The sequence below is a fragment of the Sphingobium sp. GW456-12-10-14-TSB1 genome (assembly GCF_059424385.1).
Genome location: NZ_JBWKZI010000001.1, coordinates 2,309,356 through 2,422,185, shown reverse-complemented (window position 1 = coordinate 2,422,185; position 112,830 = coordinate 2,309,356). Strand labels below are relative to the sequence as shown.

The 112,830-nt window shown below is 64.6% G+C and carries 111 protein-coding genes, 1 tRNA gene and 1 riboswitch (2 of these 113 cut by a window edge); of the genes, 60 read left to right on the top strand and 52 right to left on the bottom strand.

Annotated features, from left to right (window positions below; translation table 11 throughout):
• The 3 genes in view from AC07X9_RS11845 to AC07X9_RS11835 are tightly spaced (at most 15 nt apart) and all read left to right on the top strand, a layout consistent with a single transcriptional unit that may run on beyond the window.
• Positions 1–486: the 3' portion of a cell division protein FtsX gene (locus AC07X9_RS11845; RefSeq protein ID WP_017181172.1), read on the top strand. It extends 420 nt beyond the left edge of the window; the window shows 486 of its 906 coding nt (coding positions 421–906); its start codon lies beyond the left edge, outside the window; the stop codon is at positions 484–486.
• Positions 483–1,013: a YdcF family protein gene (locus AC07X9_RS11840; protein ID WP_017181171.1), complete on the top strand. Its 531-nt coding sequence runs from the start codon at positions 483–485 to the stop codon at positions 1,011–1,013. Before AC07X9_RS11845 ends, AC07X9_RS11840 begins: the two co-directional genes overlap by 4 nt.
• Before the next feature lie 15 nt (positions 1,014–1,028).
• On the top strand, positions 1,029–1,736 hold the full coding sequence (locus tag AC07X9_RS11835; RefSeq protein WP_017181170.1) for a lysophospholipid acyltransferase family protein: 708 nt from the start codon (positions 1,029–1,031) through the stop codon (positions 1,734–1,736).
• Between the two features lie 64 nt (positions 1,737–1,800).
• Here AC07X9_RS11835 and AC07X9_RS11830 read toward each other — a convergent pair whose 3' ends face one another.
• The gene (locus AC07X9_RS11830) at positions 1,801–2,706 is read right to left on the bottom strand and encodes a prephenate/arogenate dehydrogenase family protein (protein ID WP_017181169.1); all 906 of its coding nucleotides are present in this window, start codon (positions 2,704–2,706) and stop codon (positions 1,801–1,803) included.
• A gap of 4 nt (positions 2,707–2,710) precedes the next feature.
• Positions 2,711–3,832 (bottom strand): histidinol-phosphate transaminase, encoded by a 1,122-nt coding sequence (hisC, locus tag AC07X9_RS11825; protein ID WP_017181168.1) that lies wholly within the window; start codon positions 3,830–3,832, stop codon positions 2,711–2,713.
• Between the two features lie 88 nt (positions 3,833–3,920).
• Here hisC and metX point away from each other — a divergent pair, with 88 nt between their 5' ends.
• Both metX and metW read left to right on the top strand, forming a co-directional pair.
• Complete coding sequence (gene metX, locus AC07X9_RS11820) at positions 3,921–5,057, top strand: homoserine O-acetyltransferase MetX (RefSeq protein ID WP_026002069.1); 1,137 nt, start codon at positions 3,921–3,923, stop codon at positions 5,055–5,057.
• Positions 5,054–5,647, top strand: a complete 594-nt coding sequence (gene metW / locus AC07X9_RS11815) for a methionine biosynthesis protein MetW (RefSeq protein WP_017181166.1) — start codon at positions 5,054–5,056, stop codon at positions 5,645–5,647. The genes metX and metW overlap by 4 nt, the downstream gene beginning before the upstream one ends.
• 6 nt (positions 5,648–5,653) lie before the next feature.
• Here metW and AC07X9_RS11810 read toward each other — a convergent pair whose 3' ends face one another.
• Both AC07X9_RS11810 and AC07X9_RS11805 read right to left on the bottom strand, forming a co-directional pair.
• Positions 5,654–6,148, bottom strand: coding sequence for a nucleoside deaminase (locus AC07X9_RS11810; protein WP_026002068.1), 495 nt, complete (start codon positions 6,146–6,148; stop codon positions 5,654–5,656).
• Positions 6,149–6,206: 58 nt separating this feature from the next.
• On the bottom strand, positions 6,207–6,821 hold the full coding sequence (locus tag AC07X9_RS11805; protein WP_017181164.1) for a TetR/AcrR family transcriptional regulator: 615 nt from the start codon (positions 6,819–6,821) through the stop codon (positions 6,207–6,209).
• 158 nt (positions 6,822–6,979) lie between these two features.
• Between AC07X9_RS11805 and AC07X9_RS11800 the strand changes: the two genes are divergently transcribed.
• Both AC07X9_RS11800 and AC07X9_RS11795 read left to right on the top strand, forming a co-directional pair.
• Positions 6,980–9,337: a TonB-dependent receptor gene (locus AC07X9_RS11800; RefSeq protein WP_017181163.1), complete on the top strand. Its 2,358-nt coding sequence runs from the start codon at positions 6,980–6,982 to the stop codon at positions 9,335–9,337.
• 107 nt (positions 9,338–9,444) lie between these two features.
• A complete protein-coding gene (locus tag AC07X9_RS11795; protein WP_026002067.1) occupies positions 9,445–10,716 on the top strand; it encodes a spinster family MFS transporter in 1,272 nt (423 codons plus the stop codon).
• 12 nt (positions 10,717–10,728) lie between these two features.
• Here the strand turns inward: AC07X9_RS11795 and AC07X9_RS11790 are convergent, their stop codons facing one another.
• Together AC07X9_RS11790 and AC07X9_RS11785 are read right to left on the bottom strand one after the other, a co-directional pair.
• Positions 10,729–12,306, bottom strand: coding sequence for a peptide chain release factor 3 (locus AC07X9_RS11790; RefSeq protein WP_017181161.1), 1,578 nt, complete (start codon positions 12,304–12,306; stop codon positions 10,729–10,731).
• A 143-nt stretch (positions 12,307–12,449) separates the two neighbouring features.
• Positions 12,450–13,334, bottom strand: a complete 885-nt coding sequence (locus AC07X9_RS11785; protein ID WP_017181160.1) for an aldose 1-epimerase family protein — start codon at positions 13,332–13,334, stop codon at positions 12,450–12,452.
• Positions 13,335–13,467: 133 nt separating this feature from the next.
• Here AC07X9_RS11785 and AC07X9_RS11780 point away from each other — a divergent pair, with 133 nt between their 5' ends.
• Positions 13,468–13,953: a hypothetical protein gene (locus tag AC07X9_RS11780; protein ID WP_026002066.1), complete on the top strand. Its 486-nt coding sequence runs from the start codon at positions 13,468–13,470 to the stop codon at positions 13,951–13,953.
• Positions 13,954–14,223: 270 nt separating this feature from the next.
• On the top strand, positions 14,224–15,489 hold the full coding sequence (locus tag AC07X9_RS11775; RefSeq protein WP_026002065.1) for a glutamate-5-semialdehyde dehydrogenase: 1,266 nt from the start codon (positions 14,224–14,226) through the stop codon (positions 15,487–15,489).
• A gap of 596 nt (positions 15,490–16,085) precedes the next feature.
• On the opposite strand, the gene kdsA is transcribed toward AC07X9_RS11775, so the two are convergent.
• Complete coding sequence (gene kdsA / locus AC07X9_RS11770) at positions 16,086–16,913, bottom strand: 3-deoxy-8-phosphooctulonate synthase (protein ID WP_026002064.1); 828 nt, start codon at positions 16,911–16,913, stop codon at positions 16,086–16,088.
• A 5-nt stretch (positions 16,914–16,918) separates the two neighbouring features.
• Positions 16,919–17,212: a hypothetical protein gene (locus AC07X9_RS11765; RefSeq protein ID WP_017181156.1), complete on the bottom strand. Its 294-nt coding sequence runs from the start codon at positions 17,210–17,212 to the stop codon at positions 16,919–16,921.
• 21 nt (positions 17,213–17,233) lie between these two features.
• Here AC07X9_RS11765 and AC07X9_RS11760 point away from each other — a divergent pair, with 21 nt between their 5' ends.
• Positions 17,234–18,367, top strand: a complete 1,134-nt coding sequence (locus tag AC07X9_RS11760; RefSeq protein ID WP_017181155.1) for a hypothetical protein — start codon at positions 17,234–17,236, stop codon at positions 18,365–18,367.
• A complete protein-coding gene (locus tag AC07X9_RS11755; RefSeq protein ID WP_017181154.1) occupies positions 18,364–19,740 on the top strand; it encodes a cytochrome P450 in 1,377 nt (458 codons plus the stop codon). Before AC07X9_RS11760 ends, AC07X9_RS11755 begins: the two co-directional genes overlap by 4 nt.
• A gap of 18 nt (positions 19,741–19,758) precedes the next feature.
• On the opposite strand, the gene AC07X9_RS11750 is transcribed toward AC07X9_RS11755, so the two are convergent.
• From AC07X9_RS11750 to AC07X9_RS11740, 3 genes are read right to left on the bottom strand one after another with little or no spacing between them, the layout of a single operon-like run.
• Complete coding sequence (locus AC07X9_RS11750) at positions 19,759–20,649, bottom strand: transglutaminase family protein (RefSeq protein WP_017181153.1); 891 nt, start codon at positions 20,647–20,649, stop codon at positions 19,759–19,761.
• Complete coding sequence (locus AC07X9_RS11745; RefSeq protein WP_017181152.1) at positions 20,646–23,111, bottom strand: circularly permuted type 2 ATP-grasp protein; 2,466 nt, start codon at positions 23,109–23,111, stop codon at positions 20,646–20,648. The genes AC07X9_RS11750 and AC07X9_RS11745 overlap by 4 nt, the downstream gene beginning before the upstream one ends.
• A 10-nt stretch (positions 23,112–23,121) precedes the next feature.
• Positions 23,122–26,481, bottom strand: coding sequence for a transglutaminase family protein (locus AC07X9_RS11740; protein ID WP_017181151.1), 3,360 nt, complete (start codon positions 26,479–26,481; stop codon positions 23,122–23,124).
• 137 nt (positions 26,482–26,618) lie between these two features.
• A riboswitch (TPP riboswitch) is annotated at positions 26,619–26,728 on the top strand.
• 44 nt (positions 26,729–26,772) lie between these two features.
• Here AC07X9_RS11740 and thiC point away from each other — a divergent pair.
• From thiC to AC07X9_RS11715, 5 genes are all read left to right on the top strand, one after another.
• Positions 26,773–28,719, top strand: coding sequence for a phosphomethylpyrimidine synthase ThiC (gene thiC / locus AC07X9_RS11735; protein WP_026002063.1), 1,947 nt, complete (start codon positions 26,773–26,775; stop codon positions 28,717–28,719).
• A 389-nt stretch (positions 28,720–29,108) separates the two neighbouring features.
• Positions 29,109–29,336, top strand: coding sequence for an AbrB/MazE/SpoVT family DNA-binding domain-containing protein (locus tag AC07X9_RS11730; RefSeq protein ID WP_017181149.1), 228 nt, complete (start codon positions 29,109–29,111; stop codon positions 29,334–29,336).
• On the top strand, positions 29,336–29,731 hold the full coding sequence (locus AC07X9_RS11725; protein WP_017181148.1) for a type II toxin-antitoxin system death-on-curing family toxin: 396 nt from the start codon (positions 29,336–29,338) through the stop codon (positions 29,729–29,731). The genes AC07X9_RS11730 and AC07X9_RS11725 overlap by 1 nt, the downstream gene beginning before the upstream one ends.
• Before the next feature lie 261 nt (positions 29,732–29,992).
• The gene (locus AC07X9_RS11720) at positions 29,993–32,752 is read left to right on the top strand and encodes a hypothetical protein (RefSeq protein ID WP_017181147.1); all 2,760 of its coding nucleotides are present in this window, start codon (positions 29,993–29,995) and stop codon (positions 32,750–32,752) included.
• Positions 32,753–32,828: 76 nt separating this feature from the next.
• Positions 32,829–33,251 carry a response regulator gene (locus tag AC07X9_RS11715; RefSeq protein WP_026002061.1) on the top strand — a complete coding sequence of 141 codons (423 nt, stop codon included), beginning with the start codon at positions 32,829–32,831 and terminating at the stop codon, positions 33,249–33,251.
• A 65-nt stretch (positions 33,252–33,316) separates the two neighbouring features.
• Here AC07X9_RS11715 and AC07X9_RS11710 read toward each other — a convergent pair whose 3' ends face one another.
• The 3 genes from AC07X9_RS11710 to dnaN form a co-directional block, all read right to left on the bottom strand.
• Positions 33,317–33,523, bottom strand: a complete 207-nt coding sequence (locus tag AC07X9_RS11710; RefSeq protein ID WP_017181145.1) for a hypothetical protein — start codon at positions 33,521–33,523, stop codon at positions 33,317–33,319.
• Positions 33,524–33,630: 107 nt separating this feature from the next.
• Positions 33,631–36,246 carry an EAL domain-containing protein gene (locus AC07X9_RS11705; RefSeq protein WP_026002060.1) on the bottom strand — a complete coding sequence of 872 codons (2,616 nt, stop codon included), beginning with the start codon at positions 36,244–36,246 and terminating at the stop codon, positions 33,631–33,633.
• Between the two features lie 101 nt (positions 36,247–36,347).
• Complete coding sequence (dnaN, locus tag AC07X9_RS11700) at positions 36,348–37,460, bottom strand: DNA polymerase III subunit beta (RefSeq protein WP_017181143.1); 1,113 nt, start codon at positions 37,458–37,460, stop codon at positions 36,348–36,350.
• A 171-nt stretch (positions 37,461–37,631) separates the two neighbouring features.
• On the opposite strand from dnaN, the gene AC07X9_RS11695 reads away from it, so the two are divergent.
• From AC07X9_RS11695 to AC07X9_RS11685, 3 genes are all read left to right on the top strand, one after another.
• The gene (locus tag AC07X9_RS11695; protein ID WP_017181142.1) at positions 37,632–38,120 is read left to right on the top strand and encodes a hypothetical protein; all 489 of its coding nucleotides are present in this window, start codon (positions 37,632–37,634) and stop codon (positions 38,118–38,120) included.
• A 47-nt stretch (positions 38,121–38,167) separates the two neighbouring features.
• Positions 38,168–39,436, top strand: a complete 1,269-nt coding sequence (gene rlmN / locus AC07X9_RS11690; RefSeq protein ID WP_026002059.1) for a dual-specificity RNA methyltransferase RlmN — start codon at positions 38,168–38,170, stop codon at positions 39,434–39,436.
• Between the two features lie 74 nt (positions 39,437–39,510).
• On the top strand, positions 39,511–39,933 hold the full coding sequence (locus AC07X9_RS11685) for a hypothetical protein (RefSeq protein WP_017181140.1): 423 nt from the start codon (positions 39,511–39,513) through the stop codon (positions 39,931–39,933).
• Between the two features lie 56 nt (positions 39,934–39,989).
• Here the strand turns inward: AC07X9_RS11685 and AC07X9_RS11680 are convergent, their stop codons facing one another.
• Complete coding sequence (locus AC07X9_RS11680; RefSeq protein WP_017181139.1) at positions 39,990–40,496, bottom strand: outer membrane beta-barrel protein; 507 nt, start codon at positions 40,494–40,496, stop codon at positions 39,990–39,992.
• Between the two features lie 318 nt (positions 40,497–40,814).
• Here AC07X9_RS11680 and AC07X9_RS11675 point away from each other — a divergent pair, with 318 nt between their 5' ends.
• The 5 genes from AC07X9_RS11675 to AC07X9_RS11655 all read left to right on the top strand — a co-directional run bounded on the left by AC07X9_RS11675 (position 40,815) and on the right by AC07X9_RS11655 (position 44,330).
• Positions 40,815–41,537, top strand: a complete 723-nt coding sequence (locus AC07X9_RS11675) for a cytochrome b/b6 domain-containing protein (RefSeq protein WP_017181138.1) — start codon at positions 40,815–40,817, stop codon at positions 41,535–41,537.
• A complete protein-coding gene (locus AC07X9_RS11670; protein ID WP_017181137.1) occupies positions 41,534–42,280 on the top strand; it encodes a molybdopterin-binding protein in 747 nt (248 codons plus the stop codon). The genes AC07X9_RS11675 and AC07X9_RS11670 overlap by 4 nt, the downstream gene beginning before the upstream one ends.
• Before the next feature lie 31 nt (positions 42,281–42,311).
• A complete protein-coding gene (locus tag AC07X9_RS11665; RefSeq protein WP_026002058.1) occupies positions 42,312–43,553 on the top strand; it encodes an SAM-dependent methyltransferase in 1,242 nt (413 codons plus the stop codon).
• Positions 43,554–43,663: 110 nt separating this feature from the next.
• On the top strand, positions 43,664–43,954 hold the full coding sequence (locus AC07X9_RS11660) for a hypothetical protein (protein ID WP_017181135.1): 291 nt from the start codon (positions 43,664–43,666) through the stop codon (positions 43,952–43,954).
• 100 nt (positions 43,955–44,054) lie between these two features.
• Entirely contained in the window at positions 44,055–44,330 is a 276-nt protein-coding gene (locus AC07X9_RS11655) for a DUF3297 family protein (RefSeq protein WP_017181134.1), read from the top strand.
• A 24-nt stretch (positions 44,331–44,354) separates the two neighbouring features.
• On the opposite strand, the gene AC07X9_RS11650 is transcribed toward AC07X9_RS11655, so the two are convergent.
• From AC07X9_RS11650 to AC07X9_RS11635, 4 genes are all read right to left on the bottom strand, one after another.
• Positions 44,355–45,107 (bottom strand): CHAP domain-containing protein, encoded by a 753-nt coding sequence (locus AC07X9_RS11650; protein WP_026002057.1) that lies wholly within the window; start codon positions 45,105–45,107, stop codon positions 44,355–44,357.
• Positions 45,108–45,184: 77 nt separating this feature from the next.
• Positions 45,185–45,727 (bottom strand): CHAP domain-containing protein, encoded by a 543-nt coding sequence (locus AC07X9_RS11645; RefSeq protein WP_026002056.1) that lies wholly within the window; start codon positions 45,725–45,727, stop codon positions 45,185–45,187.
• A gap of 108 nt (positions 45,728–45,835) precedes the next feature.
• Positions 45,836–46,909, bottom strand: coding sequence for a DNA replication/repair protein RecF (recF, locus tag AC07X9_RS11640; protein ID WP_017181131.1), 1,074 nt, complete (start codon positions 46,907–46,909; stop codon positions 45,836–45,838).
• 39 nt (positions 46,910–46,948) lie between these two features.
• Positions 46,949–47,422: a hypothetical protein gene (locus AC07X9_RS11635; protein WP_017181130.1), complete on the bottom strand. Its 474-nt coding sequence runs from the start codon at positions 47,420–47,422 to the stop codon at positions 46,949–46,951.
• A 105-nt stretch (positions 47,423–47,527) separates the two neighbouring features.
• Here AC07X9_RS11635 and AC07X9_RS11630 point away from each other — a divergent pair, with 105 nt between their 5' ends.
• Together AC07X9_RS11630 and AC07X9_RS11625 are read left to right on the top strand one after the other, a co-directional pair.
• Positions 47,528–47,917, top strand: coding sequence for a VOC family protein (locus AC07X9_RS11630; RefSeq protein WP_026002055.1), 390 nt, complete (start codon positions 47,528–47,530; stop codon positions 47,915–47,917).
• Positions 47,918–47,940: 23 nt separating this feature from the next.
• The gene (locus AC07X9_RS11625; RefSeq protein ID WP_017181128.1) at positions 47,941–48,474 is read left to right on the top strand and encodes a peroxiredoxin; all 534 of its coding nucleotides are present in this window, start codon (positions 47,941–47,943) and stop codon (positions 48,472–48,474) included.
• Positions 48,475–48,576: 102 nt separating this feature from the next.
• On the opposite strand, the gene AC07X9_RS11620 is transcribed toward AC07X9_RS11625, so the two are convergent.
• The gene (locus tag AC07X9_RS11620) at positions 48,577–48,966 is read right to left on the bottom strand and encodes a gamma-glutamylcyclotransferase family protein (protein WP_017181127.1); all 390 of its coding nucleotides are present in this window, start codon (positions 48,964–48,966) and stop codon (positions 48,577–48,579) included.
• Positions 48,967–49,306: 340 nt separating this feature from the next.
• On the opposite strand from AC07X9_RS11620, the gene AC07X9_RS11615 reads away from it, so the two are divergent.
• Positions 49,307–49,492: a PspC domain-containing protein gene (locus AC07X9_RS11615; RefSeq protein WP_017181125.1), complete on the top strand. Its 186-nt coding sequence runs from the start codon at positions 49,307–49,309 to the stop codon at positions 49,490–49,492.
• A gap of 324 nt (positions 49,493–49,816) precedes the next feature.
• Here the strand turns inward: AC07X9_RS11615 and AC07X9_RS11610 are convergent, their stop codons facing one another.
• The 18 genes from AC07X9_RS11610 to hisG form a co-directional block, all read right to left on the bottom strand.
• On the bottom strand, positions 49,817–50,554 hold the full coding sequence (locus AC07X9_RS11610) for a DUF72 domain-containing protein (RefSeq protein ID WP_017181124.1): 738 nt from the start codon (positions 50,552–50,554) through the stop codon (positions 49,817–49,819).
• A 34-nt stretch (positions 50,555–50,588) separates the two neighbouring features.
• A complete protein-coding gene (locus AC07X9_RS11605; protein ID WP_017181123.1) occupies positions 50,589–51,260 on the bottom strand; it encodes a peptidylprolyl isomerase in 672 nt (223 codons plus the stop codon).
• Between the two features lie 118 nt (positions 51,261–51,378).
• Positions 51,379–51,454, bottom strand: a tRNA-Phe gene (locus AC07X9_RS11600).
• A gap of 48 nt (positions 51,455–51,502) precedes the next feature.
• Positions 51,503–51,697, bottom strand: a complete 195-nt coding sequence (locus AC07X9_RS11595; protein ID WP_017181122.1) for a DNA gyrase inhibitor YacG — start codon at positions 51,695–51,697, stop codon at positions 51,503–51,505.
• Positions 51,687–52,676, bottom strand: a complete 990-nt coding sequence (locus AC07X9_RS11590; protein WP_017181121.1) for a hypothetical protein — start codon at positions 52,674–52,676, stop codon at positions 51,687–51,689. The genes AC07X9_RS11595 and AC07X9_RS11590 overlap by 11 nt, the downstream gene beginning before the upstream one ends.
• Before the next feature lie 8 nt (positions 52,677–52,684).
• Positions 52,685–53,257 (bottom strand): Maf family protein, encoded by a 573-nt coding sequence (locus tag AC07X9_RS11585; protein ID WP_017181120.1) that lies wholly within the window; start codon positions 53,255–53,257, stop codon positions 52,685–52,687.
• A 20-nt stretch (positions 53,258–53,277) separates the two neighbouring features.
• Entirely contained in the window at positions 53,278–53,496 is a 219-nt protein-coding gene (gene infA, locus AC07X9_RS11580; RefSeq protein ID WP_003049127.1) for a translation initiation factor IF-1, read from the bottom strand.
• Positions 53,497–53,559: 63 nt separating this feature from the next.
• Complete coding sequence (locus AC07X9_RS11575) at positions 53,560–54,843, bottom strand: adenosylmethionine--8-amino-7-oxononanoate transaminase (RefSeq protein WP_017181119.1); 1,284 nt, start codon at positions 54,841–54,843, stop codon at positions 53,560–53,562.
• 52 nt (positions 54,844–54,895) lie between these two features.
• The gene (locus tag AC07X9_RS11570; protein ID WP_017181118.1) at positions 54,896–56,944 is read right to left on the bottom strand and encodes a M13 family metallopeptidase; all 2,049 of its coding nucleotides are present in this window, start codon (positions 56,942–56,944) and stop codon (positions 54,896–54,898) included.
• A 101-nt stretch (positions 56,945–57,045) separates the two neighbouring features.
• Positions 57,046–57,678: a dethiobiotin synthase gene (gene bioD / locus AC07X9_RS11565; RefSeq protein WP_017181117.1), complete on the bottom strand. Its 633-nt coding sequence runs from the start codon at positions 57,676–57,678 to the stop codon at positions 57,046–57,048.
• Complete coding sequence (locus AC07X9_RS11560; protein ID WP_017181116.1) at positions 57,675–58,799, bottom strand: 8-amino-7-oxononanoate synthase; 1,125 nt, start codon at positions 58,797–58,799, stop codon at positions 57,675–57,677. Before AC07X9_RS11560 ends, bioD begins: the two co-directional genes overlap by 4 nt.
• 251 nt (positions 58,800–59,050) lie before the next feature.
• Positions 59,051–59,731: a DUF2490 domain-containing protein gene (locus AC07X9_RS11555; protein WP_017181115.1), complete on the bottom strand. Its 681-nt coding sequence runs from the start codon at positions 59,729–59,731 to the stop codon at positions 59,051–59,053.
• 113 nt (positions 59,732–59,844) lie between these two features.
• Positions 59,845–61,803: an alpha/beta hydrolase family protein gene (locus AC07X9_RS11550; RefSeq protein ID WP_017181114.1), complete on the bottom strand. Its 1,959-nt coding sequence runs from the start codon at positions 61,801–61,803 to the stop codon at positions 59,845–59,847.
• Between the two features lie 98 nt (positions 61,804–61,901).
• Complete coding sequence (locus tag AC07X9_RS11545) at positions 61,902–64,028, bottom strand: sodium-translocating pyrophosphatase (RefSeq protein ID WP_017181113.1); 2,127 nt, start codon at positions 64,026–64,028, stop codon at positions 61,902–61,904.
• Positions 64,029–64,246: 218 nt separating this feature from the next.
• A complete protein-coding gene (gene thiL / locus AC07X9_RS11540) occupies positions 64,247–65,161 on the bottom strand; it encodes a thiamine-phosphate kinase (RefSeq protein ID WP_017181112.1) in 915 nt (304 codons plus the stop codon).
• Positions 65,162–65,280: 119 nt separating this feature from the next.
• Positions 65,281–65,727, bottom strand: coding sequence for a transcription antitermination factor NusB (nusB, locus tag AC07X9_RS11535; protein ID WP_086485770.1), 447 nt, complete (start codon positions 65,725–65,727; stop codon positions 65,281–65,283).
• Positions 65,728–65,843: 116 nt separating this feature from the next.
• A complete protein-coding gene (gene hisD / locus AC07X9_RS11530) occupies positions 65,844–67,133 on the bottom strand; it encodes a histidinol dehydrogenase (RefSeq protein WP_017184333.1) in 1,290 nt (429 codons plus the stop codon).
• 105 nt (positions 67,134–67,238) lie between these two features.
• Entirely contained in the window at positions 67,239–67,901 is a 663-nt protein-coding gene (hisG, locus tag AC07X9_RS11525) for an ATP phosphoribosyltransferase (RefSeq protein WP_017184332.1), read from the bottom strand.
• 128 nt (positions 67,902–68,029) lie between these two features.
• Here hisG and AC07X9_RS11520 point away from each other — a divergent pair, with 128 nt between their 5' ends.
• Positions 68,030–68,275: a hypothetical protein gene (locus AC07X9_RS11520; RefSeq protein WP_017184331.1), complete on the top strand. Its 246-nt coding sequence runs from the start codon at positions 68,030–68,032 to the stop codon at positions 68,273–68,275.
• 109 nt (positions 68,276–68,384) lie between these two features.
• On the opposite strand, the gene mnmA is transcribed toward AC07X9_RS11520, so the two are convergent.
• The gene (gene mnmA / locus AC07X9_RS11515) at positions 68,385–69,506 is read right to left on the bottom strand and encodes a tRNA 2-thiouridine(34) synthase MnmA (RefSeq protein ID WP_017184330.1); all 1,122 of its coding nucleotides are present in this window, start codon (positions 69,504–69,506) and stop codon (positions 68,385–68,387) included.
• A 107-nt stretch (positions 69,507–69,613) separates the two neighbouring features.
• Between mnmA and AC07X9_RS11510 the strand changes: the two genes are divergently transcribed.
• The 3 genes from AC07X9_RS11510 to AC07X9_RS11500 all read left to right on the top strand — a co-directional run bounded on the left by AC07X9_RS11510 (position 69,614) and on the right by AC07X9_RS11500 (position 70,857).
• The gene (locus AC07X9_RS11510) at positions 69,614–69,910 is read left to right on the top strand and encodes a hypothetical protein (protein WP_026002608.1); all 297 of its coding nucleotides are present in this window, start codon (positions 69,614–69,616) and stop codon (positions 69,908–69,910) included.
• A gap of 106 nt (positions 69,911–70,016) precedes the next feature.
• Positions 70,017–70,316 (top strand): CtrA inhibitor SciP, encoded by a 300-nt coding sequence (sciP, locus tag AC07X9_RS11505; protein WP_006952381.1) that lies wholly within the window; start codon positions 70,017–70,019, stop codon positions 70,314–70,316.
• Positions 70,317–70,599: 283 nt separating this feature from the next.
• Positions 70,600–70,857, top strand: a complete 258-nt coding sequence (locus tag AC07X9_RS11500) for a GlsB/YeaQ/YmgE family stress response membrane protein (RefSeq protein WP_017184327.1) — start codon at positions 70,600–70,602, stop codon at positions 70,855–70,857.
• Positions 70,858–70,931: 74 nt separating this feature from the next.
• Here AC07X9_RS11500 and AC07X9_RS11495 read toward each other — a convergent pair whose 3' ends face one another.
• Entirely contained in the window at positions 70,932–71,180 is a 249-nt protein-coding gene (locus tag AC07X9_RS11495; RefSeq protein ID WP_026002607.1) for a GlsB/YeaQ/YmgE family stress response membrane protein, read from the bottom strand.
• 262 nt (positions 71,181–71,442) lie between these two features.
• Here AC07X9_RS11495 and AC07X9_RS11490 point away from each other — a divergent pair, with 262 nt between their 5' ends.
• From AC07X9_RS11490 to ribH, 9 genes are all read left to right on the top strand, one after another.
• Positions 71,443–72,612: an efflux RND transporter periplasmic adaptor subunit gene (locus tag AC07X9_RS11490; RefSeq protein ID WP_017184325.1), complete on the top strand. Its 1,170-nt coding sequence runs from the start codon at positions 71,443–71,445 to the stop codon at positions 72,610–72,612.
• 81 nt (positions 72,613–72,693) lie between these two features.
• Positions 72,694–75,858 (top strand): efflux RND transporter permease subunit, encoded by a 3,165-nt coding sequence (locus tag AC07X9_RS11485; protein ID WP_017184324.1) that lies wholly within the window; start codon positions 72,694–72,696, stop codon positions 75,856–75,858.
• A gap of 68 nt (positions 75,859–75,926) precedes the next feature.
• On the top strand, positions 75,927–77,192 hold the full coding sequence (locus AC07X9_RS11480; protein ID WP_017184323.1) for a DUF445 domain-containing protein: 1,266 nt from the start codon (positions 75,927–75,929) through the stop codon (positions 77,190–77,192).
• Between the two features lie 116 nt (positions 77,193–77,308).
• Positions 77,309–78,028 carry an energy transducer TonB gene (locus AC07X9_RS11475; RefSeq protein WP_017184322.1) on the top strand — a complete coding sequence of 240 codons (720 nt, stop codon included), beginning with the start codon at positions 77,309–77,311 and terminating at the stop codon, positions 78,026–78,028.
• A 99-nt stretch (positions 78,029–78,127) separates the two neighbouring features.
• A complete protein-coding gene (locus tag AC07X9_RS11470) occupies positions 78,128–78,604 on the top strand; it encodes a hypothetical protein (RefSeq protein ID WP_017184321.1) in 477 nt (158 codons plus the stop codon).
• A 35-nt stretch (positions 78,605–78,639) separates the two neighbouring features.
• Positions 78,640–79,593, top strand: coding sequence for a bifunctional diaminohydroxyphosphoribosylaminopyrimidine deaminase/5-amino-6-(5-phosphoribosylamino)uracil reductase RibD (ribD, locus tag AC07X9_RS11465; protein ID WP_017184320.1), 954 nt, complete (start codon positions 78,640–78,642; stop codon positions 79,591–79,593).
• 80 nt (positions 79,594–79,673) lie between these two features.
• Entirely contained in the window at positions 79,674–80,288 is a 615-nt protein-coding gene (locus AC07X9_RS11460; protein ID WP_017184319.1) for a riboflavin synthase, read from the top strand.
• A gap of 72 nt (positions 80,289–80,360) precedes the next feature.
• A complete protein-coding gene (ribB, locus tag AC07X9_RS11455) occupies positions 80,361–81,641 on the top strand; it encodes a 3,4-dihydroxy-2-butanone-4-phosphate synthase (RefSeq protein ID WP_026002606.1) in 1,281 nt (426 codons plus the stop codon).
• Between the two features lie 10 nt (positions 81,642–81,651).
• Entirely contained in the window at positions 81,652–82,074 is a 423-nt protein-coding gene (gene ribH / locus AC07X9_RS11450) for a 6,7-dimethyl-8-ribityllumazine synthase (RefSeq protein WP_017184317.1), read from the top strand.
• A 110-nt stretch (positions 82,075–82,184) separates the two neighbouring features.
• On the opposite strand, the gene AC07X9_RS11445 is transcribed toward ribH, so the two are convergent.
• Positions 82,185–83,279 carry an alkene reductase gene (locus AC07X9_RS11445; RefSeq protein ID WP_017184316.1) on the bottom strand — a complete coding sequence of 365 codons (1,095 nt, stop codon included), beginning with the start codon at positions 83,277–83,279 and terminating at the stop codon, positions 82,185–82,187.
• A 69-nt stretch (positions 83,280–83,348) separates the two neighbouring features.
• On the opposite strand from AC07X9_RS11445, the gene AC07X9_RS11440 reads away from it, so the two are divergent.
• The 6 genes from AC07X9_RS11440 (at position 83,349) to AC07X9_RS11415 (ending at position 88,677) form a co-directional block, all read left to right on the top strand.
• A complete protein-coding gene (locus tag AC07X9_RS11440; RefSeq protein ID WP_017184315.1) occupies positions 83,349–84,230 on the top strand; it encodes a DMT family transporter in 882 nt (293 codons plus the stop codon).
• 9 nt (positions 84,231–84,239) lie between these two features.
• Positions 84,240–84,905 (top strand): COQ9 family protein, encoded by a 666-nt coding sequence (locus AC07X9_RS11435; protein WP_019052247.1) that lies wholly within the window; start codon positions 84,240–84,242, stop codon positions 84,903–84,905.
• Positions 84,906–84,993: 88 nt separating this feature from the next.
• On the top strand, positions 84,994–85,248 hold the full coding sequence (locus AC07X9_RS11430; RefSeq protein WP_017184313.1) for a FeoA family protein: 255 nt from the start codon (positions 84,994–84,996) through the stop codon (positions 85,246–85,248).
• Positions 85,245–87,104, top strand: coding sequence for a ferrous iron transporter B (gene feoB / locus AC07X9_RS11425; protein WP_086485769.1), 1,860 nt, complete (start codon positions 85,245–85,247; stop codon positions 87,102–87,104). The genes AC07X9_RS11430 and feoB overlap by 4 nt, the downstream gene beginning before the upstream one ends.
• Positions 87,105–87,132: 28 nt before the next feature.
• A complete protein-coding gene (gene ssb, locus AC07X9_RS11420) occupies positions 87,133–87,681 on the top strand; it encodes a single-stranded DNA-binding protein (RefSeq protein WP_017184311.1) in 549 nt (182 codons plus the stop codon).
• A gap of 33 nt (positions 87,682–87,714) precedes the next feature.
• Complete coding sequence (locus AC07X9_RS11415; protein ID WP_017184310.1) at positions 87,715–88,677, top strand: NAD-dependent epimerase/dehydratase family protein; 963 nt, start codon at positions 87,715–87,717, stop codon at positions 88,675–88,677.
• 57 nt (positions 88,678–88,734) lie between these two features.
• Here the strand turns inward: AC07X9_RS11415 and AC07X9_RS11410 are convergent, their stop codons facing one another.
• The 3 genes from AC07X9_RS11410 to AC07X9_RS11400 all read right to left on the bottom strand — a co-directional run bounded on the left by AC07X9_RS11410 (position 88,735) and on the right by AC07X9_RS11400 (position 90,513).
• Positions 88,735–89,631 carry a UTP--glucose-1-phosphate uridylyltransferase gene (locus AC07X9_RS11410; protein ID WP_017184309.1) on the bottom strand — a complete coding sequence of 299 codons (897 nt, stop codon included), beginning with the start codon at positions 89,629–89,631 and terminating at the stop codon, positions 88,735–88,737.
• 103 nt (positions 89,632–89,734) lie between these two features.
• Complete coding sequence (locus AC07X9_RS11405; RefSeq protein ID WP_017184308.1) at positions 89,735–90,163, bottom strand: hypothetical protein; 429 nt, start codon at positions 90,161–90,163, stop codon at positions 89,735–89,737.
• A gap of 176 nt (positions 90,164–90,339) precedes the next feature.
• The gene (locus AC07X9_RS11400; protein ID WP_017184307.1) at positions 90,340–90,513 is read right to left on the bottom strand and encodes a DUF1674 domain-containing protein; all 174 of its coding nucleotides are present in this window, start codon (positions 90,511–90,513) and stop codon (positions 90,340–90,342) included.
• Between the two features lie 138 nt (positions 90,514–90,651).
• On the opposite strand from AC07X9_RS11400, the gene AC07X9_RS11395 reads away from it, so the two are divergent.
• From AC07X9_RS11395 to AC07X9_RS11350, 10 genes are all read left to right on the top strand, one after another.
• Positions 90,652–91,941, top strand: coding sequence for an RsmB/NOP family class I SAM-dependent RNA methyltransferase (locus tag AC07X9_RS11395; protein ID WP_026002604.1), 1,290 nt, complete (start codon positions 90,652–90,654; stop codon positions 91,939–91,941).
• A gap of 52 nt (positions 91,942–91,993) precedes the next feature.
• On the top strand, positions 91,994–92,485 hold the full coding sequence (locus tag AC07X9_RS11390; RefSeq protein WP_017184305.1) for a hypothetical protein: 492 nt from the start codon (positions 91,994–91,996) through the stop codon (positions 92,483–92,485).
• 78 nt (positions 92,486–92,563) lie between these two features.
• Positions 92,564–93,226, top strand: a complete 663-nt coding sequence (gene rpe / locus AC07X9_RS11385; RefSeq protein WP_017184304.1) for a ribulose-phosphate 3-epimerase — start codon at positions 92,564–92,566, stop codon at positions 93,224–93,226.
• A gap of 14 nt (positions 93,227–93,240) precedes the next feature.
• Positions 93,241–94,992, top strand: coding sequence for a heparinase II/III family protein (locus tag AC07X9_RS11380; RefSeq protein WP_017184303.1), 1,752 nt, complete (start codon positions 93,241–93,243; stop codon positions 94,990–94,992).
• Between the two features lie 2 nt (positions 94,993–94,994).
• Positions 94,995–96,026 carry a hypothetical protein gene (locus AC07X9_RS11375; protein ID WP_017184302.1) on the top strand — a complete coding sequence of 344 codons (1,032 nt, stop codon included), beginning with the start codon at positions 94,995–94,997 and terminating at the stop codon, positions 96,024–96,026.
• A gap of 78 nt (positions 96,027–96,104) precedes the next feature.
• The gene (gene purH / locus AC07X9_RS11370) at positions 96,105–97,694 is read left to right on the top strand and encodes a bifunctional phosphoribosylaminoimidazolecarboxamide formyltransferase/IMP cyclohydrolase (RefSeq protein WP_017184301.1); all 1,590 of its coding nucleotides are present in this window, start codon (positions 96,105–96,107) and stop codon (positions 97,692–97,694) included.
• 209 nt (positions 97,695–97,903) lie between these two features.
• A complete protein-coding gene (locus tag AC07X9_RS11365; protein ID WP_017184300.1) occupies positions 97,904–98,236 on the top strand; it encodes a UrcA family protein in 333 nt (110 codons plus the stop codon).
• Between the two features lie 182 nt (positions 98,237–98,418).
• Positions 98,419–99,942 carry an NAD(P)/FAD-dependent oxidoreductase gene (locus AC07X9_RS11360; protein ID WP_017184299.1) on the top strand — a complete coding sequence of 508 codons (1,524 nt, stop codon included), beginning with the start codon at positions 98,419–98,421 and terminating at the stop codon, positions 99,940–99,942.
• A 10-nt stretch (positions 99,943–99,952) separates the two neighbouring features.
• Entirely contained in the window at positions 99,953–100,342 is a 390-nt protein-coding gene (locus AC07X9_RS11355; RefSeq protein WP_017184298.1) for a GtrA family protein, read from the top strand.
• On the top strand, positions 100,320–102,083 hold the full coding sequence (locus tag AC07X9_RS11350; protein WP_017184297.1) for a hypothetical protein: 1,764 nt from the start codon (positions 100,320–100,322) through the stop codon (positions 102,081–102,083). The genes AC07X9_RS11355 and AC07X9_RS11350 overlap by 23 nt, the downstream gene beginning before the upstream one ends.
• Here AC07X9_RS11350 and msrB read toward each other — a convergent pair.
• From msrB to AC07X9_RS11335, 3 genes are read right to left on the bottom strand one after another with little or no spacing between them, the layout of a single operon-like run.
• Entirely contained in the window at positions 102,064–102,540 is a 477-nt protein-coding gene (gene msrB, locus AC07X9_RS11345) for a peptide-methionine (R)-S-oxide reductase MsrB (RefSeq protein WP_017184296.1), read from the bottom strand. The two genes, AC07X9_RS11350 and msrB, sit on opposite strands and share 20 nt — an antisense overlap.
• A gap of 18 nt (positions 102,541–102,558) precedes the next feature.
• Entirely contained in the window at positions 102,559–103,749 is a 1,191-nt protein-coding gene (locus AC07X9_RS11340; protein ID WP_026002602.1) for an ABC transporter permease, read from the bottom strand.
• On the bottom strand, positions 103,746–104,711 hold the full coding sequence (locus tag AC07X9_RS11335) for an ABC transporter ATP-binding protein (protein WP_017184294.1): 966 nt from the start codon (positions 104,709–104,711) through the stop codon (positions 103,746–103,748). Before AC07X9_RS11335 ends, AC07X9_RS11340 begins: the two co-directional genes overlap by 4 nt.
• Before the next feature lie 34 nt (positions 104,712–104,745).
• On the opposite strand from AC07X9_RS11335, the gene queG reads away from it, so the two are divergent.
• Complete coding sequence (gene queG, locus AC07X9_RS11330; RefSeq protein ID WP_017184293.1) at positions 104,746–105,780, top strand: tRNA epoxyqueuosine(34) reductase QueG; 1,035 nt, start codon at positions 104,746–104,748, stop codon at positions 105,778–105,780.
• Here queG and AC07X9_RS11325 read toward each other — a convergent pair.
• Both AC07X9_RS11325 and AC07X9_RS11320 read right to left on the bottom strand, forming a co-directional pair.
• The gene (locus AC07X9_RS11325; protein WP_017184292.1) at positions 105,777–106,151 is read right to left on the bottom strand and encodes a hypothetical protein; all 375 of its coding nucleotides are present in this window, start codon (positions 106,149–106,151) and stop codon (positions 105,777–105,779) included. The genes queG and AC07X9_RS11325 overlap by 4 nt on opposite strands.
• Positions 106,148–106,816 (bottom strand): EI24 domain-containing protein, encoded by a 669-nt coding sequence (locus tag AC07X9_RS11320; protein ID WP_026002600.1) that lies wholly within the window; start codon positions 106,814–106,816, stop codon positions 106,148–106,150. Before AC07X9_RS11320 ends, AC07X9_RS11325 begins: the two co-directional genes overlap by 4 nt.
• A 111-nt stretch (positions 106,817–106,927) precedes the next feature.
• On the opposite strand from AC07X9_RS11320, the gene AC07X9_RS11315 reads away from it, so the two are divergent.
• Positions 106,928–107,941, top strand: coding sequence for an adenosine kinase (locus tag AC07X9_RS11315; RefSeq protein WP_086485768.1), 1,014 nt, complete (start codon positions 106,928–106,930; stop codon positions 107,939–107,941).
• Here the strand turns inward: AC07X9_RS11315 and AC07X9_RS11310 are convergent, their stop codons facing one another.
• The 3 genes from AC07X9_RS11310 to tsaD are packed head-to-tail and all read right to left on the bottom strand — an operon-like array spanning position 107,942 to position 111,523.
• Positions 107,942–109,483: a lipopolysaccharide biosynthesis protein gene (locus AC07X9_RS11310; RefSeq protein WP_370569440.1), complete on the bottom strand. Its 1,542-nt coding sequence runs from the start codon at positions 109,481–109,483 to the stop codon at positions 107,942–107,944.
• Between the two features lie 22 nt (positions 109,484–109,505).
• Positions 109,506–110,477, bottom strand: coding sequence for an NAD(P)H-dependent glycerol-3-phosphate dehydrogenase (locus AC07X9_RS11305; protein ID WP_026002599.1), 972 nt, complete (start codon positions 110,475–110,477; stop codon positions 109,506–109,508).
• 11 nt (positions 110,478–110,488) lie between these two features.
• Complete coding sequence (gene tsaD, locus AC07X9_RS11300; RefSeq protein ID WP_086485967.1) at positions 110,489–111,523, bottom strand: tRNA (adenosine(37)-N6)-threonylcarbamoyltransferase complex transferase subunit TsaD; 1,035 nt, start codon at positions 111,521–111,523, stop codon at positions 110,489–110,491.
• Between the two features lie 44 nt (positions 111,524–111,567).
• Here tsaD and hemC point away from each other — a divergent pair, with 44 nt between their 5' ends.
• Positions 111,568–112,494 (top strand): hydroxymethylbilane synthase, encoded by a 927-nt coding sequence (gene hemC / locus AC07X9_RS11295; RefSeq protein ID WP_017184246.1) that lies wholly within the window; start codon positions 111,568–111,570, stop codon positions 112,492–112,494.
• Positions 112,491–112,830 carry the 5' portion of a uroporphyrinogen-III synthase gene (locus tag AC07X9_RS11290; RefSeq protein WP_017184247.1) on the top strand. 332 nt of this gene lie beyond the right edge of the window, so only the first 340 of its 672 coding nucleotides appear in the window; it begins with the start codon at positions 112,491–112,493; the stop codon falls past the right edge of the window. The genes hemC and AC07X9_RS11290 overlap by 4 nt, the downstream gene beginning before the upstream one ends.

Below are 112,830 nucleotides of genomic sequence, written 5' to 3'. Positions count from 1 at the left end.
CGCTTGCGCCGCCTGCTGGGGGGATTGTCGCCCGCGCTGCGGATCGAGCCGCATGCCGCCTTCCTGCTGCCGCTTGCCGGATTGCTCTCCGCCCTGGGCTGGCTGGCTGCCGGTGTCGTGCTGCTGATGGCGCTGGCGACGGGCGCGGTCGTGGTGCTGGCGGCGCGAGGCGCGCATGACAGCCATCGCGGCACGATAGAGGTGCTGCACCTGATGGGAGCCACCGACGTCCAGATCGCCCGTCTGTTCCAGCGCCGCATTGGCCTCGACGCGATGCTGGGCAGCGCGCTGGGCTTTGCTTTCGCCGCGTTCGTCATCCTGCTGATCGGTCTGCGGCTGGGTGCGACCGGGTCGGAACTGCTGGGCGCGGTGCGCCTGCCGCCTGCCAGTTGGGCGGTGCTTGGGCTGCTGCCGGTGGCGGGCGTTCTGCTGGCGACGCTGGCGGCGCGCTGGACAGTGTTGCGCGCATTGGGGCGGGCGCTGTGATCGTCCGGCTGTTCGCCGTCTCGATACTCGGCTGGATGCTGGGCTTTGCGTGGTTCGCGATCTTCCTGCCCCAGCCGCTCGACGGTCGGCAGACCGACGCGATCGTCGTGCTGACCGGCGGCGCGGGGCGAATCGACCGGGGGATCGCTTTGCTGGAGGGTGGCGCGGCCAAGCGGATGCTGATTTCCGGCGTCGACCGATCGGTTCGTCCGGTCGAACTGGCGGCGCAATATCAGGCGCCCGAAACATTGTTCGCCTGCTGCATCACATTGGGCCGCGAAGCGATCGACACACGATCCAACGCCATCGAAACCGCCCGCTGGCTGGAACGGCGCGATTATAAAACAGTGCGGCTGATCACGACGGACTGGCATATGCGCCGCGCCGCGCTGGAATTGCGGCAGGCGTTGCCCGGCCGGGTCGCGATCGTCTATGACGCGGTGCCCAGCCGCCCCAGCCTGACGATGCTGGCGCGGGAATATAATAAATATCTGCTGCGCCGCACCGCTGCACTTCTTGGCATTTGATGGCATAGCGCCCCGATGATCACCTTGCTGCGCTCCACCCTCTTTTCCCTCATTTTCTATCCCGGCAGCTTGCTGCTGGTGCTGATCGCCCTGATCGTCGGCCAGTTTTCGCCGCCCGCGCTGCGATGGGTGTCGACCCTGTGGGGCTGGTTCCATCGCTATTGCGCCCGCTGGCTGCTGGGGCAGAAGGTGGTGATAGAGGGCGACCTGCCGCTTGGTCCCTATCTCTATATCGTCAAACATGAATCGATGTTCGAGACGATCGACATGCTGTGCGTGTTCGACCGGCCGGTCATCGCCGCCAAGCGGGAGCTGTTCGATATTCCGCTGTGGGGAACCATTGCCGACCGTTATGGCCTGATCCCGATCGAGCGCACCGCCGGGGCGAGCGCGATGCGGACGTTGCGGACCCAGGCCAAGGCGGCGAACGCCGCCGGAAGGGCGGTCTGCATCTTTCCCGAAGGCACCCGCGTTCCCCATGGCGAAGCGCCGCCATTACGGGCTGGCTTTGCCGGATTATATACGCTGCTGGGGCTGCCGGTGGTGCCGATTGCGCTCAACAGCGGGCTGGTGTCGCCCAAGGGCAGCTTCCTCAAGAAAGCGGGCGTCATCACCTATAAGGTCGGAGAGGTCGTGCCCGCCGGGCTGGACCGGCGGGAGGCCGAAGCGCGGGTCCATGCCGCGATCAACGCGCTGAACCCGCCCTCTGCTCTAGTGGATTGATTTTGACATTTGCATCCCCTGGCGGCTGGGATGGGTCTGCAAATGTCAGAATCGGACCACTGGCCTAATGCGCCCGGCCGAAGTCGGGCTTGGCGTCGTCCTGACCCTGTTCGATGATCGACCGGCGGATGGCGCGGGTATGGGTGAACAGGTTGAACAGCGTGTCGCCGTCATTCCAGCGGATTGCCCGTTGCAGCGCTGACAGATCCTCCGAAAAGCGCTGGAGCATTTCCAGCACCGCGTCCTTGTTGGCCAGGAACACGTCGCGCCACATCGTCGGGTCCGACGCGGCGATCCGCGTGAAATCGCGAAAGCCGCCAGCGGAATATTTGATGACTTCCGATTGGGTAACATTTTCCAGATCGCTGGCCGTGCCGACGATGGTGTAGGCGATCAGATGCGGCAAATGGCTGGTCACCGCCAGCACCAGATCATGATGCGCCGGGTCCATCGTCTCGATGTCCGCGCCGACCCGCCGCCACAGTTCGGCGACGCGCTCGACCGCCATGGGGTCAGCGTCAGCGGGCGGGGTGACGATGCACCAGCGCCCCTTGAACAGGGTGGCGAAGCCCGCTTCCGGTCCGCTATTTTCGGTGCCTGCGACGGGATGCGCCGGGATGATCGTCCGCCCCGGCAGGGCGGCGACCAGCTGCGCCAGCACGTCCGCCTTGCACGATCCCACATCGCTGACGATCGCGTCGGCGGGCAGATCGTCGGCCAGCTCCGCCGCCGCCGCGCCCATGGCGCGGACCGGCACGCACAGCACCACCAGATCCGCGTCGGTCACCGAAGCCCCCGCCGTGTCGGTGATGTCGTCGCACAGGTCGATCCGCCGTGCGGTTTCGCGCACCGCCGGATCGGCATCATGGCCAGTGACGCGCGCCGTGGGCATCTCCGCCCGGATGGCGCGGGCAAGCGAAGAGCCGATCAGGCCAAGGCCGATGATGGTGATCCGGGCGAAAGGCAGCATCGCGTCAGGCCGATTCCGCCATGGCGCGCAACGTGTCGGCCACGACGCGGACCTGCGCTTCGGTGCCGATGGTGATGCGCAGGCCGTTGGGCAGATCCTGGCCCGGCAGCCAGCGGGTGGCGTAACCGGCCTCCCACAATCCCTTCATCGCGGCCTCGGCGGTCAGCTTGCCATCGAACAGGATCAGCAGGAAATTGGTCTTGCTGGGTACGACGCGCAGGCCGTGATTGGAAAGCGCGCCGATTTCGTCGGCCAGCCACTCGCGCCAGCGCGCATTATGGGCGCGGCTCGATTCGATCCAGGCACTGTCGTTGATCGCGGCGATGGCCGCGGCCTGGCCCGCGGTCGTGACATTGAACGGCGCGCGGATGCGGTGGAGAATCTCGATCACCTCCGCACTGGCATAGCCCCAGCCGATCCGTTCGGCCGCCAGCCCGTGAATCTTGGAGAAGGTGCGGGTCACGAAAATATTGCCGGCGGTCCTGGCCAGTTCCAGGCCCCCATCATCCTCGCCTTCGTCCAGATATTCGGCATAGGCCTGATCCAGCACGAACAAGATGTCGGGGCGCAGGCCCGCATGCAGCCGCGCAATCTCTTCCCGGCTGGTCATCGTGCCCGTCGGGTTGTTGGGGTTGGCCAGGAACACGACCTTCGTTTTCTCGGTCACGGCTGCCAGCAGCGCGTCGACGTCGGTGGCATAATCCTTGTCCGGCGCGATCACCGGGGTCGCCCCGACCCGGCGGGCGGCGATGTCATAGACCGCAAAGCCATAGCGCACATACAGGACTTCATCGCCCGGCCCGGCATAGGCGCTGGCGGCGATGTGGAGCAGTTCGTCCGACCCGGTGCCATAGATGATCCGCGCCGGGTCCAGCCCATGCACCGCGCCGATCGCTTCACGCAGCTTCGTCGCGCTCGGATCGGGATAGGTGGCAAGATCGGCGGTGGCGGCCACCAGCGCGGCGCGCGCGGCGTCGCCCGTCCCCAGAGGGTTTTCATTGGCCGACAGCTTGATCAGCGGGCGGCCATCATCGGCCGCCGCCTTGCCCGGCACATAGGGCGAAATGCCAAGAATCCAGTCCTTGGGCGATGGCTTTGTCAGGGTGTTTGCAAGTGTCTCTGTCATGGCGACGGGCTTTAGCGGCTTCCGCGCCAAAGGCAAAGCGCCCGTCCAGATTGACAGCGCTCCGCCGTGGTCCTAGCCCGGCGCGACCATGGCCAGCCTTTCAATGACAGATGATAGTCGTTTCGGCCTGCGCCGACAGGTTCGGCTTGCCGGGCCATTGCCGCTGGACAGCGGCGCGGCGCTGGGGCCGGTCGACATCGCCTATGAAACCTATGGCACGCTAAACCCGGACCGATCCAATGCGATCCTGATCTGCCATGCCCTGACCGGCGACCAATATGTCGCGTCCGACCATCCCGTAACGGGCAAGCCCGGTTGGTGGTGGCGGCTGGTGGGAGAGGGGAAGCCGGTCGATCCGGCACGCCATTTCATCATCTGCGCCAATGTCGTCGGCAGTTGCATGGGGTCGAGCGGCCCGGCCAGCCTGGACGTGGCGACCGGCCTGCCCTTCGCCATGCGCTTTCCCGTGCTGACCATTGCCGACATGGTGCGGGCGCAGGCGATGCTGCTCGACCATCTGGGTGTCGACCGGCTCTACGCTGTGATCGGCGGGTCGATGGGCGGCATGCAGGCGCTGACCTGGCCGACCTTGTTCGCCGACCGGGTGGAACGCTGCATCGTCATCGCCTCGACCGCGCGGCACAGCGCGCAGAATATCGCCTTTCATGAAGTCGGGCGGCAGGCGATCATGGCCGATCCCAACTGGCGCGGGGGCGATTATTATGCCGATGGGCAGGTGCCGAGCGCGGGTCTGGCCGTTGCGCGGATGGCGGCGCATATCACCTATCTGTCCGAAGCGGGGCTGACCGAGAAATTCGGACGGCGCCTCCAGGGCCGCGATGCCAAGACCTTCGGCTTCGATGCGGATTTTCAGGTGGAAAGCTATTTGCGCCATCAGGGGCTGAGCTTTGTCGAGCGGTTCGACGCCAACTCCTATCTCTACATCACCCGCGCCATGGACTATTATGACATTGCAGAGGATCATGGCGGGTCGCTGGCCATGGCCTTCACGGCCAGCAAGGCGCGTTTCTGCCTTGTCAGTTTCGATACCGACTGGCTCTATCCCACGGCGGAATCGCGGATCATCGTCCATGCGCTGAATGCGGGCGGGGCGCAGGCCAGTTTCGTCGAACTGTCCAGCCCGTTCGGGCATGACGCCTTCCTGCTGGAATGTCCCGAACTCAACCGGGTGGTCGATGGCTTCCTGAAAGGCGGCCGGGCGTGAGCGATCAGTTGCGCCCCGATCTGGCGCTGATCGCGCGCACCGTGCGGCAGGGCGCGCGGGTGCTGGACGTCGGCTGTGGCGACGGCGCGCTGATGGCGGCGCTGCGCGACAATGCCGGGGTCGACGCGCGCGGGCTGGAGCTTGACGGGTCGAATGTCGCCGATGCGGTCGGGCGCGGCCTGTCGGTGGTGCAGGGGGATGCCGACACGGACTTGCGCTATTATCCCGACGCCAGTTTCGACTATGCGATATTGAGCCAGACGCTCCAGACGACCCGGCGGCCTGATCTGGTGGTGGAGGAATTGCTGCGGATCGCTGCCCAGGCTTTCGTATCCTTCCCCAATTTCGCCCATTGGCGCGGGCGGATTTCGCTGCTGTGGGGCGGGCGGATGCCGGTGACGCGGCTATTGCCCGACACATGGTATGACACGCTCAACATCCATCATGTGACCGTGGACGATTTCCGCGCGCTGGTGAAGGATCGCGGCTGGACCATCGACGGGCAATGGTTTCTGAAGGGCGACAGGGAAACCACCCACGCCAATGCCAATCTGTTTGCCGAACATGCGGTGTTTCTGCTGCGGAAATAGGCCGGGTCAGATATTGCCCTGTTCCTCGATCGGCACATCGTCCTGGGGCCGGTAATAGAGGCTGGCGCAAAGCTCCGCCTCGCATCCCCCTTCCAGCACAAGATCGTCCCGCCACGCGTCGCGCACGAAATCCATCGTGTCGAGATGGCGATCCTCGAAATACATGCGATGCACATCGTCCCGGCCAGCGCCGTAAACGATCCGGCCAACTTTCGCCCAGATCGACGCCATGGTGCACATGCCGCATGGCTGGAGCGTGGAATAAAGCGTGGCCCCGCGCAGGTCCATGTCGCCATGGACCGGCCCGGCGGCGCGGATCGCCATGATTTCCGCATGCGCGGTGGCGTCCTTATGCTCCTCCGTCTGGTTGACCTGTTCCGCCAGGATGCGGCCGTCGATCACGATGATCGCGGCAATCGGCGTGTCGGCAGGGGTGCTGCCCTTGCTGCGTGCCAAGGCAATGGCGCGCTGCATCCACTGGCGGTCGGTCGGTGTAATCATGGCGGCAATGCTCCGATGGGTGAACCGCCACAAAGCGCCAGCGCCGGTTTTGCTCCGCTTATTGCGGGCGGCCAATGCCCTTTTCGATCAGCGCGTTGGCGATGGCGGCGATCTCGTCCGCCGGGCGGCTGTCGTCCCAGACGCCGTAGCGCAGCCCCAGAAAGACATTCATGCCCATGATCGCCCAGGCATGCACCTCCTCCACGTCCGGGCGCACGTCGCCGCGCTCTGCTGCTTTGGCCAGGCGCGTCGCCATGCGGGCCGCGGTATTTTCGTAATGGGCGCGGTAGGCGGCGGCATCGACAAATTCCGATTCGTCGATGATGCGATAGAGTTCCTTGTGCGACCGGGCGAACTCCAGAAAGCTGAGCAGCCCGATTCGTTCGGCGTCGATGCCGTCGCGCGCCTGCGCGATCCGGGGCGACACATAGTCGCGCACCTGCCCCGACATATCGGCCACCAGCGCGCGGAAAATATCGTCCTTGCTGTCGAAATAGGTGTAGAAACTGCCCAGCGCACAGCCCGCGCGGCGGGTGATTCCGCTGATTGATCCTTCGTGAAATCCTTTTTCGCCAAATTCCTGCGCGGCGGCCGCCAGCAGGCCGCGGCGGGTGCGTTCCCCGCGCGCCGTGCGGGGCGTCTTGTCGTCCCTGCCTGGCCCCTGGTCGGTCATAGTCTCTCCCCGTCGCTGTGTTCTTTTAGCGCAATCTGGTCGCATCGATAGCCTGCTCCATATTTGAAGTTGAAAGCTGGTTCAACTTTCATTATCGAATCGGTCAAGACACATGGCGACCCGCCAAACGGGCGCATCATTCAGGAGAGGTTCCGCTCATGAAGGCTCATCACAGCATCCGCGCTCTCGCCCTTGCCTCCGCCGCCTGGACCGGGGCGCTGGCCCTGCCCGCGCTCGCGCAGGACGCGCCGCAAGCCGCCGTGGACGACAGCGAAGGCGCGATCGTCGTCACCGCCCGCCGCCGCGAGGAAACGCTGGTCAGCGTGCCGATCGCAGTCAGCGCCTTTTCCGGGGAGAAGCTGGAAAGCCAGGGCGCGATCGACATTACCGATCTCGCCAACTTCACGCCCAACACCACGCTGGAAGCATCGCGCGGCACCAATTCGACGCTGACCGCCTTCATCCGCGGCGTGGGCCAGCAGGACCCCGTGTCCGGTTTTGAACAGGGCGTCGGCATCTATCTGGACGATGTTTACCTCAACCGGCCGCAGGGCGCGATCCTCGACATTTATGATGTCGATCGGATCGAGGTGCTGCGTGGGCCGCAGGGGACGCTCTATGGCCGCAACACGATCGGCGGCGCGGTCAAATATGTGACCAAGATGCTGCCGCAGGACTTCGCGCTCAAGATCAAGGGCAGCTACGGCACCTATGATCAGGCCGATGGCATCATCAGCGTGTCGGCCCCGGTCGGCGACATGATCCGGGTCGGCGGCGCACTCGCCCGCCTGTCGCGCGGCGGCTTTGGCAAGAATCTGACCACCGGCGAAGATAATTACAACAAGGATGTCTGGGCCGCGCGCGGCACGTTCGAAATGGGCGGCTATGGCCAGCCGGTGCTGATGCGGATCACCGGCGATTATACCAAGGATAACAGCAATGCGCGCGGCGGCCACCGCCTGATTCCCGGCCAGTTGTCGGGCGCGCCGGTGCTGGACGACGTATTCGACACGCGCGGCGGCCTTGCCGACCCCAAGCAATATGTGAAGTCCTACGGGCTATCGATGAACATCACGGCCGAACTGTCCGACGCGGTGACGCTGCGGTCGATCAGCGCGTGGCGCAAGGATGACAGCGCATCGCCGATCGATTTCGACGCGCTGCCCGCCGTCGATGTCGACGTACCGGCCTTTTACTTCAACGAGCAGCTGAGCCAGGAATTCCAGCTTCTTTATGACAGCGGCCCGCTGCATGGCATGCTTGGCTTCTACTATCTGGATGCCAAGGCCGATACCGCGTTCGACGTGCGGCTGTTCACGACCGTTGCTGGCCTGACCGCCTTTACCCAGGCCGATGTCGACACGGAAACCTATGCCGTGTTCGGCGACTTCACTTTCGACATTTCGCAGCAGCTGAGCATTTCGGCGGGCGGTCGCTATACCTGGGACAAGCGCCGCGCCGACATTTTGCGGCAGAATTATCTGGGTGGCGGATCGCCCGTCTTTGGCGGCGCAGGCGTGGCGTTCGGCGCGCCCAGCACCGATTTCAACGGCCAGCGCGAATATAAGAAGTTCACGCCCCGTGTCTCGATCAGCTACAAGCCGACGCCCGACCACAATATCTATGCCAGCTATGCGCAGGGCTTCAAGGGCGGCGGCTTCGATCCGCGCGGGGTGGGCACCAATGCGCCCGACCTCAACGGCAACGGCATTCGCGAAGATAGCGAGATCGCGTCGTTCCTGAGCTTCCGTCCTGAAAGCGTCAAAAGCTATGAAGTGGGCTATAAGGGCAACTTCATGAACGGCGCGCTCTATGTCGCGGTCGCGGGCTTCTATGCCGACTATAACGACGTGCAGATCCCCGGCTCGGTCGCCTGCACCGTCAGCGTGGGCGGCGTGCCGACGCCATCCTTCTGCGGTGTCGTGTCCAATGCGGGCAAGGCGCGGTTCAAGGGGCTGGAATTTGAAAGCAACGCGCGGCTGGCGCAGGATTTCCTGACGGGTGGTGACCGTTTGAGCCTGTCCACGGCGGTGGGCTATATCGATGCGGAATATCGCGAATATGTGACCAATATCGGCGGGGTGCCGACCGATGTGGCCGCGTTCCGCAAGGTGCAGAATACCCCCAAATGGACCGCCAGCGGCACGCTCGGCTACACCACGCCGGTCGGCGACGGCAACCTCTATGCGGGCAGCACCGTATCGTGGCGCAGCAAGACCTATCAGTTTGAAATCCCCAACCCCTATATCGACCAGAAGGGCTATGCCCTGTGGGACGCCAGCATCGTCTACACCGCGCCGGACGACCGCTGGACGCTGGGGCTGCATGGCAAGAACCTGCTGGACAAGGAATATAAGACGTCGGGCTATACCTTCGTCGCGGCCAATGCGACGACCGGCGCGATTGTCAACAATGCCGCGGGCTTTCCCACTCCCACGCTGGGCCGCGAAGGCACGCTGACCGCGTTCTACGGCAATCCGCGGCAGGTGTTCGTGACCGGAACGGTGAAGTTCTAGGTTCGGTATTCCCGCGCGGGTAGGAATCCGGTTCCAGGGGCGGGACCGGGTTCCCGCCTGCGCGGGAACACGCTTTTGCTGTGCGGCAAGGGGCGTAAGGAGCATATATGACAGACCGAACGGTTCCCTCCGCCTCTCCCCCCGTTTCCCCCGCCTATCGCGGTGTCGTGCTGGCGATGCTGCTGCTCGTCTACACTTTCAACTTCCTCGACCGGCAGATTCTGGGCATCCTCGCCGGGCCGATCAAGGCGGAACTGGGCCTCACCGACGGGCAATTGGGCGCGCTGGGCGGGATCGCCTTTGCGCTGCTCTATTCGACGCTGGCGATTCCCCTGGCGTTGCTGGCCGACCGGACCAGCCGGACCTGGGTGATCACCGTCAGCCTTGCAGTATGGAGCGGCTTTACCGCGCTGTGCGGCATGGCGGGCAGCTTCTGGCAGATGTTCGCTTTTCGCGTCGGCGTAGGCGTGGGGGAGGCAGGCGGCGTCGCGCCATCCTATGCCGTGATCTCCGACTATTTCCCGACGCATCAGCGCGCGCGGGCGCTGTCCATCTATTCGCTGGGCATCCCCCTGGGATCGGCGGGTGGCGTGCTGCTGGGCGGTTATATCGCGCAGGCGGTCGAGTGGCGCACCGCTTTCATCGCGGTCGGCGTGGCTGGCCTGCTGATCGCGCCCTTGTTCCGGCTGGTCGTGCGCGAACCAGCACGCCCGGTACTGGCGAACGATGCAGTGCCGGTCAGCGCCGTGTTCGGCATATTGGCGGCCAAGCGCAGCTTCTGGCTGCTGGCGCTGGGCGCGGCGTGCAGTTCGATGTGCGGCTATGGCGTCGCCTTCTGGCTGCCCAGCCTGCTGATGCGCAGCTTTGGCCTGGACCTGTTGGGCGCGGGCCAGTTTCTCGGCGCGCTGCTGCTGATCGGCGGCGTGGCGGGCGTGCTGCTGGGCGGCTGGCTGGGCGATGCCATGGGTAACAGGGACAAGGCCTATTATGCCTGGGTACCTGCGATCAGCTATGTCGTGGGAATGCCCCTGTTCGTGGTCGGCGTGCTGTCCGACAATGTGGGCTTTGCCTTTGCGCTGTTCCTGATCCCGCAGGCTTTGGTCTATGTCTGGCTCGGCCCGGTGCTGACCGCCGTGCAGCATCTTGTCCCCGCCCATATGCGCGCCAGCGCGGCGGCGAGTTTCCTGCTGATCAACAATCTGGTCGGGCTGGGGCTGGGCAGCTGGAGCGTGGGGGCATTGTCGGACGCGCTGACGCCTGCTTATGGCGTGGAGGCGCTGCGCTATGCCATCGTCGCGGCGCTGGGCTTCTATCTATTGGCCGGGCTGTTCATGGCATTGGCGGGCCGGGCGCTGCGCAAGGATTGGGTCAGCGCCTAGCCACCGGGGGGATTACCGCTCCTTGGTCGCGCTGAACTTCAGCTTGGGGTGGCGTTCCTGCTGATAGCCGATGTCCCATGCGCTGCGTGCCATGAATACCAGCGCGCCGTCGCGGTCCTTGGCCATGTTGGCCGCGTTGAAGCCGACGAAATCCTTGATCGCACCCTCATCGCCACTGATCCAGCGGGCCGTATCAAAGGGTGAAGGCTCCAGCGCGGCGGCGACCTTATATTCCGCGTCCAGCCGGGAAATCAGCACTTCCAGCTGCAATTGCCCCACCACGCCGACGACCCAATTGCTACCGATTTCCGGGTAGAATACCTGGATCACGCCCTCTTCGGACAGGTCATCGAGCGCCTTGCGCAGCTGCTTGGTCTTGGTCGGGTCTTTCAACTGGACCCGGCGCAATATTTCCGGCGCGAAATTGGGCAGGCCGGTAAAGCGCAGCCCCGGCTTTTCGCTCAGCGTATCGCCCACGCGCAGCGCGCCATGGTTGGGAATGCCGATAATGTCGCCGGGATAGGCCTCGTCCGCCAGTTCGCGGTCCTGCGCGAAGAAGAGGATCGGCGAATGGACCGCCAGCGCCTTGCCCGACCCGCTGGGCGTCAGCTTCATGCCGCGCCGGAACTTGCCCGACACCAGCCGCATGAAGGCGATGCGGTCGCGGTGCATCGGGTCCATATTGGCCTGCACCTTGAAGATGAAGCCGGTGACTTCGCTGCCCTCCGGCTCGACGGCGGCGGGTTCTGCGGGCTGCGCGCGCGGCGGCGGGGCGTGGGCCGCCAGCGCGTCGATCAACTCGGTAACGCCGAACAATTTGAGCGCGGAGCCGAAATAAACCGGCGTCAGGTCTCCCTGACGATAGCGGGCAAGGTCGAATTCGGCATAGCCGCCCTGCGACAATTCGGCCTCCTCGCGCAATTTCTCCAGCCCGTCGGGCGACAGGAAATCGGCGAGTTTCGGATCGTCCAGCCCGGTAAACTGGTGCCGGGTGCCATCAAATTCGCGGCTTGGCCCGCTGGGCTGCATCAGCCGGTTGGTGGCGAAGTCATATATGCCCTCAAACTCGCCGCCCATGCCGACCGGCCAGCTCATCGGGCAGACGTCCAGCTGCAACTGGTCCGCCACCTCGTCGAGCAGGCCGAACGTCTCGCGGCCTTCGCGGTCCACCTTGTTGACGAAGGTGATGATGGGCAGGTTGCGCAGGCGGCACACCTCGAACAGCTTGCGCGTCTGCGGCTCGATACCCTTGGCCGCGTCGATCACCATCACGGCGGAATCGACGGCGGTCAGGGTGCGATAGGTGTCCTCGCTGAAATCTTCGTGACCCGGCGTATCGAGCAGGTTGAACGTGATCGTCTCGCCATCGCGCGTCCGCTCGAACGTCATGACCGATGATGTCACGGAAATGCCGCGCTGCTGCTCGATCTTCATCCAGTCCGACCGCGCACGCCGGTTCGCGCCGCGTGCCTTGACCTCACCGGCCAGATGGATCGCGCCACCCTCCAGCAGCAGCTTCTCGGTCAGCGTGGTCTTGCCCGCGTCAGGATGGGAAATAATCGCGAAGGTGCGGCGGGATGGAATGGTCATGATGATTTTCTGGGTCGGGAGTAATAAAGCCGTTCGCCCTGAGCGAAATCGAAGGGCCATGCCGAGCGGAGGCGAGGCACTTCGGCTTCGCTCAGTGGAGGGCTTCGACTTCGCTCAGGGCGAACGGAATCTAGGTTGCGCCGTTACACGTCCACAAGGCTGACGTCCATGCGGAAGGCGCGGCTCTCGCCCGGTGGCAACGCGATGATGCCCTGCTTTGCCCACACATCCCCTTCGAACCCGACCAGATCGGCCATCCCCGCCCAGGGTTCGACGCACAGATAATGGGCGCCCGGCTTCTGCCAGAGGCCCAGCCATGGCGTATCGGGAAAGTCGATCTTCAGGCGCGGCTGGCCCGGCACGCCCCAGAGCAAGGAGCGGCTGGCCAGATCGTCCCAGATCAGCGCATCCCCTTCGAACATGGCATGGCTGGGGACCAGCGTGTCGCCATCGACCGGGGACGCCACCGCTTCCCGCGCGATCAGGCCGGGTTCCGCGCCCACCTTGCGGATCGGCGCGGGTTCGGGCTTTTCAAAGATGATGCGGTGATCCTCCAGCGCGCCGCCATAGGGCAGGGGCCAGGCGAAGGCGGGGTGATAGCCGAAGGAAAAGGGCATGACAGCCTCCCCCCGGTTGGTCACGGTCGCGGTCATGCACAGGCGCGCGCCTTCGATCGCGAAACCCATGTCGAGCCGGAAGGCGAAGGGATAGACAAGCAGGCTCGCCGCATCCGCTTCCAGCCGGAAGGTCGCGGCGCTGTCGCTGCGCTCGACCAGCGCAAAAGTGCTGCGGCGGGCAAAGCCGTGCTGGGGCATGGCATAATCGCGCCCGTCCAGGCGATAGGCGTCGCCGCGCGACCGCCCGACAAAGGGGAAGAGTAAGGGGGCATGACCCGTCCACCAGCGCGGGTCGGCGTCGGTCATCAACTCGCGCCCCTGCGCATCGCGCAGCGACCAGAGTTCCGCGCCCTGGGCGGATATGGTGGCGCCAAGCTGGTCCGAAGCGATGCCGACCGGTGCGTCTGTCACGTCCTGCTGTCCTCCTGTTGAAGCGGGCCTGCCTTAACGCCGATGCCGTCGCCTGTCTCGCCCCGACGCGCGCTCGTTTCGCAAGGGAACCGAAAGATTGCGTCGCTGGTTTTGTCGGGCGGGAGACATGATCATGAAACTATACGCAATGGCCGCGCTATTATTCTGTTCGACATCGGCGCTGGCGCAGGAAGCGGAAAAGCCAAAGGATGAGACGTTCAAGAAGGCGGGCAATATCGCCAGCCAGCCGGTCCGCGACATTGGCCTGGACAAGGACGAAATTCCGCCGGTGCTGGTGAAGGCGGTAGAAAATCCCTATGCGCCCCCTCCATCGCGCAGCTGCAAGGGGCTGAAAGCGTCGCTGGGTGAACTGAACGCGGTGCTGGGCGAGGATTTCACCGTCGGCGCCAAGGCGAACGAGAATCGCGCGGGCAAGATTGCAGAGGCGGTCGGCAAGACGATCGTCAATTCGCTCATTCCGTTCCGTGGGCTGGTGCGGGAAATCAGCGGCGCCGCGCCGCAGGAACGGCGTTTGCAGGCGGCGATCACGGCGGGGATTGCCAGACGCGGCTATCTGCGCGGCATGGCGACGAGCAAGGGCTGCAAGATCACAAGCTGAGCATATTCCTCGCCATAACCCCGTGGGGGTATGCGGGCATCCCACCGGCTGCATAGAGACGATGGAAGGTGGTCTGACTGCCTGCCGATGGCTGGATCATTTGCGACCCATGGTCTGGTCATCGGCCCTTGGTTCGCAAGGGTCAGGCCGGTGCGGCAACCGGAATGGCTCTTTCGCGCATTTCGAGACAGACGTTCGTCAGTCACGTCCCGCCTTCGCTTCACGATGCTTTCATGCTAGGTCGCCGTCCATATAGTGGCGAGACCCATGATGAACGACCTGACCCAGACCCCTGAAATGCTGATCGCGATGATGGGCGCGCGCGCCCGTCGCGCGGCGCACATCCTCGCGCAGGCGAGCGACGAGCAAAAGGCCGATGCGCTGCGCCGCGCGGCACAGGCGTTGCGGGACCAGGCACCGGCGATCATCGCCGCCAATGCGCGCGACATGGACAATGCCGCCGCCAATGGCCTGTCGCCGGCGATGCTCGACCGTCTGAAGCTGGATGCGGGCCGGGTCGCCGCCACCGCCGACGGCGTGGAGCAGGTCGCGGGCCTGCCCAATCCGCTGGGCAGCGTGATCGACCAGAGCGTGCGCCCCAACGGGCTGGAACTCAGCCGCGTGCGCGTGCCGCTGGGCGTGATCGGCATCATCTATGAAAGCCGCCCCAATGTGACGGCGGATGCCGCGGCGCTCTGCCTGCGCGCGGGCAATGCCGTCATCCTGCGCGGCGGCAGCGAAGCCAGGGAAAGCAACCGCGCGATCCTGAGCGCGATGGCAGAGGGGATCGTGGCCGCTGGCCTGCCCGCCGACGTCGTGCAACTCATTCCCACGACCGACCGCGCCGTCGTGGGCGCGCTGCTGCGGGCCAGCGAATTTATCGACCTGATCGTGCCGCGCGGGGGCAAGAGCCTGGTCGCGCGGGTGCAGGAAGAAGCGCGGGTGCCGGTGCTGGCCCATCTGGACGGCATCAACCACAGCTATGTCGATGGCGCGGCCAACCCGGCGATGGCACGGCAGCTGGTGGTGAATGCCAAGATGCGCCGGACGGGCGTGTGCGGCGCGACCGAAACGGTGCTGATCGACCGCGCCTATGGCGACGCGCCTGCGCTGGTAAAGGCGCTGCTAGACGCCAGATGCGAAGTGCGCGGCGACGAAGCGGTGCAGGCGATGGACGCGCGCGTCATCGCCGCGAGCGAGCAGGATTGGGACACCGAATATCTCGAAGCGATCGTGTCGATCCGGCTGGTCGATGGCGTCGACGGCGCGATCGACCATATCGCCGCCCATGCCAGCCATCATACCGATGCGATCATCACCGAAGATGCCGAAACCGCGGCGCGCTTCCTGAACGCGGTCGACAGCGCGATCGTGATGTGGAACGCCTCCACCCAATTTGCCGATGGCGGCGAATTCGGGCTGGGCGCGGAAATCGGCATCTCCACCGGCCGCCTCCACGCGCGCGGCCCGGTCGCGCTGGAGGGGCTGACGACCTACAAATGGATTGTCCGCGGAACGGGACAGATTCGGCCGTAAAGGGTGGTTGGGGGACCGACCGCTTTCGGCGATTATCAGTGATTAGCGGACTTCGGTTCTGCGAGGCGCAATTGTGTTGCGCGGATCATAGGCTTACCTGTCGCTCCGTTGGGAATAACATCTCCCGATAGGAAAACTCTTTGGCTCACAAAACCGAGATTATCCGCAGGCGCTGAATGCACAATGCGGTCGTAGGCTTGATCTACCGCGTTGTTAGCCGCCGCAAAGCCCACGCCGGGGCAGCTATGACCCGACACAGATGCTCCACACTCGATACATTCACTGCCAGAATAGGCGGAAAGAATCGCCGTGCCTTCAACCTTGTCACCGACAGAAACGGACCAGCATTGCTCGGCAGCTATATAGACCGGCTTAGGGGCACAGGATGCAAGCACAACAGCGCTTATCAAAGTAGAGGCCGATGACCGCATTCGGGCATCTTCACAGAACGCCTTATTGTCTGCAAGTGGGCGTTCATTGCACTCCCTTTCGTCATGCCGGGCTTGACCCGGCATCCCGCTTTTCTTTGCGCAGATAGCGGGGGCCCAGATAGGCCTGTCCTGCCCCCGCCCAAGGGTCCGGGGCGACGGTGAGGCCTACCCCTTCACCACTGCATCGATCGCCTTTAGCTTCGCCAGCATCGGCGCGACCCAGTCCAGTGGGAGCATGACCGGCCCGTCGGACGGCGCATTGTCCGGGTCCTGATGCGCTTCGGCGAAGATCGCGGCGACGCCCGCCGCCACCGCGCTGCGCGCCAGCACCGGCGCGAACTCGCGCTGGCCGCCCGATGCCGAACCCAGGCCGCCGGGCTGCTGGACCGAATGGGTGGCGTCGAATATCACCGGATAGCCGGTCTCACCCATCACCGGCAGCGCGCGCATGTCGCTGACCAGCGTGTTGTAACCGAAACTCGCGCCGCGTTCGGTCAGCAGGATGCGGTCATTGCCGGTCGAGGCGACCTTTTGCGCCACCGCCGCCATGTCCCATGGGGCCATGAACTGGCCCTTCTTGACGTTGATCACTGCGCCGGTGCGTCCGGCGGCGAGCAGCAGGTCGGTCTGGCGGCACAGGAATGCGGGGATCTGGAGGATGTCGACCGCCTGCGCAGCGGCCTCGACCTGTCCCGCATCATGCACGTCGGTCAGCACCGGGCAGCCCAATGTCGCCTTCACCTCCGCCAGGATCGCCAGCCCCGCGTCGATGCCGACGCCGCGCTGGCCCGACACCGATGTCCGGTTCGCCTTGTCGAACGAGGATTTGAAGATGAACGGCACGCCCGCCTGCCCCGCGATCCGCGCCAGCGCATCGGCCATGAACAGCGCATGGTCGCGGCTTTCGATCTGACAGGGGCCGGAAATGAGAACGAAGGGCAGGTCGTTGCCGATGGTGATCGGGCCGACCTTCACATGGTGGGGAACAGTCATGCCGGTCACTTGGGCGCTTTGGCAAAGCGCCGCAAGAGCTGGCCGCGCCACAGCCCCTTGCCCGGATGATAATTCCAGCAGAACCAGCCGAAGCACAGGCAGGCGATCAGCGAAGGCAGCGCCATCGGATCGCCATTGGCCTTCATATGGCGGTAAAAGGCCATGTCCGCGCGCCACCGGTCCCGCTCGCTGCCGCCCCCGTTGATGCCATAGACATTGTCATGCTTCCTACAGCCGATGTTTCGGTTGTATTTACGGTGGTCTATGAAATAGCAGTAGTCGCGTTCGGGTGTGCTCATGACCCGATTAGGGCCGGGGCAGTGCAAAAATTCAAGCGTAAAGTCTTTTATCTTGGCGGTTTTGATCCGCGCGGCGTGCGTTTTTACCACCAGCTCTATCGCGACCAGGCCGGTCGGTATGACCGGCTGACGGGCGAGGGCGTGACCGTGGGCGGACGCCGCGCCGGGCCTGCGGGATCGGTCGTCTCGACAATCTGGTCGGTCGACAATGAACAGGCCGGGGTCGAGACCGACTATGAATTTCTCCGCTGGGAGGATCTGGTCGGCAAGGTGTGGATTCGCAACCCGCTCACGCTCGCCTTCCGCTCCATCGCCACCTATGTCGGCCATGGCCGTTTCATGCAGTTCAAACGGATGAAGGCGTTGCGCGCCGGTCCGGTGCTGACCATCTGTTATCCACCCTTTCTGGCGGTGATGATCCCGCTGCTGTTCGCGCTGCTCTCCGCTTTGCTGCTGTGGAGCGTGCTGCCATTCTGGGCGGCGGCGCTGGCGGGGATCGGCATCAGCGCGATGGCGTCGGGCAAATGGCTCAACAAGCTGGTCGTGCCATGGCTGCTGCGCTTTACCTATTATCACCACACGCTCGCCGCTGGCGGACCGGGCGACGCGCTGGACGCGCGGCTCGATGCCTTTGCCCGGCGCATAGCCGAGGAACTGGATGAACCGTGGGACGAGGTGCTGTTCCTCACCCATAGCGCGGGCACGATCCTGGGCATGTCGGTGATGCGGCGCCTGTTCGACCTGCGCGGCATGGCGCTGCCGGATCATTTCGCGATGGTGGGCATGGGGCAGGTGGTGCCGGTCGTGGCGCTACGGACGGACGCCCGCTGGTATCATGCTGATTTGCGCGCGCTGGCGGACAAGCATTTCCGCTATGTGGATCTCAGCTTCCCGCCCGACGGCGCGGCCTATTTCAACGTCAATCCGCTACTGCTGGAAAGCGACACGCATGCCGCGCGGGTCGACATGCTCTCGCCGCGCTTCCACCTGTTCTACGATCCTGAAAATTATCATGGCGGCTGGTCGAACAAATATGAGGCGCATTTCGACTATTTGCGAGTAGGCGATCGCCTGTCGCCGGTCGATTTCCTCAGCCTCACCGCGGGCCGCCGCACCCTGGACGATGCCATCGCCGCTTTCCGGACGATTCCATGACAGAACCGCTCTTCACCCCGCCTTTCCCCCAGCCCACGCGCAACAAGCGCACGATGCTGCGGCGCTTCTTCATCGGCTGGCACAGCTGGATTCATGTGCTGTTCGAAAAAAGCTATACGATGAAGATGGGCGAGGTGCGCGGGCGCGGGCAGCTCATGTATATCGCCAACGAACTGCCGCTGGTGGACCGTATCCTGAAGGGCGGGACCGAATTTCCCAAACATGCCGAACTGGTCAAGGGGCTGTCGCCGCTGATCGGCAACAGCGTCTTTTCCGCCAATGGCGTGGACTGGGAAAATCAGCGGGCGATGATCAATCCCGCCTTCGCCCATACCGCGATGAACAAGACGATGCCGCTGATGGTGGAGGCGGTCGCAGCGTTCCTGGCGCGGATCGACGGGATGGACCGCCGCAAGGCGATCAACATCGACGCGATGATGACCCATGTGGCCGCCGACATCATCTTTCGCACGCTCTTTTCCCAGACGCTGGATACCAGGCGCTCCTTCATCATCCATCAGGCGTTCGGACGGTTCCAGCGCTATTCCCATTCCGCGTCCATGCTGGGCCTATACGGCTTCCCAAACCGCTGGTTCGAACGCTGGTCGGAACGGCCCGCCAACGCCATTCGCGGCGTGTTCGCGCCGATCGTGGCGGAACGGTTCAACGCCTTCCATGCCGGACAGCCCGCGCCGCACAAGGACATCCTCCAGTCGCTGATCGAGGCGCGGCATCCGCAGACGGGCGCGCATTTCACCTTGAAGGAGGTGATGGATCAGGTTGCGACCATCTTCCTGGCGGGCCATGAAACCTCCGCCAGCACCATGACCTGGGCGCTCTACCTCCTGTCGGAATGCGCCCATGTTCAGGAACGCGCACGGACCGAAGTGATGGCGGTGGCGGGCGACGCGCCCCTGACCCCGGCGATGCTCAAGGACATGGGCGTGGTGCGCAACGTTTTCAGGGAAACGCTGCGCCTCTATCCCCCGCTCGCCTTCTTTCCGCGCGAAGTGCCCTGCCCGATGCAGATGCGCGACAAGAATCTCGTCCCAGGCGCGATGCTGGTCGTCGCCCCCTGGCTGACCCAGCGCAACAAGGATAACTGGGCCTGCCCGCACAGTTTCAATCCCGATCGGTTCGACGATCCGGCCAATGCCGACATGATCAAGCAGGCCTGGCTGCCCTTCAGCCGCGGCCCGCGCGTATGCGTGGGGGCCGGCTTTGCCCAGCAGGAAGTGATGACCGTCATCGCCGACGTGCTGCGCCATTATCGCCTGTCGGTGCGGCCCGGCTACAAGCCCGAACCGATCAGCCGCCTGACCGTGCGCCCGCGCAAGGGGATGATGCTGATGTTCGAGAAGATTGGCGTTTGACCCCACCCCCGTTGGTCGTCACGCCAACTCTTCCTCCGGCACGACATCGACCATCGCCTGGATGCTCTGCCCCCCGCCGCCCACGAACAGGCCGTCCATAGGCGCAACATCGGCATAGTCGCGGCCCATCGCGACGAAGATGTGGCCGTTGCCGGTGATGCAGCCATTGGTGGGATCAAAGCCGATCCAGCCGCGCGTCGGCCCGCACCACAGCATGACCCAGGCATGCATCGCGTCCGCGCCGATCAGCCGCGGGCGGCCGGGCGGCGGATCGGTGCGCAGATAGCCGCTGACATAGGCGGCGGGCAGCCCGGCCAGTCGCAGCGCGACCACCATGACATGGGCGAAATCCTGGCACACGCCATGGCGCGCGGCAAAGGCGTCGGCGACCGGCGTGCTGGCGTCGGTCGCGCCGGGATCATAGGCGAACTCGGCGCGAATACGCAGCGCCAGCGCCAGCGCGGCGGCGACCACTGGCCGGTCCGGGTCCAGCCCGTCGCCGACCCACGCGCCAACCTGCGGCAGCAGCGGCGCGCGGGTGGAGGCGTAGAGATAGAGGGCCGGGGCCGATGCGCTCATGTCGCGATCGGCCAGCGCGGCGTTCGCCACCGCGCCGATGGTGGGGTCATCGGGCTGGGGTTCGGGCGGGGCGCTGTCAGCCACGCCGACACGAAAACGGCTCTCGATCGTCAATTGCCGGATCGGGCTTTCGATCACCAGCCGGGCGACATGAACCGGCCAGGCGCCGGGCCGCGATTCGATGGTGGAGGGGGCGGGATCGACCGTCAGCGCATAGTCGGACGTCCATTGCCCGGCCCAGGGCGCGGGGCGCAGGCGCAGGTTGAACCGGGCCAGCCGCATCGGCGCGGCATAGCGCAATATGGTCTGGTGGCGGACATGGTAGATCATGACAGCAGGTCCGCTCCATCGGCCTTTTCCGCCTTGCGCACTTGCAGGAAATAGCGCTGGCCGATGGCGTCGGACAGGGCCAGCAGGCGGCTTTCGACGTCGTCTATGTCACCGATGGTCAGCATGTCGCCGGTCAGCGGGCTGAGCCGGGCGACCAGTGCATCGGCCAGGCGTCTGGGTTCCTCCGGCATGCCGTCCGCGCGCAGCGTCGGCAGGGCGGCGACATGGTCGGCCAGACGCTGCGCCTGATAGACGATGGCGCGCGGATTATACGGCTCCAGCGCGACAAGATCGCGCACCGGCGGCAGCGCCGGGCCGGTCAGATAGCGGGTACGATAGCTGATCTGGCTATCATTAAGGTCCAGCAGGACGGTCAGGTCGTCCGCGCTCGCGCCTTCGCCGCCGAACAGGCCAAGCAGGCGGCAGCCATTGATCGCCCGCTCCATCCGTCGGCCCATATCGTGAAAGCGCCAGCCATCGCTCCGGCCCATATTTTCCGCCGCCAGCCCCGACAGCGCCGAAATCCGCTCGATCATGCGCGACGATGCGTCGAGCAGCGTTTCGGTCACCGCGCCGTCAAATGTCGGCAGCGGCAGGCGAACGAGCCGCCAGAAGTCGCTTGCCAGCCGGTCGCGCAGCCCTTCGCCGATATTGCCGACGCTCGCCATCAGCGCCCGGACGCTACCCGATTGGCGCGCGTCGCCCAGCGCGGTCGCACAGATCGGGCCGATGGGGCCGCCGCCATCACGGGCGATCGCGCCCCACAGCACCAGTTGCCCGACCAGCCGGTTCATCGTCGGCGATGCAACCGACGGGCCAAGGTCGGCCTCTATCGATCCGCCGACGATGGCGCGGATCAGCCGCAGCGTCATTTCCGTCCGCTCGATATAGCGGCCCAGCCAATAGAGATTGTCCGCCGCCTTGGCCGGCAACATCCCGCCGATCCGCCGGATCGCGGGCGCGCCGCCGCCCAACAGGGTGTCGGGCGGCACGGCTACGCTATCGACCACGCACATGTCGGCGGACATGTCGCCCTTGCCCATCAGCGCGGCGCGGATGTCGCCATGGCCCGCCAGCCGCGCAAAGGCGCCGGGCATCACCCGCCACTGGCCCTGCGCGTCGCGCGCCACGAACACGCGCAGGGTGAAGGGCAGGGGGGTGAGGCGCCCGTCGACCACCGCCGGGGTGGTGGACAGCTTCACCAGTTCCTGCCCCACATAATCCATCGGCCGCCGCGCCATCGCTTCGGCCAGCATGGCGCGTTGCTTAACGTCCAGCGCCGATCCGGGGGTGAAGCGCGCATCGGGCAGGCCCGCCACATCCTGATCGAAGGCCGATCCGACGACCAGTTGATCCAGCCGGTCGCGCACATAGGCGCGCTCCCCGCTCTGCCCGCACCACCAGGTCGCGATATTGGGCAGGATCAGGTCCGCGCCCAGCAGCGCCTTGCTCAGTTGCGGCAGGAAGGCAGCAAAGGCGCGCGATTCGATCACGCCCGCGCCCGGCCAGTTGCTCAGCACCAATCCGCCGCGCGCGCAGGCGTCGAACAGGTCGGGCACGCCGATGCGCGACTTGCTGTCGAAGGCCAGCGGGTCCATGAAGCGGCTGTCCATCCAGCGCCACAAACCATCGATGCGCTTCAACCCCTGAATGGTGCGGACGAACAACTGCCCGTCCGTGACGATCAGATCGTCGCCCTCGACCAATAACAGGCCCAGATACCGGGCCAGATGCGCCTGTTCGGCATAGCTCTGGTTGAAACGACCGGGCGTCAGCAGACCGATGCGCGGGTCCGATCGTTCGCAATCGGCGGCCAGTCCCCGGCGCAGATCGTCGAAAAAGGGGGCCAGCCGCCGCGTGTTCATCGCACCCAGCAGGTCGCCGGTCGCGCGCGACCAGGCCAGGCGGTTTTCCAGCGCATAGCCAACGCCCACCGGCGTCCGTACCCGGTCGGCCAGCACGCGCCATTCGCCCGCCGGGCCGCGCCCGATGTCGGCGGCATAGAAATGCAGATGATGGCCGCGCGGGGGCGGGGTGCTGTTCATCACCCGCCAATAATGCGGGCTGCCGGTGATCACGCTGGCGGGCAGCTTGCCGTCGCGGACCAGCGACTGGCTCCCATAAATATCGCCGATCACCTGTTCCAGCAATTCGGCGCGCTGGGCCAGGCCCCGCTCGATATGCGCCCACTCGGCCGCATCGATCAGCATCGGGATCGGCCCCAATGGCCAGGATCGTTCCTGTTCGTCCCCGGTCAGGCGGAACGCCATGCCCAGGTCGATCGCCTGCCGCGCGACATTGTCCGCCAGCATGGCCGGGTCGCCCTGCGCCTGCGCCGACAGCCGGTCCAGCATCGTGCGCCAGCGTGTCTGCATGGCGGGCGATGCACCGGCGTACAGGTCGCCCGCCGGTGCATTGGCCAGATAGGCGTCGGCCCAGTTTGCATATATGGCGGTTTCCACCCGGTCGCCCTTACGCGCCCGGATGCCTGAAACGCAGGTCCAGCGTCATCGGAAATTCACCGGCCGGTTCGGCGGCGGGCATATCGACCGGGCCGGGGGTGTGGCCATGGTCCTGAAAACGCGCCTTGCGCCGCGCTTCGGCTTCATAACCGTTGATCGGCAGCGTGTCGTAATTGCGCCCGCCTGGATGCGCGACATGATAGACGCAGCCGCCCAGCGACCGGCCGCTCCAACTGTCCAGCACGTCGAAGGTCAGCGGCGCGTTGACGGGCAGGTTGGGGTGCATGCAATTGGCAGGTGCCCATGCCTTGTAGCGGACACCGCCAACCCCTTCGCCCGGCACCGACGTCGCCGTCATCGGCACCTGCCGGCCGTTGCACGCAACGATATGTCGCCCGGCCACCAGACCCGTGGCGCGGACCTGCAACCGCTCGGTCGAACTGTCGACATAGCGCACCGTGCCGCCGATCGCCCCGGTTTCGCCCAGCACGTTCCACGGTTCGAGCGCATGGCTGATTTCCAGCCCGACGCCGCCCGCGTCGACACTGCCGTGGATGGGGAAGCGGAACTGCCGCTGCGCCTCGAACCAGTTGGGATCGAAATCATAGCCCGCGCCGCGCAGGTCGGACAGGATTTCAAGGAAATCGGCCCAGACGAAATGGGGTAGCATGAAGCGATCGTGCAGCGTCGTCCCCCAGCGCACCAGATTGCCCTGCTGCGGCTGCCGCCAGAACCACGCCGCCAGCGCCCGGATCAGCAATTGCTGCGCCAGGCTCATCCGCGCTTCGGGCGGCATTTCAAAACCGCGAAACTCCAGCAGCCCCAATCGCCCGGTCGGACCATCGGGCGAGAACATCTTGTCGATGCAGATTTCGGTGCGGTGGGTGTTGCCCGTCACATCGACCAGCAGGTTGCGGAACAGCCGATCGACCAGCCAAGGGGCCGGGGGCGCGCCTTCCCCGGCAAAGGGGTTTGGCACCTGCGCCAGCGCGATCTCCAGTTCATACAGGCCATCATGCCGCGCCTCGTCGATGCGCGGCGCCTGGCTCGTCGGCCCGATGCACAGGCCCGAAAACAGGTAGGAAAGCGAAGGGTGCCGCTGCCAGTAGAGGACGAAGCTCTTGAGCAGGTCGGGCCGCCGGATGAACGGCGAATCGTTGAGCGTCGGCCCGCCCAGCACGATATGATTGCCCCCGCCGGTGCCGACCGACCGGCCATCGACCATGAACTTGTCGGCGGTCAGGTCGCATTCGCGGGCATAGGCGTATAGCTGTTCGGTGATCGCGACCGTTTCGTCCCAACTGGATGCGGGATGGACATTCACCTCGATCACGCCGGGGTCGGGCGTGGCTTTCAGCACCGCGATGCGCGGATCGGGCGGGGGCGAATAGCCCTCGATCCGCACCGGAATCCGCAGGGCCTCGGCTGCCGCCTCGACCTCTGCGATCAGCTCCAGATAATCTTCCAGCGCCTGCACCGGCGGCAGGAATACCGACAGATAATGGCCGCGCGGCTCCACCGTCACGGCGGTGCGGACCGCCCCTTCGATAATGACCTGTTCCACCCGGTCCTGCGCAGCGGCGCCGCCCTCTGGCCCCGCGACCCGCTGCGATTGCTGCGCGCGCACGTCCTCGACATCGGCCTGCTGCATCACCTGCGCCCGGAAATCGGGCAGGGGCTCGCGCGGCTCGCTAGTGTCGCGCGGGTGGATATAGGGATAGTCCGACGGCGGCACATAAGGCAGGGAGCCGAGCGGCAGGCGATACCCCAGCGCCGAATCCCCCGGCACCGCGAACAGCTTGCCGCGCCGCAATTGCCAGATTTCGCTTTGCCAGCGAGGCGTGCTCGCCTGCGACTGCCAGCGTTGCACCGGCAGGACATAGCCGATCGGCTGGTCCAGCCCACGCTCGAACGTCTTGACCATCCGCGCGCGCGCTTCGGGATCGCTGATCTTGGGGTCGTCGGTGGTGGCGTTGATCGGCAGTTCCGATTCCTTGATCGACCAGACCGCCGGATCTTCAAAGACTGCATGGGTATAGTCGTCGGAAAAGCCCATATGGGCCGCCATATGGCTCAGGAAAGCGCGGGCGTCGTCGGGCGTCACGGAGCGCGCGCCTGCCGGTGCATCATCGGGCGCGATCAGGCTTTCATCGTGCCAGATCGGCGTGCCGTCCGTCCGCCAATAGACGGCATAGGCCCAACGCGGCAGGCTTTCGCCCGGATACCATTTGCCCTGTCCATGATGCAGCAGGCCGCCCGGCGCGAACTGGCCGCGCAGCTTGCGGATCAGCCGGTCGGCATAGGCCGCCTTGGTCGGGCCGACCGCATCGCCATTCCATTCGCCCGCATCGCCGCCATCCACCGCCACGAAGGTCGGCTCGCCACCGATCGTCAGCCGCATGTCCTGCGCCTGCAAATCCGCGTCGACCTTTGCCCCCAGCGCCATCACCGCGTCCCATCGCTTGTCGGTGAAGGGCTTGGTGATCCGCACCGCCTCGGCAATGCGGCTGACGGTCATCGCGAAATCGAAATTGACCTCGGCGGGTTCGGCCATGCCGCTGATCGGCGCGGCGGACTTGTAATGCGGCGTCGCGCAGAGCGGGATATGCCCTTCGCCCGCGAACATGCCGCTGGTCGCGTCCAGCGCCACCCAGCCAGCGCCCGGCACATAGGCCTCCGCCCAGGCGTGCAGGTCGACGACATCCTGGCTGACCCCCTTTGGCCCCTCGATCGGCTCGACGTCCGCGACCAGCTGGATCGAATAGCCCGACACGAAGCGCGCGGCAAAGCCCAGCCGACGCAGCAATTGCACCAGCAGCCAGGCGGAATCGCGGCATGACCCGGTGCCGATCTCCAGCGTCTCCTCCGGCGTCTGGACGCCCGCTTCCATGCGGATGACATAGCCAACCTGCTGTTGCAGGCGGCGGTTCACCTCGACCAGGAAATCGACGGTGCGGCTTTCATGCCCGGCATATTGGTCCACCATCTTTTCGAACAGCGGCCCTTGCGGCTCGACATCGAAATAGGCGGCCAGATCGGTTTTCAGCTGCTCGTCATAGGCGAACGGATAATTTTCCGCGTACGGTTCCACGAAGAAATCGAACGGGTTGATGATGTCGAGATCGGCCAGCAGGTCGACCTCTATCGTGAAATGATCCACTGGCTCTGGAAAGACGATGCGCGCCAGCCAGTTGCCGTGCGGGTCCTGCTGCCAGTTCAGGAAATGCCCCGCCGGTTCGATTTTCAGCGCATAATTGGGCACTTTGGTCCGGCTGTGCGGCGCGGGGCGCAGGCGGATGACCTGAGGACCAAGCCGGATCGGGCGGCTGTAGCGATAGGCAGTGCGGTGGTGGAGCGCGGCTTTGAGCATGGCGGGATCAAACGCTACCCCCTGTTGCAATGCAATATGCAAATGGTTCGGGGGGCAAAGAATCTGCGCGGCTCCGGCCCGCCCCGGCGATGCAGCGACAAGTCACTGGACCCCGCCCGCCAAACCCACTACCCTTGCCGCCATCCCCGGGGGACCGTCCGCAGACGGTTGAGAGGCGGCTTTGTGGCCGCGACCCGCTGAACCTGATCCGGCTAACACCGGCGTAGGGAGGGTTAAGCGCGCACTCACACCGCCCGCATTCTCTCTCTTTCGCTGCAAGGAGAGTGACTTATGGCAGACGTCCCCGCCCGTACAGAGATGCCCGAAGCCGAAGGCTTCATCCGCCGGCAGGCGGCAATGAACGTCACCACTGGCGCTATCCGTGGATCGAAGAAAATCCATGTCGGCCCGCTCAACGTCGCGATGCGCGAAATCACGCTGGAACCGGGCAGCGGCGAGCCGCCGGTGCGAGTCTATGACACGTCCGGTCCTTACACTGATCCCAATGCGCAGATCGACATCATGGCGGGCCTGCCCCAATTGCGCCGCGACTGGATCATGGCGCGCGGCGATGTGGAGGATTATGATCCGCGCGCGGTAAAGCCCGAAGATAACGGCCTCAAAGGCCCGGATCGCTCCGGCGGCGTCGCCCAATTCCCCGGCCACCACCGCCGCCCGCTGCGCGCGCGGTCCGGCATGAACGTCAGCCAGATGCATTATGCCCGACGCGGCATCATCACGCCGGAAATGGAATATGTCGCGGAACGCGAAAATCTGGGCCGTGCGCGCCTCGCCGAATATATTCGCGACGGGCAGGATTGGGGCGCGGCCATCCCCGATTATGTGACGCCCGAATTCGTCCGTGACGAAGTCGCGCGCGGCCGGGCGATCATCCCCAGCAACATCAACCACCCCGAATCCGAACCGATGGCGATCGGCCGCAATTTCCTGGTCAAGATCAACGCCAATATCGGCAACTCAGCCGTCGCCAGCGACGTCGCCTCCGAAGTCGACAAGCTGGTCTGGTCGATCCGCTGGGGCGCGGACACGGTGATGGACCTGTCCACGGGCCGCAACATCCATGACACGCGCGAATGGATCATCCGCAACTCGCCCGTGCCGATCGGCACCGTCCCCATCTATCAGGCGCTCGAAAAGGTCGGCGGCGTGGCCGAGGAACTGACCTGGGATATCTTCCGCGACACGCTGATCGAGCAGGCCGAACAGGGCGTCGATTATTTCACCATCCATGCGGGCGTCCGCCTCGCCTATATCCCGATGACGGCGAAGCGCGTCACCGGCATCGTCTCGCGCGGCGGCTCGATCATGGCGAAATGGTGCCTCAGCCATCACAAGGAAAGCTTCCTCTACGAGCATTTCGACGAGATCACCGAAATCTGCAAAGCCTATGACATTGCCTACAGCCTGGGCGACGGCCTGCGCCCCGGATCGATCGCGGACGCCAATGACGAAGCGCAGTTTTCCGAGCTCTACACGCTGGGCGAACTCACCAAACGCGCCTGGGCGCAGGATGTGCAGGTGATGATCGAGGGGCCGGGCCATGTCCCCATGCACAAGATCAAGCAGAATATGGACAAGCAACTCGAAGCCTGCGGCGAAGCCCCCTTCTACACGCTGGGGCCGCTCACCACCGACATCGCGCCGGGATACGACCATATCACCAGCGGCATCGGCGCGGCCATGATCGGCTGGTACGGCACGGCGATGCTCTGCTATGTCACGCCCAAGGAGCATCTGGGCCTGCCCGACCGCGACGATGTGAAGGTCGGCGTCGTCACCTACAAGCTGGCCGCCCACGCCGCCGACCTTGCCAAGGGCCATCCCGCCGCCAAGGTCCGCGACGACGCCCTGAGCCGCGCCCGCTTCGAATTCCGCTGGCGCGACCAGTTCAACTTGAGCCTCGACCCCGACACCGCCGAACAATATCACGACCAGACGCTCCCCGCCGAAGGCGCGAAGTCAGCCCATTTCTGCTCGATGTGCGGCCCCAAATTCTGCTCGATGAAAATCACGCAAGAGGTCCGCGATTTCGCCGCCAGGCAAAATCAGGACGCCGACACCTTCATCGCCGCCAATCCTCCCCGGCACGGGGAGGGTGGAGGGGGCGCACCGCTGGACGCCGCCACCGCCGAACAGGGTATGGCGGAAATGAGCCGGGTGTTCAGGGAAACCGGCAGCGAGCTATATATGGGCGCTGGGGACAGGGAACGGGATTGAGGGGTCGGATGATCCGGTATTGGTTGAACAGATTTTTGGGACGATCGGTCCGGCAACCGTTGGCTGTAGCTAATTACTCTCCGTTGCCGCCGCATCCAGCCAATGTGCCGGGCACATTCTATGTTGAGGATGGTTGCTGCATATCCTGTGGCGTTTGGGAAGATGTGGCCCCCGATGGAGAAACGCCACATTGCTATGTTTCCCATCAACCAGAAACCGAGGATGAGTTTGGTCGGATGATGGACGCAATGCACGTTGGTGAAGTGGATTGTATCAGAGCGCGGAATTGCCGCCCCGATTGGGCGGAGCATTTAAGAAGGGCAGGACTGGGCGATCAGATCGATTCCGATTAAATTGGCAATCGCGACATATTGCGTTATAACCCCCGTATGAACGCGCCCCTCAAAATCACGAAGATCGGTAACAGCGCCGGGGTCATCCTGCCCAAGGAGTTGCTGGCCCATCTGCACGCCAGTGCCGGAGACAGCCTCTCGGTCGTCCTTACCCCGCGCGGGATCGAACTGTCTGCCGCCGAACCGGATTTTGATGCGCAGATGGCGGCGGCGCGCGATGTCATGGCGCGGCGCAAGCGGGCGCTGCGTGAACTCGCCAAATAATGGCGGACCGGGACTGGGTCTGGGTGACGCCCGCCGTGGCGGAGGCGGCCCATGCCGAACAGATTGCCGAACATGGCGGCGGGGGCGACGGGCTGCGGGATCGCGGCCTGTTTGAAAGCGCCATGGCGCGCCCGCACAATCAGATGCTCTATGGCGATCCTGACGCGGCGGCGCTGGCGGCGGCCTATGCCTATGGTCTCGCGCGCAATCATGCCTTTATCGACGGCAACAAGCGGATCGCGGCAGTGGTCAGCGAAACCTTCCTGCTGCTCAACGGCTATCGACTGACCGCGACCGACGCCGAACTGGTCGTTGCCTTCCTTGAACTCGCCGCCGGCAATCTCACCGAAACCGACCTGGCCGACTGGTTCCGCCAGCATATCGCCGCCGCCTGAAGCCCGCACCTGTCCTACGGCGCCGGTTGCTGCTAACCTGCGCCCCGGCTCCTTCCCACCGTCTGCTTTTCCTGCCCCGACAGCGCACCCTCGCGTTGCTCGTCCGCCGACTTTGGGCAAAATTTCCATGCGCGACATGGGCGAAGTTTGCGAACTTCCGCGCCGATTACATCTTGCGACAATTCCCGCTGGCCATTGCCAATATTTTGCGACAACTGCCCGCTAGAGGAGAGGCAAGAGATATTGTCCGGGGGTAAATGCGTGCGCCGATCCACTTCGTTCGTCCTGTTTTCGCTGATGCTGGGGGCCGCGCCCGGCGCGCTGAGGGCGCAAGTCGCGCCGCAGGCCGATCCGCAAATGGACGATGGCGAGGAAATTGTCGTCACCGGCCAGCCACAGCGCGGCGCGGTGCCGGGCAAGATCGAGCCTGAGCAACAGCTTAGCGGCGCGGATGTGCGGGCGCTGGGCGTGACCTCCATTTCCGAACTGCTCACCGAATTGTCGCCCCAGACCAACGGTTCGCCCGTCATCCTGCTCAACGGCAAGCGGATTTCCAGCTTTTCGGAAATTTCCGACCTGCCCTCCGAAGCGGTCGCGCGGGTCGACATATTGCCCGAACAGGTCGCGCTCTCATACGGCTATGCCGCGACGCAAAAGGTCGTCAACATCGTTCTGCGTCAGCGTTTCCGCGCCGAAACCGTCGATCTGCGCGGCGGCACCACCACCGATGGCGGGCGCGACAATGGCCAGGCGGAGGGCGGCTTCCTGCGCATCCAGGGCGATAATCGCTTCACCCTGAACGTCAAATATCGCCGCGCCGCGCAATTGCTGGAAAGCGAGCGCGACATCGTCAACACCGGCGCGTCCCGCCTCACCGCCACCACGCGCGGCGCGGAAATCGACCCGGCGCTCTCCGCACTGGCAGGTGCGATCGTGACCCAGACCAGTGTTCCCGCCAGCGCTGCGACGGCCCTGCCGACGCTGGCCAGCTTCGTGCCGGGCGCAACGACAAGCGACGCGGTCGACCTCACCCCCTATCGCACGCTCAGCCCCGCGACCGAAAATTTCAGCGCCAATGCGACCCTGGCCCGCGCCCTGGGCGGCGTGTCGGCGACGATCAACGGGCGGCTGGAACTGTCCGACAGCGATTCGCTGCAAGGCCTGTCGCGGGCCGCGCTGACCCTGCCTGCGGCCAGCCCTTTCTCCCCCTTTGCCAATGACGTCGCGCTTTCCCGTTATCTGGTTCAACCCGGCGCATTGGGGCAGCAGGTGCGCGGCACGACGGCGCATGTCGGCGTCACGCTGAACGGGCGGCTGGCGGGTAGCTGGCAATGGTCCTTCACCGGCAATGGCGACCTGTCGATCACCCGTACCCGCACCGACAGGGGCGTGGCGACCGGCGCGATCCAGGCTGCGCTCGATGCCGGCGACGCCAGCGTCAGTCCCTATGGCAGCTTTGCGCCCGACCTTCTCGCCACCCGCCTGACCGACCGGGCCCGCGCCAGGTCGCAGGCGGTGCAGGGCGATCTGCTGATCAGCGGCGCACTGTTCGACCTGCCAGCCGGGCAGGCGATGACGTCCGTACGTATCGGTGCATCGGCCAACGGCTTTGAAAGCCGCTCCACCCGTGCCGGAATAGAAAGCCGGTCCGACTATAACCGTGAAATCGGCAGCGGGCAGGTCAGCATCGACCTGCCGCTCACCAGCCGGTCTCGGCATGTGCTGGGCGGCATCGGCGACATTGGCGTGAACCTCAACCTCGCCGCGCAGCAGCTTTCCGACTTCGGCACCCTCTCGACGATCGGCTATGGCCTGCGCTGGCAGCCGGTCAAGGCGGTGCAGTTTTTGATGTCCGCCAATCAGGATCGCGCCGCGCCGACCGGCACGCAGATCACCGACCCGCTGGTCGCCACCCCCAATGTCACCGTGTTCGACTATGCGACCGGACAGAGCGTGTTCGTCACCCAATTGTCGGGCGGCAATGCGAACCTGCGCGAAAGCGTGCGAGACCAGTTCCGCCTCAGCGCCAATATCAAGCCGCTCGCCAAGCCCAATCTGACGCTGACCGCCACCTATCTCAACAGCCGCACCAGCAACCCGATCGCAGCCTTCCCTTCGCCCACCCCGGCGATCGAGGCGGCCTTCTCCCAGCGCTTCCTGCGTGACGCGGACGGCAATCTGCTTCAGATCGACACCCGCCCGACCAACTTCCTGGCGGCGCAAAGCGAGCAACTGCGTTGGGGTTTCGATCTGTCGATCCCGATCAAGTCGCATATCCAGAAGGTCGTCGAAGCCTGGCGCGCGGCAGGCGCCAAGCCGGAAGACCGTCCGCCCGAATTGCAGGGCCTGTTTGGCAATCGCCAACCCCGGCCGGAAGGCGCCCGCCCACCCGGCGAAGGCGGCGACCGGCCGCGCGGCGAGGGTGGCACGGGTGCTGGCGGTGGACGTTCCGGCGGTCGCGGTTCTGGTGGCTTTGGCGGTTCGCGTGGCCCCGGCGGCGGTAGCGGGCGGCTGAGCTTCAGCCTCTATCACACCTGGCATCTGACCGAGAGCATCACGATCGCGCCCGGCGTGCCGCAACTCAACCTGCTGGATGGCGACGCGACCGGATCGTCAGGCGGCCAGCCGCGTCATGAACTGGAAGGGCGGATCGGCTATATGAATAACGGCATCGGCGCGCGGCTGGGCCTGGACTGGGAAAGCGGCACCCATGTCGATGGCGCGCTTGGCGGCAGTTCGCGGCTCGATTTTGGCAGTCTGGCGACGGTCAATCTGCGTCTGTTCGCCAATCTGGGCCAGATGCCGCAACTGGTGAAGTCCGTGCCGTTCCTGCGCGGCGCGCGATTGTCGATCGGTATCGACAATATCTTCAACCAGCGTCGCGAGGTCACCGACGCGAGCGGAATGACGCCGCTGCGTTACCAGCAGGATTATCTCGACCCGCTGGGCCGCGCAGTTACGATCAGCTTCCGCAAGCTCTTCTTCCCCAATTTTGCCGCCAATAATGGGCCACGTAGTTAAATGGGTGTTAGCCACGTCTAAAGCCTGTTCCGCCCCGGTCGTTATGATGCTCATAAACGGTTCGGGGAGACGGCAGATGAAGCCTATCAGAATTGTGGTGGTCGACGATTCGCTCACCATCCGCGCGATGATCGAAACGCTGCTCGAACGCGACCGCCGGGTTGAGGTGGTCGGCATCGCGCGCGACGGGGTGGAAGCGATAGAGATGATCCGGGCCGAAAAGCCCGATGTGGTGACGCTGGACATCGCCATGCCAGGCAAGGACGGCATGACGATATTGGACGAGATCATGGACATGGAACCATGCCCGGTGATCATGCTGTCCAGCCTGATGCGGGACGGCGCGCCGATCGTCGCCGAAGCGATGGACCGGGGCGCTGCGGCCTGCTTCAACAAGGCGATGATCGTGCGGGAAGCCACCCGCTTCGTGACCCTGATCAAGAGCGTGGCGCGCGGCCTGATCGAGGCGGAAGCGGAACCGGTCGCGATCGCCGCCTGACCAGATCTGGACAAGGAAAAGGGGGGCAGAAGCATATCGCTTCCGTCCCCCTTTTCCTGTGCCCATCAGTCTGGGCTCGATGAATTGGAACTGGCCAACGCCATTGCCTGCGCCGTCCCGCTGGCGGGTTTTATGGTCGTGTGATTGTTGGACAGGATATAGGCGCTCAGCGTCGCAATGCCCAAAAACAGCGCCGCGCCAATAACCGCCAGGCCGTTATGCCCGCTGCGGCTGGTCCGCTCCTGTCCATCGCGATCATCCCTATAATGCATCGGCAGTCTCCATTGAGTTGGTGTGCCGATGATAATCTCCGCTCAGATGTGCAGTTCCAGCCTGATTTCGTGATATTTTATTGCTGAGACCGACAGTTGCGACGCCGTCAGGATGCCAATGCCTTGGGCGCGTTGCGCAGCGCTCCAATGTCCACCGCTCCGGCAAACTCTACGCCCATGCGGTCGTCCTTCGACCAGCGGGCGGTGGCGTTGACGAACTGGCCTTCGCTCAGTTCGATCGCGAACAATGTGCCCAGCGGCACGTTCCACAACCCTTCGATCAGGGCGCCGGTTGACGATATGTTGCGGACCCGTCCGGTATAGACATGGCCGTCATGATGCACGGCTATCGTGCGCAACATGGTCTTGCGCGCGGGACGACTGGACTGGAAGCCGTCCGCCGACGCCGCCGAACCATTGACCCGCTGACTTGCCAGAACGTCGGCGGCGGGCATCGGGCGACCATAGATATAGCCCTGGATATGGCTGCACCCCAATTGCCGGATCAACGCCAGTTCATCCTGCGTCTCCGCGCCTTCGGCCGTCGTATCCATGCCCAGCGCTTCGGCCAGGCTGACGATCGCCTTGATGATCGCGCTGTTGCGGCTGCCCTTGGTCGCGGCTCCGCGCACGAAGCTCTGGTCGATCTTGATCTTGTCGAAGGGCGCTTTTTTGAGATAGCCGAGCGAGGAGTAGCCGGTGCCAAAATCATCGAGTGCCAGCCGCACGCCCAGTGCCTTGAGCCGCGCAAACATGGCGTCAGTGCCGTCATCGTCGTTCAGGAATACGCTTTCGGTAATCTCCAGCTCCAGCCGTTCCGGCGCCAATTGCGCGCTGGCCAGGGCATTCATGACGGTCGACGGAAAACCGGGATTGGCAAATTGTGTCGGCGACACATTCACCGCAACGCGGATGTCATCGAGCCACTGGACGGCGTCGCGGCAGGCGGTGCGCAGCACCCATTCGCCGATTTGCGCGATCAGGCCGGTATCCTCGGCGATCGGGATGAACAAGGCGGGGGAAATCGGCCCCCGCACCGGATGTTCCCAGCGCAGCAACGCTTCATAGCCGGCAATCTGCTCCGTCTTGGACGACACCACCGGCTGGTAGACCAGATGCAGCCCGTCGGCGGCCAGCGCGTGGCGCAGATCCTCCTCCAGCTGGCGGCGATCTTCGGCATCGGCATGCATGTCCGACGAATAGAAGCGGTGGACGCCGCGGCCATTGCCCTTGGCCGCATAGAGTGCCAGGTCGGCGTTGCGGATCAGCGCGTCGGCTGTCACCCCGTCCTGCGGACAAGATGAAATGCCGATCGACACGCCGATGACGACCGCCGTTCCCTCGATCGAATAGGGTTGCGACACGGTGGCGATGATGTTCTGCGCCAGTTGCGCCAGTTGCGCCTGATCCTGGCGACCCGGCAGCAATATCTTGAATTCATCACCGCCCTGACGCCCGACCAGGCCCCGGTCGCCTACGACCCGCTGCAATCGCTGGCTCACCTGCCGCAGCAGTGCGTCACCTGCCGGATGGCCCAGCGTATCGTTGACGCTCTTGAACCGGTCCAGGTCCAGCATCATCAGCGTGCAATCGCCCGCTTTGCCATGCCGGTCGGCCACAGCCTGCTCCAACGAACGCAGCATCTGAATGCGGTTGGCGAGGCCGGTCAGTGAATCGAACTGGGCCAGCCGCGTGACTTCCGCCTGGCTGCGACGCATTTCGGTCAGGTCGGTGCCTGATCCGCGAAAACCGTGGAACTGGCCATATTCATTGAATACCGGCTGGCCGGAAATCGACCACCAGCGTTCCTCCTTCGCCATGGCAGCGCGGACGGAAATGTCGGAAAAGCCAGTGCGTGCCGACAGGTGAAAACCCAGCGTGCGCTCCCCATCGCCCTGCTGCTTGTCGCCGGGGCGGATCATTTCAGTGATCGGCCGGCCGATCAGCCCACCCTTGGGCGCGTCCAATGTGCGAACGAGTGTATCGGAAATATAGGTCAGGCAACCCTGCCGGTCGGTTTCCCAGAACCAGCCGCGCCCGGTGCGCTCATGCTCCTGCAAAAGCCGGTCAGATCGCTGCGCACGCAAATCCTGCCGCTGGCGTTCGATGGCCCGCTCGCGGTCCGCCGTCGCCTGTCGCAGCGTGGCGACTGCCATGATGATAACGCAACTGACCAGCAGGCCGATCTGCGCCGGGCCCGCCTTTGCCGCCACCGACACAAGCAGCGCACCCAGAAAATAGCTGATCCCCAACAAACGGCGGTCGCCCACGATGCATACCGCCAGCAGCGCGACTGCCAGTTCCGGCACAGCGGCCAGGAACAGCGAGTCCGACACCGTTTTCGGATCATGCTTTAACCACAGGCTGAAGCTGAGGCCGGACAGGAACAGCATTGGCAGCATCAGCCAATTCTGGATGTGGGGCATCCGCTCCTGAAACACCGGCCAGCGCGGCACCAGCATCAACGCGCCGTCCACCAGCAGCATCACGACCAGGACGCCGAACTGCTGCGCATCATCGGGACGGAAGAGCGGGATGCCCAGCAGGCTTATCACGCACAGCTTGGACAGCAGGATCAGCGGCCATAGCCGAGCGATCTGGACGAATGCGCCTGAAATCCAGGACGCGGCCACCTCGGTCCCGCTCTCTGCCAGCCCCAGCGCGACCATGAGGGACATGGAGCGGGAGGGAGTATCGGACAGGGACGCGCGCAATCGAGACATGCGCGTTGTTTAACGTCCGTTCCTTTACATAGAATTACTTCAAATAAGGGGACTTTTGCATGTTTAACGACACTAAACGCGCTCGTTAGACATGGCTTTGGTCACACCCGCATCGGCATCAATACATAGAGCGCAGGGCTGCGGTCATTCTCGCGGATCAGCGTAGGCGCGGCGGCATCGGCCAGATGCAATTCGACCGTCTCGCTGTCGATCTGTCCCAATATGTCGAGCAGGTAGCGCGCGTTGAAGCCGATGTCGAAACCCTCGCCCTGAAACACGCCGGACACTTCTTCGGCGGCGGTGCCATTTTCGGGGCTGGTGACCGACAGGGTGATCTTGTCGCGGTCCAGGCTCATCTTGACCGCGCGGGTCTTTTCGGTCGCGATGGTCGCAACGCGATCAACCCCTTCCTCGAAGCTGCGCGGGTCGATCTTGAGCAGCTTGTCGTTGGCGGTCGGGATGACGCGGCTATAGTCGGGGAAGGTGCCGTCGATCAGCTTGCTGGTCAGGATCGCGCTGCCCAGGCCAAAGCGGATCTTGCTGGCGGACAGCGAAATCTGCACCGACCCTTCGACCTCGTCGAGCAATTTGCGCAGTTCGCCGATGCATTTGCGCGGGACGATGATGCCGGGCATCCCGTCCGCGCCATCGGGACGAGGCACGGTGACGCGGGCGAGGCGATGGCCATCGGTCGCCGCGGCTTTCAGCACTGGCTGGCCATCATCGGACACATGGAAATAGATGCCGTTCAGATAATAGCGCGTCTCTTCGGTCGAGATCGCAAAGCGCGTCTTGTCGATGATCTGCTTCAATGTTTCGGCGGGCAGTTCGAAGCTGGTCGGCAGGTCGCCCTCGGCGATCACCGGGAAATCGTCGCGGGGCAGGGTGGACAGGTTGAAGCGCGCGCGCCCGGCCTGAATCAGCATCTTGCCATCGGCCGCCGCCAGCGACACCTGGCTACCTTCGGGCAGCTTGCGCGCAATGTCGAACAAAGTGTGGGCGGATATGGTGGTCGCGCCAGCCTGCTCCACCTGCGCCGAAATACTTTCGACCACCTGCAGGTCCAGATCGGTCGCCATCAGCTTGATAGCGCCGTCCGCCGACGCTTCGATCAGCACGTTGGACAGGATCGGAATCGTGTTGCGCCGCTCGACCACCGACTGGACGTGGCTCAGGCTCTTCAACAGCGTCGCGCGTTCGATGGTGGCCTTCATGTCCCTGTTCTGTCCGTTTCTTTTTCTGCAAGTGCCCGGATGCAGTCGAATCCGGGTGACTATGATGGATGGTTCTTCATAACCGCTGTTGCGGCATGGGCAAGCACTCGCTCGCGCTTTCGCGCAGCAGCACCCTTGCAAAACGGGACAGGGTGCGCTCTGCCTTGGCAGATGAGCCGCATCGCCGCCTGTCTGATGATCTTGCTGCTGGTCGCATCGCCTGCGTTCGCGCGTGATTCGCTGGGCATGTTCGAAACCTGGGGGGCGTTCCGGGATCCCGCCACGCCGCGCTGTTACGCGATTGCCCGCCCCGTCAAGCGCGCCGGGCGGGTCAGTCCGGGCTTCGCGGCGGTCGGCACCTGGCCACGGCAGAAGGTGCGCGGCCAGGTCCATTTCCGCCTGAGCCGCAACCGTGCGGACAAGGCGCCAGTGACGCTCACCGTCGGCGAACGCCGCTTCACCCTGGTCGCGGGGCGCAGCGACGCCTGGGCCGCCGACGCCCGCGGCGACGCCACGATCATCGCCGCCATGCGATCCGCCAGCAGCATGAGCATCCAGACCAGAGACGCGCAGGGCCGCGCCTTTGCCGACGCCTACGCCCTGCGCGGCGCGGCGACCGCGATCGACGCGGCCGCGCTGGGGTGCGCGCGGCTGCGGTAAAGCGGCAACGCTTTAATCGTCGCCGAAAATCGACTATGGGCGCGATCATGCAATCAGCCGCCAACCCCATCATGCCGATTCCCGGCCTTGTCGACCCTGTGCCCGTGCCGCGCGCCGTGACGCCGCGCGCCGATGGCCGCACCGACCTGCTCGGCCTGTCGCGCCCGCAGATCAAGTCGGTGCTGGAGGAAGCGGGGCTGGACGCAAAAGCCGCCAAGCTGCGCTCCAAACAGCTGTTCCACTGGCTCTATCATCGCGGCGAGACGGATTTTGAAGCGATGACCGACCTTGCCAAGCCGATGCGCGGCTGGATGGCGGAGCGCTTTGTCGTCGGTCGCCCGCAGGTGGTGGAGGCGCAGGTTTCGAACGATGGCACGCGCAAATGGCTGCTCCGGTCGGACGACGGGCAGGATTATGAAATGGTGTTCATCCCCGATGCCGATCGCGGCACGCTGTGCGTGTCGAGCCAGGTCGGCTGCACCCTCAACTGCCGCTTCTGCCACACCGGCACGATGCGACTGGTCCGCAACCTTACGCCGGGCGAAATCGTGGGTCAGGTCATGCTGGCGCGCGATGCGCTGGGCGAATGGCCCAAGGGGAATATGGGCAGCGCTGCCGCGGTGCCGGACGATGAAGATGAGGACGCCCCGCAATATTCGCCCGACGGGCGGATGCTGACCAATATCGTCATGATGGGCATGGGCGAACCGCTTTATAATTTCGAGCATGTCCGCGATGCGCTGAAAGTCGTCATGGACGGCGATGGCCTTGCCCTCTCGCGCCGCCGCATCACCCTGTCGACCAGCGGCGTCATTCCGATGATGGCGCGCGCCAGCGAGGAAATCGGCGTCAATCTGGCCGTCTCGCTGCATGCCGTGACCAAGGAAGTGCGCGACGAACTGGTGCCGATCAACAGGAAATATGGGATAGAGGAACTGCTCCAGGCCTGCGCCGACTATCCCAAGGCCAGCAATGCGCGCCGCATCACCTTTGAATATGTGATGATCAAGGACAAGAATGACAGCGATGAGGATGCGCGCGAACTGGTCCGCCTGATCCGCAAGTATAAGTTGCCGGCCAAGGTCAACCTGATCCCGTTCAACCCCTGGCCCGGCACGGACTATGAATGTTCGACGCCCGACCGGATTCGCGCGTTCAGCAGCATAGTGTTCGAAGGCGGCATTTCGGCCCCGGTCCGCACCCCCCGCGGGCGCGACATCATGGCGGCCTGCGGACAACTCAAATCGGCCAGCGAAAAGAAAAGCCGCGCCGAACTCGACCGGCTGGCCGAGGAAAAGCAGGCGGCGCTCGGCTGATCGTCGCCCCACGGCGACAGGATGCAGCAAGCCCCGCCCGCAACGGCGGGGCTTTTCATTGTGGGGGACTGACGATGACCGATGAAGAGATTGAGCGGCTGGCGACCGGCTTTTGCGGTTGCACCCTGCCCAAGGCGGCCTGGACCCACGGCGCGCATTTTGCGACCGCCCTTTGGCTGATCCTTCAACGTCCCGACATCGTACCGGAACGCGATATGCCCGACATGATCCGCCGCTATAATGAGAGTGTGGGCGGGGTGAACAGCGACATGGGCGGCTATCATGAAACCATCACCCAGGCATCGTTGCACATGACCCGCATGACACTCGCCGCCCTGCCGCCGGACTCAACGCCCGCCAGCGCCTTCGCTGCGCTGATGGCGTCGCCGCTGGGGAACAAGGACTGGCTTTTCGCTTACTGGTCGCGGGCGACGCTGATGTCGGTTGCGGCGCGCAGGGGCTGGGTCGCACCGGACCTCAAACCTCTGCCTGCATAGAAAAAGGGCGGCCCCACGGACCGCCCTTTCCCTTATTCCAAACTGATCGACAAGGATCAGAAACGGAAGCCGACGCCAACCATCGCGGCGTCACGACCACCGATATTCTGCTCATATTCGGTGCGCTGATATTCAGCCGAGATATAAGTGTTGGGGGTCGCGGCGAATTCCAGACCGCCGCCGAAACGGACGCCCTCGAACGCCGCGCCAACGCCCAGCGTTTCGATGCGGGTAGTGGCATAGCCGACCTTGCCGAACGCCAGGACGCGCGGGGTGGCGACGAAGCCGAGGCGCAGCGACGCGGCGAGATCACGGCTGATTTCCACGCCGGAATCGCCGACAGTGGTGTCGCCCAGGCTGACTTCGACGCCGCCGGTGATGCGCGGTGCGAGCGCCAGGTCATAGCCGGCGGTCACGCCATAGGCGAAGCCGTCCTCGTCACCCGCATTGTCATAGCCCAGCGTCACGCCCGCGCGCGGCCCGGTGAAGGGCGCAGCATCCTGAGCGAAAGCAGGGGCCGAAACACAGGCAGCAGCGATCGCTGCGAAAATCACAGTTTTCATAAAGTCCTCAATATATATTCATGGCCGAATGGCTAATTCATCCAGCGTTCAGGTTCGATGCAAAGAAATAACGATAAAAATGACATGGTTCCTCTTGCCCATATATCCACCTTGTCAGTGGCTTATATGGTTGCGATCGGCATCGTCGTCGCGCAATCGCCATCTAGGTTGGCTCTTTTCGTTTGCAAAGGGGCAAGGTCTTTATTTCAAATGATTTCAACTGTCTGTTGCAAAAGTGTAACAACATGATGGAATGGCAGGCGCGCGCCATTGCGAACAGCCGTGGACTGGGCCGCGCGATCGGTTAGGATAGGGACCATGGACAGCCAGACCCCCAAGAAGGCAACCGGCACAGTCAAGCGGCACCGCCTGTCGACGCGGCTGTGGCACTGGCTGAACGCAGCCCTGCTCTACACGCTGTTCACCAGCGGGCTGGGCATCTTCAACGCCCATCCTCGTCTTTATTGGGGGCATTATGGTGCGAATTTCGATGCCGCCTGGCTCGAACTGGATCGCTTCCCCGGATGGCTTACGCTGCCTGCGTTTTATAATCTGGCCATGTCGCGCCACTGGCACCTGACCGCTGCGCCGATCTTTGCCTTTGCGCTGCTCTTCTACATGCTCTGGAGCCTCGCCAACCGGCACATCGCCCGCGATCTCGCCTTCCGTCGCGATGATCTCGCCCCGCGTCATATCTGGCAGGACATCAAGGACCACGCGCGGCTGCGCTTTCCCACCGGCGACGCGGCGTTGCGCTACAATGTGCTGCAAAAGGCCAGCTATATCGGCGTCATCTTCATTCTGTTGCCGCTGATCATCCTGACCGGGCTGACCATGGCGCCCGGCATGAATGCGGCGTGGCCATGGCTGGTCGATCTGTTCGGCGGACGGCAATCGGCGCGCTCTCTCCACTTTATCGCCGCCTTCGCGCTGGTCGCCTTTTTCCTCGTCCATATCCTGATGGTGCTTCTTGCCGGGCCGGTGAACGAGGTGCGATCGATGATCACGGGCCGCTATCGCGTGCCGGAGGAACGCCCATGATTCTCACCCGCCGCCATTTGCTGTTGGGCGCCACAGCGACGCTGGCGGGATGCGACCGGCTTGGCCGTAACGAGGCCGTGCGGGAAGCCCTCTTCTCGGCCGAAAATTTCCATCGCTGGGCGCAGCGCAGCCTGATGGCGCGTGACGCGCTGGCGCAGGAATTCCGCCCCGATCAGATCTCGCCTATCTTCCGCGCCAACGGTACGGCCAATCCCAATACGCCTGCCTATAAGGCATTGTGGCGCAGCGGCTTTGCCGATTGGCGACTGCCTGTGACCGGACTGGTGGCGCGCCCGCTGTCGCTGTCTTTGGCCCAGTTGCAGGCGATGCCTCACCGCACCCAGATCACCCGCCATGACTGCGTCGAAGGCTGGAGCGCGATCGGCAAATGGCGCGGCGTCCCGCTCAAACCCATATTGGAGACCGCGGGACTGAGTGACCGCGCGCGTTATCTCGTCTTTCGCTGTGCCGACGATATGGGCGGGGGGCGGCCATATTATGAAAGTATCGACCGGTTCGACGCTTTCCATCCCCAGACGATCCTTGCCTATGCGCTCAACGATCGCCCGCTGACTGTCGCCAACGGCGCCCCGCTCCGTCTGCGTGTCGAGCGGCAATTGGGGTATAAGCAGGCCAAATATCTGATGGGGATCGAAGCCGTCGCGACCCTGGACGGCATCGGCAAGGGCAAGGGCGGCTTTTGGGAGGATTATGCCGGTTATGATTGGTATGCGGGGATTTGATCTGCGTTCCTGTGAGTGACAAGGTATCGTCATGACACTGTTCGAGCGAATATTGCGGCGGTTGGTCACCCGTGGCCAGTTGACCATTTTTACCCCAGATGGCGCGCATTTCACCGTCGGCAAAGCCGATCCGGCCTTTCCCGATCTGGCGTTGCGGTTGCAGGATAAAAGGGTCGCCTTCGACATTGTGCGCGATCCGCGACTGGGCATGGCCGAAGCCTATATCGACGGGCGGGTGACGATCGAGGGCGGCGGCATCCTGGAATTCCTCTCCATGATTCGCGCCAATAATCCATGGGAAAGCGGCCGTTCCATTGACGCAAAGAATGTGCTGGCGCGCGGTCTTGGCACCGTCCGGCAAAAATTGTGGCGCGCCAATCACAAGGCGCGGGCAAAGGCCAATGTCGCCCATCATTATGACCTGTCCGCCGCGCTATATGCCCTCTTCCTCGACCGCGACCGTCAATATAGCTGCGCCTATTGGCCCGACGCGGACAATGAAGCGGGCATCAGCCTGGATCAGGCACAGGAGGACAAGAAGGCCCATATCGCCGCCAAGCTGCTGCTCAAGCCGGGGATGCGGGTGCTGGATATCGGCTGTGGCTGGGGCGGCATGGCGCTCTACCTGCACCGCACCTGCGGCGTCGATGTGACGGGCATCACCCTTTCGGAAGAACAACTCAAGATCGCACGGCAGCGGGCGGCCGACGCGGGGGTTTCAGACCATGTCCGCTTCGAACTGATTGACTATCGCGACATGACCGGCCCGTTCGACCGAATCGTATCGGTCGGCATGTTCGAACATGTCGGCACGGCCCATTACCGCACCTTCTTCAACACATGCCATGATCTGCTGACACCGGACGGGGTGATGCTGGTCCATACAATCGGCCGCATGGGCGGGCCGGGCACGACCGACGCCTTCACCCAGAAATATATCTTCCCCGGCGGCTACATCCCGGCCCTGTCGGAAATGGTGGCCGGCAGCGAGGGTACGCGGCTGATGGTCACGGATGCGGAGGTCCTGCGCATCCATTATGGCCTGACCATCCGCCAATGGTACAAGCGGGCGATGGCCCACCGGGCGGATATCATCGCGCTGTACGACGAACGATTTTTTCGCCTCTGGACCTTCTATCTGGCGGGCGCGGCGACGGTGTTCGAACATGGCGGCATGGTCAATTACCAGGTTCAATATGCCCGCAACCGGCGCACCCTGCCGATCACCCGCGATTATATGCAGGAAACGGAAGCCGCGCTTCAGGGCCGCTGACTGGCTGAACCGCCGCTAAATGGCGTGTTCGCGGACGGTTCAGTCGGCTTGGGCCATTGTCCCCTCATGGTCCTGCCTCTGGAGCGGCGGGGCAGTGAGGAGAGCAGGATATGAACATCATCTGGAAAGGTGCCGCGGCGCTTGGCCTGACCGTGGCGGGGCTGAGCATGGCAGTCCCGGCGCAGGCACAATATCATGGCGGCTATCGTGACGGCTGGCGCGGCGACCGTGGGCATCACTGGAACAATGGCCGGTGGGACAATCGCCGCCACTGGCGCGGCCATCGGCGCGACTGGCGCGACAATCGCCGCTATTATCGTGGCTATCGCCAGCGCTGCTGGACCGAATGGCGCTACGACTATTATCGCCGCCGCGACGTGCGCGTGCGCATCTGCCGCTAATGGCATGACCAGCCTGCAACCCGCCGCCAACCGGAGGCGGGTTGCAGCATCGCGGGCAAACGGCTAGGCGCGGGCGCAACATTGCAGGAAGCATCTCACCATGAGCGACACGCCCCCCGATCATCTTTCCACCAACCCGCGCAGCCCGCATTTCGACATGGACGTCCTTCAGCGCGGGATCGGCATTCGCTTCAAGGGACGCGAACGCAATGATGTGGAGGAATATTCGATTTCCGAAGGCTGGATTCGTGTTGCCGCCGGCAAGACTCGCGACCGCCACGGCAATCCGCTGACGATCAAGTTGAGCGGGCCGGTCGAAGCCTGGTTCCAGAACCCAGCGGAACCGTCCGAAGAGAAATCCGCCGACGCCGAATGACCGGCATCGGCGCATTAGCGTCGGTCAGTTCAGTCTCGTTTCCCGCTTCACATCGGCGATGATCGCGCTCAGCGTCCGTTGCGATGGGGTGCTGTCGGCATATTCGACGATGAAGGGGTCGGTCTCCAATTTCGGCGCGGCCTTGCGCGCCGTCGCCTTGGCCTGTGCCATTTTCGGCGCCGCTGGCTGACCGCGCGTATAAGTTGGCGTACTGCGCGACGGCGTCACTCCGGCAGGCAGGCGTACATCGTCCCACTGGTCGCGATCGACACGGGCAAAACGGACGCTGCTACCCAGCGCCGGGTCGGGCGTAAATTCGTGCAGCTTCGCCTTGGCCGGGTAGATGAAGCCGAATGTCGGATTGGTGCGCGCACCCATCTGCGCGGTTGGGCTATGCCACACCCGCACCTGGCTCCAGTCGCCCGCATCCGACACGTCGATCGCCAGCACATCCTCCTCAATCGCGCCCGGCGCTGACCAGTTGGCATGGCGGATCAGCACACGCCGGTCGTCCAGCACGCGGCTGACCACGGCGACATGCCCCAATGTCATCGGCCCGACTGGACGGAAGGCCAGCACGGCACCCTTTTTCGGCTCATGCCCGCGTTGATATTGCGCCGCAGCCTGGTCCCACCAGGTCAGCGCGTCGCCGCGAATCTCCACCCCTGACACAATGCGCGCGTAAGGCACGCATTGCAGTGCGCTCGCACCCAACAGGGGTGCCGCGCTCAGACCAGACAGCAGGCACATTGCCGCCCAGCGTAACTGTCGAACCATATGCGATTCCGAAACCTAAAGAATCGCCCCACCGGGATCGATCCTAGATCGGACCCTTTATGAAGAGGTTAAGCCGTTCAGAAAGCCGAACGGGCAGCGCCGGTGACACTGGCGTCGGTGACGGCGTCAGCCATGGCGACCTGCACCGGCTGTTCGATGTCCTTGGGCTGGTCGGCATAGATGAAGCCGTTTGCCGGATTGGAGCGCAGCCCCAGATTGCCGATCGGGCCATACCATACGCGGACATCCGACCAGTCATTGTTGGCGGACACGTCCACGGCGCGGACATTGCGTTCGATACCGCCGCGATAGGACCAGTTGGCATGGGTCAGCAGCACTTCGCGCGGGCTGACCACCTTGCTCACCATCGCGACATGACCGACCGGCATGGCGCGGCTGGAGGCGAAGGACAGGACAGCGCCGACACGCGGTTCATGACCGCGATCATAACGGCCTTGCGCCTGGTCCCACCAGGTATTGGCATTGCCGTGGAGCTGGATGCCCGACACCTGACGAGCAAACGGAACGCATTGCAGAACACCAGCGGTCGCAGGCGTAACGATCAGGAAAGAGAACGCAAGCATAGCACCGGCGATAAGCCGTTGAAAACTAACGATCATGCGAATGCGACCCCGACTTTGATTCAGGCTTTTGCCCCGTTGAGATGCTTTAGGGCAGAGCAAGGGCGCGTTGAAAAGTGCCGGGCGACGAGTCGTTGCGGTGGCGGGTTATATTGCGGAACGAAAAACATGACCCGCTGTTACAGTCAGCCGGGTTGCAGATGATAATTCGTTGAAAAGGCTCGATTCCGTGCCTGTCATCCATACCTGCCCGCCCGTATGTTCCAGCCGATCGAACAAGGCGGCCCGTCGCGACGGGTCGAGATGCGCGGCCACTTCATCGAGCAACAGCACGGGCGGTTGGCCGCGCTGCTCGGCGACCAGCGTGGCATGAGCCAGCAGGATCGACAGCAGCAAAGCCTTTTGCTCACCGGTCGAACACAGGGCGGCTGGCTGGCCCTTGGCGATGTGGAGCACCGACAGGTCGTGCCGGTGTGGCCCGGACAAGGTGCGCCCCGCCGCCGCATCGCGCCGCCTTTCCCGCGCCAGCCGTTCGGCCAGGGGCAGGTCGCTGCCATCCTCCTCGCTTTCTATCGCGATCATGGGACGGGCAAAGGGTGCGTCGGGCTGCCCCGCCAAGGCCAGGTTCAGCCGCGCGACCAGATCGCTGCGCGCTGCCGCCAGCGCCACGCCATGCTCGCCCATCTGCGCTTCCAGCGCGGCGAGCCAGGCTGGATCGGCCCGGCGCTGGTCGGTGAGCAGCCGGTTACGCGCCCGCATCGCTGCATCATAACGCGCGCTGTGGGCGGCATGGGCTGGATGCAGCGCCAGCGTCAATCGATCCAGAAAACGCCGCCGCCCGCCGGGGCTGTCCAGAAACAGCCGGTCCATCGCCGGGGTCAGCCAGACGATCGACAGATGGTCGGCCAGTGCATTGGCCGATGATGCTACCCCGCCGATCCGCACCTGCCGTCGGTCGGGCGTCGCAGCGACCACGCCGGTGCCCAGCACGACCCCATCCACCTCTGCCGCGATGCCAAATCCGCCCGGCCCGTCCTGCCGCGCCATGGCCCGCAACGCCGCGCCGCGCAGCCCGCGTCCGGGCGCCAGCATCGACACCGCCTCCAATATATTGGTCTTGCCCGCACCATTGTCGCCGGTCAGCAGGATGAAGCCATGATCGGGCACGATCAGCGCGTCCGCATGATTGCGGAAATCGCTCAGGGTCAGGCGGCCGATCATCGTCCGGCTGTAGCCCGGTCCATCGCCATGGGAAAGCGTTTAGCAGCGCTTGCGCGTCACCGCCGCCCCGTCATTGACGATCGTCAGCGTCGCACCGTCCGCCGCCGGTCGCAGCGTCAGCGTGCGGGTCCAGCTTTGACCTTCGCCAGTGAATGCCGCCTTGACCGCGACTTCGCCTTTCGCGCCGGGCGTTACCGCTTCGACCGTGCCGACGCTTTCATGAAAAACCAGCTGGTCGGGCAGGATGTTCAGTTCCAGATCGGCTGCCCTGTCCCCGCACCGATTGCTCACCCCGGTCCAGCGACCCTGTAGATCGATCGGAATCTTCCCCGATGTCGCTTGGTCGGGCGACGGTGTTGGCGCAGTGACGTTGGCTGGCGGCGGCGCTTCCGGCGCAGGCTCGATCGGAGCATTGATATTGGCCACGACGCCGGGTTGCGACGTCTGTTTGTCGGCAGGCTTGTCGCAGGCAGCAAGGGCGATCACCGGCAGCAGGGCAAGGGCAGGGCGCATCCTGCAAGAACCGGCGAAACGCCCGGCGGTTCCTGTCTCCTGCCGTGACGGACCTTTGCGGGCATGCTATCCTCCGGCCCGATCATGAAGGAAGGAAAGCATGGCATGCCGGTACTGGGAATGGGCGGACTATTTTTTCGCGCGCATGATCCGGATGCGCTCAACGCCTGGTATCGCACCCATCTGGGCGTGGGTGCGGGCTGCGTGTCCGATCCCGACGCCCAGCCTGACGAATGGACCTGGCGAACATTGGGCGGACCGATGGTGTTTGCCGCGTTCAAGGCCGACAGCGATTATTTCGCCGCGGACAAGGCGTTCATGATCAATCTGCGGGTATCCGATCTCGATTCCCTTCTGACCGGCTTGCGGGATGCGGGCATTGCCGTCATCACCAATGCGGAATGGGATCATCCCGATGTCGGGCGTTTTGCCCGCATTCATGATCCCGAAGGCAATGCCATCGAATTGTGGGAGCCGCCCGCGCCCGCCGCCTGACCGTCCGTTTAAGGAGCCTGATGATGAAGCGTCTAACCCTGTTGCTTGCCGCCGCCGCGACCCTGCTAGGATCGAGCGGGGCCATGGCTGCCCTTGCCGTCGGGGCCAAGGCACCCGATTTCACCACGCGCGGTGCGCAGGCGGGCAAGACTTTCACCCTGACCCTGTCGCATCAGTTGAAGCGCGGCCCTGTCGTCCTCTATTTCTTCCCCAAGGCGTTCACGCCGGGCTGTTCGGCCGAAGCGCGCGAATTTGCCGAGAATATCGACAAGTTCAAGGCGGCCGGTGCGACCGTCATCGGCATGTCGGCAGACCCCGTTGATGATCTGGTGGCGTTTTCGACCAAGGAATGCGCGGGCAAGTTCGCCGTTGCTTCGGCCGGGCCGGGGATCGTGTCGGGCTATGACGTCGCGCTCAAGATGCGGCCGGGCATGACCGACCGTACCTCCTATGTCATCGCTCCGTCTGGCCGCATCGCCTTCGTCCATTCGGAAATGAACTATGCCGAACATGTCAAATCCACGCTGGCGGCGGTGCAGGCGATGAAGCAGAAATAGGCGGACCCTGCTGACACCCGTTCGCGCGCCTGCCAAACGACAGCCCTTTCCTTCGCGAAGGGGGATAAGGCGTCGAATGGCGCAGGGCGAACGGGTGCCGGACTATCCGGCCAGAAAATCCCCACTCGCAATCCGCTCCAGCCCGGTCGCGTCGCGCGTGTAAATATAGGTCCAGGCCTCAATAGGGCCATCAGGGCTCTGCACGTTCACCTTCTCCCGCCGATATTCGTGCGGTTCGGGGAAATGCACGGTACATTGCTCATATTCGTCCAGTCGGGCGAGTAGCGCTGCCGGGTCGGGCAGGGCGAACAGATGACCCATCACCTCGCCTGCATCATCGGGCACGAAGCCCGGATAGGCTTCCACCCGATATAGCGAGCCGCGCGCCGTGGCCAAACCGACGGCGGGGGCCACGCTGCGCAGCCAGCGCGCCATCGGCCCGTCGAAGCCGGGGCGCAACGTGCCATAGACGAAAAGCAAGGGGCTGCTCATGCTGCTCCTGTGAAAATTATACCGATAAACGGGAAATTTCCCCAATTGATGGAAATGAACGCGGGCGAACTTGCGGACATGACGCCTGAAAATCGCGAATTTCCGGGCAAAAGTGAAACTGGCACGGCTCCTGCAATCCTGTTTGGCATCAAGGCCGGATCATCCGACCAGCCAAAAATCAGGGAGTTTCTACCATGTCCATCGCCAAGGTCCACAACACCGCCGTCGCTCTTGTCGGCGCTTTCCTCGTCGCCAGCCTGTTCGTCAGCGCGGCCGTGCCGGTTCTGCCGATCGCCTGATCGACCCGTATTTTCAACTGCATTACCAGAAGGCCAGATTCATGAACAACAGCTTCACCCTCGACCGTCGCCACGGCAAGATCATGGGCGTGTGCGCGGGCTTGTCCAACCGCACGGGAATTGACGTCACGCTGATCCGCGTCGCCACTGTGTTGCTGACGCTCTGCGCACTCGGCCCGGTCGGCGTTGTGGCTTATCTGCTCGCTGGCTGGCTTGCTGAAGGCTGAGCCAACGCCAAGTTGGATCACAGTCGTTCCATAATAAAAGAGCCGCCCCGGCATTGGCCCTGGGCGGCTTTTTATCATCCCGATGATTGGGGATATAGAAGAGCGCGGATAGCGCTCAGGCGTAAAGCACCGAATAGAAGGTCAGCATCTGCACGCCAACCGCAACCACCAGCGCAGCGCCCTGAAAAGCCTGTCGCATATATAACTCCAATATGATCGTTCATTGCCGCCCCATATGGGCGGACCGGGCCTATGCGCCCGTCAAGATTTTGTAACAATCGCAAAGCACGGCATTTCGATTGCAACAAATGCAACAGACTGTGACTATATGGCCGCACTCAGCGCCAGCGCTGCCGCGGGATTGCGCACCTTCGCGCCACTGATGAAGAAGGCAAAGGCATCGCCTGCCGCGGCCTGCGCCCGCAGCCGTTCCGCCCAGTCCGTCAGCGCCGCCGCGCTATAGCCCGTGCTTTCGCCCTCCAATGTCTGCATCAGCCGCGTGTAGGAAAAGCCGACATCGGCACCCCGGATCGCCGGATAGGTCTCATGATCCGCCAGCACGATCGCCGCTCCCGCGTCCCGCGCCATTGCCAGAAAGGCCGGATCGTCGAAACTGGCGTGCCGCACCTCCAGCGCGTGGCGCAGCGGCACGCCATCGACGCTGGCGGGCAGCAGCTTCAGGAACGCGCCGAAATCGTCGGGATCGAACGCCTTGGTCGGCATGAACTGCCACAAGATCGGACCCAGCCGGTCGCCCAGTTCGGCTATGCCTTGCCCGACAAATTTGCCAACCGATTCGCCCGCTTCCGCCAGCACCCGCCTGTTGGTGCAATAGCGCGAAGCCTTGACCGCGAACTGGAAGCCGTCCGGGACCGCCTTCGCCCAACCCGCGAAAGTCGCCGGTTTCTGCGTGCTGTAATAGGTCGCGTTAATCTCGGTCGCGGTCAGATGTTGCCCGACATAGGCCAGTTCATCCTTCTGCCGCAGCCCGACGGGATAGAAAGTCCCGCGCCACGGCTCGAACACCCAGCCGCCAATGCCGATCCTGATCCGTCCCGCCATCCCGACCTCCCGCTCAAAATTGCGCTACCTATGTCTATCTCACTGTCGGCCTTTTCAACCCGATCAGCCACGGCTTGACCCCGCGCGTCGGTTTCGGCTTCCCGTCGATCCGCCGCGCTCGCAGGATTTTGACGGGCTTTATGATCATCTGCCCCCGCATCGGTCCGGTTCCGCAACAGGTCGGCACCGCCAGTATCTTTTTGACCACGTCCATCCCGCCGACGACATGGCCGAACGCGGCATAGCCGATAGACCCTTCGCGCGCATCCATCGTGGGGGTCGCGCCAATGGTGATGAAGAAATTGCCCATCGCCGAATTGGTCCGATTGGGCCGCGCCATGGACAAGGTGGCGTCCAGGTGGCGAATCCCGGTCTGGCTGGTCGGCTCATGCACCACCGGCGGCAGCGATCGCCGCACGTCCATATCGATCCCGCCCTGGATCAGTCCTTGTTTCGGATCGCTCTTGCGCCGCGCCGCACGATAGAAGGTCACGCCGTCGAACCGTCCGTCATCCACATAGGTCAGGAAGTTGGCCGACGTCTGCGGCGCGCGCTTCGTATCGAGTGCCACGGTGATCGTCCCCACCGACGTCTCGATCGCCACCCGGATATAGCCGGGCGTCGCTCGGTTTGTAGGCGCCGCACTGGCAAAGCTGGACGAAAGCAGGACCGACAGAATGGCAAGACAACGGGCAAACAGACGCATCGACAGACAAACACTCGCGGCAGGAGGGGGCAAGCCCAAGGCTAAAGCCGCCGCATGGTCAGCGCAATCGCCCACTGCCATATTGGCTGCGGTTGGCGTGATGAAGATGAGGAAAAAATGGTGCCCGGAGACGGATTCGAACCGCCGACACAGCGATTTTCAATCGCTTGCTCTACCAACTGAGCTATCCAGGCACGGCCAACTGCGGATGGCTCCGCCCGATGGAAGCGTGCCTATAGTCGTCAATCTGCGTCGCTGTCTAGCCCATAATCGCTGCTTTTTTGCATCCCTTCGTCTGCCGCTGGCCCCGGCACGCGATAGCCTTCGCCCAGCCATTGCAGCAGGTCGCGGTCGCGGCAGGCGGGGCTGCAAAACGGGCGGGTTTCGGGCTTTACGGGCTGACGGCAGACCGGGCAGGCGGCGGCTTTAGGCGGCATGGCCCGCTCCCAACGCCAGCGTCGCGTCCGCCGTCGGGGTGATCGCACCGCCGCGCCGCTTGGCCAATTGCTCGATCCAGTCACTCTTGCGATGGAGCAGGTCGATGATCGCAGGAGCAGCGGTCAGTGTCACTGCGCCGCCATTGCCGTGCCGCTCCGCCCGGCGCAGCAGCGCCAGTGCCGCCGTCTCGACCGGATCGGCGCGCAGCAGTTCGATAAGGTTGGCCCGCTCGCGCTTGCGGATGATCTGGAGGAAGCCAAATCCGTTAACCGCCGTGCGCTCGAATGGCAGCGGCAGATATTTGTCGATCTGCGCCGCGGCGATCATCCGCTCATCCTTGTTGTTCATGGTTGGCAGGTCGATGCCGATCGACCCGGAAAGTCCCATGCGGCGAATCGTCTGCGCCGCGATCTTTGCGCCCTTGGGACCAAGCTGCGCAGGTGGCAGCGACCCGTCAACGTCGATCAGCAGCATGGCTGGCGTAACGTAAAGACGCAGCGCGGCGGCTTCCGTGCCGACATCTCCACTGATCGCCTCTTCCATCAATTCGGTCCAGCCGACCGCTTCCAGCCGGTCCTCCTCATGCGCGGGGCAGGGGACGACGGGGACGCCGGTGGCGCGCAGCCGTTGCAGCAGGCTTGGCCCGGCATGCGGCTTGCTGCCTGGTTGAGCGATCCGGCCCTTGGCGCGCTTGGGGCGGCCTTCTTCAGGGATCGCCTCGCGCAATATTTCGACCAGCACGGTCGACCCTTCCGACGTGCGCGGCGGCATTGGTTCGATCAGCACCTCTTCCTGGCTTGTCAGCCGGACAATGCCGCGCTTTTTGGGAATAAGCGTCTGGGTCAGGCGCCCTTGCGCTACCGCACCTGCGCGCACGCCACCAGTTTCCCGCTCGATCAGCGCCTCGACCAGGCGACCATTTTCCACCAGCGCGGCACGGAATTCGCCAATGCCTTCTTCATAAAGCCATTCGGCCATGTCTATTCCTAATCGAGAGCATAGCCCGCCGCCTTCAACAGCGTACGGGTTTCGTAAAGCGGCAGGCCCATGATCGCGCTGTGGCTGCCCTGAATTGCGCGGATCAGGCCAGCAGCGCGACCCTGTATGGCGTAGCCGCCTGCCTTGCCCCGCCATTCTTCGCTGGCAATATAGCGGTCGATCTCGCTGCGTTCCAGCGACTTGAAGGTAACGATATTGGTCGACAGGCGATGCCGTGCGTGCCCCGTTGTGTCGATCAGCGTGATCGCGCTGAGCACGCGATGTCGCCGCCCGGACAGCAAGGTGAGGCAGGCGCGCGCCTCCTCTGCCGTTTCCGCCTTGGGCAATATGCGCCGACCGGCGGCAACGACCGTGTCGCCAGACAGGATCAACGCGCCCGGATGCCGCGCCGCGACAATCGCTGCCTTGTCCGCGGCAACCCGTGCGGCATAGACGGTCGGCAATTCCGCCTTGCGCGGCGTTTCGTCGCAATCGGCGGGGTCTACCTCATCGGGCGCAACGCCGATCTGCCCCAGCAGCGCCAGGCGCCGGGGGGAAGCGGAAGCAAGAATGAGCCGCATCGGGCCTGACACCCGTTGGCTTATTTGAAGCGGTAGGTGATCCGACCCTTGGTCAGGTCGTAGGGCGTGAGTTCGACCAGCACCTCGTCCCCCACGAGGACGCGGATGCGGTTCTTGCGCATTTTACCAGCGGTATGGCCGAGGATCTCATGATCATTCTCAAGCCGGACGCGGAACATGGCGTTGGGGAGAAGCTCCACAACCTGTCCGCGCATTTCAAGCAGTTCTTCTTTGGCCATAATATCCCGAATTCAAAAAATCGCGTCGCCATAGCGCCAATTCATGCAAAATGAAAGGCGGCTTCATGCGCTGAAATGATCGCCTGCTGCGACGAGTGCGGCAAAGATGCGATCCAGCTGCTGTTCGTCGATACAATAGGGCGGCATCAGATAGATGGTGTTGCCCAATGGCCGCAGCAAGAGGCCATGTTGCAGGAAGAAGGCGCGAAGCCGCGGCGCGAGGTCCGACAGATAGCCCGCATCCGGTGTGACGATGTCGATCGCCGCGATCGTACCCAGCTGGCGCGGATTGGCGAAGGCGGGATGCTGCGCCAAGGAAGCGAGCCGCGTCGTGATGCCATCGGCCAGCGCGGCGAGTCGGCCACGCACATCCTCTTCGCGCCAGATGGCCAGATTTGCCACGGCAGCGGCGCAGGCGATGGCGTTGGCGGTGTAGCTGGACGAATGGTAGAAGAGCCGGGCGCGATCGGTCGATCTGTGTGCCTCGAAAATGCGGGCCGTCGCCAGTGTCGCGGCGAGCGGGATCGCGCCGCCGGTTATGCCCTTCGCCACCGCCATGATGTCCGGCGCTACTCCCGCCTGTTCGCAGGCGAACAGCGTGCCGGTGCGGCCCCAGCCGGTCATGACTTCGTCAGCGATGAACAGGACTTCGTGGCGACGACAGATGGCGGCCATGTCGCGCAGCACATGCGGCGGATAGAGCAGCATTCCGCCCGCACCCAGGATCAGCGGCTCGACGATGAAGGCCGCTGGCTTGTCGCGGCAGGCCGCTTCCAGCGCGTCGAGGCTGGCCTGCTCCTTGCCAGGGGCAGGGAAGGGAATGGTGCCGACATCGAACAAAAGAGGCGTCCAGGCGGCATTATAAACACCGCGTTCGCCCACCGACATCGTGCCGATCGTGTCGCCATGATAGCCATGTTCCAGCACCAGGATGCGGCTGCGCGCCTGCGCCTGTCCATCGAGCGCCAGATTGTGCCAATAGCCCAGCGCCATCTTGAGCGCGACTTCGACCGCCGTTGAGCCGCTGTCGGAAAAAAAGACGTAAGCCAGCGGGTCGCTATCGGGCGATCGTGGAGCAATCTCTATCAATCCGCGGGCGACTGTTTCGGCCGGTTCATGGGTGTAACCGGCAAAAATCAGCTGATCGAGTTGCCCTGCCTGCTGTGCGATGGCGGCGGCGATGCGCGGATGGCAATGGCCATGGGTCGTTACCCACCAGCTCGAAATCGCGTCGATCAGCGCGCTGCCATCGGCCAGATGCAGCAACGCCCCTTCGGCGCGCACAACACGCGGAATCGGCTCGTTCAGGCCATGCTGGGTGAAGGGGTGCCAGACGGGGGAGGTCATATGGCGCGGCTTTAGGCCAAGCCCTTGCCCATGACCATCCCCCGTGCGGCCCTTACCAGATCTTCACCCGATCTTCCGGCTTCAGGCTCAGCTTGCCGTCGGGTGCCGGCTTGAAGGCGTCATACCAAGCGTCGAAATTGCGCACGATGTCGGCGCGATACTGGGACGGGGCGTGGGGATCGGTCACCAGTCGCTGGCGCAGGTTCGCCTCCCGATAGTTGCGCCGCCATACCTGCGCCCAGCCCAGAAAGAAGCGCTGGTCGCCGGTCATGCCGTCAATCACCGGGGCCGGCTTGCCGCCCAGCGAAGCATGATAGGCGTCGAGTGCGACCGCGAGGCCACCCAGATCGCCGATATTTTCGCCCAGCGTGAACGCGCCCTTCACATGCACGCCGGGGAAGGGCTCATAGGCGTCATATTGCTTGACCAGCTTGTCGGTCAGCCCCTTGAACTTGGCGACATCGGCTTCGGTCCACCACTGGTTGAGCTTGCCGGTCTCGTCATATTTCGCGCCCTGATCGTCGAAATGATGGCTCAATTCATGGCCGATCACCGCGCCGATGCCGCCATAATTGACTGCCGGATCGGCGTGGGGATCAAAGAAGGGCGGTTGCAGGATGGCGGCGGGGAAGACGATCTCGACCATGCCGAAATTGGCGTAGGCGTTGATCTCCATCGGGGTCATGCCCCATTCCCAGCGATAGATGGGCTTGCCCAGCTTGCCGATATTATAGTCGAAATCAAACTGGTTGGCGCGCATCGCATTGCCCAGCAGATCGTCACGCTGGATGGTCAGGCCCGTATAATCGCGCCACTTGTCGGGATAGCCGATCTTGGGGGTGAAGGCGGCCAGCTTCTTGTGTGCGCGCGCCTTGGCGGTGTCGCTCATCCATGGCAGGCCGTCGATGCGGCGGCCCATGGCGGCGAGCACATTTTTGACCAGGACGTCCATCGCCGCCTTGGTTTCGGGCGGGAAATATTGCGCGACATAGACTTTGCCGACTTCTTCGCCGAGCGAATCCTTGAGGAAATCGACGCCCCGCTTCCAGCGCGCCTCACGTTCCGGCGTGCCGGACAGGGTAGTGCCGTAAAAGGCGAAGTCGGCATTGGCGATGCTGTCGGGCAGCTTGTCGGCATAGGCGTGCAGGCTGCGCAGCAGCAGCGCGTCCTTCAAAACGCCGATCGGCGCCTTGGCGATCAGCGCGGCCTCGCCAGTAATGGCGGACGGCTGGGCGACGAGCAGTTCGGTCGGGGTCAGGCCGTTGGCCTTGAAATAGGCGGCAAAGTCAAAGCCGGGTGCGGCCTTTTGCAGCGCAGCCAGCGTCAGCTTGTTATAGGTCTTGTCCGCGTCGCGGCTGTCGATCTGGGTCCAGTGAACCTTGGCGATCTCTGTTTCGAACGCCATTAGCGCGGCGGCGCGCGCCTTGGCGTCGCTTTCGCCCGCCAGTGTCAGCATATTCTCCAGATGCGCGACATAGGCGGCGCGGATCTTGGCCATTTCCGGCTTTTCATCCAGATAAAAGTCGCGGTCGGGAAGGCCGAGGCCGCCCTGGCTCATGGAGAGGATATAGGTTTCGGGGTCTTTATCGTCCTGCCCGACATAGAAGCGGAACGGGCCGCTGATCCCCGCGCGGGCGGCCTTGGCGGCGACAAGGGCGTAGCCGGCCTTGTCCTTCACGCCCTTGATTTCGCCCAGCCAGGGCTTGATCGGGGCCAGCCCCTTCGCCTCTACCGCGGCGGTGTCCAGATAGCTGGCATAGGCCGCGCCGATCTTGCTGTCGGGATCGTCCTTGGCCGTTTCCAGGATCGCGCGGGTGCGGGCGCGCGACAGTTCGTCCAGCGTGTTGAACGCGCCATAGTTGGATTTGTCGGCGGGAATGGGGGTGTTCTTCGCCCATGTGCCGTTGGCATGGAGGTAGAAATCATCGCCGGGCTTGACCGACCGGTCCATGCCTGCGGCGTCGAAGCCGTAGCTGCCATAAGTCGGCTTGGCGGTGGCGGGGGCGGGGGTCGCGGTCGAGGGGGCAGGCTGTTGCGCGTGCGCGATAGCGGCGGTCAGCGCCAGCGCGGAGGCGGCGGCGCGCAGGAAAAGGTGTTTCATCAAAGCATCCCTTGCTTGGCAGTAGGCGCAACGTAGCGCGCCCGGCATGACGGGACGTTGAACGCCTGTCCAACAGTCCTGTCCATGTCGTTGGTCGAATATTATCGGCCGTTGAAAGGATCGGAAAGCCGGATGTGGCTGGCGAACGCGGCGGCCAGCGTGGCGGGGTTCAGCGGATCGAGCAAGGGCAGGCGGCCAAGGCTGCGGACATTGCCCAATTGCGGGATGATCCGTTCATTTTCCTCATGCGGTTCGCCGATGAAGGCGATGCCCGCGATCGGCACGTTGCGGGCGCGGAGCGCTTCGATGCTGAGCAGGCTGTGGTTGATCGTGCCGAGCGCGGTGCGGGCGCACAGGATGACGGGCTGACCCCAATGGGCGAACAGATCGGCCATCAGCAGTTGTTCGTTGACCGGCACCAGCACGCCGCCAGCGCCCTCTATGACCAGCGGGCCATCGACCTGCGGCAGGGCGAGGCGGTCGAGCGAGATTTCCACCCCGTCGATCCGGGCGGCGAGATGGGGGGAGGCGGGGGTGTTGAGGCGATAGGCTTCGGGCAGGATATGGCTGGCGGGCAGGCCGGACAGGCGGGCAACCTCCTCCTTGTCGCCGTCGGGTTCCACGCCGGCCTGGATCGGTTTCCAGTAATGTGCGCCCAGCGCCGCCGCCAGGCCAGCGGCGAACACGGTCTTGCCGATGCCGGTGTCGGTGCCGGTGACGACATGGATGCTCATCGCACGATCCTTTGCAATTCGCGGCCCAGCGCGGCGATGTCGGCGCGGCTGACGTTGAGCGTCAGCGAGATGCGCAGACGGCTGGTGCCGGGCGGGACGGTGGGCGGGCGGATGCCGCGCACGTCGAAGCCGGCTTCCTGCAGAGCGGCGGCGGCGGCCATCGTGCGGGCGTCGTCGCCCAATATGACCGGCACGATCTGGCTGCGCGGGGTAGGCAGGCCGAGCGGGCCGCAGATCGATTCGGCCGCGTCCTGCCGCAACGTCGCCAGCCGGTCGCGCAGGTCGTCCGCTTCCTCGATCCGGTCCAATGCCGCGGACACGGCGACCGTCATCAGCGGCGATGGCGCGGTGGAGAAGATGAAGGCGCGGGCGCGGTTGATGAGATAGTCGATATGGATGCGCTGGCCGCAGATCAGCGCGCCCTCAACGCCCATCGCCTTGCCGCAGGTGTGCAGGGTGATGACATTGTGCAGCCCGTCGAGCCCGGCAGACAGGCCGCGCCCGCCCGGACCGAATACGCCGGTGCCATGGGCTTCGTCCAGGATCAGCATGCCGTGATGCCTGGCCGCCAATTTGGCGAGATCGGCGAGCGGGGCGATGTCGCCATCCATGGAGTAGAGCGTTTCAACCGCGATCCAGATGCGCCCCTTGCCCCCTTCTGCGCGGAAGGCGGCGATCAGGTCGGCAAAGCTCTGCACGTCATTATGGCGGGCGAACACGGCGGTCGCCTTGCTCATGCGGATGCCGTCATGGGCGCTGGCGTGGATCAGTTCATCGGCAACGATCAGGTCGCCGCGCTGGGGCAGGGTGGCGAACAGGGCCAGATTGGCGACATAGCCATTGGCGACGAACAGGGTGGCCTGGGTGCGGAAGAAATCGGCGGCCTTCGCCTCCAGCCCTTCATGTTCGGGGGCATTGCCGCGCAGCAGTCGCGATCCGCCGGACCCGACCGGCACGCCGCGCCCGATCGCGTCGGCAACAGCGCCTGCAATGATCGGATCGCCCGACAGGCCGAGATAGTCGTTGGAAGCGAAATCGCGGCCCGTCCGGGGGATCAGACGGCGCAACCGGCCACGCGATTCGAGCGCGACCAGCTGTCTGGCAAAGGGTTCGGCGGTCATGGCCGGGGCTATAGGCGCGGGGGCGGAACTTCGCAAACTTCGCCCATATTCATATATGCAAATTTCAGGCGAAACCTTGAGCGGCCCCCGACGCGGCGGCGGGGGTGGGACGGACGATGGGAAAGAGCGGGACGGGCGGAACTGTAGCAGAAGGGGGTGGTGTAGGACAGGGCGACCCTTCAACGCCGATCGTCAAGGCAGGCTGATGTCGCCGTGAAACGGAGGTTGGGCGCCTTGCCCAGAATCATCGCCTAGAAGCTGAACCCCAGCGACACAGACGCGACATGGTCATTGCTGTCGTCGGCCGAGGGGCGGAAGCCGTGCTGGTGGAGATAGCCGATTTCCATATTCACATTTTTGGCGAGCGGCGTGGTGATGGCGATCAGGTTGCGCATCCGTTCTTCGCCCTGGACCCGCTGGAAATTGGTCTTGTTGAGATCGAAGAAGCTTTCATGGCTGAGCACCAGCGCGGTCTTTTTGCCGTCCTGAAACGGCAGCACGAACTTCACATAGGGACGCAGGCGATAGGCCGTGCCATCGACGCCGTCGCGCCAGCGCTCCTCCATCCGCATCCGTGCGCTGAGCCTGCCGCGACCGATTTTCAGGATATTGTCGGCGGTGATCTGCTGGCGGCCGCGATGCTCCATGACGGTGAAGTCGCCCCCTGCATATTGCGGATCATGGGTATAGCCCGCCCATAGCGTGACCTGCTTGCCGATCCTGTAACCGACCAGCGTATTGGATTCGACTTCATACAGCCCCTTGCGGTCGTCACTGAAGCGCAGGACAACTTCCTGCGACAGGCGCCATTTGTCGCCCAGCTTCACCGTCGCATTGGCGGTGGTCCATAATTGTTCATCCTCGCTGGCGCGGGCGGCATTGGGCAGTGCCAGTGCGGCAAGCAGGGGCAAAAGCATAAGGGACAGGCGCATGGGTCATCGTCTCCACCGCCTGCGTGGCGGTGCGGCGCCTCTATGACCGTTGCGTTACAGTAGAGTGACTGAAAAATTGCGTTTTTGTGACACAATGTTGCCAGACGAGGCTGTCACGCCGGGTTATGGGCTTTCAAAAAGGCGTCCATCTGTTCGAGAAACTCCAGCCGGTCCGCTTCGCGGGAAAAATGATGATCGGCCAGCGGCTGTTCGACATAGATATAGTCGCGCCCCTCGACCTTGCCTGCGGCCTTGAGCTTTTCGGCCATTTCGCGGGACTGATTGACCTGAACGCGCCGGTCCTTCTTGCCGTGCATCAGCAGGATGGGCGTGGCAAACTGGCTGGCAAAATGGACTGGCGAGACCGACGCGAAATCGGGAGCCTGTTCCTTCAGCCAGTCCTGGCGCGTGCTATGGTTGAGGAAGCGACGATCATAGCGCATCATTGCCGCCAGATCCGATACCCCGGCATAAGAGACGGCGCAGCGATATTTCGCCGGATCGCGCTGGGCCGCGCGCATGGCGGCATAACCGCCATAGGAAGCGCCCACCATGCAGACGCGTTTGGGATCGGCAATGCCTTGCTTGACCGCCCAGTCGACCGCATCGTTCAGGTCGTCCTGCATGGCAAGACCCCATTGCCCTTCGCCCTTTTCCGCAAAGGCGGTGCCATAGCCCGATGACCCGCGATAATTGGGTTGCAGCACGGCATAACCGCGCCAGGCGAGGAACTGCACCCACCAGTCCCAATCTTCGCTGTCACGGGCGAACGGGCCGCCATGAGGCATCAGGATGAGCGGCAGATCCTTTGCCGCCGATCCGACCGGCAGGGTCAGGACGGCGGCGATGTCCAGCCCGTCGCGCGCCTTGTAGTGGATGGTCTTGACCGGGCCGAGATGGGTTTTCGTGCTGAACCGGCCACTGACCTTGGACAACAGGCTCATCGCGCCTGCATTGGTATCATAATAATAATAGGCGCCCGGCTGATCGGCCGAGCCGACATGGACGATCATCCTTTGCCGGTCGCGGCTGAGCGATATGATACGCGCGCGCCGATCGGGAACCGCCTTGTCCAGATCCGCCTGAATCTTGGCGAGAGTGGCGTCGAACCAATGAACCGACGGCCCGTTTGCGGTGTAGGCCACACCGGCCAGCGCCATTCCGCTGCTGTCGGTCGATATGCTGCCTATGTCGAAACCCGGCGCGGAAAAAATCTTCTTCCCCAACTCCAGCGTGGTCAGGTCCAGTTCGTAGAGGGCATCGGTGCCCTCGCGATCATCCTCTGCAATCGCCTTGTTCGGATCTGCGGTAAAAAGCAGTGGCGAGACAAGGGATTCGCCACGGCGGCGATCGGCGCGATCGATCGTCCGGAACGATGCTTTCCCGTCCGGTCGATAGACAAGTTTCGCCGTTCGCGTCGCATCACTATAGCCCACGCCCATGCGAACCGTGCCGGCTGCGTCGGCAAACCAGCTGCGCACGAACGTTTTCGGGGCGACGACGCTGTGCATCCGTCCGGTGCTGACGTCAATTTCATCGACCCTTGGCCAGAAACCCGGCTCGTTGTAAAAAATGGATGTCTGGTATGAGAGCATGATGCGCGGCGTGCCGTCGCGCGCCATCCAGATGACATCGTCGGCATTTTGCGCAGCGTCCTTTTTCGCCAGCAGGATCACCTTGCTGCCGTCACGTTTTATGCTGACGACGCGGCTGATATACCAGGGCGTCCCCTGCACATTGCTTTCAGCGCCCACGCCAGCAATCAGCCAGTCGTCATTGACCCATTGCCACCAGTTGAGGTCGTTGTCGCTCAAGCCTATCGAGCGGATACGGTCGGCCCCTTCATGAACGTCCGCGATGACGAGTCGCTGTTCGCCGTTCACCGCCACGCGGCTGGCGATATGCAGGCCGTTGGGCGACAGGGCCGGCGCATCCATGAGCGGCAGCGCCGCGAAATCCTTAAGCGTGTAGGCCGGTGCGTCGGTCTGCGCCGGAGCAACGGTGGCGTCGGTCTGCGCCAGCGCCGCGAAAGGCAGGGCGCTGCTCGCCAGCCATGTGAAAAACGCTTTCATTCCTATGCCCCCGAAACGACCAACCCCGCCCTGGGAAATAGGGCGGGGTTGGCGCTTCGTCACGATATTTTTGTTATCGTTTCAGTCCGTTGTGGGGACTACATGCCCCCATGCGCCAGCGCGGCGAGCAGCAGCAGCGCGACGATGTTGGTGATCTTGATCATCGGGTTGACGGCCGGGCCGGCGGTGTCCTTGTAGGGATCACCCACCGTGTCGCCGGTGACGGCGGCCTTATGGGCTTCGCTGCCCTTGCCGCCATGATGGCCATCCTCGATATATTTCTTCGCATTGTCCCATGCGCCGCCGCCACTGGTCATGGAGATGGCGACGAACAGGCCCGAAACGATGACGCCCAGCAGCAGCGCGCCAAGGGCGGCAAAGCCGTTGGAGACGCCCGCAACGGCGGCGATGACGAAATAGACGATGATCGGCGCAAGGACGGGCAGGAGCGAGGGGACGATCATTTCCTTGATCGCCGCCTTTGTCACCAGATCGACCGTGCGGGCATAATCGGGCTTGCTGGTGCCGTCCATGATGCCCTTGTTTTCCGCGAACTGCGCGCGGACGTCTTTTACCACGTCACCTGCGGCACGCCCCACGGCGGTCATGCCCATCGCCCCGAACAGATAGGGGAGCAAAGCGCCCAGCAGCAGCCCGACGATGACATAGGGATTGGAGAGGCTGAAATCGACCGGGGCGGTAAGGCCCAGCGCCGAATTGTAGAATTTCAGATCCTCCGTATAGGCGCCGAACAGCACCAGCGCGGCCAGCCCCGCCGAGCCGATGGCATAGCCCTTCGTCACCGCCTTGGTCGTGTTGCCAACGGCGTCGAGCGCGTCGGTCTTGACCCGGACGCTGTCATCGAGATGCGCCATTTCGGCAATGCCGCCGGCATTGTCGGTGACAGGGCCATAGGCATCGAGCGCCACGACCATCCCGGCAAGCGCCAGCATGGCGGTAGCGGCAAAGGCGATGCCGATCAGGCCCGCCAGCTGATGGGCGACGATGATGCCCGCGACGATCACCAGCGTGGGCAAGGCGGTCGATTCCAGGCTGACGGCCAGCCCCTGAATGACGTTGGTGCCATGGCCGGTTTCCGACGCCTTGGCGATGGAGCGGACCGGGCGATAATTGGTGCCGGTATAATATTCGGTGATGACGACGAGCAGCCCGGTGACGGCCAGCCCGACCATCATCGACCAGAACAGGTCCATGCCGGTATAGCCGCCGACCCCGTCCAGATCCGCACCGAACACTGCGTTCATGTCGCCCAGCGTGCGCCAGCTGACATAATAGATGGCCGGGATGGAAAGGATCGCGGTGACCCAGAAGCCCTTGTAGAGCGCCCCCATGATCGACTGGCTGGACCCCAGCCGCACGAAATAGGTGCCGATGATGGAGGTGATGATGCACACCCCGCCCACGATCAGCGGGAGCGACATCAGGCTCATCTTGAAGGCATTGTCGACGCCCGCGACCAGCAGCGCGATCAGCACCATGGTCGCGCCGACGGTGACGACATAGGTTTCGAACAGGTCGGCGGCCATGCCCGCGCAATCGCCGACATTGTCGCCGACATTGTCGGCGATGACGGCGGGGTTGCGTGGGTCGTCTTCCGGTATGCCGGCTTCGACCTTGCCCACCAGATCCGCGCCGACATCGGCGGCCTTGGTAAAGATGCCGCCGCCAAGGCGCGCGAAGATGGAGATGAGCGACGCGCCGAAGGCCAGCGCGACGAGGCTGTCGATGACGAGGCGATCGTCGGGCGCATGGCCGGCCGGGCCGGTCAGATACCAGAAGAACAGGCTGATCGCTAGCAGGGCAAGGCCCGCCACGAGCATGCCGGTGATGGCCCCCGCGCGGAAGGCGACGGTAAGGCCGCTTTGCAGCGTGCCGCGACAGGCTTCAGCGGTGCGGACATTGGCGCGCACCGAAATATTCATGCCGATAAAGCCCGCCGCACCCGACAGGATCGCGCCGATCAGGAAACCGACCGCCGAAGTCAGCCCCAGAAAATAGAATACCAGCAGCGCGACGACCGCGCCGACAATGGCGATGGTGGTATATTGGCGGCCCAGATAGGCTTTCGCCCCTTCCTGAATGGCGGCGGCGATCGATTGCATGGTGGCGTTGCCCGCAGGCGCATTGAGCACCTGCCGGCTGGTGAACAGGCCGTAGAGCACGGCCAGCAGGCCGCACCCTATGGCGATGATGACGATTGGCATAGACGTTCCTCTCCCCCGTTTATGACTTTCATCGGCCGCTCCGCAGGGAATGACGGGCGAACGAAGGGCGCATAGGCGGGCGGCCGGACGGAGGGGGTCCGGCATCTGGCACCGCGTCAATCAGCAACAGGCACACGCACATAAGCGGTCCAACCGGGCTGAGAATAGGGTGAGATGAAGCTACAGACCCGGCAGCGCGCGTCAAGCGGGTTGGGGGACTATCCGTGTTCCCAGCCAAGTGTGGCCGGTAATGGCACGGTTGCGCCGTCGATCATGAGGGTCAGGCCCGCCCCGGCACTGACATGGCCGATGCGGATGGCGCGGACGGGGGGCGTTTCGCCGCGCGGCAGGGTGAAGAGCAGTTCATAATCGTCCCCGGCCTGGGCGGCGGCGATCTGTACCGCGGTGCTGGCCCCGCGCACGCTCTCCAGCGCGGGGGACAAGGGGATATGGTCGATGGTGATGGTGACGCCGCTGGCCTGCGCCATCCGCTGCGCGTCGATCAGCAGGCCGTCCGACAGGTCCATCATCGCGCTGGCGAGCGGGGCGATCAGCGCGCCTTCGGACAGGCGGGGGCGGGGGCGGCGATAGGCGTCGACCAGCGGGCCGGACGCGCCGGGATCGGCACGGGCAAGGGTGAGGCCGATGCCTGCGTCGCCGACCGGGCCAGTGACATAGAGCATGTCCCCCGGCTGCGCGCCGTCGCGCGTGGGGATGGGGCCGCCTGCCTCGCCGATCGCGGTCAGCGTGTAGCTGCGCGGCGCGCTATCGGGCATCTTGACCGTATCGCCGCCCAGCAGCGGCAGGCCATGGCGGTCAAGCGCGTCGCCCAGCCCGTCGAGAAAGGCGGCGTCCCACGCTTCGTCGCCCGACAGCGCATAGTTGAGCAGGCAGCCGACCGGCCGTGCGCCCTTGGCCGCGAGGTCGGACAGGTTCACGGCGGCGAGTTTCCAGCCAATGTCGGCGGGCGGATCGGTGGGGAGATAATGGACCTCCTCCACCATCGTGTCGCTGGTGAGGATGAGTTTCGTGTCGCCGACCGGCAGGATCGCGACGTCGTCCATCAACCCCTGCGCGGCGGGATGGTTGGCCAGCAGGCGCAGCAGGGCGAGGAAGCGGGATTCGGCGGACATGGCAGGAGTCTAGCCTTCTGACCATCAATCCGAAATGCTTTCATCCGTTCGTTTCGAGCGAAGTCGAGAAACGCCGCGCACAGGTTTCTCGACTTCGCTCGAAACGAACGGAGGGGGTTTTACTTCCGCGCGTCCTTGGCCACGGCATCCAGCAAGCCGTTGACGAAGCCGGATTCGCGCTTGTCGTAGAAGGCGTGGGCGACATCGACATATTCGCTGATGATCGTCGCAGTCGCGATGTCGGCGCGGGCCAGCAATTCATAGGTGCCCGCGCGCAGGATCTGGCGCATCGGCTTGTCGAGCCGGTCTAGGCTCCAGCCGCTCGACAGGCGGGCGACGATAAGCGCGTCGATCTCGTCGCGGCGCTTGTCCACGCCGGACACGATATCGTCGAAAAACGGCTCCTCCGCCGGGGCGTAGGTGACATCCTCGATCGTGGCGCCCAGGCGATGGGCATGGAATTCGTGCAGCAGGACATGGACGGGCGTACCCTCCATTTCGAGCTGGTACAGCGCCTGGACCGCGGCAAGGCGCGCGGCGGAGCGGGATTTGGAGCGTGCGTTCATAATGTCTTCCTTAGCCGTTCGGGCTGTTTTTACGAGTCGCTTGCCTCGAAAAATGTCGAAGCGGCTTCGCCTTCGGCTCTGCCCAGCCCTTCGACTTCGCTCAGGGCGAACGGAATTTATGTTAAACGGAGAGATACTGACGCCGCGTGCGCTGGCAGGCCTTCGGCCTGCGCCAGCGCCACAGCCGCCGGGCCGATCGCGCGGATCGCGGCATCGTCGAGGCTGAGGAAGCTGGTGCGTTTCATGAAGTCCAGCACCGACAGGCCCGACGAGAAGCGCGCGCGGCGGCCCGTGGGCAGGACGTGGTTCGGCCCGGCGACATAATCGCCGACCGCTTCGGGCGTCATGCGACCCAGGAAAACCGATCCGGCGTGCCGTACCTTGGCGAACAGCGCGTCAGGATCGTCCACCGCGAGTTCGAGATGTTCGGCGGCGAGGCGGTTGACCAGCGGCATCGCCTCTTCAAAATCACGCACGACGATGATCGCGCCATTGGCGGCCCAGCTGGCGCGGGCGACCTTTTCCGTGGCGAGCTGGCCAAGCCGCCCGTCGACCGCGCGATCGACCGCATCGGCAAAGGCTGCGTCATCGGTGAACAGGATCGACTGGCTGGTCGGGTCATGTTCCGACTGGCTGAGCAAGTCGGCGGCGATCCAGTCGGGATTATTCCTGCCGTCCGCGACGACGACGATTTCGGACGGCCCGGCGACCATGTCGATGCCGACCACGCCGTAAAGCTGGCGCTTGGCTTCGGCGACCCAGGCATTGCCGGGGCCGGTGATGACGTCCACCGGGGCAATTCGATCCGTGCCATAGGCGAGCGCGGCGACGGCCTGCGCCCCGCCGACGCGCCAGATTTCTTCTATACCCGCAATCTGCGCGGCGGCCAGCACCAGCGGGTTGATCTCCCCATTGGGGGTGGGCGTGACCATCGCGATGCGCTGCACGCCCGCGACCTTGGCCGGAATGACGTTCATCAGCAGCGAACTGGGATAGGCGGCGCGCCCGCCCGGTACATAGAGGCCCGCTGCGTCGACCGCGCTCCAGCGCGCGCCCAGGCGCACGCCCGCGCTGTCCACGCCGTCGCTGTCCACGGGCTTCTGCTTTTCATGATAGGCGGTGATGCGCGCGGCGGCGAGTTCGAGCGCGTCGCGCAGCGGGGTGGAGAGCGTGTCGAGCGCGGCGCGGGTTTCCGTCGCCGTCACGGCCCATCCGGTGACGTTCAGGTCATGATGGTCGAAACGCTGCGTATAGTCGGCCAGCGCTGCGTCCCCGTTCGCGCGCACGGCCTTCAATATGGCGGTCACGTCGCGCGAGACATCTTCATCGGCTTCGCGGCGCGCGTCGACCAAGTCGGTGAAGGCGGCGGCGAAATCGGGCGCGGTGGTGGTGAGGCGCTGGGTCATGGACGTGATCCTGACGCCAGAAAACCGCGTGCTCCCGCGCAGGCGGGAGCCCAGTCGACAGGGCGGAGCTGGGCTCCCGCCTGCGCGGGAGCACGGTAGTTCCGGTTATGCCGCATCCTTGACCCCCACGGCCTTGCGAAACGCCTCCACCATTGGCGCGAGTTCGGCCGAGCGCATCTTGAAGGCGGCGCGGTTGACGATCAGGCGGGCGGAAATGGGCATGATGATGTCGGTTTCGACAAGGCCATTGGCCTTGAGCGTCGCGCCCGACGAGACAAGATCGACGATACGACGCGACAGGCCGAGCGAGGGGGCCAGTTCCATCGCACCGTTCAGCTTGACGCATTCCGCCTGAAGCCCGCGCGCTTCATAATATTTGCGCGTCAGGTGCGGATATTTGGTGGCGACGCGGACATGGCTGATCGCGGCTTCATCTTCATCGGCCAGATCGGCTGGCTGCGCGACCGACAGGCGGCAATGGCCGATGTCGAGGTCGACCGGCGCGTAGAGTTCGGAATAGTCGAATTCCTCGACCACGTCGGAGCCGACAATGCCGATCTGCGCCGCGCCATGGGCGACGAAGGTGGCGACGTCAAACGCGCGCACGCGGATGATCGAGACATTGGCGTGATTTGTCGCGAAGCGGAGCGCCCGGCTCTTCTTGTCATGAAATTCCGCCTCCGGCTCGATACCGGCTTTGGCGAGCAAGGGCAGCGCTTCATCGAGGATGCGGCCCTTGGGAATGGCGAAGGTGAGGGTGCGAGTCATGACGCGCGGGCCTTAGCGGGGCCGGGGGGGGAGGGCAAGGATTTGGGGATGGAGAAGCGGGACGACGACATTTGCGGCGAAGTATGACTCAAGATATTGAGTGAACCGAGATGAGGCGGAGAGTAACAGTGGATGAGGGCATCCTTGGGCCTATAGTCGGATTAGCCGTATCAACGATCGCCGGATGGCAGCTGCTGCAAGGCTTCCGGGGCGGCATAATGCAAACCCCTTACTGGGGTTTTACCATGACAGGCCGCAGACAAGATCAGCCATTTCGTTTCTGGTTGCTCACTCTGCTTCTCGCCTTCTGGATGATTTGCGGCATGGCATTATGCATCGGCGTGCTGTTTTTCCCGAACGGTATTGCTACGTAAATTATATCCATTTGTGTCATCCCGGCGGAAGCCGGGATCCCACTTCTTCTGTGGCTCGCGAAGAAAAGCGGGATGCCGGGTCAAGCCCGGCATGACGAGGTGGTGGAGGTTACGCCACTTCCGCCATCGCGCTCTGCGTGCTGGCGATCCAGCCGCCGCCCAGCACATGGTCGCCGTCATAGAGCACAGCCGCCTGTCCCGGCGCGACGCCATATTCGGGGGCGTCGAACAGGAGTTGTCCGTCCACCAGTCGCGCGGGCACGGGTTTGGCCATAGACCGCACCTTGGCCGTCAGTGGCCCGGCAAAGTCGCGGCCCAGCCAGTTGATGTCGGTGAGGGTCGCGCCCGATACCGCCAGTGCGGCCTTTGGTCCCACGATCACGCGCTTGCCCGCCGCATCCAGGCGGATGACGTAGAGCGGATCGGGCTGGCCGCCGATTTCCAGCCCCTTGCGCTGGCCGACGGTGAAATGGATCATGCCCTTGTGCCGGCCCAGCACGCGGCCATCGACATGGACGATGTCGCCGCCTTCGTCCGCGTCGGGGCGCAGTTTACGCACGATTTTCGCATAATCGCCGTCGGGGACGAAGCAGATGTCTTGGCTGTCGGGCTTCAAGGCTACGGCCAGCCCCAGTTCGGCGGCGATTTCGCGCACCTGCGGCTTGGGCAGGGCGCCCAAGGGAAAGCGCAGATAATCAAGCTGCGCCTGGGTGGTGGCGAAGAGGAAATAGCTCTGGTCGCGGGCGGGATCGGCGGCGCGGTGTAACTCTGCGCCCTGCGGCCCCTCCACCCGGCGGACATAATGGCCGGTGGCAAGGCAGTCTGCCCCAAGGTCGCGCGCGATCTGGAACAGGTCAGTGAATTTCACCCCCATATTGCATTTGACGCAAGGGATAGGGGTGCGCCCGGCCATATATTCGTCGGCAAAGTCGGCAATCACGGATTCGCGAAAGCGGCTTTCATAATCGAACACATAATGGGCGATGCCGATGCGGTCCGCCACGGCGCGCGCGTCGCGTATGTCCTGCCCGGCGCAGCAACTTCCCGTGCGGCCAACCGCCGCGCCATGATCGTAAAGCTGGAGCGTGACGCCGATCACTTCCGCGCCGGTTTTGGCGGCGAGCGCGGCGACGACCGAGGAATCGACGCCGCCGGACATGGCGACGACGATGCGCCGCGCGTCAAGCGGACCTGCCAACTGGAATTGGGCTAGCTGAAACTCTGGCTGCATGGCTGTGCCTATAGGGATGATGGGCGTCGGGTGCCAGTGTTTCAGCTTTGCGACGAAGCGAGCGCGCATTTACCGACCCTTATCCATTGCCGCGTAGAAGCAGCGTCATGGATTTGAGTTTTCTTAGGACAGGCGGGCTTACCCCCGCCCATGCCAGACCCCTTGGCCGCGGACGCGTGCCGGTCTGGCCGTTCCTGCGCGCCGCCTGTGCGGCACAGCAGGCGGCCAGCCCGACGGCGCTGGCGGTTGCGGGCGTCCTGCGGGGGCAGGATGGAACGGAAGACTGGATTCAGGAACTGGCGGGAATTTTCGCGCCACGTTCCAGCGGCATGATCGAGGCCGTTCGGCTTGCAGGAAGCTTTAATCCGCTGATCGCGAACCGTTTAGCTGTGGGGAAAGGATGATGAAGGTGGCGTTTACCTTAGCGCTTTAGCCGTTCTTCAGGGCTGAACATATATCAAGGTTTCGCTGCTGGATTTGACAACGCCAGCGCCGCTTTTGAGGGTAGTAATGATTGAAAACCAGAAAATACGACCAGCCCAGGTCGTCGGGCCGCTCGGAGAACCGCTGACGCTGGACAGCCTGCCGCCACCGGACACGACCCGATGGGTCGTGCGGCGCAAGGCCGAAGTCGTGTCGGCCGTCAACGGCGGGTTGCTGACCGTGGATGAAGCGTGCGCGCGCTATAATCTGACGCTGGAAGAATTTGCCGGCTGGCAGCGGGCGGTCGACCGGTCGGGCATGCATGGCCTGCGCGTGACGCGCATCCAATATTATAAATCCCTCTATGAACGGCAGCAGAAATATTAATCTGTCGCCCAGGCATCGGTGATGCAGCATGAAAAGGGGCCGCCGGACAGCATCCGGCGGCCCCTTTTGCGTGAGGGCCGGTCCTGAAACGCGTCCTTGCGCAGCCGCACCGATAGCGGCCGGGTGGCGCTGAAATGGTCGGCGGCGGCAAAACCGCCTGTAACGACGCGGGACGGGGATGGTTTCCCGCCCGGAATCATTTTTGGCTCATGGAACGCTCCGCCCCGTGCACCGTTAATCCCGCAGCACCCAACCCGCTGGGGGCGTGGTCAAGGAGATTAACATGGGCATCATTATGTGGCTTATCGTCGGAGGCATCATCGGCTGGCTCGCCAGCATGATCATGCGGACCGACGCGCAGCAGGGCATCCTGCTCAATATCGTCGTCGGCGTCGTCGGCGCGTTCATCGGCGGCATGATTTTCAGCGGCGGTTCGATCAACAATGCCGGCCTGTCGCTGTACAGCTTCCTGGTGTCGCTGGTCGGCGCAGTCATCCTGCTGGCGATCGTCAATCTGGTCCGTCGCGGGTCGGTGCGCTAACCGCACCCCTGAAAAGACTGACCACCCAAAAGACCGTGCCCCCAACCGGGCGCGGTCTTTTCATTATGTCCCGCCTATCGTCGCGCGGCGAACCAGCGATAGAGCGCCAACACGGCGACCGATCCCAATATGGCGGCGATGAAACCTGCCCGCTCACCCGGCGCGTAGAAGCCCGCGAGTCGGCCGACGAAGCCCGCCAGCAGGGCACCGGCGATCCCCAGCAGGATCGTGACGATACAGCCGCCAGGATCGCGCCCCGGCATGATCAGCTTTGCGATTGCCCCCGCCAGCAGGCCGATGATGATCCAACCCAGCAAGTCCATGGCCCGCTCCTCCCTGTTGATCTTCGCGCCCACGCGCATAGCGCCATAATCGGGCGCTTTTGGCAAATGAATCCACTGACGGGCGGAAATTGCAAATGATTGCGCTAACAATACCGCCTGCCCTTTCCACCGTTCCGGTTTATACAATCGCGCAATATCGCTTTGCCCTCCCCCTTTGACCCATGATATTGGGGGTTGAGGCCGGTGCTATATTGATATAATACAGTTGCTGGATGGCGAAGCGCCGGATAGACAGAATCGCATGAATTACGAAACCCAGGTCACGGCCGACTCAGCGGTCGTCATCGACGATGAGGATGCGCGTGCGCGCAAGCGGCGGCTGTTGCTGGTCGCGGCGGTGGTCATCGTGGCGCTGGTCGGCGGTGCGGTATGGATTTCGACCAGGGGTGGCGGCGCCGCAGCGCCTGCGGTCACCGCACAGGTGCCCGTCGTCACCGTTAACAGCCCCGGTCAGTCGACCGTCGCGCGCACGGTGACCGCCACCGGATCACTTGCCGCGCGGATCGACATGCCGGTCGGCGTCGTGGGTGAAGGCGGCATGGTCACCCGCGTATTGGTGCAGCCGGGCGACTGGGTTCGCGCCGGGCAGGTGCTGGCCGTGATCGAACGGTCGGTGCAGGCGCAGCAGGTCAATTCGCTCGCCGCGCAGGTCGATGTGGCCCGTGCCGACGCCAAGCTGGCGCAGGCGCAGCTGGATCGCGCCAAGGCGCTGGTCGGGCGTGGTTTCATTAGCGCAGCGGACATCGACCAGCGCACCGCGACGCGCGACGCGGCCATGGCCCGCGTCAATGTCGCCGTCGCCCAGCTGGCCGAACAGCGCGCCCGCACCGGGCGGCTGGATATTCGCGCGCCCGCCAACGGCCTGGTGCTGACCCGCGCGGTCGAGCCGGGGCAGATTGTGGGCTCTGGCAGCGGCGTGCTGTTCCGCATGGCCAAGGATGGCGAGATGGAATTGCTGGCGCAGGTGGCCGAGGGCGACCTGGCGACGCTGCGTCCGGGCAATAGCGCCATCGTGACCCCCGTGGGGGGCAATGACCAGTTTGCCGGACGGGTATGGCAGGTTTCGCCTGTGGTCGATCCGCAGACGCGGCAGGGCATCGCCCGCATCGCGCTCCCCTATCAGCCCGCGATCCGGCCGGGCGGCTTTGCGTCCGTCACGATCACCAGCGGATCGGGCAACGCGCCCTTGCTGCCGGAATCGGCGGTGCAGAGTGATCCCAAGGGCAATTATGTCTATGTCGTCAATGCCAAGAATGAAGTCGAACGGCGCAACGTGACCGTGGGTCAGGTGTCGGAGGCCGGCGTTGCCGTGACGAGCGGCATCACGGGCAATGAAAAGATCGTGACGTCGGCCGGCGCCTTCCTGACGCCGGGACAGAAGGTCAAGCCGGAGCGCCTGAAGGCTTCGTAAGAATATTCGGCGGCCCGCATCGGGGCGGCTGTGCGACGGAATGAACGGACGGATTGCGTCCGGCGAAGGAAGCTGTAGCCCATGAATTTTCGCAATATATCGGCTTGGGCCATTCGCAATCCGGTGACGCCGCTCGTCATGTTCGCGGCGCTGTTGCTGGCTGGTCTGGTCAGCTTCAGCCGGATGGACATCAACAATAATCCCGATGTCAGCTTCCCGATGGTCAGCGTGGTCGTCAGCCAGCCCGGCGCGGCCCCGACCGAACTGGAAACCCAGGTGACCCAGCGGGTCGAAGCGGCGGTGCGCGGCATCAGCGGGGTCGACGAAATCACGTCCTTCGTGTCCGAAGGCCGATCGCTCAGCAACATCCAGTTCGCGATCGGCACGCCTGTCGACCGGGCGGTCAACGACGTCAAGAACGCTGTCGATCAGATCCGCAGCGACTTGCCCGACGGCATATTGGAACCGCAGGTTACCCGCGTCGACATCGACGGCGGGCCGATCGCCTATTTCAGCGCCGAAGCGACCGACATGACGCTGGAGGAACTGTCCTGGTATGTCGACAATACGGTCGCAAAACGGTTGCGGTCGGTCAGCGGCATGGCGGCGGTCAACCGCGGCGGCGGGGTGAGCCGCGAAATCCGGGTCATTCTGGACCCGGCCAAATTGCAGGCGTTCGGCATCACCGCGGCGCAGGTGAACCAGCAGCTCAATCAGGTCAATCTGAACGCAGCGGGCGGGCGCACCGAAATCGCAGGCGCCGAACAGTCGATCCGCGTGCTGGGCAACGCCGCCAATGCGCGCGACCTGGGCGCGACGCAGATCGCCATCAGCGGCGGACGCACGGTCAAGCTGGCCGACATAGCCGATGTGCGCGACATGTATGCCGAACAGCGCAGCCTGTCGCTGATGAACGGGCGCCAGGTCACCAGCTTCAGCCTGGAAAAGGCCAAGGGATCGTCCGACGTCACTGTCTATGACGATGCGATGAAGGAACTGGAAAAGCTGAAAAAGGAAAACCCCAAGGTTACCTACAAGCAGCTTTATACCAGCGTCGATTATACCAGGGAGCAATATCATAGCGCGATGGCCGCGATGATCGAGGGCGCGGTGCTGGCCGTGGTCGTCGTGTTCCTGTTCCTGCGCGATTGGCGCGCAACGATGATTTCGGCCCTGGCCATCCCGTTGTCGGCCATCCCGACCTTCTGGTTCATGGACATGCTGGGCTTTACGCTGAACGGCATTTCCTTGCTGGCGCTCAGCCTGGTGGCCGGTGTGCTGGTCGACGATGCGATCGTGGAGATCGAGAATATCGTGCGGCATATGCGGATGGGCAAAAGCGCCTATCAGGCGTCCATCGATGCGGCTGACGAGATCGGCCTGGCCGTGCTGGCGACGACGATGGCGATCGTCGCTGTGTTCCTGCCCGTCGCGCTGATGCCGGGGATTTCCGGGCAGTTCTTCATCCAGTTCGGCATGACCGTGGTCGTATCGGTTCTCATGAGCCTGGCGGTCGCGCGCCTGATCACGCCGATGATCGCCGCCTATTTCCTCAAGGCCCATGGCGCGGAAAGCCATGGCGAGGGGTGGTTGATGGATCGCTATATGGCGGTGCTGCGCTGGTCGCTCGACGAACGCCGCGCCATCGCCCATCGCGCGCGGGGCGGCTGGCGTCGTTTCACCAGTGTTTTCCTGGACCACCGGATGTGGACGGTCGGCTTCGGCTTCCTGGCGTTCATCGCCACGATTGCCGCCTTCGCCACGCTGCCGATGACGTTCCAGCCGGTCATCAACACCGATTTCAGCCAGGTGAAGATTGAAACCGTGCCGGGCAGCACATTGGCGCAGACCACCGCCATCACGCGCAAGGTGGCCGATATGCTGGCCGCCGACAGCGATGTGGTGGAAGCTGCCTTTGCCGATATTGAAACCACCAGTGCCGACATATTCCTGACGCTGAAAAAGGATCGCCCCATCTCTTCGGTGGAATGGGAACGCAAGGTTGCGCCCAAATTCCAGACGATTGCGGACGCGCGGGTGAATTTCCAGTCGCAGTCGGGCGGCGGCTTTGGTCGCGACATCATCCTGATGTTCGGCTCTGACGATCCGGTAAAACTGGAGTCGGTGGCCAATCAACTGGTCGCGGAAATGTCCAAGATCCGCGAACTGCGCGCGCCGCGCGTGCAGGGCGACATGCAGCGCCCCGAAATCATCATCAAGCCGCGCCTGGACCTGGCCGCCAGCATGGGGGTGACCACTGCGGCGCTGAGCCAGACGATCCGTATCGCCACGATCGGTGAGATTGACCAGAACAGCGCGAAATTCTCTCTGTCGGACCGCCAGATTCCGATCCGCGTGTCGATCGCCGAGGATAGCCGCAAGGATTTCAGCACGATCGAAAATATGCCCGTACCCACCATCAATGGCGGATCGGTGCCGTTGAAGGTGGTCGCCGACATCAGCTTTGGCGCGGGACCGACGCAGATCCGTCGCTATAACCAGATCAGGCGCATCGTCGTAGGCGCCGATCTGGCGCCGGGCATCGTGACCAGCGAAGGCATGGCCAAGCTCAACGCTTTGCCGCTGATGAAGGCGATCAACGAAGGCCGCGTGCCGGGCGTGCAGAAGATCAATGCGGGTGACGCCAAGTGGCAGCTGGAAATGCTCCAGAATTTCGCCATCGCCGTGGTGTCGGGCATATTGCTGGTGCTGGCGGTGCTGGTGCTGCTCTACAAGCGGATCATGCCGCCCTTCGTCAATCTGGGGTCGCTGCTGCTTGCGCCCCTTGGCGGCGCGCTGGCGCTGCATGTCGCGGGGCAGCCGCTGTCGATGCCGGTGTTCATCGGCCTGCTGATGCTGCTGGGGATCGTGGCCAAAAACTCCATTCTCGTCATCGACTTCGCGCTGGAGGAGATGGAGAAGGGCGTGCCCAAGTTCGAGGCGATCATGGATGCAGGTCATAAGCGCGCCCAGCCGATCGTCATGACCACCGTGGCGATGGTCGCGGGCATGGTGCCCACGGCCCTGTCGCTGTCGGGCGATGGCGCCTGGCGCGCGCCGATGGGCATTACCGTGATCGGCGGGCTGATCCTGTCCACCGTGCTGACGCTGGTGATCGTCCCTGCGACCTTCAGCCTGGCGATCGCGATCGAAAGCTGGGTCGGGCCGCGCCTGGGCCGGGGGCTGCTGACCTACAAGCCGGGCGACGACAAGGAGACGCCGGGGCACGTGCAACCGGCGGAATGACGCGGGCGGTGCCCTTCCCAAAAGAACGCTTTGCCTGAACGAAACGGCGGCGTAACCGTTGGGGAGCCATGAAGCTGCTCCGCGTCCCCCGGTCCATCGGCGAAAGCCAGCCCAATCCCGCGCGACGGATGCGGCTGCTGGCGACGGGCATGTTGCTGGCGATGGCGGCGTTGTTCATCGCCGCGCGCAGCACCGTGCACATGCACCCGGCCATCGGCTTCGTACAGGCCTTTGCCGAAGCGGCGATGGTCGGTGGCCTGGCCGACTGGTTCGCGGTCACGGCCCTGTTCCGCCATCCGCTGGGCCTGCCCATTCCGCACACCGCGATCATTCCGCGCAACAAGGACCGGATCGGCGATACGCTGGCCCTGTTCCTGCGCGACAATTTCCTGACCCCCGCCGTGGTCGCGCGGCGGATGCGCGGCATGGATGTCGCGGCGGCGGCGGGGCGGTTCCTGGCCAGCCCGTCGGCGGGCGACGGGCGGCTGCGCGAGGGTGCATCGCGCCTGATCGCCGATATGCTGGAGGCGCTGGACCAGGAACGGCTGGGCGGCATGGTCAAGGGCGCGATCGGCCAGCGGCTGCGCGGCATCAATGTCGGCCCGCTGGTGGGGCAGGCGATCGAGGCGGCGATGCGCGACGGTCGCCATGCGCCGGTGATGGACGGCATCATCCATTGGGCCGATCGTACGCTGGAAGCGAACGACCATCTGATCCGCCAGATGGTGCATTACAAGGCGGGCAAGCTGTTGCGATGGACGGGGCTGGACGAAAATCTGGCCAATGCGATCATCGACGGGCTGCGCAAGATGCTGGCGGAAATGGCGGCCGATCCGGGGCACAGCTTGCGCTTGAAGGCCGAAGAGGGGATGGCGAAGCTGGCGTTCGACCTCCAGTTCGACATCGAGATGCAGGCGAAGGCGGCGCAGATCCGCGACGAGATTCTCGACAATCCGGCGATGCAGCGCTGGATCGACGGATTGTGGGAACAGGCGCGCGGCGGCCTGCTGCGCGCGGTGCGCGATCCGGGCAAGGCGATGGCCGGGCGGCTGGGCGAGGCGCTGCGCCAATTGGGTGGTACGTTGCAGGAGGATGCGCGGCTGCGCCACGTCATCAACCGCTTTGTTCGGCGCGCGGCGGTGGGGGCGACCGCGACCTATGGCGACGCCATCGTCCGGCTGGTGAGCGACACGGTGCGTGGCTGGGACGCGGGCACCATCACCAACCGGCTGGAGGGCGCGGTGGGCCGCGACCTGCAATATATCCGCATCAACGGCACGCTGGTCGGCGGGCTGGTCGGCCTGGTGATCCACACTGTCGACACGCTATTCTGAACGCGCTGATCCGGCCCCCATGTATCGCTAAAAATCATGTTGCATCATATCATTGAAACATGATGTAATATGTCACGCACCGTTCAAAAGCGGACGGGCGGGAGAGGAGTCGGGCAATGCGTTTGAGCATCATGCAGGCAGCTATCGGACATAGGCATATAGCAGGCGGAGGCGACAAGCCGGCACCGTCGGGCTATCGCGGCGGCACCGGATCATCGGTTGGCATTGGCGGCGCGATCGCCGTTCACGCGCTGGTGATCGGGGCGTGGCTGCTGATCCCCAAAGAGGTAATCGATACGGTGATCACGCGCCCGTTCGAGACCTATGCCGTGCCGGAGGAGAAAGCGCCGCCGCCAGAGCCTGTCGAAACGACGATCGAGCAGCCGATCAGGACTCGCCCGACCCAGCAGCAGCCGACAACTGCCGACGCGATCGTGACTGGGGCGCAGGGCGATCCGGTCGTGATCGGCAGCGCCGGGACAGGGGAGGGGATTGATCCTGGTCCCACCATCATCCTGCCGCCTGCCGATCCGCCCCGCGCGCCGGTGCTGGTCGACGCGGGTATCGATCCGCGCGCGCTGCCCCAGTTCCAGCCCGATTATCCCGGCGCCATGATCCGGCAGGGGCTGGAAGGATCGGTGACGGTGCGGGTGACTATCAATGCCGAAGGGCGCGTGACAGACATTGCGCGGGTGTCGGCGACGGATGAGAGCTTCTGGCTGGCGACCCAGCGCCATGCGCTGCGCAAATGGCGCTTCCGCCCCGCCACGCGGGACGGCGTGCCGGTGGCGACGACGAAGATAATGACCGTGCGGTTCACATTGACGGACCGATAGATGTTTTTGCGCCCCGCCCGCCAGCGGGAGGGGTTGGGGGAAGCGCGACGGCAATTGCCGTGCCTTCCCCCTTTTGCATCCGGGCGCGGCCTGCACTATATGGGCGATATGGCGATTTTTCCCCGTCCCGTTTCCCCCAAGAGCGCGCTAGGCGATCTGTGGGGCTATTTCCGGCAGCCGCGCCAGCATAAATGGCCGCTGCTGGGGGTTTCCATGGCGTTCACCTGGGTCATCGTGTGGGCGTTCATCACTGATGCCAACACCAACACCATGCCGACGCGCAACAAGATCATCTATTTTCAGAGCTGGGACGCGAATCGCAGCGATGCCGCGATCATCCTGCAACAGAAAATGGACCTGGCCCGGCGCGACGCCATACTGCAGAAAAAGCAGGTGGAGATGCAGAAGATTGCCGATGCGTTCGGCATCGACTGGCGCGCTGACGAGGCCCGCAACACTGCGCGGCGCAAGGAAGCGGTCAAGCAGATCAACGCCATGCTCGACCAGCGGCTGGTGAAGGCAGAGGCGGAGGTCCAGCCAAAGCCTTCATCCGAACCGGAAGTCGCCAAGCCCTGAGCCAGACGTCGACGTCCGCCGCCGACCGGCGCTACATGGCCGCCGCCATCGCATTGTCGGGGCGCGGGCGCGGCCTTTCCACCCCCAATCCCAATGTCGGCTGCCTGATCGTCCGGCACGATCGGGTCGTGGGGCGGGGCTGGACCCAGAAGGGGGGGCGACCCCATGCCGAGGCGCAGGCGCTGGCGCAGGCGATGGAGCAAGCCCATGGCGCGACCGCCTATGTGACGCTGGAACCCTGTTTTCATCTGTCCCCGCGCGGGCCGCGCTGCGCCGACCTGCTGGCGCGCGCAGGCGTCGCGCGGGTGGTGATCGCGCTGCGCGATCCTGATCCGCGCACCGATGGGCAGGGTGCGGCCTGGCTGCGCGAACGCGGCGTGACGGTTGAGATGGGGCTGATGGCGGCGCAAGCGGCGCGCGCGATGGCGGGCTTCGTCCTGCGCCAGACGCGGGGGCGGCCGCATGTGACGCTGAAACTGGGCCTGTCGCTCGATGGGCGGATCGCGTTGGCGGATGGGTCCAGCCGCTGGATCACCGGGCCTGACGCGCGCGCCCACGCCCATGTCGAACGCGCCCGGCATGATGCGATCGTGGTCGGCGGCGGCACGTTGCGCGCCGATGCGCCGGGGCTGGACGTGCGGCTGGCGGGGCTGGAGGATCGTTCGCCGCGCCGGGTGCTGCTGAGCCGCAGCGACGCGCCTGTCGGCTGGGAGCGGATCGGCGCGCCCGAAGAGATAGCGGCGCTCGACCGGGTCGATCATCTGCTGGTGGAGGGGGGGGCGGAAACGGCTGCGGCCTTTTTGCGGGCGGGGCTGGTCGACCGGTTGCTGCTGTATCGCGCGCCGATCCTGATCGGTGCGGGGCTGGCAGGAATCGGCGACATTGGCCTTGCGGACTTGGCCCATGCGCATGGCAGCTGGCGGCTGACCGACGAACGGCGGCTGGGCGTTGATCGTCTGGAGGTTTACGAGGCGGTGTCGAGCGCTTAGAGGAACGACCAACTCATCCCGTTCGGGCTGAGCGGGGCTTCGACTTCGCTCGGGGTGAACGGACAATTGGATTTCGACCTATGTTCACCGGCATCATCACCGACATTGGCACCATCCGCCAGGCGGAACAGCGCGGCGACCTGCGGCTGGTGATCGGCAGCGCCTATGACATGGAGTCGGTGGCGATCGGCGCGTCGATCGCCTGTTCGGGTGCATGCCTGACCGTGGTGGAAAAGGGCGCGGACTGGTTCGCGGTCGACCTGTCGGCCGAAACGGTCGCGCGCACCGCGCCGGGCCTGTGGGTCGAGGGCGGTCGGCTCAACCTGGAACGCGCGCTCAAGGTCGGGGACGAACTGGGCGGGCATATCGTCACCGGGCATGTCGATGGCGTGGGTCATCTGGTGTCGGCCACGTCCGAAGGCGATTCGACCCGGCTGGTCATTGCCGCGCCTTCCACGCTGGCCGCAGCGCTGGCGGCCAAGGGATCGATCACGCTCGACGGCATTTCGTTGACGGTGAATAATGTCGAGGATCAGGCGGATGGCAGCGTGCATTTCGGCCTGAACATCATTCCGCACACCGCCGCTGAAACGACTCTGGACGCGCTGCCGCAGGGGCGTGCGTTCAATCTGGAGATTGACGTGCTGGCCCGTTATCTCGACCGGATGATGAGCCTTCGCACGCGCACAATGTGATTGCCTCTTGAAATAATCACATTGTAATGTGATATGCGGATCATCCCGGCGTTCGGGAAGGAGTCCGCTGCCATGTCCTCTACCCTGATTGATACCGTCCGCAGCCTCGTCACCGATGGTGGCATGTCGCGATCCGGCCTGGCCCGTGCGGCGGGGCTGCACGCCAATTCGCTGCGCAAGCTGGGCGAGGGGGACTGGAACCCGACCGCCGATACGCTGGGCAAGCTGGAAGCCTATCTGTTGAAGCGCGAGGGCGGGACCGCGCTCGCGTCGCCGGAAGAAATCATCAATGAAGCGCGCAATGGCCGCATGTTCATCCTGGTCGATGACGAGGATCGGGAAAATGAGGGCGATCTGGTGATCCCGGCGCAGATGGCGACGCCCGACGCGATCAATTTCATGGCCACCCACGGGCGCGGCCTGATCTGCCTGGCGCTGAGCAAGGCGCGGGTCGATGAACTGGGGCTGAGCCTGATGAGCCGCAACAATGGCACCCGCCATGAAACCGCCTTCACCGTGTCGATCGAGGCGCGCGAGGGGGTGACGACCGGGATCAGCGCAGCCGACCGCGCGCGCACCATTTCCGTCGCGATCGACGGGTCGAAGGGCCGGGGCGATATTGTGACGCCGGGCCATGTCTTTCCGCTGGTGGCCAAGGATGGCGGTGTGCTGGTGCGCACGGGCCATACCGAAGCGGCGGTGGACGTCGCGCGGCTGGCGGGCCTGAACCCGTCCGGCGTCATTTGCGAGGTGATGAAGGACGATGGCACGATGGCGCGCCTGGACGACCTGATCCCCTTTGCCGCCAGGCACAAGATGAAGATCGGCACGATCCGTGACCTGATCGCCTATCGCCGCCGCCACGACCATATCGTCGAACGCCGCGCCGAAACCACGTTCCAGAGCCAGTGGGGCGGCGACTGGAAGGCGATAAGCTTTTACAACAAGGCGACGCGGACCGAGCAACTGGTTTTGCAGAAGGGCCATGTCGACCCGGACACGCCAACGCTGGTGCGGATGCACCAATTTTCGCCACTGACCGATACGTTCGGCAAGCAAGGTTCGCGCGCTGGCCTGCTGCAACGGTCGATGGAGATTATCAGCGCGGAAGGGGCGGGCATCATCGTCCTGCTGCATGGCGACGAACCCGACATACTGACCCGCATGCTCCAGCAAAATGCCGGAATTGCCGTCGGCGATATGGACGAATTGCGCAACTATGGCGCGGGCGCGCAGATATTGGCCGAACTGGGCGTGCATGACATGGTCCTGCTGACCAACAGCCATCGCAGCCTGATCGCGCTTGACGGCTATGACCTGGCCGTGGTTGGGCAGCGTCCGATCGAGCTGTAAAGGATTTATCATGGCCAAGTTCCTGATCGTCGAAGCCCGCTTCTACGACCATCTCAACGACCTGCTGATCGAAGGCGCGAAGGCTGCGCTGGACGATGCAGGGCATAAATATGAGGTGGTGACGGTGCCGGGCGCGCTGGAAATCCCCGGCGCGATTGCGTTGGCGGCGGAAAGCGGCCGCTATGACGGCTTCATCGCCATCGGCGTCGTGATCCGCGGCGAAACCTATCATTTCGAGGTGGTGTCGAACGAAAGCGCGCGCGGCCTGATGGCGCTCAGCATGGATGCGATTGCGATCGGCAACGGCATATTGACGGTCGAGAATGAAGCGCAGGCGCTGACCCGCGCCAAGCGGACCGAAAAGGACAAGGGCGGCGAGGCGGCCAAGGCGGCCATCGCCATGCTGGCCCTGCGCGAGCGCTTCGGGGCCTAGGCTGTTTGCGCCCCCGCACGCGGGGGGCGCAATGACAGAGCGGATGGACCATGGCCCCGGACGGCCGGGAAATACCCGTCGTCCCCCATGGGGCGACGGGTTCATTTCGATCAGGCGGTGGCCGGTTGCTGCTCCAGCGCGGGATAGTTGGTATAGCCATCCTCGCCCGGACCATACCAGGTTTCCATCCCCTTGATCGGGTTCAGCGGCGCGTCGCTTTCCAGTCGCTCCACCAAATCGGGGTTGGCCATGAACGGGCGACCGAAGCTGATCGCGTCGGCAAGGCCGCTGTCCAGATCCGCTTGCGCCCGTGTCTTGTCATAATCGCTGTTCAGGATCAGCGGCCCCTTGAAATGCTGACGGATCAGCGGTGACTGGCGCGGCACGTCGGTTGCGCCGAACGTGCCTTTCTCCCCCGGTTCGCGCAGTTCGAGCGACGCGATGCCGATCGCGTTCAGGACTTCGGCGGCATGGGCGAAAAGCGGGCCGGGATTGCTGTCATTGACGCCCTGGCTGTCGCCATTGGGTGACAGGCGTACCGACACCTTGTCCGCGCCGATCGCGTCGACCACCGCCTGTGTGACTTCCGCCAGCAAGCGCACGCGGTTTTCGATGCTGCCGCCATATTGATCGGTGCGGAAATTGGCATTGTCGCGCAGGAACTGGTCGATCAGATAGCCGTTGGCGGCGTGGATCTGCACACCGTCGAAACCGGCGCGGATCGCGTTGCGCGCGGCGGTGACATAGGTGTCGATCAGGCCGGGAATTTCCTCAAGCGTCAATGGACGGGCCGTTTCGAACGGCGCTTTGCCCTCGTAAGTATGGGCCTCTCCCGCCGTAGCGGTGGCGCTGGACGACACCGGCTGTTCGCCCGTGACGCTGCTATGGACCTGCCGCCCCATATGCCACAGCTGGACGATGATCCGCCCGCCCGCGTCATGCACCGCCTGCGTCACCGGCTGCCAGGCCGCGACCTGTTCGTCCGACCAGATGCCCGGTGCATAGGGCCAGCCCAGACCCTGGCGGGAAATGCCCGTCGCTTCGCTGATGATCAGCCCAGCGCCCGCGCGCTGGCGATAATAGTCAACCATGATAGGGGTCGGCACATGATCGCGAGTCGCGCGGCCACGGGTCAGCGGCGCCATGACGACGCGGTTGGGTGCGCCAATGGCGCCGATCTGGACGGACTCGAACAGCTTGGACATGAAAATTCCCTTTATAAAAGTTGCAAATTGCAACGGGACGTAAAGCTGAAAGCCAGCTAGGGAGCCGCGATGGTCAGTTCAACCCCCAATGCCCGTGCAGGCATGCCCAAATTTGCATTTCCAGCACTGATACTGGCCAATCTCATCCTGCCACTCGGCCCGGTGCTGGTGCGGATGGCCGATGTGGGGCCGGTAGCGGCGGCATTCTGGCGGTTGACGCTGGCCCTGCCATTTCTCCTGATCCTCGCCCTGCCGCGGTTGCGCCGCACGATGCCGACGATTCGCGAATGGTCGGCGCTGATCTGGTCGGGGCTTTTCTTCGCAGCGGATCTGGCGGCGTGGCATATCGGCATTCTCTACACCAAAGTCACCAATGCCACCATATTCGGCAATATGAGCGGTCTGATGCTGCCGATATGGGGAATGGTCGTGCTGCGCCAACGGCCCAGGGCCATGCAGGCGATCGCCCTCACCCTGGCGACGGCAGGTGCGGCGGTGATGATGGGGGGCAGCTATGAACTTTCGCCGCGTTACCTTCATGGCGATCTGCTCTGTCTGCTCGCCGGGGCGACCTATACCGGCTATCTGCTGATCGTGCAGCGGGCGCGGGTGCGGCTCGACAGTTGGTCGGTGCTGGCCATGTCGACCCTGTTCAGCATCCCGCCGCTGCTGCTGTGCGCGCTGTGGCTGGGCGAACGGATCATGCCGGGCGACTGGACCCCGCTGGTGGTGCTGGCGCTCAGCAGCCAGCTGGTCGGGCAGGGGCTGCTGACCTATGCGATCAGCTGGTTCACGCCGCTGGTGCTGGGCCTGAGCCTGCTTTTGCAACCGGCGGTGTCGGCGGTGCTGGGCTGGGTGCTGTTTGGCGAATGGCTGAGCGTCACCGATATGGTGGGGACGATGGCGGTCGCCGCCGCGCTGGTGCTTGTGCGCTTGCCCTCGCGCGCCTAGATTGGTGGCATGAGCGACGATATTGCCGACATGACCCTCGATGAAATCCGCGTCCTGCTGGCGCCCGTACTGGCGCGCCATGCGGCCTTTGACGGGTGGCGCAAGGAAGCGGTCGCCATGGCTGCGGCGGAAAAGGGCGTGGACGCGGATATTGCCGCGCTGGCCTTTGCCGACGGCCCGGTCGACATGATCGACGCCTGGTTCGCTAGCATCGACGCGCGGATGCTGGACGCTTTGCCAGCCGACACGCTTGACGCGCTGTCGATCCGGCGCAGGATCATCGCGCTGGTGGAGGCGCGGCTGGACCTGCTGGCGCCCGACCGCGAAGCGTTGCGCCGCGCCATCGCCATCCTTGCCCTGCCGACCAATGCGGCGCGCGCGACCCGGCTGGGCTGGCGCGCGGCCGATGTCATGTGGCGCGCGGCGGGCGACACTGCCACGGACCTTGCCCATTATACCAAGCGGATGACGTTGGCCGGAGTCTATGCCGCCACGCTGTTGGTGTTCGTGGACGACGAAAGCGAGGCCCATGCCGACAGCCGCGCTTTCCTGGCCCGGCGGATCGAAGGCGTGATGCGGTTCGAAAAGCTGAAGGCGCAGGTCAAGGGCGTGGGTGGGGGCGAGCGGCTCAGCCTGGCGCGCTTCATCGGGCGACTGCGCTACCCGGCGGTGTGATCTGTCGCGCTGGCGAACATTTCCTTCTGGCCTTTCCTAATCGGTATTGATAGTCACTCGCAGCAACCGACCTGTGAGTATCCATTCCGTGCGTCTGACCGAACTGCCTCTGCGCCAGCCCGCCTATGTTGACCTGATCGACTGGTCCGCGCTTTCCGCGTCAGAAGGCCAGCGTCTGCGCGAGTTTGGCCTGTGCGAAGGCGCGAGCGTGGAGGCGCTGCACCATGGCGGCCTGTGGGGCAAGGGGCCGATCGCCTGCAAGGTGGGTCGCATGACCATCGCCATGCGTCGCAATCACGCCGCCGCCGTCACTGTCCGCACCGGACCGGACGCTGCGCCATGAGCGCGCTGCCGCTCGTCGCGCTGGTCGGCAACCCCAATGCGGGCAAAAGCGCGCTGTTCAACGCCCTTACCGGCGCGCGGCAGAAGCTGGGCAATTATCCGGGCGTCACGGTGGAGCGCAAGGCGGGGCGGCTGGCGCTGGCTGATGGTCGTCCGGTCGAACTGGTCGACCTGCCCGGTACATACAGTTTGAACGCCGCCAGCCCGGACGAACAAGTCACGCGCGACGTCGTGATGGGGCGGCAGGCGGGGGAAAGGCAGCCGGACGCGCTGGTGATCGTGGTCGATGCGTCCAACCTCGACAATCATCTGCGTTTCGCGCTGGAGCTGATCGCCCTTGGCCTGCCGACCATCGTCGCGCTCAACATGGTGGACCTTGCCACGCGCGACGGGCTGGAACTGGACGCTGCCGTCCTGTCGCGCGAACTGGGCGTGCCGGTGATCGCCACCGTGGCGGTGCGCAAGCGGGGGCTTGATCATCTGCGTGAGGAACTGGCTGGCTTGCTGGGCAGCGTCGTGCCCGAAGCCAAAGCGCCGCTGCCGGAGCGCGATTTCGATGCGGTGCGCGATGAGGCACGGCGGATCGCCCGCGCCGCCATCGTGCGCGAAACCCCTTCGCGCCGTCTGACCGCTGCGGTCGATCGGGTGGCGCTGCACCCGGTATTTGGGCTGTTGCTGTTGCTTGGCCTGCTGTTCGTCATGTTCCAGGCGGTCTATGCTTGGTCCGAAGCGCCGATCGCCATGATCGAGGGGCTGGCGGAGGCCGCCGCCAACAGCGTGCGCGATGCGCTGCCCGACGGAATGCTGCGGTCCTTCCTGGTCGATGGCGTCATCAACGGCGTGGGATCGGTGGTGGTGTTCCTGCCGCAGATCCTGATCCTGTTCTTTTTCATCCTGATGCTGGAGGCGACCGGCTATATGGTCCGCGCCGCTTTCCTGATGGATGGGCTGATGGCCAGGGTCGGCCTGTCGGGGCGCGCGTTCATTCCTTTGCTCTCCTCCTTCGCCTGCGCCATTCCCGGCATCATGGCGACGCGGACGATCGCTGATCCCAAGGACCGCCTCACTACCATCCTGATCGCGCCGCTGATGACCTGTTCGGCGCGACTGCCGGTCTATGCCGTCATCATCGGCGCCTTCATCCCCGCGCGCGACATATTGCCGGGTGTGGGGCTTCAGGGGTTCGTCCTTTTCTGCCTCTATATCTCTGGCATTATCGGCGCGATGCTGGTGGCGCTGATCCTGCGCATGACCGTGACCAAGGGGGCGAGCGGCGGCTTCCTGATGGAAATGCCCAAATATCAGTGGCCCCGGCCGCAGGACATAGTGCTGGGCCTGTGGCAGCGCGCGGTCATCTTCCTGAAGCGCGCGGGCACGATCATCTTCACGTCCACCGTGATATTGTGGGTGCTGCTGTCCTACCCCAAGCCGCCCGAAGGCAGCGCGGTGAGCCAGGTCGATTATTCGATTGCCGGGCGGATCGCCGGCGGGCTCAATGTCATTTTGGAGCCGATCGGCTTCAACCGCGACATTTCCCTCGCCCTCATCCCGGCGATGGCCGCGCGCGAAGTCGCGGTGTCGGCGCTGGCCACCGTCTATTCGATCGATGCTGGCGATGACGAGGCGCTGCTGGAGCGCAGCCTTGGCGACCGGCTGAAGGACCAGTGGCCGCTCCCGACCGCGCTGGCCTTCCTGGCCTGGTTCATCTTCGCGCCGCAATGCATATCGACCATCGCCGTGACGCGGCGGGAAACGAACGGCTGGAAATGGCCGCTGTTCATGGTCGGATACCTGTTCGTGCTGGCTTATGTCGCCGCGGGCCTGACCTACTGGACCGCGACCGCAGCAGGACTATAAGGGCCGCTTTAAGGCTTTCGGAGGAATCATGGCAGGCTCGGTCAACAAGGTCATTCTGGTCGGCAATCTGGGCGCCGACCCGGAGGTCAAGAGCTTCCAGAATGGCGGCAAGATATGCAATTTGCGCATCGCTACGTCCGAAAACTGGAAGGATCGCAACACCGGCGAGCGCAAGGAGCGCACCGAATGGCACAGCGTCGTGATCGGCGGCGAAGGGCTGGTCGGCGTGGCCGAACGCTTCCTGCGCAAAGGCTCCAAAATCTATATCGAAGGCCAGCTGCGCACCCGCAAATGGCAGGACCAGAACGGCAATGACCGCTATTCGACCGAAGTGATGGTGCAGGGGCCAGGGGCCGTGCTCACCATGCTGGATGGCGCGCCCGGTGGTGGCGGCCAGGGCGGTGGTGGCCGATCGCAGCAGGGCGTCAGCGATTGGGGCGCGTCGTCGGGCGGCTATGACGATTTTGGCGGTGGCAATAGTGGCGGCGGCTTTGGCGGTCGCTCGTCGAGCGGCGGTCGCGGCAGCGCAGGCAGCCCCAATTTCGACAATGATCTGGACGATGAAGTTCCGTTCTGACCGGCCTCTGTCCGCAAGAAAGAATCCAGTCCAATGCAGGTTCTTTTGACCGGATCTTCAGGATGGCTGGGGCGCTTTCTGGCGCCCCTGCTGCGCAGGGCGGGCCATGATGTCACTGGCCTGGACGTTGCGCCCGGTGCCGATACCGACATCGTCGGGTCGGTTGCCGATCGCGCCCTGATCGACCGGGTCTTTGCCGAACGCGGCATCGAGGCGGTGATTCACGGTGCCGCGCTGCACAAGCCGGACATCATCCGCTATCCGGCCCAGCGCTTTGTCGATGTCAATGTAACCGGTACGCTCAACCTGCTGGAGGCAGCGGTTGCAGCTGGGCATGATCGTTTCGTCATGACCTCCACCACGTCGCTGATGATCGACCAGCGCATCCGCGACGAAGCCGGGGACGCGGCGATCTGGCTGGATGAAAGTGCCGGGCCGCTGGCGCCGCGCAACATCTACGGTGTGACCAAGCTGGCGGCGGAGGGGCTGTGCCGCATCCACCACCTGACACATGGCATCGGCTGCGTCATCCTGCGTACCGGGCGATTCTTTCCCGAAGATGATGACACCCATCAACTGCTGTCCGGCCCGAACATGAAGGCCAACGAACTGCTGCATCGCCGCCTGACGGTGGAGGACGCGGCACGCGCGCATCTGGTGGCGCTGGAACAGGCACCGGCCCTGAGCTGCGAAACATTCATCCTGTCCGCGCCGACGCCCTTTTCACGCGACGAGGTGCGGGGGTTGAAGCAGGACGCGTCCGCGGTCATTGCCCGCCATTTTCCCGATGCGGCCAGCCTCTATGCCCGACAGGGCTGGCACCTGCCGCGAAGCATCGGCCGTGTCTATGACGCCAGCCGCGCCGAACGGATCATGGGCTTTCGCTGCGAAACGGATTTCGGGTCTGTGCTGGCGGCGCTGCGCGAAGGGACCGATATGCCCTTCGCGCATGACGCCAACTATGTATCGCCGCAGGTACAGTCCTTAGCGGACTGATTTCGACATTCGCATGCCACCCGGCATCCAACGATGTCGAACGTCAGAACAGGACGACTAAGCCGCCGTCGCCACGCTGTCGATGCCCAGTTCCTGCGTCGCAAACGCCCGGATATGATCGCGCAGATCTTCGCGCTCCAGCGCCAGTGCCAGATTGGCCTCGACATAGCCGGCCTTTGACCCGCAATCGAAGCGGCGGCCGTCAAATGTCACGCCATGGAAAGGCTGCTTGCCAATCATCGCGGCCATCGCGTCGGTCAGCTGGATTTCCCCGCCAGCGCCCTTTTCCTGCGTTTCCAATATCTTCATGACATCGGGTTGCAGGATATAGCGGCCCGGCAGGATCAGGTTGGACGGTGCGGTCCCGGCGGCGGGCTTTTCGACCAGCCCCTTCACCTCCGTCAGCACGCCATCACGCGCGCCCGGATCGATCACGCCATAGCTGGGCGTCTGCTCCATCGGGATTTCCAGCGCGCAGACCAGATTGCCGCCGACCTTTTCATAGGCGTCGACCATCTGCTTCATGCAACCATTGCCCGGCGCGCCCTTCATGAATTCGTCGGGCAGCAGGATGGCAAACGGTTCGTCACCGATAATGTCGCGCGCGCACCAGATGGCATGGCCAAGGCCCAGCGATTCCTGCTGGCGCAGGAACACCGCATTGCCCGGCGCGAGCCGCGTTCCTTCCAGCGCGGACAGATCCTTGCCGCGTTCGCGCTGCAAGGTTTCGCATTCGAAGGCCATGTCGAAATAATCTTCGATCGCGCCCTTGCCGCGCCCGGTGACGAAGATCATCTGCTCGATCCCGGCCTCGCGCGCCTCATCCACGGCATATTGGAGCAGCGGGCGGTCGACCACCGGCAGCAATTCCTTGGGCACCGCCTTGGTCGCGGGCAAAAAGCGCGTGCCCAGTCCCGCGACAGGAAAAACAGCTTTGCGAATCGGCTTGTTCAAGTTGGACTCCCCTTAACCCCAAGGCCCCCACGGCCCGACATGATTTGCCGCACATGCGAAAAAGGTCAAGCACAGGGGCGGAATTTCCCGTGTGCGCTGCACCCTATACTGCCAGCAGCCGGTTAGCGATCGTTTCCAGATCGCTTATTTCGTGATCTAATTGCTCAAATGTGACGAATTGGTGGATATTGCGATGGTCGCGGCAAATAAAGCCGCCAGGCTCCGGCTGGTGAAAGCCCTGGATGATGAGCGCGCGGAACCTGTCGATCCGCTGGATGTCGCGTTCGATGGCGGCGATTTCGGTCAGCGCGCTGGCGTTGCGCCGGTCGCGCATCGCCACCATCGTGCGCAATTCGGTCATCAGCTTGGCCATGGACGGGCGGGTGCGCGCGCCCACGGTGCGAACGTCGCCCATCTTTTCGCGCATCAGACCGATCTTGGTTTCCAGGCTTTGTTCCAGCATCGTCCAGGCGCATACCAGTCGCCCGACCGCGCATAGCAGCGCCGCATCCTCCGGCGCGTAATCCGACACTGTTTTTCCACTCACGTCTGCAACCAAATGTACGCCCACGCCCCATTCTCCTTGTTCATCCCTGTCCTGCGCAGACGGAGACGGATAGGCCAGAGCGGCAGGCGCCATCGCTCGTGGCGGTGGCACGGAACATCGGAAATTGTGCAATATTGGCGGCGAGCCGATTGGCCTATCGCTTAGAAATCAATCGCTAAGCCTTTGCGTTCCCAATCGCCGTAGCGAACCGGGCTTAACTCTTCCTGAGGCTGAGGCGGGCTGTCGATCGGGTCCGGCTGCGGCACGGGCGGGCTTTTGGACAGGTGGGCGGGCGGCTGCACATGCGCGGGGCGCTTGCCATTATAGTGTCCCATGAAGCCGCCTTTCGATTGCGGAGCGCTACGGCAGCGCCCTGTGCCAGCCTTCATTTGGGCGACCGCCGATCCAAGCGCAAGGGCGGGGTGGCATGGCGAACCTATCTTATCCGTCCAAAATCGCCTAGGCGCTGCCCCATGGCTCAATCTTCCCGCCCCGCTGACGTCCCCGGCCTGCCTGCGCGTCGTTCCGCCCTCAAACTGCTAGATGCCGTGTTGCGGCGCGGTGACCCGCTGGAAATCGCGCTGCATGGCGCCTGTCAGGGGCTGGCCGACCGCGCGGACCGGGCGCTGGTCCATGCCATCACTGCGGAAGTGCTGCGCCACCTGCCCGATCTCGACGCGCTGATCGACGGCGCGACACGGCTGCCGCTGCCCGATGATGCCAAGGCGCGCATGGTGCTGCGCATCGCACTGGTGCAGGTGCTGGTGCTGGGTACCGCCCCGCACGCCGCGATCGCCACGGCGCTGCCGCTGGTCGATGGCGGGCCGCGCAAGCTGGTCCATGGCGTGTTCGGCACGGTGACGCGCAGCGCGCCGGTGCTGCCCGATCCGCCGACCCTGCCCGCCGCCGTCGCGGATCGCTGGGCCGCCCAATGGGGCAGTGCGATGGTGGAGGCGGCTGCGCGCGCCTATGCTATCCGTCCGCCTGTGGACGTCAGCCTGCGCGATCCGGCCGCCACCGCCGAATGGACCGCGCAACTGGGCGGCGTCAGCCTGGCCCCCGGCCATGTCCGCCTGCCCGACGGGGCCAATATTCCCGATCTGCCTGGCTTTGCCGATGGCGCGTGGTGGGTGCAGGATGTTGCTGCATCCTGCCCGGCACGTCTGTTGGGTGCCGGGGAAGGGCGTCATGTGCTGGACCTGTGCGCAGCCCCCGGCGGCAAGACGATGCAGCTGGCGGCGGCCGGATGGCGCGTGACCGCGATCGACCAGTCGAAAAAGCGGCTGGAGCGGCTGACCGAAAACCTGACCCGCACCGGCCTGTCCGCCGATGTCGTGCAGGCAGATCTGCGCCAGTGGCAGCCGGACCAGCCGGTCGACGCCATATTGCTCGACGCGCCCTGCACCGCGACGGGCATCTATCGCCGTCATCCTGACGTGCTGCACCGTATCGGCCCGCGTCAGATTGCCGAGCTGGCGGAGTTGCAGGGCGCGTTGCTCGCTCGCGCCGCCGACTGGCTGAAGCCTGGCGGCGTGCTGCTCTACGCCACCTGCTCGCTGGAACAGGCGGAAGGGGAGGAACAGATCACCCGATTGCTGGCCGCCCGCCCGGACTTTGCGCTTGTGCCGGCGCAGGCTGGCGAATTGCCCGACGGCATGACCCCCACGTCGCAAGGCTGGCTGCGCACGCTGCCCGACACATTGGCGACCCAGGGCGGCGCGGACGGATTTTTTATCGCGCGCCTTGCAAAAGCAACGAACTAAGCCTTAACCATGGAGCGCTTAGGATGACCATTCCCTGTCTGGAAGGTGCGCCGTGCGTCCGATCGAACCCTTGCCTTTGCACCATAGCTGGCCGCTCTACGACCTGCACGAACATCTCGCCCCGGTGATGCTGGACCCATCGCTGGCGCGCAACGATGCGGCGCTGGCGGAACGGGGGCTGGGCCTGTGGCATTGCGACCTGACCGATGACAGCCTGACCTGGACGGCCGGCGTCTATGATATTTTCGGGCTGGAGCGGCATATTCCCGTGCCACGCGCCCTGTCCGTATCGCTTTATGCCCCGGATTCGCGCGAAGCCATGGAGCGGCTGCGCACCTATGCCATCCGTCACAAGCGCGGCTTCACCCTGGATGTCGACATTCATCAGGCCGACGGGATGGGGGAGTGCGCCATGCGGTTGATCGCCGCGCCGGTACTGGACGATGCGCAGGAGGTGATCGGCCTGCACGGCGTCAAACAGATGCTGCCGCACGGGACCACCCCTTCGCACCGGCTCGATCCAACGATTTTCGTTATGTTATAGCGGCTTGGGCGCGTTCCTTGCGCCCCATCCAAATCACCCGTTGCCCTTGGACCGAGGCATAGCTAAGGCGAACGGTTAATGACACCCTCGATCCTGATCTCGCCCTCCATCCTCTCTGCCGACTTCGCCCGTCTGGGCGAGGAAGTCCGCGCGATTGACGAAGCGGGCTGCGACTGGGTCCATATCGACGTGATGGATGGGCATTTCGTGCCGAACATCACGATCGGCCCGGCAGTGGTCAAGGCGTTGCGGCCGCACACGAAAAAGACGTTCGACGTCCATCTGATGATTTCCCCGGTCGATCAGTATCTCGACGCTTTTGCGCAGGCGGGCGCGGACATATTGACCGTCCATCCCGAAGCGGGGCCGCACATCCACCGCTCGATCCAATATATCAAGTCGCTGGGCGTTCAGGCTGGCGTGGTGCTGAACCCCGGCACGCCCGCCAAGATGCTGGATTATCTGATCGACGATGTCGACCTGATCCTGGTCATGAGCGTCAATCCCGGTTTTGGCGGTCAGAGCTTCATCGAAAGCCAGCTGCGCAAGATCGAAGCCTGTCGCAAGATGATCGACAAGAGCGGGCGCGACATACGGTTGCAGGTCGATGGCGGCATTGATTTCACCACCGCGCCCAAGGCGATCGCCGCCGGGGCCGACGTGCTGGTCGCGGGCACTGCGACATTCCGAGGCGGGCCATCGGCCTATGCCGACAATATACGGAAGCTGCGGGGCGGGTGAACGAGGTCCGGCGCATGTCCGCCCGCAAGGTGCCCGAACCCGCCGCTCCGGAAAGCAGCGACGACGGCATCGAACAGGGCAAGCGCCTCATCCGCGTCGCGGATGACAAGGGGCTGTCGCTGGCGCAGAAGATCGCCAATCATTTCTATCTGCTCAGCTGGAAAACGCCGATCCACGGCCGCAAGCTGCGCGGCAAATATCCGCTCAAGCTGCTTGCGGTTCCCGATGACGAATTGCCCGGTGACACGCGCGCGGGGCAGGCGATCCGCGCGGGCTATTTCCTGTTTCGCGGCAAGAAGCAGATTATCGACACGCTCGATTTCGCGCGGCTGGACCTAGATCCCGCCTTTGCCGACTATCTGCACAGTTTCCGCTGGCTGCGCGATCTGGCGAGCGTCGCCAGTCGCGAACAGGCAGCGCCGATCGCCGAAAGCGTCATGCGCAAATGGCTGGCCGTGCATGCCGAAACGCCCAGCGAACAGGCCTGGCGGGCGGACAATGCGGGCTGGCGGCTCTTTTTCTGGACCGCCCATGCGCCGCTGATCCTCTCGTCGAGCGATCTGGTCTATCGTTCGCTGGTCCTCAACTGCATCGCCCGCACCGCGCGGCATCTGGACCGTATCGCCGACAAGGCGCCCATGGGCCTGCCGCGCATCGTCGGCTGGAGCGCGATCGTCGCCGCTTCCATGCTGATGCCTGGCGGCGCGGCGCGCAAATTGTTCGGCGAAGCGGGCCTGAAGCGCGCGATCGACAGCGGATTCTACCCCGATGGCGGCATCGTTTCCCGGTCACCGCTGGCGCAGGTAGAGGCGGTCATGGCGCTGTCCATGCTGCGCGCGGTCTATGACGTACGGCGCGAAACGGCTCCCGGCTTCCTCAATGACGGGCTGAACCGCATCGTCCCCGCCTTGCTGGGCCTGACCCATGGCGATGGCGGCCTTGGCAACTGGCAGGGCGCGGGCGCGATCGATCCTGCGATCGTCAATGCTGTGATCGCGGCCAGTCGGGTGCGCGCCCGGCCGCTGCGACAGGCGCGCGACTGGGGTTATCAGCGGATCGCGGCGGGCGTGAGCGTGGTCCAGATCGACGCCGCGCCGCCGCCGGTCGCGCGGCTGGCCGATGCAGGCTGCGCCTCGACCGGCGCGATCGAGATCAGCGATGGACCCCATCGCCTGGTCGTCAATTGCGGCGGCGCGGGACTTGAGGGGGCATGGATACCCCGCGATCTGGCGCAGGGGCTGCGCACGACCGCCGCGCACAGCACACTGGTGCTGGACGATTGCAACAGCACCGCGCTGATGCCCGACGGCACGCTGGGGCGCGGCGTTACCGAAGTGGAACTGAACCGGCAGGAACTGGACAATGGCAGCCGGGTCGACCTGTCCCATGACGGCTATGTCCGCCGCATCGGCTATGTCCACCGCCGCCTGCTGCTCGTCAGCGGCGATGGCAAGGAAATCCGCGGCGAAGATATGCTGACCCCGGCGCAGCGTCGTCGCAAACCCGCCAAACTCCCGGCCGTTTTGCGCTTTCACCTGGCGCCGGGCGTCGAACCGACGCTGACCGCGGACAATCAGGGCGCGCTGCTGCGCATCGACATGGGCGCGTTGTGGCAGTTCCGCACCGGCACCGGCATATTGACCGTCGAGGACAGCCTGTGGGTCGATGGCGACGGCAGGCCGCACCCAACCAAGCAGATGGTGGTGACCAGCGAGGCGCTGCCCGGCGGGTCGAGCATCGGGTGGCTGTTCAAGCGGGTTGGGTGAGGATGGCCGTGCGTAACGGAAACGGCTCATTTGATCTGTTTCTCAAGCGGTATCTGATCGTCACTGGAACCCTCTCGGCCATCATACTGGTTGCACCATGGATTCTGATTTTCGGTTTCATGCTGATGGTCCTTCCCGGCGTTTTTCTAGTAGTCATGCCAACAGCGTTTCTGTGGGGCGCGATGTTGGCCGCCTTCTACTGGGCGGGCGGCTTCCTGCTGTCTCCATTGCGGGCGGCGATGCTGGCGATCGTGGTCACGGCCGGGCTTGTCTGGGCCATCCCGCAGCCCTCCATCAGCGCGGGCAGGCGACTAGCGGCGGACCATCAACTGACGAATGTGAAGCCGGCCGGACCGATAAAGCCCTTCGGCGATATCCGCATGGAATTCGGCATCCCCGATTTCGGTCGTGGTCCTTTCAGTTGCGACAGTCGCTGTGTCGCCCTCCTGTTCGAGGATTCAGTGCATAGCGTCACTGTCAACAGTAGCAGCGGCCTGTCGTTCGAAGATATCCAGCGTGGCGCCGCCCCCTTGTCTCATCTTGCGCAGACCTATCGGCTCAAACCATTGAGTGAATGCCCGGCAAGCCCACCCGTCGATCGCAACTTGAGATCGCCATTTGGCGAAACAGAACAGGACAGATGGAAGCTGGGTCGCTTGCATGAGGAACATCTCGCAAACGACGTGTGTCTTGTCGCGGAACCGCCGCTGACTGATTATGATCTGCTTCTGCGGGAGGGCCGATGGGGGCGGGGAGAGGGAGCGGGGAAGCTTCCTTGGCTCCTATCCCGCAATCGCATTCATCTGGCCTATGTCGAAATCCGGGACCGTTCGCATCGCCCGCTGTTTCGGGTCGCAGATACGGCCGTGGAGATGCCTATCCCCGTGCTGACCATTCTGCCCAATATGGGGTATGGTTTTGATTATGACTGGGGATGGGGCCGGTATTGGATGCCCCGAGAGCTAATAAGCTGTCTCGACTGTTCCTTGGAGAAGATCGACGCGATGCTCCAAGTCCGGCGCAAGTGGGATTGACGGCAGGGCTGTATTTTTCCGCCATCTGCCCTTAAGGGACCGGCGCAAACTCGTCCTGCAACCAGAAAGCCTTTCCTCATGACCGACTATCCCATCAAGCGCGCCCTGTTGTCCGTGTCGGACAAGGCTGGCCTTATCGAATTGGGGCAGGCGCTGGGGAAGCATGGGGTGGAGCTGGTGTCGACCGGCGGCACGGCCAAGGCGTTGCGCGATGCGGGCCTGACCGTCATGGATATTTCCGACCTGACCGGCTTCCCTGAAATGATGGATGGCCGGGTCAAGACGCTGCATCCCAAGGTGCATGGCGGGCTGCTGGCCGTGCGGACCAACCCGGAACATGTTGCGTCGATGGACGAGCATCAGATTGGTGCGATCGATCTGGTCGTGGTCAATCTCTATCCCTTCGCCGCGACCGTCGCCAAGGGGGCGGAGCGCGAGGAGATTATCGAGAATATCGATATTGGCGGGCCGTCCATGGTGCGCTCTGCGGCCAAGAATCATGAGAGCGTGGCGATCGTCACCGACCCGGCCGATTATGCCCGGCTGATCGCGGAAATGGATGAGAAGGGCGGGGCGACCAGCTACGACTTCCGCCGGATGCTGGCGGCCAAGGCCTATGCGGCGACCGCCGCCTATGATTCGATGATCGCCAGCTGGTTCGCCTTTGCCGATCAGGGCGTGACCTTCCCCGAAACGCTGGCCGTTGCCAGCACGCTTGGCACTACGCTGCGCTACGGCGAAAACCCGCATCAGTCCGCCGCCCTCTATCTGCCCACTGGTCCGTCGGCCAACGGCATTGCCCAGGCGAAGCAGATTCAGGGCAAGGAACTGTCCTACAACAATTACAACGATGCTGACGCCGCGCTGGAGCTGGTCAGCGAATTTCGCGACGGCCCGCCGACCGTGGTGATCGTCAAGCATGCCAACCCGTGCGGCGTGGCGACCGGCGCGACCCTGATCGAGGCCTATGAGGCTGCGCTCGCGTGCGACAGCGTGTCGGCCTTTGGCGGCATCATCGCCGTCAACCGCCCGCTCGACGGCCCGACTGCCGAAGCGATCAGCGGTATCTTCACCGAAGTCGTCGCCGCGCCCGACGCCGATGACGCGGCGCGCGCCATCTTTGCCAAGAAGAAGAATCTGCGCCTGCTGCTGACCGGCGACCTGCCCGATCCCGCGCGCCCCGGCCTCCAGCTCAAGACGATCGCGGGCGGGGTGCTGGTACAGAGTCGCGACAATGGCCGGATCAGCCGTGACGTGCTGAAAGTCGTGACGAAGCGCGAACCGACCGAACAGGAACTGGCCGACTGCCTCTTCGCCTGGACCGTCGCCAAGCATGTGAAGTCCAACGCCATCGTCTATGCCAAGGGTGGTAGCACTGCCGGTGTCGGCGCAGGTCAGATGAACCGGCTGGAATCCGCGCGCATTGCTGCGTGGAAAGCCAAGGATGCGGCTGAAAAGGCAGGCTGGAGCGAACCGCGCACCATAGGTTCGGCGGTCGCATCCGACGCCTTCTTCCCCTTCGCTGATGGCCTGCTGGCTGCGGTCGAAGCGGGGGCCACTGCGGTAATCCAGCCCGGCGGATCGATCCGCGACGATGAAGTCATCGCCGCCGCTGACGAAGCGGGCCTTGCCATGGTCTTTACCGGGATGCGTCACTTCCGGCACTGATGCTGGTTCAGCCGTACCGACGGCCAATGCGCAAATTGATCTGCGCGTGCGAAACAAATCCTTTCGCACGCGCAAAATAACGGTTTTCCGCCACTTTTTGCCAATTGGCCTCTTTTCATTTTATCCGGGCAGGCCTATTTAGGCGTGGACCCGGTGCCCAAGTCAGGTGTTGGGCAAAGAACAGAAAAATGTTCGACAGGAGAAACAGGATGACTGCAAAGACGCTGGTGGCGCTGGCCGCCACGATGGCCCTTGCGCTGCCCGGCGTGGCGAGTGCGGGCAATGACAATATGGATGTGATCGTCGATGGCCGTGCGGGTACGGAAACCCGCTCGATTGCCGTTTCGGTCGCTGACCTGAACCTGGCCAGCACCGCCGGTCTGCGCCGCGCCGACTATCGCGTCACCCGCGCCGCCAAGCAGGTCTGCGGTTTCGTCAATGGCTCGATCATTCCCGTGACCCAGGATTATCGCAATTGCTTTGGCGAGGCACTGACCGGCGCTCGCAGCGATCTTAACGCCATGGCCCAGCGCCAGGGCTGATCATCTGCCCGGTTCCCCTCACGAAGGGGACTGCAGGGGGCCGTTCCGCATCGCGGGGCGGCCCTTTCTGTTGTTGCCCGATGGCGCGTTTGCTGCCTGATCCTTACCGCGCATTAACCACTCCTTAGAATATTTCCTTCACTCCCAGGATCACGAATGACCATCCGGGGGAATTGCCTGTCATGCCGCGTATCGACCAAAGCGTGGACGTCGCCATCATCGGCGCAGGCCCGGCGGGCCTGACCGCGGCCTATCTGCTGACCAAGCAGGGTTATAGCGTCACGGTGATCGAAAAAGACCCGGTCTATGTCGGCGGCATCAGCCGGACAGTCGAACTGGACGGTTTCCGCTTCGATATTGGCGGCCACCGCTTTTTTTCGAAATCGCAGCAGGTCGTGGACCTGTGGAACGAGATATTGCCCGACGACTTCATCCAGCGCCCGCGGATGAGCCGCATCTATTATGAAGGCAAATTCTACAGTTACCCGCTGCGCGCGTTCGAGGCACTGTGGAATCTGGGCGTCTGGCGCTCGACGCTGTGCATGGCGAGCTTTGCCAAGGCGAAGCTGCTGCCCAACCGCAATGTCCGCTCCTTTCAGGACTGGACCGTCAATGCGTTCGGGCACAAGCTTTTCTCGATCTTCTTCAAGACTTACACCGAGAAGGTGTGGGGGATGCCGTGCGATGAAATGTCGGCGGACTGGGCAGCGCAGCGGATCAAGGGCCTGTCGCTCTGGGGCGCGGTCACCGACGGCCTGAAACGCTCGCTCGGCCTCAACAAGAAGCCCAATGACGGCATGGCGACCAAGACGCTGCTGGAAACATTCCGCTATCCCCGCCTTGGCCCCGGCATGATGTGGGAAAAGGCGCGCGATCATGTGGTCGATGGCGGCAATCAGGTGTTGATGGCGCACAGCTTCAAAAGGCTGGAGCAGGACCAGGGTACCGATCGCTGGCGGTTGGTGGCGCAGGGGCCGGAGGGTGAGGTCATCATAAATGCCGCGCATGTCATTTCGTCCGCGCCCATGCGCGAACTGGCCGGGCGCATCCATCCGCTGCCTGCTACCCTGCCTGAGGCGATGGACCTTAAATATCGCGATTTCCTGACCGTGGCGCTGATGGTCAAGGGGAATGATATTTTCCCCGACAACTGGATTTATATCCACGACAGCAAGGTGCAGGTCGGGCGTATCCAGAATTTCCGCAGCTGGTCGCCGGAGATGGTGCCGGACCCGACACTCGCCTGTGTGGGGCTGGAATATTTCTGCTTTGAAGGGGACGGCCTGTGGGCTTCGTCCGACGCTGATCTGGTCGCGCTGGCGACGAAGGAGATGGCGCAACTGGGCCTGTGCAACCCCGGCGATGTCGTGGGCGGCGCGGTGGTGCGGCAGGAAAAGGCCTATCCGGTCTATAACGACGCCTATGCCGCCAATGTGCAGGCGCTGCGCACCGAACTGGAAGCGCGCTATCCCACGTTGCACATGGTCGGTCGCAACGGCATGCACCGCTATAATAATCAGGACCATGCGATGATGACGGCGATGCTGACCGTGCGCAACATCGTTGCGGGCGCACGCATCCATGACGTCTGGTCGGTCAATGAAGATGCCGAATATCATGAGGCCGGGGAAGAAGGTCAGGACGCCGACGCGCAGGCTGCGCTTGCCAGCACCCGCGCCGTCCCGTCGCGCCTGAAGGCTGCCTGATCCGGTGCGCATGTTGGTGGCGCTGGTTTCGCGTCTGATGTTTGCCCGCTATCTGCTGGCCAGCATCTGCGCGCTGTCGAGCGACATGGCGCTTTTCCTGATGCTCGACCATGTCGGCGCCGCCCCCATGCTGGCGGCGTTTGGCGGTTATGCCGTCGGTCTGATTGTCCACTGGACCATCAGCATCCGTTTCGTGTTCGATACCGGCACCGGCCCGACCCACGCGCAGCGCGCCGGGTTCGTGGCGAGCGCCCTGCTGGGGATGGGCATTACCCTTTCCATGGTCGGCGGGCTAAGCCTGATCGGCGTTGCTCCGACGATCGCTAAATTGTTGTCCGTGCCGGTCAGCTTCCTCACCGTTTATGCGATCCGCAAATATGGCGTCTTTGCCCGCGCCTGACGGAAAGCGGGCGGCGCTGCTTGCGCTGCTTGCCTGGCTGCTGTGCAGCGCGGCTATGCTGTGGCTGTTCCGGGGCGATTTCGCCACGCTTGGCTTTCGCGATCCCGATGACGCCATGCGTCTGGTGCAGGTCCGCGACTGGATAGGCGGGCAGGCCTTCTGGGATGTCAGCCAGCATCGCGTGAACCCGCCCATAGGCGGGCCGATGCACTGGTCGCGGATCGTCGATATGCCAATCGCGGCGCTGATCCTGCTGCTGCGCCCGTTGCTGGGCATGGCGACGGCGGAACTGGTCGCCTGCGCCGTCGTGCCGCTGCTGCTGCTGGGCGGGCTGACCGCCGCGCTGTTCGTCGCCACGCGCCGGATTGCCGGGACGATCGTGGCGTTGCTGGCCATCGTCCTGCTGCTGACCGCCCCGTCGATCCTGGTCCAGTTCACGCCGCTCAGAATCGACCATCATGGCTGGCAGATCATGGCCGCCGCGCTGGCACTGGGCGGCGCGATGGACTCGCGCCCGGTGCGCGGGGGCATCGTTGCGGGGCTGGCACTGGCGCTCTGGCTCCAGATTTCGAGCGAAGGCCTGCCCTATGCGGCGCTGTTCGCTGCGCTGTTTGCCCTGCGCCACTGGATCGACCGGGCCGAAACGCCGCGCTTCGTCGGCTTCACTGTCGCACTGGGCGCAGCGGCGCTGATCCCGCTCATCTTGTTGCGTGGGCCATCTGCCGTACTGGCGCGCCAGTGCGACGCGCTCTCCTTCGTCTATGTCTGGCCCTTGGTCGCTCTGGCGGTTGCGACGCCTGCCGCCGCAAGATTGATCGGCCCGTCCACCGCGCTACGCCGCTGCCTGATCGGCGCGATCGGGGGCGGCGCGGCGCTGGCGACCTTCCTGCTGACCGGCGGGGCGTGCCTGTCGGGTGATCCCTTCGCGGCGTTGGGACCGCTGGCCTATAAGCTCTGGTATTTGCAGGTCATGGAGGGGCGGCCGATCTGGGAACAGAGCCGGTTGATGGTGGGCGTCATCCTGCTTCCCTCGCTATTCGGCCTGATTGCCACGCTATTGGCGGCGCGCGCGGCCAGCGGCCCGGTGCGGATGCGCTGGCTGACAATGGTGCTGCTGCTGGCCGGGGCGATGCTGGTCGCGATCATGGTCATGCGGGCCGTGTCCGTGGCGCATCTGTTCGCCCTGCCCGGCACCGCCTGGCTGCTGTTCGCCCTGTTCCGCCGGGTGCAGGCGTCCGCCAGCGCGATGGTGCGGATAGCCGGTTCGGTCGCACTCGTGCTGCTGACTCCGGCTGGTCTCTGCGCGCTGTGGGTGGCGTTGGCCGCAAAGCCCGAATCGGCCCGAGATGCCAGCGCCAATTGCCGCGCGGCCACGGTGCTGGCCCCGCTGCGCACCCTGGCGCCCACGACCCTGTTCGCGCCGATCGACCTTGGCCCCGACATTCTCGTCCAGACCCGCCATAGCGTCATCGGCACTGCCCATCACCGCAATGCAGCGGGGATTACAGCGGTGATCGAAGGCTTTGTCGATGCGCCGGACCAGGCAAGAACAGTGATCGGCGCAACCAGCGCGCGCTATGTCGTGACCTGTGACGGCCTAAACGAATATCGCCTCTATGGCCAAGCCAATGGCAAGGGTTTGGCGGCGATGCTGGCACGCGGCACGATACCGCCATGGCTGGAGCCTCTGCCGACCAAAGGCCCGCTGAAAATCTACCGGATCAGGCCGCCACGAAGCTGAGCGCGACGCCGTTCATGCAATAGCGCAGGCCCGTGGGCTTTGGCCCGTCGTCGAACACATGGCCCAGATGCCCGCCGCAGCGCGCGCAATGAACCTCGGTCCGGGGATAGCCCAGTGCGAAATCGCGACTGGTGCCCACCGCCTTGGGCAGTGGGGCGTAGAAGCTGGGCCAGCCAGTGCCACTGTCGAACTTGGTCTTGGAGCTGAACAATTTTTGTCCGCATCCAGCGCAGGCGAAAATGCCCGCGCGATGTTCCTTGTTGAGCGGGCTGGTGAAGGGATGCTCCGTCGCCTGCCTGCGCAACACATTATAGGCGAGCGGCGATAGCCGCTTGCGCCATTCCGCATCGCTCAGGGCATAAGGATAGGCGGCCTCCGCCGTGCCAAGGCCCAGCCGCCACCAGCCCAGCGCCATCGCGCCGGTCGCTATGCCGCCCAGGAAGAATCGCCGGTTCATGACGCCATTAAACATGGTTCAGCCTGTCGTGTTCCTGAACAGGCGTTTCCACCAGCTGCCGCCCGACTGCATGACATGGCGGCGGAACAGCAGCACGCCCACGCGGATGATCAGCGCCACGAACGCCGCCTGCCACAGCAGCGCCAGCAGATGCGGCCACAGCGCATCGGATTGCGCCGCGCGCGCGATCATCGCGAAGGGTGAACTGAACGGAAAGATCGTCGCCGCGACTTCCGCGGGCGATCCCATATGGTCGACGGCGTAATTGGCGAAAAAGAAGATCAGCATCTGCCCCATGGTCACCGGCATGTTCAGTGTCTGCACTTCGCGCACCGTAGCCGCCTGCGCGCCGATCCCCAGGAACAGCGATCCCAGCAGCGTATAGGCCATGGCGAAATAGAGGGTGGCAAGGATCAGGAATATCGGCCAGCCCACCGCGGGGGCTGGCAGGCTGGACCCGCCCCCATGCAGCGCCAGGAAGATCGCGAAAGCGGTGCCGCCCCAAAAGGCGATGCCGACAAAGCTCATCGCCAGCATCGCCATCAGCTTGCCGAGGAAAATCGCGTCTATCGGTACGGCGGCCGCCAATATCTCTATGATCTTGTTCGTCTTTTCCTCAACCAGATTGGACAGGATCATTCCCGCCAGCAGGATCGTCAGGAAAAACATCACCACCTGCGCCACGCGGCCGATCAGCAACCGCGCCTGCGCCTGCGCGCCAAGGCTCTTGGCGACTTCCTGCCGCTCCACCTGCACGAGCCGCAGCGTATGTTCCGCTTGCGCCGCGCTGGCGATCAGGCTCATATCGCCCTGCAACTTGTCGAGATCTTCCGCTTTGCCGGTCAGGATCGGGTGCGCGACCGATCCGGAAAGGATCGCCACCACCGCCGAATCAGGGCGCGCCAACTGCTCGCGCGGTGCCGGGGTCAGCGGCACGCGCCGCAGCCTGACCAGCGCCTGATCCCCCATCCGTTCGGTCAGACGGGCATGGGCGCGCTCCAGCTTCGCGGCCTCCCCTGCTGGCATGGCGATGCCCACCAGCGGGCGCAGGTCTGTGCTGGCAATCTTCTCGCCCAGGCCGCCAAGGGCCATGCCGATCAGAATGGGCAGCAACGGGCCGAGCAGAAACAGGATGAAGGTGCGCGACAGCACGACGGCGGTGAAGTCCCGCCGGGCGATGACCAGCGCGGCGCGCAGCATCTCTCTCATGCGTCCTGCTCCCGTGCCTGCGCTTCTTCCATCTGGCGCGCGGTCGCGGCACCGGCGATGGCGACGAAGGCGTCGTGCAGGCCCGGCCGTTCGATCGACAGGCTTTCAATTCCCGCCTGCCCATCCAGCAGTGCGCGTAACAGCGGCTCGATCCCGTCATCCGGCAGGGCGAAATGCCATGCGCCATCCTCCACGACGGTATCGGTGGGCAGCGCGCGCCGCCACGCCCCGTCGCTGGCTTTGGTGCGCAGCCGCACCTGCGGGCGTAGCCGATCGCGCGCGTCAGCCACTGTCCCCTCGAACCGGATGCGTCCGCCCGCGACGATGGCGATCCGTTCGCACAGCCGTTCGGCATGGGCGATGACATGGGTGGAAAAGAGGATGGTGACGCCTCGACGCGCCTGCTCACGGATCAGCGCCTCCAGCTTCTCCTGATTGATCGCATCCAGCCCGGAAAAAGGCTCGTCCAGCAGGATCAGCCGGGGTTCGTGGATGATCGTCCCGAACAATTGCACCGTCTGCGCCATGCCCTTGGACAGTTGGCGGATCGGCTTGTCGATCGCGCCGCCCATGCCATGCCCCTCCAGCATCGCCCGCGCCCGTTCGCGGCCCTGCTTCAGCGGCAACCCGCGCAGCGCGCCCATGAAGGCGATCGCCTCAAACGCCTTCATCGACGGATAAAGCCCGCGCTCTTCCGGCAGATAGCCGACCTGCCGCGCCATCCGCAGCGGGGCGGGGTCGCCCAGCAGCGACCGCGTGCCCTCGTCCGGGTCGATGATGCCCAGCAGGGTGCGCAGCAGCGTCGTCTTGCCCGCGCCATTTGGCCCCAGCACGCCATAGATGGACCCGGCAGGCACGGCGATGTCGACGCCGTCGACCGCGCGGAAACTGCCGAATGTCTTGACAAGGCCATGGCCTTCGAGCGCATAGCGGAGGGGCGGGGCCGGAGTGTCGCCGTTCATCCGCTCCTGATAGTGTCCCCCCATGCCAACGCAAATGGAAAGCTTGGAAACCCGTCTGAAGGTGCAGGCCGCGTCGCTGGGCTTTGCCGCCTGTGCCATCGCGCCTGCGGACGTGGCGCCGCAGGCCGGCAAGCGGCTGGGCGAATGGCTGGATGCGGGCCATCATGGCGACATGCTGTGGATGGAGGAGCGTGCGGGACAACGTGGATCGCCGCGCGGCCTGTGGCCGGACGTGCGCAGCGTCGTCATGCTGGGGATGAGCTATGCGCCGGGGCGCGATCCGCTGGCGCTGGCGGACGTGCCGGACCGCGCGCGCATATCCGTCTATGCGCAGGGCAAGGACTATCATGATGTCGTCAAAAAGGGTCTGAAAAGCCTGGCCCGCTGGCTGGTGGATCAGCAACCCGGCGCGCTCAAGGTGTTCGTCGATACAGCGCCAGTCATGGAAAAGCCGCTGGCGCAGGGGGCGGGGTTGGGCTGGCAGGGCAAGCATAGCAATCTGGTCAGCCGCCAGCATGGCAGCTGGCTGTTTCTGGGGGCGATCTACACCGAAATCGCGCTGGAACCCGACGCGCCGGAGGTCGACCATTGCGGCAGTTGCACCGCCTGCCAGACGGCCTGCCCGACCGATGCCTTCCCATCCCCCTATGTCGTCGATGCCCGCCGCTGCATTTCCTATCTGACGATCGAACATAAGGGGCCGATCCCGCACGAACTGCGCGAAGGCATAGGCAACCGCATCTATGGTTGCGACGATTGCCTGGCGGTCTGTCCCTGGAACAAATTTGCCGATCAGGCGGCGGCGAACAAGGCGTTCGTGGGCCGCGCCGAACTCGCCGCGCCTGCCCTTGCCGACCTGCTCGCGCTGGACGATGCCGCGTTTCGCGAAATCTTCTCCGGCTCCCCCATCAAGCGCATCGGCCGCAATCGCATGGTGCGCAATGCGGCGATCGCGGCGGGCAATAGCGGCGACGCGCGCTTGCTCGGCCGGTTGCAGGTGCTGGCGGGCGATGACGATCCGGTGGTCGCGGAAGCGGCGACCTGGGCGATCGGGCGGCTGTCAGTCTAGCGCGCCCGCAATGCCGTCGCGCAGGCCGACGGATCGACATCCGTGCCAGCAGGCGAGCGCGCGTCCACATGGGTGACCACTGGCTCCTTGCCGCGCGCGGGGGCGTAGAGATAGGTGTCTAGGACGCAGCGGCCATTGGCAAATTGCAGCTTGCGCACCGTTGCCTCGCGAATGTCGAGCCGGGGCGTGCCGAACATCTGGGTCAGGGCGCGGGCGTCCGCGCCCATCAGCGGGCCGGGCTTGCCAAAGGCGCTGGCCGGGGGACCGGCGGGCGGGGGGGCGATGCCGGTCTGCGGCACCACGCTGCCAGCGCCGCAGGCGGCAAGCGGCAGCGACAGCAGCGCGATCAGGGTAAGGCGGGGGGCGTTCATACAGGCTTCCTTCTGACGCCGTGCAGCATGTGGACCGCCATAGCCGCGCTCCAGATCGGCGCAAGCAGGTTGACCAGCGGGACAAGGAACAGAAGCGCCGAAGCGAGCCCCAGAAGCCATCGGCTGCCGCGCGGGATCGGCGGATGGCCGGGATGGCGTGGTTCCACCATGTCGGCCAGATCGCGACCCAGCAGATAGGCGTTGAGCGCCAGAAACAGCCCGATCGTCCCCACGCCTGTCACCAGCAGCGCGATATAGGCAGGCAGCGCCAACAGGTTCCAGCCGATCGTCCGCGCGACCGAGGCCAGCGCATAGCGGATGCTGCGCGCCGGTCCGACCGGGCGCGCATGGGCCGCAGCGTCCGGGTAACTGTTGCTCTCGACGGCGACGACAATGTCGTCGGCGAACAGGCCCATCACCGCCATCGCAGTCGCGCGAAACAGCAGCCATCCTGCCGCGACGACGATCAGGGCGGTCGCCGCCGCCTCCGCCAGGCCGCCGCCGCCCCAGCCATAATGGAGGCGCAGCGCATGGAATCCTGCCCACAGCCCCACCGCCAGCAGGGCAAAGACCAGAAGCGTCAGCAACAATGTCTTGACCAGCAGCCGCCTGGCGGCGGCATGGAAGATCAGCGGGAAGGCGCGCAGCGCGGCGGTCAGGACCATCGCGTCCTTATCCTGCCTGTCGCGAGGCCCGTCAATCGCACGCTGTTGCATGGCGACACGCGCGCCGATAGAGACGGCACCCGGACATTCCCCGTACCATAAGGATATTGCGTGACCGCTTCCGCTTCAGTTTCGGCCCCGACGCTTGACGTCGTCGCCATCGGCAACGCCATTGTCGATGTTCTCGCACGCAGCGATGACGCCTTTCTGGCCGAACATGCGCTGACCAAGGGCGGGATGCAGCTGATCGACGCCGATATGGCCGAAGCGCTCTATGCCGACATGCCCCAGGCCAAGGAAATCAGCGGCGGATCAGCCGCCAACACGCTGGCGGGGCTTGCCGCGCTGGGCAAGACGTGCGGCTTTATCGGCCAGGTGAATGACGATCAGCTGGGCACGGTATTCGCCCATGACGTTCGCGCGCTCGGCATCCGGTTCGACACACCGGCGATGACTGGCGACGTGCCTACCGCCCGCTGCCTGATTCTGGTGACCCCCGACGCGCAGCGTACGATGAACACCTTTCTGGGCGCATCGCAATTTTTGCCCGAAGCCGCGCTCGACCTCGACATGATCCGGTCGGCCGGCATCCTTTATCTGGAAGGCTATTTGTGGGACCCGCAGCAGCCGCGCGCGGCGATGCGGGCGGCGATCGACGCGGCGCGCGGTGCGGGGCGCAAGGTCGCCTTCACCCTGTCCGACAATTTCGTCATCGACCGGCATCGCGCCGATTTTCTGGACCTGATCGATCATGGCCAGATCGACATCCTTTTTTCCAATGAAGGCGAAATCCAGTCGCTCGCGCAGATCGACGATTTCGACAAGGCCGTGGCGACGATGGCGGCCAAGGTGCCGGTGCTGGTGTCGACCCGCAGCGAAAATGGTGCGGTCGCGATCGTCGATGGCATGCGTTACGAGGCACCCGCCGCGCCGGTCGCGCAGATCATCGACACGACGGGCGCTGGCGATCTGTTCGCCGCCGGTTTCCTTGCCGCCCATATCGATGGCCGCAGCGTGGCCGATTGCCTGGCATTGGGTGCAGCGGCGGCGGCCGAAGTCATCTCCCACTGGGGCGCGCGACCGGAGGATGATCTGGGCGTGATCCGCGACAGGCTGTTCGCCTGATCAGTCCGCCTTGCGCTTGCGGAACAGGGTGCGGTCATCGGGGCCAAAGCCCCAGCGCCAGATGACCACGCCATAAGCGCCCAATATCGCCCAGACGCCGACGACCAGTTCGACCCATTCCAGGCGCGGCGGCAGGGCGACGAAGGCCGCGCCGACGATGCAGGCAACGCCTGCTGCGCTGAGCAATGGCCAGCGCCAGGCGTTGATCGGCGCATCGAGCAGTCGCGCGAGCAGCCGCGCCTTGACGAAGGCGCCGACCGCCAGCGCAAGGCACAGCGCCAGCGCCGGGGCGGCGGCGACCGCCATGACCGGGAGGCCAAGTCGACGGGCGAGCAGGATCAGCGCGAAGCTGAAAACGGCCTGACAGCCGATCATGCCGAGCGAGATCATCAAATTGCGGTGGCGCGCGATATAGACCAGCGCTGATTCGCTGACGACTGCGGTGGCGGCGATCACTTCGGCCAGCAGCAGGAAGGCCAGCGCCCCGGTGCCGCTGACGAAATGCGGGCCAACCAGCCCCATCACCGCTTCGCCGGGGATGCCGAGTGCCAGCGCAATTCCGGCCTGCGCGGCGATGATCCAGAACCCGACCTGGCTGACCTGCCGCGCGATCCCGGCCAGATTGCCCTCCGCCAGATTGCGGGTGATGACCGGGCCCAAAATCGGGTCGAAGCTGGTCTTGAGCTTCTGCGGCAGCGATGCGACCTGTTGCGCGACATAATAGATGCCGATGACCGCCGGGCTGACGAACAGGCCCAATATGGCCATGTCGAGCCGCCGCGATCCCCATTCCACCCCGTCGGCCGCCGCCAGCGGCAGGTTGCGCCGCGCCAGCCGCCATAGTCGGCCAGAATCAGGCCGCCAGCCCACAGGCAGGCCATAATGGCGCGCCATCGGAATGATGGAGGCGATGAAGGCGGCGATCATCGACACGGCGTAGGACAGGATCAGCCCGTCACGGGTCGAATAAAAGGCGAAGGCGAAGGCGCCGATGCTGATGGCCCAGGGTTCTATGATAGAGCGCGCCCGCACTGTCGCGCCAACGTCGAATTTATAGGCGCAGGCGGCCAGCGCCACGTCCGACCCGGCAACCGCGATGACGACCAGCGCCAGCAGCCGGTCGAGGCCGTTGATGCCGCTATTGGGGAACATGGCCTGCGGAAAGGCGACCAGCAGGCCAGCGCCCGCCAGCGCGGCGATCATCGTCACCAGCATTGCGTCGGTGACGACATGGGCGTGGGGCCGTTCGGTCTGGCTGAGCGCTCCCGCCAGCCCGCGTTTCAGCCCCAGCGTCGCGAGTTGCGCGACAAATTCCACCACCAGCACGGCATAGGCGAAGCGGCCCAGCGCTTCGGCGCCATAGACGCGACCGGCGATGAACAGGAAGGGCAGCCGCGCGGCCAGGCGAAGAAGGAAGCCGAACACATTGGTCCGCCCGCCCTTCGCCAAGGCGGCGATGTCATCCTCGTCCTTAGGCGCAGGATGCTGCCCGGCCAATCGATTCCCCTCTGTCGTCGCGTCTGTTGACCCAAATGTAGCCATGATGGTGCGGGCGCGCGATGGCTTATTCGGGCCGCAACGGGCGCGCGAGCAGCGCGTCGATCACGGTGCCGAGCGGCGCAGCGTCGGCCAGCAGGGCGCAGACCGCTTCGACCACCGGCATTTCGACCCCTGCCGCGCGCGCCGCATCGCGCAGCACCGGGGCGGTAAACGCGCCTTCGGCCACGGTACGGCGGTTGGACAGGAGTTCAGCGGCGCTACGCCCTTCGCCCAGCCCCTTGCCCAGCGAGAAGTTGCGCGAATTGGTGGAGGAACAGGTCAGCACCAGATCGCCCAGCCCCGATAGTCCGGCCAGCGTCTCCGCCCGCGCCCCGCGCGCCAGGCCAAAGCGCGTCATTTCGGCAAAGCCCCGGCTGATCAGCGCCGCGCGGGCGTTAAGGCCCAGACCCGCGCCGTCCGCCACGCCACAGGCGATCGCCAGCACATTCTTGACCGCGCCCCCGATTTCCGCGCCGGTGACGTCGTCGGACAGATAGGGCCGGAACGCCGGGCGGGCGATCCGCGCCGCCAGTTGCGCGCCCAGCACGGCATCGTCGCACGCCAATGTGATCGCGGTCGGCAACCCTTTGGCCACTTCATGGGCGAAGGTCGGGCCGGACAGGACGGCGATGGGCGATGTCGGCTGCACGGCGCGCGCCACTTCACCCATCAGCAGGCCGGAGCCGGCCTCGATCCCCTTGGAACACAGGACCAGCGGCACACCGGCTGGAGCCTGGCGGACGACATCGCGCAGATGTTGCGCCGGGCTGACCACCAGCACCATGTCGCAATCGCCCAGGTCGGCCATCGCGCCGGTCGCCCGGATCGACGGGGCTAGCTTGATACCGGGCAGATAGAGCGGATTTTCGTGCCCGCCATTGATCGCGTCGACCACTTCGGTCTCCAGCGCCCACAGCGTCACGGCCTGTCCGTCGGCGGCGAGCAGCTGCGCCAGCGCCGTGCCCCATGCGCCGGCTCCGATGACGCCCGCCTTCATGCCTTGCCCATTCATGCTTTCACTCCGGCGCCACGCGCCTTTTCCGCTGCGGGATCCAATGGCCAGCGCGGCCGGGCGGGAACGGTCAGATCGTCGATCAGTCCTGCGGCGAAGCGCTCCGCCCCGGCCCAGGCGATCATCGCTGCATTGTCGGTGCACAGCCACAAGGGCGGCGCGGCGAAGGGCAGGCCATGGTCCGCCGCCAGCTGTTCGAGCGCCGCGCGGATCGCCTGATTGGCTGCGACGCCGCCCGCCACGACCAGCGCGGTCATGCCGTCCGCCTGCGTCAGCGCGCGGCGGGTGCGGTCGATCAGGCAGTCGATCACCGCCTGCTGGAAACTCGCCGCAATGTCCGGTTGCGAATATTGCCCGGACTGGACCGCGCGCATGACCGCGCTTTTCAGGCCCGCGAAGGAGAAATGCGGTTCCGCCGTGCCGAGCAGCGGGCGGGGCAGGGGAACGGCCCTGGGATTGCCCTGCGCCGCCGCCTTTTCCACCTGCGGGCCGCCGGGATAGCCAAGCCCCAGCAGCTTGGCGGTCTTGTCGAACGCCTCGCCCGCCGCATCGTCGATCGTGGTGGCCAGACGCGCATAGTCGTCGGGGCCGCGCACCAGCAAAATCTGGCAATGGCCGCCCGACACCAGCAAGAGCAGGTAGGGGAATTGCAGCGTCCGGTTGGACAGGCGGGGCGAAAGGGCGTGGCCCTCCAGATGATTGACCGCGATCAACGGCTTGCCCGCCGCATGGGCCAGCGCCTTGGCCGTCACCAGACCCACCATCACCCCGCCGATCAGGCCCGGCCCGGCGGTCGCGGCGATCACATCGACCTGATCGAGCGTCATATCCGCATCCGTCAGCGCGGCTTCGATCAGGGGCGCCAAGGCCTCAACATGGGCGCGGGCGGCGATTTCCGGCACGACGCCGCCATAGGGGCGGTGCGCCTCTTCCTGCGTGGCCAGCCGATGCGCCAATATCCTGCCGTCGGCCGTCACCAGTGCCGCTGCGGTTTCATCGCAGCTCGATTCCAGGCCAAGGATGATTGTCATTGCCGCTTCCATCTAATGCCCGTGCCCATTAGAGCAAGCCGCATATGATTTTGTTCGACCGACCGTTGCGCCTCGGCACCAGGGGTTCGCCCCTTGCGCTGGCCCAGGCCCGCATGACCGCCCGCGCTTTGTGCGATACCCATGGCTGGCCCGATAGCGCCGTGGCCATCGTCACCGTCCAGACCAGTGGCGACCGGATACAGGACCGCGCACTGGCGGAAATTGGCGGAAAGGCGTTATGGACCAAGGAATTGGACCGTGCGCTGGCGGAGGGTGACATAGATTTCGCCGTCCACAGCATGAAGGATGTGGAAACGCTGCGCCCCGCCGCGATGCGTATCGCCGCAATGCTGCCGCGCGCCGATGTGCGCGACAAGCTGGTCGGGGCAGACAGTTTCGACGCGCTGCCCGACAATCCGGTGGTCGGCACCAGTTCGCCGCGCCGCGCCGCGCAGGTGGCGCGGTTGCGACCGGACGCCACCATCACGCTGTTCCGGGGCAATGTCGCGACACGGCTCGCCAAGCTGGCGGCGGGCGAAGTTCATGCGACGCTGCTGGCGGCGGCGGGGCTGGACCGGCTGGGGCAGGGGGAGGTCGGCATCACGATTCCCTTCGACACGATGCTGCCCGCCCCATCGCAGGGGGCGGTCGGGATAGAGACGCTGGCCGACAATGAAGCCGTGCTGGCGGCGCTGGCCGCGATCAGTGACGCCGATACGTTCGATTGCGTCATGGCCGAACGGAACGTGCTGATGGGTCTGGGCGGCACTTGCCATTCGCCGATCGCCGCGCTGGCGCTGGTGGATGGCGACCGGCTGCACCTTCGCGCAGAGATCATCAGCCCCAACGGGCAGGAGACGGTACGCGATGAAGCGCGGATCGACCGGCATGACAGCGATGCCGCGCAGGCGATGGGTCGATCGCTGCTGGACCGGGCCAGCCCGGCGCTGCGGTCCCTGTTCGAGGGATGAGGCGGGTTATTGTCCTGCGGCCCGAACCGGGGGCGGGCAGGACGGCGCAGGCCGTGGCGCGGCTGGGATGGGAGGCGGTCGTGCATCCGTTGTTCGCGCCCCAGGCGCTGGAATGGACGCCGCCGCCTGCCGGGGATTTCGACGCGCTTTTGATGACCAGCGCCCATGCGGCGCGGCTGGCGGGTCCGGCACTGGCGGCCTATCACGGACTGCCCGCTTATGCGGTGGGCAGCGCGACGGCGGCGGCCATGCGGGCGCAGGGCTTTGACGGGGTGAGCGCAGGCGATGCCGACGCCAGCACGATCGCCGCGCGGATCGCAACCGAGGGCCATCGCA

Bases quoted from the DNA above. Each gene is read 5' to 3' on its own strand.
- ribH (WP_017184317.1), top strand. From the start codon at position 81,652: ATGGCCAAGTTCCTGATCGTCGAAGCCCGCTTCTACGACCATCTCAAC.
- AC07X9_RS11550 (WP_017181114.1), bottom strand. From the start codon at position 61,803: ATGAAAGCGTTTTTCACATGGCTGGCGAGCAGCGCCCTGCCTTTCGCG.
- tsaD (WP_086485967.1), bottom strand. From the start codon at position 111,523: ATGACAATCATCCTTGGCCTGGAATCGAGCTGCGATGAAACCGCAGCG.
- AC07X9_RS11655 (WP_017181134.1), top strand. From the start codon at position 44,055: ATGAGCGACACGCCCCCCGATCATCTTTCCACCAACCCGCGCAGCCCG.
- AC07X9_RS11340 (WP_026002602.1), bottom strand. From the start codon at position 103,749: ATGAGAGAGATGCTGCGCGCCGCGCTGGTCATCGCCCGGCGGGACTTC.
- AC07X9_RS11475 (WP_017184322.1), top strand. From the start codon at position 77,309: ATGCGTTTGAGCATCATGCAGGCAGCTATCGGACATAGGCATATAGCA.
- AC07X9_RS11575 (WP_017181119.1), bottom strand. From the start codon at position 54,843: ATGACCTCCCCCGTCTGGCACCCCTTCACCCAGCATGGCCTGAACGAG.
- ssb (WP_017184311.1), top strand. From the start codon at position 87,133: ATGGCAGGCTCGGTCAACAAGGTCATTCTGGTCGGCAATCTGGGCGCC.
- AC07X9_RS11645 (WP_026002056.1), bottom strand. From the start codon at position 45,727: ATGATCGTTAGTTTTCAACGGCTTATCGCCGGTGCTATGCTTGCGTTC.
- metX (WP_026002069.1), top strand. From the start codon at position 3,921: ATGGCCAGCCTTTCAATGACAGATGATAGTCGTTTCGGCCTGCGCCGA.
- AC07X9_RS11680 (WP_017181139.1), bottom strand. From the start codon at position 40,496: ATGAAAACTGTGATTTTCGCAGCGATCGCTGCTGCCTGTGTTTCGGCC.
- kdsA (WP_026002064.1), bottom strand. From the start codon at position 16,913: ATGACTGTTCCCCACCATGTGAAGGTCGGCCCGATCACCATCGGCAAC.
- ribD (WP_017184320.1), top strand. From the start codon at position 78,640: ATGGCCGCCGCCATCGCATTGTCGGGGCGCGGGCGCGGCCTTTCCACC.
- AC07X9_RS11605 (WP_017181123.1), bottom strand. From the start codon at position 51,260: ATGCGTCTGTTTGCCCGTTGTCTTGCCATTCTGTCGGTCCTGCTTTCG.
- AC07X9_RS11350 (WP_017184297.1), top strand. From the start codon at position 100,320: ATGGCGTCTTTGCCCGCGCCTGACGGAAAGCGGGCGGCGCTGCTTGCG.
- AC07X9_RS11595 (WP_017181122.1), bottom strand. From the start codon at position 51,697: ATGCCGCCTAAAGCCGCCGCCTGCCCGGTCTGCCGTCAGCCCGTAAAG.
- AC07X9_RS11800 (WP_017181163.1), top strand. From the start codon at position 6,980: ATGAAGGCTCATCACAGCATCCGCGCTCTCGCCCTTGCCTCCGCCGCC.
- AC07X9_RS11485 (WP_017184324.1), top strand. From the start codon at position 72,694: ATGAATTTTCGCAATATATCGGCTTGGGCCATTCGCAATCCGGTGACG.
- AC07X9_RS11380 (WP_017184303.1), top strand. From the start codon at position 93,241: ATGTCCGCCCGCAAGGTGCCCGAACCCGCCGCTCCGGAAAGCAGCGAC.
- bioD (WP_017181117.1), bottom strand. From the start codon at position 57,678: ATGAGCATCCATGTCGTCACCGGCACCGACACCGGCATCGGCAAGACC.
- ribB (WP_026002606.1), top strand. From the start codon at position 80,361: ATGTCCTCTACCCTGATTGATACCGTCCGCAGCCTCGTCACCGATGGT.
- AC07X9_RS11365 (WP_017184300.1), top strand. From the start codon at position 97,904: ATGACTGCAAAGACGCTGGTGGCGCTGGCCGCCACGATGGCCCTTGCG.
- AC07X9_RS11635 (WP_017181130.1), bottom strand. From the start codon at position 47,422: ATGCGCCCTGCCCTTGCCCTGCTGCCGGTGATCGCCCTTGCTGCCTGC.
- AC07X9_RS11615 (WP_017181125.1), top strand. From the start codon at position 49,307: ATGAACAACAGCTTCACCCTCGACCGTCGCCACGGCAAGATCATGGGC.
- dnaN (WP_017181143.1), bottom strand. From the start codon at position 37,460: ATGAAGGCCACCATCGAACGCGCGACGCTGTTGAAGAGCCTGAGCCAC.
- AC07X9_RS11585 (WP_017181120.1), bottom strand. From the start codon at position 53,257: ATGCGGCTCATTCTTGCTTCCGCTTCCCCCCGGCGCCTGGCGCTGCTG.
- AC07X9_RS11355 (WP_017184298.1), top strand. From the start codon at position 99,953: ATGTTGGTGGCGCTGGTTTCGCGTCTGATGTTTGCCCGCTATCTGCTG.
- hisG (WP_017184332.1), bottom strand. From the start codon at position 67,901: ATGACTCGCACCCTCACCTTCGCCATTCCCAAGGGCCGCATCCTCGAT.
- AC07X9_RS11400 (WP_017184307.1), bottom strand. From the start codon at position 90,513: ATGGGACACTATAATGGCAAGCGCCCCGCGCATGTGCAGCCGCCCGCC.
- AC07X9_RS11415 (WP_017184310.1), top strand. From the start codon at position 87,715: ATGCAGGTTCTTTTGACCGGATCTTCAGGATGGCTGGGGCGCTTTCTG.
- AC07X9_RS11775 (WP_026002065.1), top strand. From the start codon at position 14,224: ATGAACGACCTGACCCAGACCCCTGAAATGCTGATCGCGATGATGGGC.
- thiL (WP_017181112.1), bottom strand. From the start codon at position 65,161: ATGTCCGCCGAATCCCGCTTCCTCGCCCTGCTGCGCCTGCTGGCCAAC.
- hisC (WP_017181168.1), bottom strand. From the start codon at position 3,832: ATGACAGAGACACTTGCAAACACCCTGACAAAGCCATCGCCCAAGGAC.
- AC07X9_RS11375 (WP_017184302.1), top strand. From the start codon at position 94,995: ATGGCCGTGCGTAACGGAAACGGCTCATTTGATCTGTTTCTCAAGCGG.
- AC07X9_RS11490 (WP_017184325.1), top strand. From the start codon at position 71,443: ATGAATTACGAAACCCAGGTCACGGCCGACTCAGCGGTCGTCATCGAC.
- AC07X9_RS11560 (WP_017181116.1), bottom strand. From the start codon at position 58,799: ATGACCGCCGAACCCTTTGCCAGACAGCTGGTCGCGCTCGAATCGCGT.
- AC07X9_RS11445 (WP_017184316.1), bottom strand. From the start codon at position 83,279: ATGTCCAAGCTGTTCGAGTCCGTCCAGATCGGCGCCATTGGCGCACCC.
- AC07X9_RS11750 (WP_017181153.1), bottom strand. From the start codon at position 20,649: ATGATCTACCATGTCCGCCACCAGACCATATTGCGCTATGCCGCGCCG.
- AC07X9_RS11360 (WP_017184299.1), top strand. From the start codon at position 98,419: ATGCCGCGTATCGACCAAAGCGTGGACGTCGCCATCATCGGCGCAGGC.
- AC07X9_RS11510 (WP_026002608.1), top strand. From the start codon at position 69,614: ATGGATTTGAGTTTTCTTAGGACAGGCGGGCTTACCCCCGCCCATGCC.
- infA (WP_003049127.1), bottom strand. From the start codon at position 53,496: ATGGCCAAAGAAGAACTGCTTGAAATGCGCGGACAGGTTGTGGAGCTT.
- AC07X9_RS11335 (WP_017184294.1), bottom strand. From the start codon at position 104,711: ATGAACGGCGACACTCCGGCCCCGCCCCTCCGCTATGCGCTCGAAGGC.
- AC07X9_RS11660 (WP_017181135.1), top strand. From the start codon at position 43,664: ATGAACATCATCTGGAAAGGTGCCGCGGCGCTTGGCCTGACCGTGGCG.
- AC07X9_RS11810 (WP_026002068.1), bottom strand. From the start codon at position 6,148: ATGATTACACCGACCGACCGCCAGTGGATGCAGCGCGCCATTGCCTTG.
- queG (WP_017184293.1), top strand. From the start codon at position 104,746: ATGGAAAGCTTGGAAACCCGTCTGAAGGTGCAGGCCGCGTCGCTGGGC.
- AC07X9_RS11790 (WP_017181161.1), bottom strand. From the start codon at position 12,306: ATGACCATTCCATCCCGCCGCACCTTCGCGATTATTTCCCATCCTGAC.
- mnmA (WP_017184330.1), bottom strand. From the start codon at position 69,506: ATGCAGCCAGAGTTTCAGCTAGCCCAATTCCAGTTGGCAGGTCCGCTT.
- AC07X9_RS11780 (WP_026002066.1), top strand. From the start codon at position 13,468: ATGAAACTATACGCAATGGCCGCGCTATTATTCTGTTCGACATCGGCG.
- purH (WP_017184301.1), top strand. From the start codon at position 96,105: ATGACCGACTATCCCATCAAGCGCGCCCTGTTGTCCGTGTCGGACAAG.
- AC07X9_RS11665 (WP_026002058.1), top strand. From the start codon at position 42,312: ATGACACTGTTCGAGCGAATATTGCGGCGGTTGGTCACCCGTGGCCAG.
- hisD (WP_017184333.1), bottom strand. From the start codon at position 67,133: ATGACCCAGCGCCTCACCACCACCGCGCCCGATTTCGCCGCCGCCTTC.
- AC07X9_RS11305 (WP_026002599.1), bottom strand. From the start codon at position 110,477: ATGAAGGCGGGCGTCATCGGAGCCGGCGCATGGGGCACGGCGCTGGCG.
- AC07X9_RS11590 (WP_017181121.1), bottom strand. From the start codon at position 52,676: ATGGCCGAATGGCTTTATGAAGAAGGCATTGGCGAATTCCGTGCCGCG.
- AC07X9_RS11705 (WP_026002060.1), bottom strand. From the start codon at position 36,246: ATGTCTCGATTGCGCGCGTCCCTGTCCGATACTCCCTCCCGCTCCATG.
- AC07X9_RS11500 (WP_017184327.1), top strand. From the start codon at position 70,600: ATGGGCATCATTATGTGGCTTATCGTCGGAGGCATCATCGGCTGGCTC.
- AC07X9_RS11440 (WP_017184315.1), top strand. From the start codon at position 83,349: ATGGTCAGTTCAACCCCCAATGCCCGTGCAGGCATGCCCAAATTTGCA.
- thiC (WP_026002063.1), top strand. From the start codon at position 26,773: ATGGCAGACGTCCCCGCCCGTACAGAGATGCCCGAAGCCGAAGGCTTC.
- AC07X9_RS11730 (WP_017181149.1), top strand. From the start codon at position 29,109: ATGAACGCGCCCCTCAAAATCACGAAGATCGGTAACAGCGCCGGGGTC.
- AC07X9_RS11435 (WP_019052247.1), top strand. From the start codon at position 84,240: ATGAGCGACGATATTGCCGACATGACCCTCGATGAAATCCGCGTCCTG.
- AC07X9_RS11555 (WP_017181115.1), bottom strand. From the start codon at position 59,731: ATGCGCCTGTCCCTTATGCTTTTGCCCCTGCTTGCCGCACTGGCACTG.
- sciP (WP_006952381.1), top strand. From the start codon at position 70,017: ATGATTGAAAACCAGAAAATACGACCAGCCCAGGTCGTCGGGCCGCTC.
- AC07X9_RS11685 (WP_017181140.1), top strand. From the start codon at position 39,511: ATGACCGATGAAGAGATTGAGCGGCTGGCGACCGGCTTTTGCGGTTGC.
- AC07X9_RS11670 (WP_017181137.1), top strand. From the start codon at position 41,534: ATGATTCTCACCCGCCGCCATTTGCTGTTGGGCGCCACAGCGACGCTG.
- AC07X9_RS11830 (WP_017181169.1), bottom strand. From the start codon at position 2,706: ATGCTGCCTTTCGCCCGGATCACCATCATCGGCCTTGGCCTGATCGGC.
- AC07X9_RS11395 (WP_026002604.1), top strand. From the start codon at position 90,652: ATGGCTCAATCTTCCCGCCCCGCTGACGTCCCCGGCCTGCCTGCGCGT.
- AC07X9_RS11715 (WP_026002061.1), top strand. From the start codon at position 32,829: ATGAAGCCTATCAGAATTGTGGTGGTCGACGATTCGCTCACCATCCGC.
- AC07X9_RS11765 (WP_017181156.1), bottom strand. From the start codon at position 17,212: ATGAGCACACCCGAACGCGACTACTGCTATTTCATAGACCACCGTAAA.
- AC07X9_RS11630 (WP_026002055.1), top strand. From the start codon at position 47,528: ATGCCGGTACTGGGAATGGGCGGACTATTTTTTCGCGCGCATGATCCG.
- feoB (WP_086485769.1), top strand. From the start codon at position 85,245: ATGAGCGCGCTGCCGCTCGTCGCGCTGGTCGGCAACCCCAATGCGGGC.
- AC07X9_RS11470 (WP_017184321.1), top strand. From the start codon at position 78,128: ATGGGCGATATGGCGATTTTTCCCCGTCCCGTTTCCCCCAAGAGCGCG.
- AC07X9_RS11710 (WP_017181145.1), bottom strand. From the start codon at position 33,523: ATGCATTATAGGGATGATCGCGATGGACAGGAGCGGACCAGCCGCAGC.
- AC07X9_RS11460 (WP_017184319.1), top strand. From the start codon at position 79,674: ATGTTCACCGGCATCATCACCGACATTGGCACCATCCGCCAGGCGGAA.
- AC07X9_RS11625 (WP_017181128.1), top strand. From the start codon at position 47,941: ATGAAGCGTCTAACCCTGTTGCTTGCCGCCGCCGCGACCCTGCTAGGA.
- AC07X9_RS11835 (WP_017181170.1), top strand. From the start codon at position 1,029: ATGATCACCTTGCTGCGCTCCACCCTCTTTTCCCTCATTTTCTATCCC.
- AC07X9_RS11610 (WP_017181124.1), bottom strand. From the start codon at position 50,554: ATGGCGGGACGGATCAGGATCGGCATTGGCGGCTGGGTGTTCGAGCCG.
- AC07X9_RS11755 (WP_017181154.1), top strand. From the start codon at position 18,364: ATGACAGAACCGCTCTTCACCCCGCCTTTCCCCCAGCCCACGCGCAAC.
- msrB (WP_017184296.1), bottom strand. From the start codon at position 102,540: ATGAACCGGCGATTCTTCCTGGGCGGCATAGCGACCGGCGCGATGGCG.
- AC07X9_RS11650 (WP_026002057.1), bottom strand. From the start codon at position 45,107: ATGGTTCGACAGTTACGCTGGGCGGCAATGTGCCTGCTGTCTGGTCTG.
- AC07X9_RS11320 (WP_026002600.1), bottom strand. From the start codon at position 106,816: ATGGTCCTGACCGCCGCGCTGCGCGCCTTCCCGCTGATCTTCCATGCC.
- AC07X9_RS11325 (WP_017184292.1), bottom strand. From the start codon at position 106,151: ATGAACGCCCCCCGCCTTACCCTGATCGCGCTGCTGTCGCTGCCGCTT.
- AC07X9_RS11480 (WP_017184323.1), top strand. From the start codon at position 75,927: ATGAAGCTGCTCCGCGTCCCCCGGTCCATCGGCGAAAGCCAGCCCAAT.
- AC07X9_RS11545 (WP_017181113.1), bottom strand. From the start codon at position 64,028: ATGCCAATCGTCATCATCGCCATAGGGTGCGGCCTGCTGGCCGTGCTC.
- hemC (WP_017184246.1), top strand. From the start codon at position 111,568: ATGATTTTGTTCGACCGACCGTTGCGCCTCGGCACCAGGGGTTCGCCC.
- rpe (WP_017184304.1), top strand. From the start codon at position 92,564: ATGACACCCTCGATCCTGATCTCGCCCTCCATCCTCTCTGCCGACTTC.
- AC07X9_RS11725 (WP_017181148.1), top strand. From the start codon at position 29,336: ATGGCGGACCGGGACTGGGTCTGGGTGACGCCCGCCGTGGCGGAGGCG.
- AC07X9_RS11310 (WP_370569440.1), bottom strand. From the start codon at position 109,483: ATGGCTACATTTGGGTCAACAGACGCGACGACAGAGGGGAATCGATTG.
- recF (WP_017181131.1), bottom strand. From the start codon at position 46,909: ATGATCGGCCGCCTGACCCTGAGCGATTTCCGCAATCATGCGGACGCG.
- rlmN (WP_026002059.1), top strand. From the start codon at position 38,168: ATGCAATCAGCCGCCAACCCCATCATGCCGATTCCCGGCCTTGTCGAC.
- AC07X9_RS11795 (WP_026002067.1), top strand. From the start codon at position 9,445: ATGACAGACCGAACGGTTCCCTCCGCCTCTCCCCCCGTTTCCCCCGCC.
- AC07X9_RS11695 (WP_017181142.1), top strand. From the start codon at position 37,632: ATGAGCCGCATCGCCGCCTGTCTGATGATCTTGCTGCTGGTCGCATCG.
- AC07X9_RS11620 (WP_017181127.1), bottom strand. From the start codon at position 48,966: ATGAGCAGCCCCTTGCTTTTCGTCTATGGCACGTTGCGCCCCGGCTTC.
- AC07X9_RS11570 (WP_017181118.1), bottom strand. From the start codon at position 56,944: ATGAAACACCTTTTCCTGCGCGCCGCCGCCTCCGCGCTGGCGCTGACC.
- nusB (WP_086485770.1), bottom strand. From the start codon at position 65,727: ATGAACGCACGCTCCAAATCCCGCTCCGCCGCGCGCCTTGCCGCGGTC.
- AC07X9_RS11740 (WP_017181151.1), bottom strand. From the start codon at position 26,481: ATGCTCAAAGCCGCGCTCCACCACCGCACTGCCTATCGCTACAGCCGC.
- AC07X9_RS11805 (WP_017181164.1), bottom strand. From the start codon at position 6,821: ATGACCGACCAGGGGCCAGGCAGGGACGACAAGACGCCCCGCACGGCG.
- AC07X9_RS11495 (WP_026002607.1), bottom strand. From the start codon at position 71,180: ATGGACTTGCTGGGTTGGATCATCATCGGCCTGCTGGCGGGGGCAATC.
- AC07X9_RS11675 (WP_017181138.1), top strand. From the start codon at position 40,815: ATGGACAGCCAGACCCCCAAGAAGGCAACCGGCACAGTCAAGCGGCAC.